This is a genomic window from Streptomyces sp. BA2, assembly GCF_009769735.1.
Classification (GTDB): domain Bacteria; phylum Actinomycetota; class Actinomycetes; order Streptomycetales; family Streptomycetaceae; genus Streptomyces.
Genome location: NZ_WSRO01000002.1, coordinates 3,515,414 through 3,630,756, shown reverse-complemented (window position 1 = coordinate 3,630,756; position 115,343 = coordinate 3,515,414). Strand labels below are relative to the sequence as shown.

General features: G+C 70.2%; 98 protein-coding genes, 1 tRNA gene and 1 pseudogene (2 of these 100 running past the window's edge). 56 read left to right on the top strand and 44 right to left on the bottom strand.

Annotated elements, in window-relative coordinates; all coding sequences use genetic code 11:
- Nucleotides 1–313 carry the end of a cation diffusion facilitator family transporter gene (locus E5671_RS18975; RefSeq protein ID WP_160505156.1) on the top strand. The gene continues 659 nt to the left of window position 1, outside the view, so only the last 313 of its 972 coding nucleotides appear in the window; the start codon falls outside the window, past its left edge; the stop codon is at nucleotides 311–313.
- Here the strand turns inward: E5671_RS18975 and E5671_RS18970 are convergent.
- Together E5671_RS18970 and E5671_RS18965 are read right to left on the bottom strand one after the other, a co-directional pair.
- Entirely contained in the window at nucleotides 274–1,062 is a 789-nt protein-coding gene (locus E5671_RS18970) for a phosphatase (RefSeq protein WP_160505155.1), read from the bottom strand. The two genes, E5671_RS18975 and E5671_RS18970, sit on opposite strands and share 40 nt — an antisense overlap.
- An 85-nt stretch (nucleotides 1,063–1,147) precedes the next feature.
- Nucleotides 1,148–2,668 carry a PucR family transcriptional regulator gene (locus tag E5671_RS18965; RefSeq protein ID WP_160505154.1) on the bottom strand — a complete coding sequence of 507 codons (1,521 nt, stop codon included), beginning with the start codon at nucleotides 2,666–2,668 and terminating at the stop codon, nucleotides 1,148–1,150.
- Between the two features lie 176 nt (nucleotides 2,669–2,844).
- Between E5671_RS18965 and E5671_RS18960 the strand changes: the two genes are divergently transcribed.
- From E5671_RS18960 to E5671_RS18930, 7 genes are all read left to right on the top strand, one after another.
- A complete protein-coding gene (locus tag E5671_RS18960; RefSeq protein ID WP_160505153.1) occupies nucleotides 2,845–4,317 on the top strand; it encodes a sodium:solute symporter in 1,473 nt (490 codons plus the stop codon).
- A gap of 87 nt (nucleotides 4,318–4,404) precedes the next feature.
- Nucleotides 4,405–5,403 (top strand): agmatinase, encoded by a 999-nt coding sequence (gene speB, locus E5671_RS18955; RefSeq protein ID WP_160505152.1) that lies wholly within the window; start codon nucleotides 4,405–4,407, stop codon nucleotides 5,401–5,403.
- Nucleotides 5,400–7,085 (top strand): thiamine pyrophosphate-dependent enzyme, encoded by a 1,686-nt coding sequence (locus E5671_RS18950; protein WP_160505151.1) that lies wholly within the window; start codon nucleotides 5,400–5,402, stop codon nucleotides 7,083–7,085. The genes speB and E5671_RS18950 overlap by 4 nt, the downstream gene beginning before the upstream one ends.
- 165 nt (nucleotides 7,086–7,250) lie before the next feature.
- Complete coding sequence (locus E5671_RS18945) at nucleotides 7,251–8,186, top strand: serine hydrolase (protein ID WP_160505150.1); 936 nt, start codon at nucleotides 7,251–7,253, stop codon at nucleotides 8,184–8,186.
- Nucleotides 8,187–8,309: 123 nt separating this feature from the next.
- A complete protein-coding gene (locus E5671_RS18940; protein WP_160505149.1) occupies nucleotides 8,310–12,086 on the top strand; it encodes an ABC transporter transmembrane domain-containing protein in 3,777 nt (1,258 codons plus the stop codon).
- Between the two features lie 111 nt (nucleotides 12,087–12,197).
- On the top strand, nucleotides 12,198–12,593 hold the full coding sequence (locus E5671_RS18935) for a hypothetical protein (RefSeq protein ID WP_160505148.1): 396 nt from the start codon (nucleotides 12,198–12,200) through the stop codon (nucleotides 12,591–12,593).
- A gap of 129 nt (nucleotides 12,594–12,722) precedes the next feature.
- Nucleotides 12,723–14,141 (top strand): S28 family serine protease, encoded by a 1,419-nt coding sequence (locus E5671_RS18930; RefSeq protein ID WP_160505147.1) that lies wholly within the window; start codon nucleotides 12,723–12,725, stop codon nucleotides 14,139–14,141.
- A 170-nt stretch (nucleotides 14,142–14,311) separates the two neighbouring features.
- Here the strand turns inward: E5671_RS18930 and E5671_RS18925 are convergent, their stop codons facing one another.
- The 3 genes from E5671_RS18925 to E5671_RS18915 form a co-directional block, all read right to left on the bottom strand.
- Nucleotides 14,312–14,938, bottom strand: coding sequence for a hypothetical protein (locus E5671_RS18925; RefSeq protein ID WP_160505146.1), 627 nt, complete (start codon nucleotides 14,936–14,938; stop codon nucleotides 14,312–14,314).
- Nucleotides 14,939–15,069: 131 nt separating this feature from the next.
- Nucleotides 15,070–16,908, bottom strand: a complete 1,839-nt coding sequence (locus E5671_RS18920) for a glycoside hydrolase family 3 protein (RefSeq protein WP_160505145.1) — start codon at nucleotides 16,906–16,908, stop codon at nucleotides 15,070–15,072.
- Between the two features lie 389 nt (nucleotides 16,909–17,297).
- A complete protein-coding gene (locus tag E5671_RS18915) occupies nucleotides 17,298–18,227 on the bottom strand; it encodes a LysR substrate-binding domain-containing protein (RefSeq protein WP_160505144.1) in 930 nt (309 codons plus the stop codon).
- Between the two features lie 123 nt (nucleotides 18,228–18,350).
- On the opposite strand from E5671_RS18915, the gene E5671_RS18910 reads away from it, so the two are divergent.
- Nucleotides 18,351–19,361, top strand: coding sequence for an EamA family transporter (locus E5671_RS18910; RefSeq protein WP_160505143.1), 1,011 nt, complete (start codon nucleotides 18,351–18,353; stop codon nucleotides 19,359–19,361).
- Here E5671_RS18910 and E5671_RS46310 read toward each other — a convergent pair.
- From E5671_RS46310 to E5671_RS18885, 5 genes and pseudogenes are all read right to left on the bottom strand, one after another.
- Nucleotides 19,315–20,031 (bottom strand): annotated as a pseudogene (locus tag E5671_RS46310) (sugar phosphate isomerase/epimerase family protein); the annotation flags it as partial. The gene E5671_RS18910 and the pseudogene E5671_RS46310 overlap by 47 nt on opposite strands.
- A gap of 10 nt (nucleotides 20,032–20,041) precedes the next feature.
- Nucleotides 20,042–20,992 carry a bifunctional helix-turn-helix transcriptional regulator/GNAT family N-acetyltransferase gene (locus E5671_RS18900; RefSeq protein ID WP_160505141.1) on the bottom strand — a complete coding sequence of 317 codons (951 nt, stop codon included), beginning with the start codon at nucleotides 20,990–20,992 and terminating at the stop codon, nucleotides 20,042–20,044.
- 77 nt (nucleotides 20,993–21,069) lie between these two features.
- Complete coding sequence (locus tag E5671_RS46305) at nucleotides 21,070–21,213, bottom strand: hypothetical protein (RefSeq protein ID WP_237330192.1); 144 nt, start codon at nucleotides 21,211–21,213, stop codon at nucleotides 21,070–21,072.
- 155 nt (nucleotides 21,214–21,368) lie between these two features.
- The gene (locus E5671_RS18890) at nucleotides 21,369–21,926 is read right to left on the bottom strand and encodes a Uma2 family endonuclease (protein ID WP_237330633.1); all 558 of its coding nucleotides are present in this window, start codon (nucleotides 21,924–21,926) and stop codon (nucleotides 21,369–21,371) included.
- Between the two features lie 50 nt (nucleotides 21,927–21,976).
- Complete coding sequence (locus E5671_RS18885) at nucleotides 21,977–23,044, bottom strand: LacI family DNA-binding transcriptional regulator (protein WP_160505139.1); 1,068 nt, start codon at nucleotides 23,042–23,044, stop codon at nucleotides 21,977–21,979.
- A 121-nt stretch (nucleotides 23,045–23,165) separates the two neighbouring features.
- Here E5671_RS18885 and E5671_RS18880 point away from each other — a divergent pair, with 121 nt between their 5' ends.
- From E5671_RS18880 to E5671_RS18870, 3 genes are read left to right on the top strand one after another with little or no spacing between them, the layout of a single operon-like run.
- Nucleotides 23,166–24,332 carry a Gfo/Idh/MocA family protein gene (locus tag E5671_RS18880; RefSeq protein WP_160505138.1) on the top strand — a complete coding sequence of 389 codons (1,167 nt, stop codon included), beginning with the start codon at nucleotides 23,166–23,168 and terminating at the stop codon, nucleotides 24,330–24,332.
- A complete protein-coding gene (locus E5671_RS18875) occupies nucleotides 24,329–25,489 on the top strand; it encodes a dihydrodipicolinate synthase family protein (RefSeq protein WP_160505137.1) in 1,161 nt (386 codons plus the stop codon). The genes E5671_RS18880 and E5671_RS18875 overlap by 4 nt, the downstream gene beginning before the upstream one ends.
- Nucleotides 25,486–26,328, top strand: coding sequence for a sugar phosphate isomerase/epimerase family protein (locus E5671_RS18870; RefSeq protein WP_160505136.1), 843 nt, complete (start codon nucleotides 25,486–25,488; stop codon nucleotides 26,326–26,328). The genes E5671_RS18875 and E5671_RS18870 overlap by 4 nt, the downstream gene beginning before the upstream one ends.
- A gap of 41 nt (nucleotides 26,329–26,369) precedes the next feature.
- On the opposite strand, the gene E5671_RS18865 is transcribed toward E5671_RS18870, so the two are convergent.
- Nucleotides 26,370–26,897: a DUF937 domain-containing protein gene (locus tag E5671_RS18865; protein WP_160505135.1), complete on the bottom strand. Its 528-nt coding sequence runs from the start codon at nucleotides 26,895–26,897 to the stop codon at nucleotides 26,370–26,372.
- A 269-nt stretch (nucleotides 26,898–27,166) separates the two neighbouring features.
- Here E5671_RS18865 and recD2 point away from each other — a divergent pair, with 269 nt between their 5' ends.
- Nucleotides 27,167–29,401 carry an SF1B family DNA helicase RecD2 gene (recD2, locus tag E5671_RS18860; protein ID WP_160505134.1) on the top strand — a complete coding sequence of 745 codons (2,235 nt, stop codon included), beginning with the start codon at nucleotides 27,167–27,169 and terminating at the stop codon, nucleotides 29,399–29,401.
- 197 nt (nucleotides 29,402–29,598) lie between these two features.
- Entirely contained in the window at nucleotides 29,599–30,888 is a 1,290-nt protein-coding gene (locus E5671_RS18855; RefSeq protein ID WP_160505133.1) for a citrate synthase, read from the top strand.
- Nucleotides 30,889–31,348: 460 nt separating this feature from the next.
- Here E5671_RS18855 and E5671_RS18850 read toward each other — a convergent pair whose 3' ends face one another.
- From E5671_RS18850 to E5671_RS18830, 5 genes are all read right to left on the bottom strand, one after another.
- A complete protein-coding gene (locus E5671_RS18850) occupies nucleotides 31,349–33,586 on the bottom strand; it encodes a heavy metal translocating P-type ATPase (RefSeq protein WP_160505132.1) in 2,238 nt (745 codons plus the stop codon).
- Between the two features lie 82 nt (nucleotides 33,587–33,668).
- Nucleotides 33,669–33,989, bottom strand: coding sequence for a heavy-metal-associated domain-containing protein (locus E5671_RS18845; RefSeq protein ID WP_160505131.1), 321 nt, complete (start codon nucleotides 33,987–33,989; stop codon nucleotides 33,669–33,671).
- A 148-nt stretch (nucleotides 33,990–34,137) separates the two neighbouring features.
- A complete protein-coding gene (locus E5671_RS18840) occupies nucleotides 34,138–34,335 on the bottom strand; it encodes a helix-turn-helix transcriptional regulator (protein ID WP_160505130.1) in 198 nt (65 codons plus the stop codon).
- A gap of 425 nt (nucleotides 34,336–34,760) precedes the next feature.
- The gene (locus E5671_RS18835) at nucleotides 34,761–35,657 is read right to left on the bottom strand and encodes a helix-turn-helix domain-containing protein (RefSeq protein ID WP_160505129.1); all 897 of its coding nucleotides are present in this window, start codon (nucleotides 35,655–35,657) and stop codon (nucleotides 34,761–34,763) included.
- Nucleotides 35,658–35,661: 4 nt separating this feature from the next.
- Nucleotides 35,662–36,561: a sugar phosphate isomerase/epimerase family protein gene (locus tag E5671_RS18830; RefSeq protein ID WP_160505128.1), complete on the bottom strand. Its 900-nt coding sequence runs from the start codon at nucleotides 36,559–36,561 to the stop codon at nucleotides 35,662–35,664.
- A 195-nt stretch (nucleotides 36,562–36,756) separates the two neighbouring features.
- Here E5671_RS18830 and iolC point away from each other — a divergent pair, with 195 nt between their 5' ends.
- The 8 genes from iolC (at nucleotide 36,757) to E5671_RS18790 (ending at nucleotide 48,318) form a co-directional block, all read left to right on the top strand.
- Complete coding sequence (iolC, locus tag E5671_RS18825) at nucleotides 36,757–37,692, top strand: 5-dehydro-2-deoxygluconokinase (protein ID WP_160510278.1); 936 nt, start codon at nucleotides 36,757–36,759, stop codon at nucleotides 37,690–37,692.
- Nucleotides 37,685–38,566: a Cgl0159 family (beta/alpha)8-fold protein gene (locus tag E5671_RS18820; protein WP_160505127.1), complete on the top strand. Its 882-nt coding sequence runs from the start codon at nucleotides 37,685–37,687 to the stop codon at nucleotides 38,564–38,566. Before iolC ends, E5671_RS18820 begins: the two co-directional genes overlap by 8 nt.
- 9 nt (nucleotides 38,567–38,575) lie before the next feature.
- Nucleotides 38,576–39,391, top strand: a complete 816-nt coding sequence (iolB, locus tag E5671_RS18815; protein WP_160505126.1) for a 5-deoxy-glucuronate isomerase — start codon at nucleotides 38,576–38,578, stop codon at nucleotides 39,389–39,391.
- A complete protein-coding gene (gene iolD, locus E5671_RS18810) occupies nucleotides 39,388–41,262 on the top strand; it encodes a 3D-(3,5/4)-trihydroxycyclohexane-1,2-dione acylhydrolase (decyclizing) (RefSeq protein ID WP_160505125.1) in 1,875 nt (624 codons plus the stop codon). Before iolB ends, iolD begins: the two co-directional genes overlap by 4 nt.
- Before the next feature lie 24 nt (nucleotides 41,263–41,286).
- A complete protein-coding gene (gene mmsA / locus E5671_RS18805; protein ID WP_160505124.1) occupies nucleotides 41,287–42,789 on the top strand; it encodes a CoA-acylating methylmalonate-semialdehyde dehydrogenase in 1,503 nt (500 codons plus the stop codon).
- A 127-nt stretch (nucleotides 42,790–42,916) separates the two neighbouring features.
- Entirely contained in the window at nucleotides 42,917–45,562 is a 2,646-nt protein-coding gene (locus tag E5671_RS18800; protein WP_160505123.1) for an alpha/beta fold hydrolase, read from the top strand.
- The gene (locus E5671_RS18795; RefSeq protein WP_160505122.1) at nucleotides 45,559–46,452 is read left to right on the top strand and encodes an ABC transporter permease; all 894 of its coding nucleotides are present in this window, start codon (nucleotides 45,559–45,561) and stop codon (nucleotides 46,450–46,452) included. The genes E5671_RS18800 and E5671_RS18795 overlap by 4 nt, the downstream gene beginning before the upstream one ends.
- 144 nt (nucleotides 46,453–46,596) lie before the next feature.
- The gene (locus E5671_RS18790) at nucleotides 46,597–48,318 is read left to right on the top strand and encodes a vWA domain-containing protein (RefSeq protein WP_160505121.1); all 1,722 of its coding nucleotides are present in this window, start codon (nucleotides 46,597–46,599) and stop codon (nucleotides 48,316–48,318) included.
- A gap of 32 nt (nucleotides 48,319–48,350) precedes the next feature.
- On the opposite strand, the gene E5671_RS18785 is transcribed toward E5671_RS18790, so the two are convergent.
- The 3 genes from E5671_RS18785 to E5671_RS18775 form a co-directional block, all read right to left on the bottom strand.
- Complete coding sequence (locus tag E5671_RS18785) at nucleotides 48,351–50,081, bottom strand: hypothetical protein (RefSeq protein WP_160505120.1); 1,731 nt, start codon at nucleotides 50,079–50,081, stop codon at nucleotides 48,351–48,353.
- Nucleotides 50,082–50,232: 151 nt separating this feature from the next.
- Nucleotides 50,233–51,480: an acyl-CoA dehydrogenase family protein gene (locus E5671_RS18780; RefSeq protein ID WP_160505119.1), complete on the bottom strand. Its 1,248-nt coding sequence runs from the start codon at nucleotides 51,478–51,480 to the stop codon at nucleotides 50,233–50,235.
- A gap of 38 nt (nucleotides 51,481–51,518) precedes the next feature.
- Nucleotides 51,519–51,989, bottom strand: a complete 471-nt coding sequence (locus E5671_RS18775) for an SCP2 sterol-binding domain-containing protein (protein WP_160505118.1) — start codon at nucleotides 51,987–51,989, stop codon at nucleotides 51,519–51,521.
- A gap of 69 nt (nucleotides 51,990–52,058) precedes the next feature.
- Between E5671_RS18775 and E5671_RS18770 the strand changes: the two genes are divergently transcribed.
- From E5671_RS18770 to E5671_RS18755, 4 genes are all read left to right on the top strand, one after another.
- Complete coding sequence (locus tag E5671_RS18770) at nucleotides 52,059–52,721, top strand: TetR family transcriptional regulator (protein ID WP_160505117.1); 663 nt, start codon at nucleotides 52,059–52,061, stop codon at nucleotides 52,719–52,721.
- 124 nt (nucleotides 52,722–52,845) lie between these two features.
- Nucleotides 52,846–54,789 carry an AMP-dependent synthetase/ligase gene (locus tag E5671_RS18765; protein WP_160505116.1) on the top strand — a complete coding sequence of 648 codons (1,944 nt, stop codon included), beginning with the start codon at nucleotides 52,846–52,848 and terminating at the stop codon, nucleotides 54,787–54,789.
- Between the two features lie 2 nt (nucleotides 54,790–54,791).
- A complete protein-coding gene (locus E5671_RS18760; protein ID WP_160505115.1) occupies nucleotides 54,792–56,612 on the top strand; it encodes a GMC oxidoreductase in 1,821 nt (606 codons plus the stop codon).
- A 373-nt stretch (nucleotides 56,613–56,985) separates the two neighbouring features.
- Entirely contained in the window at nucleotides 56,986–57,936 is a 951-nt protein-coding gene (locus E5671_RS18755) for a toll/interleukin-1 receptor domain-containing protein (protein WP_160505114.1), read from the top strand.
- A gap of 15 nt (nucleotides 57,937–57,951) precedes the next feature.
- Here E5671_RS18755 and E5671_RS18750 read toward each other — a convergent pair whose 3' ends face one another.
- Complete coding sequence (locus tag E5671_RS18750) at nucleotides 57,952–58,563, bottom strand: TIR domain-containing protein (RefSeq protein ID WP_160505113.1); 612 nt, start codon at nucleotides 58,561–58,563, stop codon at nucleotides 57,952–57,954.
- Entirely contained in the window at nucleotides 58,560–59,486 is a 927-nt protein-coding gene (locus E5671_RS18745) for a DUF4231 domain-containing protein (RefSeq protein ID WP_160505112.1), read from the bottom strand. The genes E5671_RS18750 and E5671_RS18745 overlap by 4 nt, the downstream gene beginning before the upstream one ends.
- Before the next feature lie 403 nt (nucleotides 59,487–59,889).
- Here E5671_RS18745 and E5671_RS18740 point away from each other — a divergent pair, with 403 nt between their 5' ends.
- Both E5671_RS18740 and E5671_RS18735 read left to right on the top strand, forming a co-directional pair.
- Nucleotides 59,890–60,336 (top strand): GntR family transcriptional regulator, encoded by a 447-nt coding sequence (locus tag E5671_RS18740; protein WP_160505111.1) that lies wholly within the window; start codon nucleotides 59,890–59,892, stop codon nucleotides 60,334–60,336.
- 11 nt (nucleotides 60,337–60,347) lie between these two features.
- Nucleotides 60,348–60,917: an HD domain-containing protein gene (locus E5671_RS18735; protein WP_202121175.1), complete on the top strand. Its 570-nt coding sequence runs from the start codon at nucleotides 60,348–60,350 to the stop codon at nucleotides 60,915–60,917.
- Here the strand turns inward: E5671_RS18735 and E5671_RS18730 are convergent.
- Nucleotides 60,905–61,378: an NUDIX hydrolase gene (locus tag E5671_RS18730; RefSeq protein ID WP_160505109.1), complete on the bottom strand. Its 474-nt coding sequence runs from the start codon at nucleotides 61,376–61,378 to the stop codon at nucleotides 60,905–60,907. The two genes, E5671_RS18735 and E5671_RS18730, sit on opposite strands and share 13 nt — an antisense overlap.
- The gene (locus tag E5671_RS18725) at nucleotides 61,375–62,145 is read right to left on the bottom strand and encodes a helix-turn-helix domain-containing protein (protein ID WP_160505108.1); all 771 of its coding nucleotides are present in this window, start codon (nucleotides 62,143–62,145) and stop codon (nucleotides 61,375–61,377) included. Before E5671_RS18725 ends, E5671_RS18730 begins: the two co-directional genes overlap by 4 nt.
- Nucleotides 62,146–63,248: 1,103 nt before the next feature.
- Between E5671_RS18725 and E5671_RS18720 the strand changes: the two genes are divergently transcribed.
- From E5671_RS18720 to E5671_RS18680, 9 genes are all read left to right on the top strand, one after another.
- Nucleotides 63,249–63,575, top strand: coding sequence for a hypothetical protein (locus E5671_RS18720; protein ID WP_160505107.1), 327 nt, complete (start codon nucleotides 63,249–63,251; stop codon nucleotides 63,573–63,575).
- Nucleotides 63,575–63,859 (top strand): DUF6303 family protein, encoded by a 285-nt coding sequence (locus E5671_RS18715; RefSeq protein WP_160505106.1) that lies wholly within the window; start codon nucleotides 63,575–63,577, stop codon nucleotides 63,857–63,859. The genes E5671_RS18720 and E5671_RS18715 overlap by 1 nt, the downstream gene beginning before the upstream one ends.
- The gene (locus tag E5671_RS18710; RefSeq protein ID WP_160505105.1) at nucleotides 63,856–64,863 is read left to right on the top strand and encodes a DUF2637 domain-containing protein; all 1,008 of its coding nucleotides are present in this window, start codon (nucleotides 63,856–63,858) and stop codon (nucleotides 64,861–64,863) included. The genes E5671_RS18715 and E5671_RS18710 overlap by 4 nt, the downstream gene beginning before the upstream one ends.
- The gene (locus E5671_RS18705) at nucleotides 64,863–65,246 is read left to right on the top strand and encodes an RRQRL motif-containing zinc-binding protein (RefSeq protein WP_160505104.1); all 384 of its coding nucleotides are present in this window, start codon (nucleotides 64,863–64,865) and stop codon (nucleotides 65,244–65,246) included. Before E5671_RS18710 ends, E5671_RS18705 begins: the two co-directional genes overlap by 1 nt.
- Nucleotides 65,247–65,291: 45 nt before the next feature.
- Entirely contained in the window at nucleotides 65,292–65,801 is a 510-nt protein-coding gene (locus tag E5671_RS18700; protein WP_160505103.1) for a hypothetical protein, read from the top strand.
- Nucleotides 65,802–65,818: 17 nt separating this feature from the next.
- A complete protein-coding gene (traA, locus tag E5671_RS18695; RefSeq protein ID WP_237330191.1) occupies nucleotides 65,819–66,403 on the top strand; it encodes a plasmid transfer protein TraA in 585 nt (194 codons plus the stop codon).
- A 57-nt stretch (nucleotides 66,404–66,460) separates the two neighbouring features.
- Complete coding sequence (traB, locus tag E5671_RS18690) at nucleotides 66,461–68,470, top strand: plasmid transfer protein TraB (protein WP_160510277.1); 2,010 nt, start codon at nucleotides 66,461–66,463, stop codon at nucleotides 68,468–68,470.
- A gap of 179 nt (nucleotides 68,471–68,649) precedes the next feature.
- Nucleotides 68,650–69,105 (top strand): hypothetical protein, encoded by a 456-nt coding sequence (locus E5671_RS18685; protein ID WP_160505102.1) that lies wholly within the window; start codon nucleotides 68,650–68,652, stop codon nucleotides 69,103–69,105.
- 23 nt (nucleotides 69,106–69,128) lie between these two features.
- Nucleotides 69,129–69,329, top strand: coding sequence for a hypothetical protein (locus E5671_RS18680; protein ID WP_160505101.1), 201 nt, complete (start codon nucleotides 69,129–69,131; stop codon nucleotides 69,327–69,329).
- Between the two features lie 14 nt (nucleotides 69,330–69,343).
- On the opposite strand, the gene E5671_RS18675 is transcribed toward E5671_RS18680, so the two are convergent.
- On the bottom strand, nucleotides 69,344–70,357 hold the full coding sequence (locus E5671_RS18675; protein WP_160505100.1) for a hypothetical protein: 1,014 nt from the start codon (nucleotides 70,355–70,357) through the stop codon (nucleotides 69,344–69,346).
- 348 nt (nucleotides 70,358–70,705) lie between these two features.
- On the opposite strand from E5671_RS18675, the gene ssb reads away from it, so the two are divergent.
- The 6 genes from ssb to E5671_RS18650 all read left to right on the top strand — a co-directional run bounded on the left by ssb (nucleotide 70,706) and on the right by E5671_RS18650 (nucleotide 75,531).
- Entirely contained in the window at nucleotides 70,706–71,155 is a 450-nt protein-coding gene (gene ssb / locus E5671_RS18670; protein WP_160505099.1) for a single-stranded DNA-binding protein, read from the top strand.
- An 88-nt stretch (nucleotides 71,156–71,243) separates the two neighbouring features.
- Nucleotides 71,244–72,149 (top strand): bifunctional DNA primase/polymerase, encoded by a 906-nt coding sequence (locus E5671_RS18665; RefSeq protein WP_160505098.1) that lies wholly within the window; start codon nucleotides 71,244–71,246, stop codon nucleotides 72,147–72,149.
- The gene (locus E5671_RS45435) at nucleotides 72,146–72,517 is read left to right on the top strand and encodes a hypothetical protein (RefSeq protein WP_202121173.1); all 372 of its coding nucleotides are present in this window, start codon (nucleotides 72,146–72,148) and stop codon (nucleotides 72,515–72,517) included. The genes E5671_RS18665 and E5671_RS45435 overlap by 4 nt, the downstream gene beginning before the upstream one ends.
- Complete coding sequence (locus tag E5671_RS18660; protein WP_160505097.1) at nucleotides 72,514–73,779, top strand: DUF3631 domain-containing protein; 1,266 nt, start codon at nucleotides 72,514–72,516, stop codon at nucleotides 73,777–73,779. The genes E5671_RS45435 and E5671_RS18660 overlap by 4 nt, the downstream gene beginning before the upstream one ends.
- A 172-nt stretch (nucleotides 73,780–73,951) precedes the next feature.
- Nucleotides 73,952–74,152 (top strand): helix-turn-helix transcriptional regulator, encoded by a 201-nt coding sequence (locus E5671_RS18655; protein ID WP_160505096.1) that lies wholly within the window; start codon nucleotides 73,952–73,954, stop codon nucleotides 74,150–74,152.
- Nucleotides 74,152–75,531: a tyrosine-type recombinase/integrase gene (locus E5671_RS18650; protein ID WP_160505095.1), complete on the top strand. Its 1,380-nt coding sequence runs from the start codon at nucleotides 74,152–74,154 to the stop codon at nucleotides 75,529–75,531. Before E5671_RS18655 ends, E5671_RS18650 begins: the two co-directional genes overlap by 1 nt.
- Nucleotides 75,532–75,738: 207 nt before the next feature.
- On the opposite strand, the gene E5671_RS18645 is transcribed toward E5671_RS18650, so the two are convergent.
- Nucleotides 75,739–75,811: transfer RNA gene (locus tag E5671_RS18645), tRNA-Arg, on the bottom strand.
- Nucleotides 75,812–76,118: 307 nt separating this feature from the next.
- Between E5671_RS18645 and E5671_RS18640 the strand changes: the two genes are divergently transcribed.
- The 7 genes from E5671_RS18640 to E5671_RS18610 all read left to right on the top strand — a co-directional run bounded on the left by E5671_RS18640 (nucleotide 76,119) and on the right by E5671_RS18610 (nucleotide 85,152).
- Nucleotides 76,119–77,783: a dynamin family protein gene (locus E5671_RS18640; RefSeq protein ID WP_160505094.1), complete on the top strand. Its 1,665-nt coding sequence runs from the start codon at nucleotides 76,119–76,121 to the stop codon at nucleotides 77,781–77,783.
- A gap of 5 nt (nucleotides 77,784–77,788) precedes the next feature.
- Nucleotides 77,789–79,738, top strand: a complete 1,950-nt coding sequence (locus E5671_RS18635) for a GTPase (protein ID WP_160505093.1) — start codon at nucleotides 77,789–77,791, stop codon at nucleotides 79,736–79,738.
- A gap of 203 nt (nucleotides 79,739–79,941) precedes the next feature.
- Entirely contained in the window at nucleotides 79,942–80,373 is a 432-nt protein-coding gene (locus E5671_RS18630) for a single-stranded DNA-binding protein (protein WP_160505092.1), read from the top strand.
- Nucleotides 80,374–80,705: 332 nt separating this feature from the next.
- Entirely contained in the window at nucleotides 80,706–82,160 is a 1,455-nt protein-coding gene (locus E5671_RS18625; protein WP_160510276.1) for a Cys-Gln thioester bond-forming surface protein, read from the top strand.
- Between the two features lie 190 nt (nucleotides 82,161–82,350).
- On the top strand, nucleotides 82,351–84,015 hold the full coding sequence (ettA, locus tag E5671_RS18620; protein ID WP_160505091.1) for an energy-dependent translational throttle protein EttA: 1,665 nt from the start codon (nucleotides 82,351–82,353) through the stop codon (nucleotides 84,013–84,015).
- Nucleotides 84,016–84,028: 13 nt separating this feature from the next.
- A complete protein-coding gene (locus tag E5671_RS18615; RefSeq protein WP_160505090.1) occupies nucleotides 84,029–84,469 on the top strand; it encodes an acyl-CoA thioesterase in 441 nt (146 codons plus the stop codon).
- On the top strand, nucleotides 84,466–85,152 hold the full coding sequence (locus E5671_RS18610) for a hypothetical protein (protein ID WP_160505089.1): 687 nt from the start codon (nucleotides 84,466–84,468) through the stop codon (nucleotides 85,150–85,152). Before E5671_RS18615 ends, E5671_RS18610 begins: the two co-directional genes overlap by 4 nt.
- 43 nt (nucleotides 85,153–85,195) lie before the next feature.
- On the opposite strand, the gene E5671_RS18605 is transcribed toward E5671_RS18610, so the two are convergent.
- Nucleotides 85,196–85,609, bottom strand: coding sequence for a globin (locus E5671_RS18605; protein WP_202121170.1), 414 nt, complete (start codon nucleotides 85,607–85,609; stop codon nucleotides 85,196–85,198).
- A gap of 147 nt (nucleotides 85,610–85,756) precedes the next feature.
- On the opposite strand from E5671_RS18605, the gene E5671_RS18600 reads away from it, so the two are divergent.
- On the top strand, nucleotides 85,757–86,731 hold the full coding sequence (locus tag E5671_RS18600) for a methyltransferase domain-containing protein (protein WP_160505088.1): 975 nt from the start codon (nucleotides 85,757–85,759) through the stop codon (nucleotides 86,729–86,731).
- Nucleotides 86,732–86,749: 18 nt separating this feature from the next.
- Here E5671_RS18600 and E5671_RS18595 read toward each other — a convergent pair whose 3' ends face one another.
- The 14 genes from E5671_RS18595 to E5671_RS18530 all read right to left on the bottom strand — a co-directional run bounded on the left by E5671_RS18595 (nucleotide 86,750) and on the right by E5671_RS18530 (nucleotide 105,535).
- Nucleotides 86,750–88,012, bottom strand: a complete 1,263-nt coding sequence (locus E5671_RS18595) for an FHA domain-containing protein (RefSeq protein ID WP_160505087.1) — start codon at nucleotides 88,010–88,012, stop codon at nucleotides 86,750–86,752.
- Between the two features lie 104 nt (nucleotides 88,013–88,116).
- Nucleotides 88,117–89,460: a VWA domain-containing protein gene (locus E5671_RS18590; RefSeq protein ID WP_160505086.1), complete on the bottom strand. Its 1,344-nt coding sequence runs from the start codon at nucleotides 89,458–89,460 to the stop codon at nucleotides 88,117–88,119.
- 92 nt (nucleotides 89,461–89,552) lie between these two features.
- Nucleotides 89,553–90,905: a PP2C family protein-serine/threonine phosphatase gene (locus E5671_RS18585; protein ID WP_202121169.1), complete on the bottom strand. Its 1,353-nt coding sequence runs from the start codon at nucleotides 90,903–90,905 to the stop codon at nucleotides 89,553–89,555.
- Between the two features lie 2 nt (nucleotides 90,906–90,907).
- Entirely contained in the window at nucleotides 90,908–93,505 is a 2,598-nt protein-coding gene (locus tag E5671_RS18580; protein ID WP_160505084.1) for a serine/threonine-protein kinase, read from the bottom strand.
- The gene (locus E5671_RS18575; RefSeq protein WP_160505083.1) at nucleotides 93,502–94,821 is read right to left on the bottom strand and encodes a hypothetical protein; all 1,320 of its coding nucleotides are present in this window, start codon (nucleotides 94,819–94,821) and stop codon (nucleotides 93,502–93,504) included. Before E5671_RS18575 ends, E5671_RS18580 begins: the two co-directional genes overlap by 4 nt.
- Nucleotides 94,822–94,860: 39 nt before the next feature.
- Nucleotides 94,861–95,871 (bottom strand): glutamate ABC transporter substrate-binding protein, encoded by a 1,011-nt coding sequence (locus E5671_RS18570; protein ID WP_160505082.1) that lies wholly within the window; start codon nucleotides 95,869–95,871, stop codon nucleotides 94,861–94,863.
- A gap of 17 nt (nucleotides 95,872–95,888) precedes the next feature.
- Complete coding sequence (locus E5671_RS18565) at nucleotides 95,889–97,349, bottom strand: hypothetical protein (RefSeq protein ID WP_160510274.1); 1,461 nt, start codon at nucleotides 97,347–97,349, stop codon at nucleotides 95,889–95,891.
- A 248-nt stretch (nucleotides 97,350–97,597) separates the two neighbouring features.
- Nucleotides 97,598–98,590 carry a BadF/BadG/BcrA/BcrD ATPase family protein gene (locus tag E5671_RS18560; RefSeq protein ID WP_160505081.1) on the bottom strand — a complete coding sequence of 331 codons (993 nt, stop codon included), beginning with the start codon at nucleotides 98,588–98,590 and terminating at the stop codon, nucleotides 97,598–97,600.
- Nucleotides 98,581–99,846, bottom strand: a complete 1,266-nt coding sequence (locus E5671_RS18555; protein ID WP_160505080.1) for a 6-phospho-beta-glucosidase — start codon at nucleotides 99,844–99,846, stop codon at nucleotides 98,581–98,583. Before E5671_RS18555 ends, E5671_RS18560 begins: the two co-directional genes overlap by 10 nt.
- Nucleotides 99,847–99,854: 8 nt before the next feature.
- Nucleotides 99,855–100,760 (bottom strand): carbohydrate ABC transporter permease, encoded by a 906-nt coding sequence (locus E5671_RS18550; protein WP_160505079.1) that lies wholly within the window; start codon nucleotides 100,758–100,760, stop codon nucleotides 99,855–99,857.
- Between the two features lie 9 nt (nucleotides 100,761–100,769).
- Nucleotides 100,770–101,705 carry a carbohydrate ABC transporter permease gene (locus E5671_RS18545; RefSeq protein WP_160505078.1) on the bottom strand — a complete coding sequence of 312 codons (936 nt, stop codon included), beginning with the start codon at nucleotides 101,703–101,705 and terminating at the stop codon, nucleotides 100,770–100,772.
- Nucleotides 101,706–101,729: 24 nt separating this feature from the next.
- On the bottom strand, nucleotides 101,730–103,070 hold the full coding sequence (locus E5671_RS18540) for an extracellular solute-binding protein (RefSeq protein ID WP_160505077.1): 1,341 nt from the start codon (nucleotides 103,068–103,070) through the stop codon (nucleotides 101,730–101,732).
- 50 nt (nucleotides 103,071–103,120) lie between these two features.
- Nucleotides 103,121–104,272: an ROK family transcriptional regulator gene (locus E5671_RS18535; RefSeq protein ID WP_160505076.1), complete on the bottom strand. Its 1,152-nt coding sequence runs from the start codon at nucleotides 104,270–104,272 to the stop codon at nucleotides 103,121–103,123.
- 180 nt (nucleotides 104,273–104,452) lie between these two features.
- The gene (locus E5671_RS18530; protein WP_160505075.1) at nucleotides 104,453–105,535 is read right to left on the bottom strand and encodes a mechanosensitive ion channel family protein; all 1,083 of its coding nucleotides are present in this window, start codon (nucleotides 105,533–105,535) and stop codon (nucleotides 104,453–104,455) included.
- Between the two features lie 266 nt (nucleotides 105,536–105,801).
- Between E5671_RS18530 and E5671_RS18525 the strand changes: the two genes are divergently transcribed.
- Nucleotides 105,802–106,338, top strand: coding sequence for an HNH endonuclease (locus E5671_RS18525; RefSeq protein WP_160505074.1), 537 nt, complete (start codon nucleotides 105,802–105,804; stop codon nucleotides 106,336–106,338).
- 67 nt (nucleotides 106,339–106,405) lie between these two features.
- Here E5671_RS18525 and E5671_RS18520 read toward each other — a convergent pair whose 3' ends face one another.
- From E5671_RS18520 to E5671_RS18510, 3 genes are all read right to left on the bottom strand, one after another.
- On the bottom strand, nucleotides 106,406–106,783 hold the full coding sequence (locus tag E5671_RS18520) for a hypothetical protein (protein WP_160505073.1): 378 nt from the start codon (nucleotides 106,781–106,783) through the stop codon (nucleotides 106,406–106,408).
- A gap of 71 nt (nucleotides 106,784–106,854) precedes the next feature.
- Nucleotides 106,855–108,198 (bottom strand): hypothetical protein, encoded by a 1,344-nt coding sequence (locus tag E5671_RS47035; protein ID WP_160505072.1) that lies wholly within the window; start codon nucleotides 108,196–108,198, stop codon nucleotides 106,855–106,857.
- A 97-nt stretch (nucleotides 108,199–108,295) separates the two neighbouring features.
- Entirely contained in the window at nucleotides 108,296–111,256 is a 2,961-nt protein-coding gene (locus E5671_RS18510) for a beta-N-acetylglucosaminidase domain-containing protein (RefSeq protein WP_160510273.1), read from the bottom strand.
- Nucleotides 111,257–111,653: 397 nt separating this feature from the next.
- Here E5671_RS18510 and E5671_RS18505 point away from each other — a divergent pair, with 397 nt between their 5' ends.
- The 3 genes from E5671_RS18505 to E5671_RS18495 are packed head-to-tail and all read left to right on the top strand — an operon-like array spanning nucleotide 111,654 to nucleotide 114,370.
- Nucleotides 111,654–111,890 (top strand): hypothetical protein, encoded by a 237-nt coding sequence (locus tag E5671_RS18505; protein WP_160505071.1) that lies wholly within the window; start codon nucleotides 111,654–111,656, stop codon nucleotides 111,888–111,890.
- A complete protein-coding gene (gene malQ, locus E5671_RS18500; RefSeq protein WP_160505070.1) occupies nucleotides 111,891–114,110 on the top strand; it encodes a 4-alpha-glucanotransferase in 2,220 nt (739 codons plus the stop codon).
- 20 nt (nucleotides 114,111–114,130) lie between these two features.
- Entirely contained in the window at nucleotides 114,131–114,370 is a 240-nt protein-coding gene (locus tag E5671_RS18495) for a hypothetical protein (RefSeq protein WP_160505069.1), read from the top strand.
- A gap of 127 nt (nucleotides 114,371–114,497) precedes the next feature.
- Here E5671_RS18495 and E5671_RS18490 read toward each other — a convergent pair whose 3' ends face one another.
- A complete protein-coding gene (locus tag E5671_RS18490; RefSeq protein WP_160505068.1) occupies nucleotides 114,498–115,094 on the bottom strand; it encodes a TetR/AcrR family transcriptional regulator in 597 nt (198 codons plus the stop codon).
- 108 nt (nucleotides 115,095–115,202) lie between these two features.
- Here E5671_RS18490 and E5671_RS18485 point away from each other — a divergent pair, with 108 nt between their 5' ends.
- A protein-coding gene (locus E5671_RS18485; protein WP_160510272.1) for an FAD-dependent monooxygenase crosses the window boundary here: on the top strand, nucleotides 115,203–115,343 show its 5' portion. 1,332 nt of this gene lie beyond the right edge of the window; the window shows 141 of its 1,473 coding nt (coding positions 1–141); the start codon lies at nucleotides 115,203–115,205; its stop codon lies beyond the right edge, outside the window.

The following is a 115,343-nucleotide window of genomic DNA, read 5'->3' as shown; positions in this document are numbered from 1 at the left end:
CAACTCGGAGCTGCTCATCGGGCGTCCGCTGCCCGCGCAGATGCGTGCCGCGGTGCGGGCCGAACTGCTCGCCGACCCGCACGTCGTGGACGTACTGGAGCTGACCACGCTCCTCCAAGGGCCCAGGGAGGCCCTCGTCGCCGCCAAGGTCGACTTCCGGGACATGTCCACGGCCGGGGACATCGAGCAGGCCTGCGACCGGATGGCGCACCGTGTTCAGGAGCGGTTCCCGGCGGTCAGACGGGTGTACCTGGACCCGACGCCGGGCCCCGCTCAGGACTCGGGGGTCAGCCCCGCCGCGTCCAGCAGGTAGGCCGTCAACGGGTCGTAGAAGCGCGGGCTCGTGACGTGGTCGTCCAGCGGGACCGTCACCTGCACGGTGCCTTCGGCCTCGCCGATGAACAGCGCGGGGTCGTTGCAGTCCGCGTATCCCACGGAGTCGATGCCGCGCTGGCCCGCACGCCCTGCCCAGCCGTGGTCGGCGACGACCAGGTTCGGCAGCGGGCGCCCCTCGCGCTCCAGGCCGTCCAGGATCGCGTTCATCGGCTCGGGGGAGTGCGTGTGCCACAGCGTCGCGCCGCGCTCCAGCATCGCCACGTCCGCGAACTGGAAGACCATGCCCTCGTCGGCGGTGAGGCCCTCCGGGATGACGACGATCTCGCAGCCCGCCGCGCGCAGGGCGGCCGCCGTCGCGCGGTGCACGTCGAGCAGGCCTCCGGGGTGGCCGGTGGCGAAAAGGACCCTCTCCTTGCCGGCCGCGGCCTTACGAAGGCGCGCCGCCATCCGCTCCAGGGCGTCGACCGTCAGCTCGGGGTCGATGGTGTCCTGCCCGTGCCGGAACTCGGCGTCGTCGATCACGCCGCACCGCTCGGCCATCACCGCGAGGACGTCCTGCTCGTCGGTCCAGCGGTCGCCGAGCTCCAGACCGAGCCAGTAGTGACGGTCGCCGTTCGCGAGCTTCCTGTAGTGGCTGAGGTTGTTCTCGCGGGGCGTGGCGACGTCGCCCGCGATGCGGGAGCGTACGAGGTGATCGACAAGCGCGGCACGGCTGGGTATCGGCATGGGTCCTATTCTGCCGTCGGTGACCGCGCGGTGGCGGGCAGTCCCGAACCCTGGGACTGTGAGGTGCACTGCGTTGGGCGCCCCCTCAGCGCCCTCTGCTCAACGCGAACCACAGCTCCATCCGTACGTCCGGGTCGTCCAGGTCCGCCCCCAGCAGCGTCGCGCACCGCGTCACGCGCTGCCGCACCGTGTTGCGGTGGACCCCCAGCGCCGTCGCTGTGCGGTCCCAACTGCCGTGCAGGGAGAGCCAGGTGCGCAAGGTCTCCGTGAGCGCCTCGCTGCCGCCGAGCGGGGCGAGCAGCACGCGCGCGTGGGCCGCGGCCTCCGCGGGCGCCACCAGAGCGGCGATGCCCGCCTCGCGGTGCCGGACGAGCGGCGCGCGGGTGGCCTCGGCGCGGCGCAGGGCGCGGTCCGCCTGGGCGTCGGCGGCGGGCAGGTCCCCGGTGGCGGTGGGTGCGGAGGCGCCGATGGTCCAGCCCGGCTGCCCGGCGAGCTCGCGGTCGGCGGGGAGGAGCAGCCGTACGAGGTCCTGCTCCGCGTCCGCGTCGACCAGGCCGCTGCCCAGCGCCGCGGCCAGCGCGGAGGCGGCGACGGAGTGCGCCACCGGGTCGTTTCCGGCATCCCCGCGCGCGTGCACCACGGTCCACTCGTCGGCCCCCAGGAGAGGCGCGACATCGCCCGCGGCCGAGCCGAGCAGCAGCCGCACGAGCGCCGCCGACCGTACGGCGTCGGCGGCGCCCTGGTGCTTCCCGGTGAGGAGGGAGAGCAGCACGACGGCCACCCCGGTGATGGTGTGATCCCCCGGTTCGCGCTGCTCGGCGGCGACCCCCAGCGCGAACCCCTGCCCGCCGCCCAGCGCGTACGCCGCGAGGTGGGCGCCGCCCACGGAGTCGGTGGCGGAGGCGGGAGCGGGGCCGGGGCGCCCCGCGGGACGTACGACTTCGGAGAGGTCACGCACCGCCTGCCGCGTGCCCGCCACCGGAGCTGTCCCCGCCGTGTGGAGCACCGCGCCGTCCGGAGCGTAGAGCGCCGCCCAGCCGCCCAGGCGCGCCGCGAGCTGGCGAAGCACCGCGGGCACCGGGTCGGGGCGCGCGGCGGCCGTGGCGAGGCCCTGCTGCGCCTGCGTCACGCGGCGCAGCTCGGCGAGCCTGGCCTCCGCGACCAGCTGCCACACCGCGCGGGCGACCCCGCTGAACGTCGTGCGCGGCGGCACCTCCAGGAGCGGAAGGCCGTAGTGGTCGCAGGCCGTCACCAGGGCGCGCGGCACCGTGTCGTGCACGGGCGCGACGCCGAAGCCGAGGGCCGCGCCGCCCGCCTCGACGATCCGCGCCACGTAGTCGTCCAGATAGACCCCCGCGCCACCGGGATCCGTGATGTGCACGCCCGCCGTCAACAGCAGCTCGCCGCCCAGGAGATACGGGTACGGGTCCGCCATCTCCGAGGTGTGCACCCACTGGACGGCCGCCCCGCTCTCCCCGGCGTCGGGGCCCGCGATCTGGCGCAGGCCCAGATCGTCCCGGGCGAGGAGCGCGGTCAAGGGGACGGGGGGCGTCGGGGGAGGGGCTGACGGGGCGACGGGGTCCGGCACGGTGGATGTTCCATCCATATCGATCGCGGCGAGTGGATGAAACGTACACTTCAGCGTTGCTTTCCGGCCACCTAAGGTCGTGCCGACCCCAGGCCGCGGGTACGGGCGGATGTCCCCGCGGCTGGTTGCCACCCCCCAATTGGCATCACCCCCATCTGCACGACACGCCACCGAGGTGCGCGAAGGAGGGCCCTATGGCCGTCGACTACACAGTGATCGTCGTCTATCTCGCCGGCATGCTCGCCATGGGCTGGTGGGGCATGCGCCGCGCCAAGTCCAAGAGCGAGTTCCTTGTCGCCGGACGCCGCCTCGGACCGTGGATGTACTCCGGGACCATGGCCGCCATCGTCCTCGGCGGCGCGTCCACCATCGGTGGCGTCGGCCTCGGCTACCAGTACGGGCTCTCCGGCGCCTGGATGGTCTTCACGATCGGCCTCGGCCTGCTCGCGCTGAGCGTCTTCTTCTCGGCGCGCATCGCCCGGCTGAAGGTCTACACCGTCTCCGAGATGCTCGATCTGCGCTACGGCGGGCGCGCGGGCGTCATCTCCGGGGTCGTCATGTGGGCGTACACGCTGATGCTCGCGGTCACCTCGACCATCGCGTACGCCACGATCTTCGACGTCCTGTTCGACATGAACCGCACGATCGCGATCATCCTCGGCGGCTCGATCGTCGTCGCCTACTCGACGCTCGGTGGCATGTGGTCCATCACGCTCACCGACATGGTGCAGTTCGTGGTGAAGACCATCGGCGTGCTGCTCCTGCTGCTGCCCATCGCGGTCGTCAAGGCCGGTGGCTTCAGCGAGATGAAGGCCAAGCTGCCCACGGAGTACTTCGACCCGCTGGGCATCGGCGGCGAGACGATCTTCACGTACGTCCTGATCTATACGTTCGGCATGCTCATCGGGCAGGACATCTGGCAGCGCGTCTTCACGGCGCGCAGCGACAAGGTCGCCCGCTACGGCGGCACCGTCGCCGGTACGTACTGCCTGGTCTACGCGATCGCGGGCGCCGTCATCGGCACGGCCGCCAAGGTCATGTACCCGAAGCTGCCGAGCGCGGACGCGGCCTTCGCGACCATCGTCAAGGACGAACTGCCCATGGGCGTACGGGGATTGGTGCTCGCCGCGGCGCTCGCCGCCGTGATGTCCACGTCCTCCGGAGCGCTCATCGCCTGCGCGACCGTCGCCAACAACGACATCTGGTCGCGGCTGCGAGGGGTCGTGAAGGCCGACGGAGCGGGCGACGAGCCGCACGACGAGGTGAAGGGCAACCGCCTCTTCATCCTGATCATGGGCATCGCCGTCGTCTGTATCGCCATCGCCCTCAATGACGTCGTCCAGGCGCTCACCGTCGCCTACAACCTGCTCGTCGCCGGACTTCTCGTGCCGATCCTCGGCGGGCTGCTGTGGAAGCGCGGCACCGCGGAGGGCGCCCTCGCGGCTGTCGCCGCCGGTGGTCTCTCCGTCATCGGGCTCATGTGGGGGTACGGAATCCTCGCCAACGAGCCCATCTACTACGGCCTGCTGATCTCCCTGGCCGTGTACGTCGTCGTCTCCCTCGCCACGAAGCCGACCGACGCCCAGGTCCTCGCGGCCTGGCGCGAGCGGCTCGCGGGCCGGGGGTCCGATGAGGAGGCGGAGCCGCAGGCTCCGGTCACCGTCTAGTTTCTCCGCGCGGCCCACTGTCAGTGGGCCGCGCGACACTTGTCCCAGCAGCACAGCATCACTCGTACCAGCAGGAGGAAACCGACCATGAGCAGCGCCGAGACCCCGACCCCCCGCGGCCCGGTCGACTCCTCCCGCATCCCCCGGTACGCGGGCCCGGCGACCTACGCCCGCCTGCCCCGTCTCGACGAGGTGGGCGGCAAGACGGACATCGCCGTGGTCGGCGTGCCCTTCGACACCGGCGTGTCGTACAGGCCCGGCGCCCGCTTCGGCGGCAACGCCATCCGCGAGGCCTCGCGCCTCCTGCGTCCGTACAACCCCGCGCAGGACGCCTCGCCCTTCGCGCTCGCGCAGGTCGCGGACGCGGGCGACATCGCCGCCAACCCGTTCAACATCAACGAGGCGGTCGAGACGATCGAGGCCGCCGCCGACGACCTCCTCGGCTCGGGCGCCCGCATGATGACGCTCGGCGGCGACCACACCATCGCCCTGCCGCTGCTCCGTTCGGTCGCCAAGAAGCACGGCCCGGTCGCCCTGCTGCACTTCGACGCGCACCTGGACACCTGGGACACGTACTTCGGCGCCGAGTACACCCACGGCACGCCGTTCCGCCGGGCCGTCGAGGAGGGCATCCTCGACACCGAGGCGCTCTCGCACGTGGGCACGCGCGGCCCGCTGTACGGCAAGCAGGACCTCACCGACGACGAGAAGATGGGCTTCGGCATCGTCACGTCGGCGGACATCTACCGCCGCGGCGCCGACGAGGTCGCCGACCAGCTGCGCCAGCGCATCGGCGACCGCCCCCTCTACATCTCCATCGACATCGACTGCCTGGACCCGGCCCACGCGCCCGGCACCGGCACCCCGGAGGCGGGCGGCATGACGTCGCGCGAGCTCCTGGAGATCCTGCGGGGGCTCTCCTCCTGCAACCTCGTATCGGCGGACGTCGTCGAGGTCGCCCCCGCCTACGACCACGCGGAGATCACGGCCGTCGCCGCCTCGCACACCGCGTACGAGCTGACGACGATCATGTCCCGCCAGATCGCGGAGGCCCGCCGGACCACCGAGGGGAGCGCGGCCAAGTGACGCACGACCACGACGTAGTCCTGCGGCCCACGGACGCGCAGACGCGGGCGGCCCTGAACCCGCCCGCGGGGCGCAACGGCGGCGACCTCGTCGTGGAGACCCTCCAGGGCCTCGGCGCGACGACGGTCTTCGGTCTCCCCGGCCAGCACGCGCTCGGCATGTTCGACGCCCTGCGCCGCTCCTCCCTGTCGTACGTGGGGCTGCGCGTCGAGAACAACACGGGCTTCGCGGCGGACGCGTACGGCCGGATCACCGGTGAGGTGGCCCCGCTGCTTCTCTCCACCGGACCGGGCGCGCTGACCTCGCTCGCCGCGCTCCAGGAGGCGGCGGCCGGTTCGTCGCCCGTGCTCGCGATCGGCAGCCAGATCCCGGTGGCGGGCCTCGGCGGCGGCCGGCACGGCTACCTCCACGAACTTCGCGATCAGCAGGCGTCGTTCAGGGATGTGGTCAAGTCCGTGCACACGGTGCGTACGGCCTCGCAGATCCCTTCCGCGATCGCGGCGGCCTGGGAGTCGGCGCTCACCGCCCCGCACGGCCCGGTGTGGGTGGAGATCCCGCAGGACGTGCTGCTCGCTGAGACGACCCTGCCCGTCGTCACGGCCATGGACGCGACCCCGGACGAGGTCGTCCCGCGCCCCGAACTGACCGCGGTGGCGGCCGACCTGCTGTCCCGTGCCGAGCGCCCGGCGATCATCGCGGGCGGCGGAGTCGTGCGCTCCGACGCGAGCGGCAAGCTGCTCGCTCTCGCCGAGCTGGTGAACGCCCCCGTCGTGACGACCTTCGGCGGCAAGGGCGCGTTCCCCTGGGAGCACCCGCTGTCGCTCCAGTCGTGGCTGGAGGACCGCTACACCACGGACTTCCTGGAGGACGCGGACGTCCTCCTGGTGGTCGGCTCCGGCCTCGGTGAACTGTCCTCGAACTACCACACGTTCAAGCCGCGCGGCCGGGTCATCCAGATCGAGGCCGACGCGGGGAAGCTGGAGTCCAACCACCCGGCGCTCGGCATCCACGCGGACGCGCGGCTCGCGCTGTCCGCGCTCCTGGAGACGATCGACACCCCCCGCGAAGACGCCTCGGCCCCCGAGCGGGTGCGGACGGTCCTCTCCAAGGTCAAGGAGCGGATCGCCGCCCAGGAGCTCACCCTGGAGCAGCAGGTCCTCGCGTCGGTGCGTGAGGCCCTGCCGGACACGTCTCCGTCCTTCTGGGACATGACGATCCTGGCGTACTGGGCCTGGTCCGCCTTCGACGCGCGCCACCCGAACACGATGCACTCGGCCCAGGGCGCGGGCGGCCTCGGGTACGGCTTCCCGGCGGCACTCGGAGCGGCTGCCGCCGACCCCTCGAAGCCGGTCCTTGCGGTGTCGGGCGACGGCGGCGCGATGTACTCCCTCGCGGAACTGGCCTCGGCCAAGCAGCACGGCCTGCCGGTCACCTGGCTGATCGTGGACGACGGGGGGTACGGCATCCTCCGGGAGTACATGTCGGACGCCTTCGGCGAGCCCACGGCTACGGAGCTGTCCCGCCCCGACTTCGTCGCGCTCGCGGAGTCCTTCGGGGTGCCGGGGGTCAGGACGACTCCGGAGACCCTGCGCGACGACCTGACGAAGGCGCTCGCGGAGCCCGGCCCCTCGGTGGTCGTGCTCCCGGCGGTGCTGCGGATGTTCGAGCCGACGCACCTCTGAGCCGACGGGCGCCGTGACACGGGCTGATTACGGATCGGTCATCTGTTCTCAAATTCGTACATCCATTTACCGGTGCCGGTGAGTCATGTGAGGTGAGTGCGCCGGGGGGCGTGCTTGTACGGGCCCCGAGGGTCTTGTACGGACCCAAGGGGATGGGGAAACTCCATGACTCACCCGGTATCCGGGATATCCAGGCGTGCCCGCGTGCTCTCGGCGGGACTCGCCGCCGGGGTGCTCGTGCCGCTCGGCGCGGTCGCGACCGCCACGCCCGCCGCGGCGGCGACACCGCAGGTGACCTGCACCTCCGCGCAGTCCGGCCTGGCCGCCAAGCTGACGAAGGACATCACGGCGGCGCTGAAGAACCGCAAGGGCACCGTCGCGGTCGGCCTCCGCGACCGCACCACGGGCACCACCTGCACCCTGCGCGCGACCACGTCCTTCGACTCGGCGAGCGTCGTCAAGGTGACCGTCCTCGCGGCGCTGCTGTGGGACGCGAAGAAGACCGACCGGAAGCTGTCGGCCCGTGAGTCCGACCTCGCGTACGCAATGATCACCAAGTCGGACAACGCGGCGACCAGCAAGCTCTGGCGTCAGCTCGGCACGGGGAAGATCAAGGCGTTCCTCGCGGCCGCCAAGATGACGAAGACGGTGCCGGGATCCGGCGGATACTGGGGCCTGACCCGGATCAACGCGGCCGACGAGCAGAAGCTCCTCGCCCTGATCACCGCCCAGAACTCCGTCCTCAGCGACAACGCGCGCGCCTACATCCTCAAGCTGATGGGCAAGGTCGTCTCCTCGCAGCGCTGGGGCACCCCTGCGGGCGCGCCGTCCGGGGTCAAGATCCACGTCAAGAACGGCTGGCTGCAGCGGTCGACGCACGGCTGGCGGGTGCACAGCATCGGCGCGTTCAAGGGCGGCGGCCACGACTACACCCTCTCGGTGCTCACCCACGGCAACAGCACCATGAACTACGGCGTCGCCACCATCCAGGGCGTGGCCAAGGCCGTCCACAAGGATCTGACGCCCACGGCTCCCGCGGCCCGGCGCTACACCCCGACGGAAACGCCGCAGGAGGCCTTCGTGGCGGTCCCCGGGTCCTAGGAGGGGACTAGAAGGGGACTAGGAGGGGCCTAGGACTTCAGGCCCCTCTTTGTTGCGACGGGATGAAATCCGCATCCCCCCGGGTTGTGCCTCTCGGCAGGTCAGGTCGACGGGAGGCACGCAGTGGCGCAGCAACGGGGTGGGGCCGGACCGGAGAAATCCGGCGGTGCAGGGCCGGAGAAATCCGGCAGTGCAGGGCCGGAGAAATCCGGCTGGGCGAAACGGCTCACGGGATACGCGTGGCGGTACCCGAAGGACGTCGTGCTCGCGCTCGGCGCCTCGCTCGCCGGCATGGCCGTCATGGCGCTCGTCCCGCTCATCACCAAGGTGATCATCGACGACGTCATCGGCGACAAGACCCGCTCCATGGGCCCCTGGGCCGCCGCCCTCATCGGCGCCGCCCTCCTCGTCTACGTGTTCACCTACATCCGCCGCTACTACGGCGGCCGCCTAGCCCTCGACGTCCAGCACGACCTGCGGACCGAGATGTACGGGACGATCACCAAGCTCGACGGACGGCGGCAGGACGAGCTGTCCACCGGGCAGGTCGTCGGACGCGCCACCAGCGACCTCCAGCTCATCCAGGGTCTGCTCTTCATGCTGCCGATGACCATCGGCAACATCCTCCTCTTCGTGATCTCCCTCGTGATCATGGCGTGGCTCTCCGTCCCGCTCACCCTCGTCGCGCTCGCCGTGGCCCCCGCCCTCTGGTTCATCGCCAAGCGCAGCCGCAACCGCCTGCACCCCTCCACCTGGTACGCGCAGGCCCAGGCCGCCGCCGTCGCCGGAGTCGTGGACGGCTCCGTCTCCGGCGTACGCGTCGTGAAGGGGTTCGGCCAGGAGGACCAGGAGACCGGGAAGCTCAGGGAGGTCGGGCGCAAGCTCTTCGCGGGACGCCTTCGGACCATCAAGCTGAACTCCAAGTACACGCCCGCGCTGCAGGCCGTGCCCGCGCTCGGGCAGGTCGCGATGCTCGCGCTCGGCGGCTGGCTCGCGGTGCGCGGGCAGATCACGCTCGGCACGTTCGTCGCCTTCTCCAGCTATCTCGCCCAGCTCGTCGGGCCCGTCCGCATGCTCGCCATGGTCCTCACCGTCGGCCAGCAGGCCCGCGCGGGCGCCGAGCGCGTCCTGGAGCTCATCGACACCGAGCCGACGCTGACGGACGGCACCAAGGAACTGCCCGCCGACGCCCCGGCCACCGTCGAGTTCGACGACGTCTCCTTCGCCTACGAGGACAGCCGCCCCGTCCTCGACGGCCTCTCCTTCGAGATCCGGCCCGGCGAGACCCTCGCCGTCGTCGGCACGTCCGGCAGCGGCAAATCCACCGTCTCGCTGCTGCTGCCCCGCTTCTACGACGTGACGCACGGCGCCGTCCTCATCGGCGGCCACGACGTGCGCGAGCTGACCGCGGATTCGCTGCGGGCCGCGATAGGCCTCGTGCCCGAGGACTCCTTCCTCTTCTCCGACACCGTCCGCGCCAACATCGCGTACGGAAAGCCGGACGCCACCCAGGAGGAGATCGAGACCGCGGCCCGCGCCGCACAGGCCGACCGCTTCATATCCGAGCTGCCCGACGGGTACGACACCACCGTCGGCGAGCACGGTCTCACCCTCTCCGGCGGCCAGCGCCAGCGCGTCGCCCTCGCCCGCGCCATCCTCACCGACCCCCGCCTCCTCGTCCTCGACGACGCGACGTCCGCGGTGGACGCACGGGTCGAGCACGAGATCCACGAAGCGCTGCGCGGCGTCATGGCCGGGCGGACCACTCTGCTCATCGCTCACCGCCGCTCGACCCTCAACCTCGCCGACCGCATCGCCGTACTCGACGCCGGACGCCTCGCCGCCATCGGCACGCACGAGGAGCTGACGGCCGACTCCCCGCTCTACCGGCGCCTGTTGACCGACCCGGACGAGCTCGGCGGCGTCTCGCCCGGCCGTACCGTCCCGGTCGAGATCCCCGAGGACACCTCCGTACGCGACGAACTCGACGCCGAGTTCGATGCCGAGCGCGGCATCACCCCGCAGCTCTGGGTCGGTGACCGCGAGCCCAAGGACACCGCGATGTCCGGGATGCCCGCGACGCCCGAACTCCTCGCGCAGGTCGACGCGCTGCCCCCGGCCACCGACACCCCCGACATCGACGAGGCGCGCGCGGTGACGCCGGAGGAGTCGTACGGCCTGCGCCGCCTCCTCGCGGGATTCGGGAAGCCGCTGCTCTTCGCCCTGCTCCTGGTCGCCGTCGACGCGGGCATGGGCCTGCTGCTTCCCGTGCTCATCCGGCACGGCATCGACGAGGGCGTCTCACAGCTCGCGCTCGGCGCCGTGTGGGTGGCGTCCGGGCTCGCGCTCCTTGCCGTGCTCGTCCAGTGGACGGCGCAGATCGGCGAGACGCGGATGACCGGGCGGACGGGCGAGCGGGTGCTCTACTCCCTCCGCCTCAAGATCTTCTCTCAGCTCCAGCGGCTCGGACTCGACTACTACGAGCGGGAGTTGACCGGGCGCATCATGACCCGGATGACCACGGACGTGGACGCGCTCTCCACCTTCCTCCAGACGGGTCTGGTCACCGCCTTCGTCTCCGTCGTCACCTTCTTCGGCATCATGGTCGCGCTCGTCGTGATCGACGTGGAGCTCGCGCTCGTCGTCTTCGCGACGCTGCCGCCGCTGATCATCGGTACGTTCTTCTTCCGCCGCTCCAGCGTCAAGGCGTACGAGCTGGCCCGTGAACGCGTCTCCGTGGTCAACGCCGAACTCCAGGAGTCCGTCGCCGGTCTCCGCATCGTGCAGGCCTTCCGGCGCGAGCGCTCGGGCGGAAGGAAGTTCTCGCACGCCAGTGCCGACTACCGCAGCGCCCGTATCCGCGGGCAGTGGCTGATCTCCATCTACTTCCCGTTCGTGCAGCTGCTCTCGGCGGTCGCCGCGGCGGCGGTCCTGATGGTCGGCGCGGGACGCGTGGAGGCGGGGACGCTGACGACCGGCGCCCTGGTCGCCTACCTCCTCTACATCGACCTGTTCTTCGCGCCCGTCCAGCAGCTCTCCCAGGTCTTCGACGGCTACCAGCAGGCCACCGTCTCGCTCGGCCGCATCCAGGAACTGCTCCGGGAGCCGACATCGACCCGGGCCGCGGACGAGCCGCTCGACGTCCTTTCCCTGCGCGGCGAGATCGCCTTCGAGGACGTGAACTTCGCGTACGGAGACGAAGAAGAAGCCCTCAGCGACGTGCGCCTGCGGATACCCGCAGGTCAGACCGTCGCCTTCGTCGGCGAGACCGGCGCGGGCAAGTCGACGCTGGTCAAGCTCGTCGCCCGGTTCTACGACCCGACCGGCGGCCGGGTGACGGTGGACGGCACGGACCTGCGGTCCCTCGATCTGACCTCGTACCGCCACCGTCTCGGCGTCGTCCCGCAGGAGGCCTATCTCTTCGCGGGCACGGTGCGCGACGCGATCGCCTACGGGCGGCCCGACGCCACCGACGCCCAGGTGGAGGCCGCGGCCCGCGCGGTCGGCGCGCACGACATGATCGCCACGCTGGACGGCGGCTATCTCCACGAGGTCTCCGAGCGCGGCCGCAACCTCTCCGCGGGCCAGCGCCAGCTGATCGCCCTGGCCCGGGCGGAGCTGGTCGACCCGGACATCCTGCTCCTCGACGAGGCGACCGCCGCCCTCGACCTCGCGACGGAAGCGCAGGTCAACCAGGCCACCGACCGCATCGCGGGCAAGCGCACCACGCTGGTCGTCGCCCACCGCCTCACCACCGCGGCCCGCGCGGACCGGGTGATCCTGATGGACGACGGCCGGGTCGCGGAGGACGGCACGCACGAGGAGCTGCTCGCGCTCGACGGGCGGTACGCGACGCTGTGGCGGACGTTCGTGGGGGAGGCGGAGCCGTCGGCCGCCTAGGCCCTGTCGGACGGGCCCGGTGAACGAATCGGCGCTGTTTCGCAACCGTAGGCCCTACGGTCGACGTCCGTACATCAGTACGCTGATGCGGATGTGTCGGGAGGGAAATCGGTGAGCAGTGGTCGAATACGGCGGAGCCTTGCGCTCGGTGCCGTCGCCCTCGCGGGTGTCCTTCTGCTCGGGCTCGCGGGCGCCGGCGCGGCCCAGGCACAGGCGTCGGCCGGACGGTGCGCCGGGCACAAGGTGCGCACCCTCTCCTTCAGCACCGGCAAGGTCGTCCTCTACAAGAGCCGCGGCTACGTCTGCGCCGTCACCATCGCCAAGCGCCCCGGCGCCCGCAAGACGATGTCCGTCAGCGTCCAGGCCCGCGGCAACCGCCCGGCCAGGGACAAGGGCCGCTACACGCATCACGCGGGCCCTGTGACGGTGCACGCGGGTCACCGGTGCGTGTGGGTGAAGGGGGCAGTGGGCCGGGGGAGCACCAGCTCGGGCTGGATCCTGTGCTGAGGGCGGTTTCTGAGGGCCTTGCCCCCTTTGTGACGTACTGAGTCCTGGCATGACGCAAGAGCCCCTAGTGGTGAGCGAGTTGCTCCGATAAGTTCCGGCGGACGCAATCGCGAACTTAGGGGAGAGTGCATGCGCAAGGCGCTCAGATGGCTGCTGTCGCTCGTGGTCCTGATAGGCATAGGCACCGCGGGCACAGTGAGTGCGGCAGGGGCGGCCACCGCCGCGAAGCCGCAGGCCACCGACATCAAGGACAGGCTCCTCGCGATACCGGGCATGAGCCTGATCGAGGAGAAGCCGTACACCGGCTACCGCTACTTCGTCCTCAACTACACCCAGCCGATTGACCACCGGCACCCCTCCAAGGGCACCTTCAAGCAGCGCCTGACGGTCCTGCACAAGGACACCGCCCGCCCCACGGCCTTCTTCACCAGCGGCTACGGAGTCTCGACGAACCCCAGCCGCAGCGAGCCGACCCGGATCATCGACGGCAACCAAGTCTCCATGGAGTACCGCTTCTTCACGCCGTCCCGCCCCGAGCCCGCCGACTGGTCCAAGCTCGACATCTGGCAGGCCGCGAGCGACCAGCACCGCATCTTCAAGGCGCTGAAGCCGATCTACGACAAGAAGTGGGTGGCGACCGGCGGCTCGAAGGGCGGCATGACCGCCACGTACTACGAGCGCTTCTACCCGCGTGACATGGACGGCGTCGTCGCGTACGTCGCCCCGAACGACGTGGTGAACAAGGAGGACTCGCGCTACGACGAGTTCTTCGAGACGGTCGGCACCAAGGAGTGCAGGGCCAAGCTGGAGTCCGTGCAGCGCGAGGCGCTCGTGCGGCGTGAGCCGCTGGAGAAGAAGTACGCGGAGTTCGCCGAGGCAGGCAACTACACCTTCAAGACGGTCGGCAACCTCGACAAGGCGTACGAGGCCGTCGTCCTCGACCTGGTGTGGGGCTTCTGGCAGTACCAGCCGGAGTCCGCGTGCGCCGACGTCCCTGACGCGTCGTCCGCCTCGGACCAGGTGATCTTCGACTACGTCGACTCGGTGGGCGGCTGGGCCTCCTACACGGACCAGGGCCTCACCCCGTACACGCCGTACTACTACCAGGCCGGTACGCAGCTGGGCTCGCCCGACATCAAGCAGCCCTGGCTCGGCGACCTGAGCCGCTACGGCTACCAGCCGCCGCGGAACTTCGTGCCGCGTGAGATCGCGATGAAGTTCCAGTCGGGTGCCATGAAGGACGTGGACCGCTGGGTGCGGCACAACGCGACGCGGATGCTGTACGTCTACGGCGAGAACGACCCGTGGGGCGCCGAGCCGTTCCGTCCCGCGAGGGGCGCGAAGCACGACTCCCACGTCTTCACCGCGCCGGGCGCCAACCACGGAGCGAACGTGGCCGGCCTCGTCCCCACGGAGAAGGCGAAGGCAACGGAGCGGATCCAGGCTTGGGCCGGGGTCTCGACTTCGGCTACTCCGAAGCCGCTGGCTCCGTATGACGCGAAGCTGGACCGCAAGGACGCGGACCGGGAGCTGACGCTGCGGCCGTAAGGGCTCTTCTTTTCCCCAATCCCGCCCCTTCCCGAAACTGGGGCTCCGCCCCAGACCCCGCTCCTCAAACGCCGGAGGGGCTGAAAGATCAGCCCGTCCGGCGTTTGAGGACAAGGCCCCCGCGCCTAGCGGGTTTTCGGGAAGGGGTGGGGTTGGGGAAAGCCCCCCCCTCACACCCGCACCGCACACCCCACCGACTTCGCACCCCCCAGCGACACGTACAACTGCGTGGCGGCAGGACACAGGGCCCGCTCAGCCACCGCCACCGTCACCCGGTACTCCGGAGCCTTGGCCCCGGACCCATCGCAAGCCGTCTCCCGGACTTCCCCCCGCCCCGCGCTGTAGACGCAGTCCCCCACCACAGTCCGAGGCCCACCCCCACCCCCGGGGTCCCCAGGATGAGGCGACTCCAGGTTCCGCATGCAGGCGTAGCCCCGCGGCACCTCCCCGTTCCCGTCCTCGTCCACCGCGGGCCGGTTCTCGCTGATGTGGAGTACGAAGTCCGTGCGGACGGGGCAGGCAGGGCCCTCCGTCACCTTGCCGTCGTAGCGGGCGATGACCCTCGCCGCCGCCCGCTCACTGGTGCACGACACCTCCGTGAACGTCTCGCGCCCCCGCGAACTGCACTCGTCCACCGCGAGGAAGACCGCTCCGTACCCGGACGACGCCGACGAGGACGGCCGCCGGTTCGACGACTCCGATCCCGGGTCCGATGACTTCTGGCAGCCGGTCACGCCGGTCACGCCGGCGAACACCACCACCAGCACCAGCAGCCCCGTACACCTCCGGCCAAGCATGACAAGCATGACAAGCATGGCGAACCCCCCGATATGTGCACCCAGCGTGACCCGCGGGGGCGGGCGCACGCCAGGTGCGTGGGGTGCTTTGGGTCAGGTGGTGGTGGCGTGCCGGTGGCGCGGCGTACGGATCAGTACGTCAGCCCGTGCCCGACCGGATACAGCACCTGCCCCGGATCATTCGCACGCTGCACCGGCACGGGCAGCAGCCCTCGCGGCTCGGCGCGCCCCGCGATCACCCGTACCGCGGCGCGCAGTTCGACGTCCGTCCAGCAGTACGCGGCAAGGGACGCGCCCACGCCCTGGAGCCGCGCCACGTCGTACGGATTGCGGATCGCCACCGCCACGACCGGAACACCCGTCGCCACCAGCGCCTCCACCAGGGCGATCTGCGCGCTGCCCGCCCCTACGTTGTACGTGCCCACGAGCACCGCGTCCTTGCCCGCGGCAGCCGCCACCGCTTCGGCGATCTTCGCGGTGGAGGGTGCCGTGCCCGTCGGAAGGACCGTCGGCGAGAAGCCGAGGTCCGTCAGCTCCCGCCCGAGGACGGTCGTCGGCGGCCCCGTCGTCCCCGACGGAGACGCCGGGTCCGCGCCCACGACGAGCACCTCCCGTTGCCTGCGCCGCGACAGCGGAAGCAGCCCGTCCTCGTTGATAAGGAGCGTCGTCGTCTCCTCCGCGATCCGGTCGGCGGCGGCGAGATGCGCGCGCGTGCCGACCGCCCGGTCGACGCCGCGCGAGGTGACGTACGGGTCGGAGAAGAGGTCCAGTTTCGCCTTGAGGCGCAGGATGCGAAGGATCGATTCGTCGAGCCGCGCCTCGGTCAACTCGCCGTCCCGCACGGCCTGGAGCACCGCGTTCCAGGCGATCTCCGGCTTCGGCGGGTTCAGGAGCTGGTCGACGCCCGCCTTCAGCGCGAGCACCGGCACGCGGTCGTCGCCGTACTTCGTGCGGACGCCCTGCATGCCGAGCGAGTCCGTCACCACGACCCCGTCGTAGCCGAGTTCCTCGCGCAGGATGCCGGTGAGGATCGGGCGGGAGAGCGTGGCCGGGTCCTCGGCGGGGTCGAGGGCGGGGACCACGATGTGCGCGGTCATGATCGAGTCGATGCCCGCCTCCACCGCGGCCCGGAACGGCGGGGCGTCCAGGGTCTCCCACTGCTCACGGGTGTGGTGGATGTACGGCAGTTTGGAGTGGCTGTCGTCCTTGGTGTCGCCGTGCCCGGGGAAGTGCTTGGCCGTCGCCGCGATGTCCGTGCCCTGGTAGCCCTTGACCTGCGCGGCGACCAGGCCGGCGACCGCTTCGGGGTCGGAGCCGAAGGAGCGTACGGCGATGACGGGGTTGGCGGGGTTGACGTTCACGTCGGCTACCGGGGCGTAGTTCTGCCGGATGCCGAGCGCGCGGAGCTCGGTGCCCGCGATGCGGGCCGCCTTGCGCGCGCTGGAGTGCGAGCCCGCGGCGCCCAGGGCCATCGCGCCGGGCAGGAGGGTGGCGGGGAGGCCCACGCGGGCCACGGCGCCGTGCTCCTGGTCGGTGGAGATGAGCAGCGGGATGCGGGCGGTGGGGGACTCCTCCGGGGCGTCCGGGGTGAGGGCCGCGCGCTGGATGCCGTTCGAGAGGCCGGCGATCTGGTGCGGGGCACGGGTGTTGTGGGCCCAGCCGAAGTAGATGATGCCGCCGAGGCGGTACTTGGCGACCGCGTCCGCCGCGGTGCGGACGCCGAGGTGACTGAGGTTGGAGTCGATGTCCGCCTGGTCGGGCTCGGTGGCGGAGTGGCCGTACACATGCATCACGAAGAGCTGGCCGACCTTCTCCTCAAGGCTCATGCGGGAGATGAGCTCCCGCAGCTTCCGGTCGCGACCGCGGTCGCCGCTGCCGGCCGCATGGGCGGCGGAGGGCGCGGCCAGGGCCGTCGCCGCGACGGCTGTGGCGGTGAGCAGGGTCCGTCTGGAGGCGTTGCGGTGGGACATGTGAGCTCCTTCGGTGACGTCCTTCGGGGACGGATGCCGGACCGGAGCCGGACTGGGGGAACCGGCTGAAGGAAACTTTCCGAGAGTCACGGATATCCCGAAGATTTCTGCCGGTCAAGAGAGTCGGCAGCGCAAGTCGGCGGTCACTGTGGAGGAGGGGCCGTCACCGGCGCTGTTGAAGGGGGGCGCACCGGTGACGGCATGCTGCAGGCCGCGGGCGGCGGAGAGGGTGGTCAGCGTTCGCAGCCAGCAGCGATGCCGACACCGCCTCGCGGAGACTCATCCGGCAGCATGCCGGTTTGACGGTGGTCGCCGCGCGTGGGTTCCCGGCAGAGGGCGATTTCCGGAAAGTGGTACGCGTGGGAGCAATGAGGTTCAGCGGGCGGCCATCAGCGGGCGGCCATTTCCGCGGCCTCGGGCGCCGCGTCGAGCCACTGTTCCTGCAACGTCCGTACCGTCTCGGCGATCGCCGGGCGCCGCGACGCTCCGGCCCGCCACAGCGCGTAAAGACGCCGCACCGGCAGCGGATCGAGCCGCACGGTGACCGCGCCGTCCGGGATCGGGCCGCGGCCGAGGCGGGGGATGAGCGCGATGCCGAGCCCCGCGGCGGCCAGCGCGACCAGGGTGGGGTTCTCCTCCGCCGTGTGCGCGATGTCCGGCTCGCAGCCCGCCTCGCGCAGGGTGCGGACCAGCCACTCGTGGCAGACGAGCCCCGGCGGCTGGGTGATCCACCGCTCGCCCTTCAGCTCCTCGCGGCGCACGGAGTCGCGGCCCGCGAGCCAGTGTCCCGTGGGCACGACGAGGTCGCAGTAGTCGTCGCCGATGACGGCTTGTTCGATGCCGGGCGGCGTCGGCAGGGGCGCGATGTCCCAGTCGTGCACGACCGCCATGTCCACCGCGCCCTTGGCCACCAGGTCGATGGAGAGATGCGGGTCGATCTCCGACATCCGGGCGTCGAGCGCGGGATGCCGCCGGGCGAGATCCGCGAGGACGCCGGGCAGCAGTCCGCGCGCCGCCGAGGCGAACGCGGCGATGGTCAGACGCCCCGCGGGCAGCCCGCGCCGCTCCTCGAGCTCGGTCTCCGCGCGCTCCACGATCGCCATCAACTCCTGCGCTGTGGAGGCGAGATGACGTGCTTCCTCGGTGAGGGCCACGCCCCTGCCCTGCCGTTCGAGGAGGGTGGTGCGGGTCTCGCGCTCCAGCTTGGCTATCTGCTGGGAGACCGCGGACGGGGTGTAGCCGAGCGCGGTGGCGGCGGCGCCGACGGTGCCGTGCACCGAGACGGCGTGCAGGGCGCGGAGCCGAGCGAGATCGAGCACGGGAAGCCCTCCCCATTCGTCGGCGACGCACGGGAGCGTCACCTGATTCGTAAGCGATGCTTCATCCCATCATGCAGAGATCCGCGCTGGTCCTACATGGTCGGGGCGGGTGATCCTCGACGCATGCGACCCGCACATGTCCTCCTGGCCGTCCTCGTCGCCGCCGTCTGGGGCGTCAACTTCGTCGTCATCGAGGTGGGCCTCGACCACTTCCCGCCGCTGCTCTTCTCGGCCCTGCGCTTCCTGGTGGCGGCGCTGCCCGCGATCTTCTTCGTGGGGCGGCCGAAGGTCGCGTGGAAGTGGATCGTGGGGGTCGGACTCGTTCTGGGGGTCGCCAAGTTCGGCCTGCTGTTCATCGGCATGGACGCGGGGATGCCGGCGGGGATGTCCTCCCTCGTCCTCCAGGTCCAGGCGGTGTTCACAGCCCTCTTCGCCTTCGTGGCCGTGGGTGAACGCCCTGGCCGCGTACGCATGTTGGGAATGCTGATCGCACTGGCGGGCATCGGCGTCGCGGCGGTCGACGAGGGCGAGGCAGGACCGCTCACGGCCTTCGCGCTGCTGATCGGCGCCGCGGCCTGCTGGGGCGCGTCGAACGTCCTGACCCGCAAGGCCTCCCCGCCCGACCCGCTGAACTTCATGGTGTGGGTGAGCACGGTCCCGGTCCTGCCGCTGCTCGGGCTCTCGCTGCTGTTCGAGGGCCCGACGGCAGACCTCGACGCCCTGGCCGCACTGGACTGGCAGGGCGCGGGCATCATCGTCTACGTCGCGTGGATCACGACGGTCTTCGGCTTCGGCGCCTGGGGCCATCTGCTGCGCCACCACCCCGCGTCGACCGTCGCTCCCTTCTCGCTCCTGGTCCCGGTGTTCGGGATGTCGTCGGCGGCGCTGGTCCTGGACGAGTCGGTGAGCGCCCTTGGCTGGTGCGCGGCGGCGCTCCTGGTCGGCGGGGTGAGCCTGACGTCCCTGGCGGGGGTCAGGCGTGGCGGTTCGGGCGCCGACGTCAGGCGTGGCGGTTCAGAAGCCGTGACAGGAAGTCCCGCCCCGGGCCCAGGAGTTCGGGCAGCGGAGCCGCGTCCTCGTACCACCGCTTCTCGTACTCCCAGCAGAGCCAGCCGTCCCGGTGCTCCCCGCTGAGCAGCACGTCCACGCACTCGGCGAGCGGCAGGACGCCCTCGCCGAGCCCGAGCGGCGTCGTGTCGTCGGCCGACGCGATGTCCTTCACCTGTACGTAGCCGAGGTACGGGGAGAGCGCCGCGTGGCTGTCGGCAGGAGACTCGCCGCCGAGCCAGGTGTGCATCACGTCCCACAGGGCGCCCGCGTGCCGGTGACCGACCGCGCCGAGCACGCGGGTCGCCGCGGCGCCCGTGCGGTGCGAGTCGTGCGTCTCCAGGAGGATGCGTACGCCGAAGTCCGCCGCGTACTCCGCCGCGGTGCCGAGCCTCCGGGCGGCCGTCGCGTCGGCCTCATCGGCGCTCTGCTCGGTGCCGCCGCCGGGGAAGACGCGGATGAAGGGGGAGCCCAGGTCGCGGGCGAGGGTGAGCAGGGACCGTATGTCTTCGAGGACGGGCTCGTCGTCGCCGGGTTCGGCCACGCGCGCGTACCCGGAGATCCCGAGGATCTCGATGCCCGCGGCCTTGAACTGGGCGGCCACATCGGCCCGTTCGGTGAGGCTGATCCCCGGGTGGACCGGTTCTTCGGGGTGCGCGCGCAGTTCGATGCCGTGATAGCCGTGGGTGGTGGCCAGGTTCAGCACGTCGGCGAGGGGGAGGCCGGGCACGCCGAGGGTGGAGAAGGCGAGTTTCATGACGCAGACCCTAGGGGGTCTCCGCCAGGCGTAGTTGCCAGTCCTGCCCCAGCAGGTCGACGCCGAACGAGCGGTGCGGCTTCTCGTCGACGAGGACGAATCCGTGCCGCTGGTAGATGGCGCGGGCGGCGCCGAGGATGTCGTTGGTCCACAGGACCATCTCGCGGTAGCCCACGCCGCGCGCGAACTCGACGCACGCGCCCACGAGTTGATCCCCGATGCCGTGCCCGCGCGCGTCCGGCTCGACGAGCAGGAGCCGCAGCCGGGCGGTCCCCGGCGCGTCGTCGCGCACGCACATCACGCACCCCACGGGCCGCCCGTCGAGCTCGGCGATCCACGTCCGCTCCAGATGCGGGTCGTGATCCTCCGCGTAGTCGGCGATGATCCGGGCGACAAGACCCTCGTAATCGGTGTTGAACCCGAACTCGGCCGCGTACAGGGCGGCGTTGCGCTGCACGATCCACCCCAGATCACCCGGACCGGGCTCGCGGAGGAGGGGCCGCGAGGCGCCCGCCCCGCCCTTGCCGCCGCCCAGGATCTCCCGCACGGTGCGCATCGCGTCCGCGAGGCGGGGCCGCTCGGCGGCGGGGACGGTCGACAGCAGCGAACCGACAGCCTCGTCGGACCGCTCGTCGAGCAGGGCGGCAGTCTCGCGCCCCCGCACGGTGAGCGTGATGCGCTGGCGCCGAGGATCACGCTTGGAGGGCGCGCGCTCGACGATCCCCGCCTTCTCCAGCTTGCCGAGCAGGCGGCTCAAGTACCCCGCGTCGAGGGAGAGTTCAGCACGCAGGTCGGCCGCGTCGAGGTGGGAGGCGTGGTTGAGCTCGTAGAGGACGCGGGCCTCGGTGAGGGTGTACGGGACGTACAGCTGGCGGCTGTAGTCGAGGGCGCCGATGAGGTTCGTGTAGAAGCGGTTGAAGGCGCGGATCTCATGGACGGGCGCATCGGAGGCGTACGGCATCGCGAATCCCTCCAGGGGCAGGCCTCAGGGCGGTTACCCTTGACTGAGTCAACGGTACGCCGCAATGCCCACGATCGCTACGCCTCGCCCGGAGCGGCCGCGGCCTCCTTGTGGACGGCTTCGATGTTGTTGCCGTCGGGGTCGCTGACGAAGGCGCAGTACGCGCGGTACTCGGGCCAGTGCCGGGGAGCATGCCGTGAGAAAGGGAGGGCGTGTCGCACGAGGGCTGCCAGTACTCGGCGACCCCGTCGGCCCGGTAGCCGATCCCGATCCCGAGGGCTCCGAGCGCGGCGCTGTAAAAGCGCTCACTCGCCTCGAAATCGGAGGCGAGGACGCCGAGGTGGTGGATGAACGGAGGCGGCGCTGTCACGTGGGATCAGCCTAGGTCCCCGGCCTTCGGGAAGCCGTCCGTCGCGATGGTGATGTCGCGCCCCTGGAGAGGCAGGACGAGGTCCTGGCCGAAGGGAACCTTCACCTCGTCCTCGTAGCTGCCGGTCCTGGTCGGGCCGCGGTGGACAGTGCAGACCCCGTCCTCGGGATCGATGACCACGTACAGCGGGATGCCGCATTCCGCGTAGAGGTGGAACTTCTTGGCGAAGTCGTTGTCCCGGCTGCTCCGCGAGACGACCTCGATGACCGCCTCCAAGCTGTGCCACTCGAAGCGGTCGCGGCTGTTGCGCTCGGCTCCGGGGGCGACGATCGCCAGGTCGGGGGCGTACCCGTACTGGCTGGTGGGGAAGTCGATCATGACGTCCGAGAGGATTCTGCCGTGGGAGGCGAGCTGTCGCTCGATCTGAGGAGCCGCCTCGAGGACGACCCTCCACCGCGACTCACCATGCGGGGTCATGATGATCTTCCCCTCGGTGATCTCGACGCGATAGCCGCGCGGAAGATTGACGCCCTCCAGTACGGCCCAGGCGCTCGGCGCGTCCATGACTGTCACATGAGCCTCCGTTTCCCGGTGACGTCAACGACATCCAGGGCTCACCGACACGGCGGCGCCGTGGACCCCCGCACCATCAGCTCCGCCCCGATGGTCGCCACGCCCCCGGGCGGTGCCTCCTCCGCGCCGGTGGCCAGGCGCCCTGCGCGGGCGCCCGCCTCGTACAGCGGCAGGCGTACGGTCGTCAGGGCGGGGACGGCGTCCACCGAGAAGGGCAGGTCGTCGAAGCCCGCCACCGAGATGTCCTCGGGGATGCGCAGGCCCTGGTCGCGCAGGGCGGCCGAAGCGCCCAGGGCGACCGTGTCGTTGGCGGCCACGATGGCGGTCAAGTCGGGGGCGCGGCGCAGGAGTTCGAGCGTGGCTTCGTAGCCCGACCGGCGGGTGTAGGGGCCGTGGACGGTCAGCTCCTCCTGGTCGCCGTTGCCCGCGTTCCCGGCGCCGGCCGCCGCGAGCGCGTCCCGGTGGCCTTCGAGCCGGTGCCGGGTGGTCGTGCGCTCCATCGGCCCGGCCACGTACCCGATCCTGCGGTGCCCCAGCGTCAGCAGATGCTCCGTGAGCCGCCGCCCGCCGCTGCGGTTGTCGAAGGTGAGGGTGGCCGCCACCGCGTCCGAGTCCTCCAGCGGTGGCCGCCCGCAGAGCACGATCCGGGTGCCCGCGTCCGCGAGGCGTGCCAGCTTCGCGGACATCGCGGCGGCGTGGGCGGGGTCCTCCAGGGCGCCGCCGGTCAGGACGACCGCTGCCGCACGCTGCCGCTGCAGCAGGGTCAGATAGGTCAGCTCGCGCTCCGGGGAGCCCCCCGTGTTGCAAACCACGGCCATCCGCTCGCCGCCGGCGCGCCCGCCGGGGCCGCCGATCTCGGACTGGACGGCGCCCGCCATGATCCCGAAGAACGGGTCGGCGATGTCGTTCACGAGGATGCCGACCAGGTCGGACGTGGCCGCGGCGAGCGAGCTCGCGGGCCCGTTGAGGACGTAGTCGAGGTCGTCCACGGCCCGAAGGACACGCTCCCGGGTGGCCGCGGCCACCGGGTAGTTGCCGTTCAGGACGCGGGAGACGGTAGCGGGGGAGACCTGGGCGCGGGCCGCCACGTCGGCCAGGGTCACGGTCATCTCGTCGTCCTCCGGTCACGGCTCTGGTCCGAAGCCCTTGTCCGAACCTTGTGCGGCAGGCTAGCTTCTTCTCGTATAGAAAGCGCTTGCTATACGCTTACCTGCGTACGGAGGGACCCCTGTGACTCGCAAGACGGTGCGCATCGCCATGAACGGTGTGACGGGACGGATGGGCTACCGCCAGCACCTCGTCCGCTCGCTGCTCGCCCTGCGCGAGCAGGGCGGACTCGCACTCGGCGACGCCGAGGGCACGGTGCTGTGGCCCGAGCCGGTCCTGGTGGGCCGCAGAGAGCACGCACTGCGGGAGATCGCGGAGCGCCACGGACTTGACCCCGAGACGCACGTCTCGACCGACCTGGACGCGGTCCTCGCCGACCCCGCCATCGACATCTACTTCGACGCGCAGGTCACCTCCGCGCGCGAGGAAGCCATCAAGCGGGCCATCGCCGCGGGCAAGCACGTCTACACCGAGAAGCCGTCCGCGACAGGCCTCGCCGGAGCCCTCGAACTGGCCCGCCTCGCCCAGGCGGCCGGCATCAAGCACGGCGTGGTCCAGGACAAGCTCTTTCTACCGGGCCTGCTGAAGCTGAAGCGCCTGATCGACGGCGGCTTCTTCGGTCAGATCCTCTCCATCCGGGGCGAGTTCGGCTACTGGGTCTTCGAGGGCGACTGGCAGAGCGCCCAGCGCCCCTCGTGGAACTACCGCGCGGAGGACGGCGGCGGCATCGTCGTCGACATGTTCCCGCACTGGGAGTACGTCCTGCACGAGCTGTTCGGCCGCGTACGCAGCGTCCAGGCGCTGGCGGCGACGCACGTACCGCAGCGCTGGGACGAGCGGGACAAGCCCTACGACGCGACGGCGGACGACGCGGCGTACGGCATCTTCGAGCTCGAAGGCGGCGCGATCGCGCAGATCAACTCCTCCTGGACGGTCCGCGTGAACCGCGACGAACTGGTCGAGTTCCAGGTGGACGGCACGGAGGGGTCGGCGGTCGCGGGCCTGCGCAACTGCCGCGTACAGCACCGCGGTAACACCCCCAAGCCGGTCTGGAACCCGGACCTGCCCGTCACCCACTCCTTCCGGGACCAGTGGCAGGAGGTGCCCGACAATCAGGAGTTCGACAACGGCTTCAAGGCACAGTGGGAGCTGTTCCTGAAGCACGTGTACGCGGACGCGCCCTACCACTGGGACCTGCACGCGGGCGCACGCGGCGTACAGCTCGCCGAACTGGGCCTGAAGTCCTCGGCGGAGGGCCGCCGCATCGAGGTACCGGAGATCGACCGATGACGCTCCTGCTCCCGCGCGAGGACGGCACCACGCGCCCGTACGAGCCCCGTGAGGCGCCCTCGCAGGTGCCGCCCGGAAGCGGCACGCCCCTCACCTCCCGCACGGTCTTCTCGGCGGCACACGTGGTGGCGGACCCCTACGCCGACGTGTCCCCGGACTCCCCGGCGGCCGTCGACTGGGACGCGACCCTCGCCTTCCGCCGCCATCTGTGGGCGCAGGGCCTGGGGGTGGCCGAGGCGATGGACACGGCGCAACGCGGAATGGGCCTGGACTGGAAGGGCGCCGCGGAACTGATCAGGCGTTCGGCGGCGGAGGCGAAGGCGGAGGGCGGCAAGATCGCCTGCGGCGCGGGCACGGACCAACTGACGGGCGCCGCGGACCTGCTGACGGTCCGCACCGCGTACGAGGAACAGCTGGCCCTGGTCGAGTCGAGCGGCGCGCAGCCGATCCTGATGGCGTCGAGGGCGCTCGCCGCCGTCGCCACGTCGCCGGACGACTATCTGGAGACGTACGGACACCTCCTGCGTCAGGCGAGCGAGCCGGTGATCCTGCACTGGCTCGGCCCGATGTTCGACCCGGCGCTCACCGGCTACTGGGGCAGCGAGGACCTGGACGCGGCGACCGAGACCTTCCTGGAGGTCATCGCCGCGCACCCCGACAAGGTCGACGGCATCAAGATCTCCCTCCTCGACCCCGGGCGCGAGATCGCCCTGCGCCGCCGCCTCCCGGACGGCGTCCGCTGCTACACGGGTGACGACTTCAACTACCCCGAGCTGATCGCGGGCGACGAGCAGGGCTTCAGCCACGCCCTGCTCGGCATCTTCGACCCGCTGGCTCCGCTGGCGGCGGAGGCGGTGCGCGCGCTGGACACCGGCGACTCCAAGGCGTTCCGTGCCCGCCTCGACCCCACGGTCGAACTCTCCCGCCACCTCTTCCAACCCCCCACCCGCTTCTACAAGACGGGTGTGGTGTTCCTGGCATGGCTCGCGGGCCACCAGACCCACTTCACGATGGTGGGGGGCTTCCAGTCGGCGAGGTCGCTGCCGCACTTGTGCCACGCCTACGAACTGGCGGACGGCCTTGGCCTGTTCCCGGACCCGCTCCTCGCCGAGTCCCGGATGAAGTCCCTGCTCACCACGTACGGAGTCCAGCAATGAGCGAGAGCGAGAGCGAGGCCCTGGCGCGCTTCTCCATCAACCAGATGACGGTCAAGCAGCTGTCGCTGCCGGAACTGGTCGCGGCGTGCGGCGACTTGGGCATCACGGGGGTCGGCCTCTGGCGAGAGCCGGTCCGGTCGTACGGCCTTGAACGGACCGCCAAGCTGATGCGTGACGCGGGCCTGACGGTCACCACGCTCTGCCGAGGCGGCTTCCTGACGGCGATCGAGCCGCACGCGCGCGTGCGGGCCGTCGACGACAACAGGGCGGCGATCGACGAGGCGGCGACGCTGGGTACGGACACGCTGGTGCTGGTCTCGGGCGGCTTGCCCGAGGGCAGCAAGGACTTGCACGGAGCGAGGGGGCGGATCGCCGAGGCGCTGGCGGAGCTGGCCCCGTACGCGGCCTCGCGGGGGGTCCGCCTGGCCATCGAACCCCTCCACCCCATGTTCGCGTCGGACCGCTGCGTGGTCTCCACGCTGGCTCAGGCGCTGGACCTGGCGGAGCGCTTTCCGGCTTCCCAGGTCGGGGTCTGCGTCGACACGTACCACGTGTGGTGGGACGACACGGCTCCCGCGCAGATCGACCGGGCGGGGCGGGGCGGGCGCCTCCACGCGTTCCAACTGGCGGACTGGGTGACGCCGTTGCCGGAGGGCGTACTGAACGGCCGGGGCCAGCTGGGGGAGGGCTCGGTCGACCTGCGGTCGTGGCGGACCTTGGTGGAGGGGGCGGGCTACGGGGGCCCGATCGAGGTGGAGCTCTTCAACGAGCCCCTGTGGTCGAGGAACGGCCACGAAGTCCTGTCGGAAACGGTACGGAACTACTTGCGGCACGGGTGATTCTGCTGGGGGGGAGGGGGGCCTCCTCCCCCCCAGCAGGGCTACCTCTTCCTGCCGCCCAGGATTTGGCTCAGGAGGTCGCCGATTCCGCCCCCGGCGGATCCCGTGCCCGTACCTGTACCCGTCCCCGTACCCGACTTCCGCGCCCGCTTCGTCAGCACCGTCAGCAGCACCGGAATCAGCAGCTCGATCACCCGCGTCACCGAAGCCGCCGGCAGCCCCGTCTTCTTCGCCACCGCATTCGCCACCGGCCTGCTCATCTTCGTCAGCACCCCGGAAAGCATCCCGCCCGCCGCCAGCCCTCCGAACCCCCCGAACCCGGCGATCCCCTGTGGAGGCGACGCCTCGGCGAACGCCTGTTGGACCTCCGCCGCCTCCGCGGGATCCTCCGCCTTCTCCTGGAGGTTCCCCGAAAGCGCGGTCACCGTGGTCGCCACCACGTCCTGCGCCCCCGCCGCGTCCGTACCGAGAAGCCCCGCGATCTCCTGAAGCTTGTCGTCACCGAGTTCGTCGAGGACGTCCTTCTTCAGCGAGGCTTCGGGCGTAGTTTCGGGTGATTCTTCGTTCATGGGGTAAAAGCTACTTCCGCCCCACTTCCTCGGCACCCCGAAAACTCGTGGCCTTGCCCGTGCAACCCTTCCCGCCCGACGCGGGTCGTACTTTGCGTCGGGACTTCCGCGGGGGGGATCCGGGGGGATCGCGGAGTACTGACAGGGGAGGGGAGACCCGAGGGGGCCCGGTCGAAAGACCGGGCCCCCTCGAAGCTTTTCCCGCCCCCCGAACATGCGGTTGTCCACAGGCTTCCCACGCTGTCAGCGCCGAGCGATAGCGTCGGCTCATGTCGAGTGCAGCAGCGGCGAAAGCCGCAGTGGTCGAGGGAGTCCTGGAGCGGATCACCTACGCCAACGAGGAGAACGGGTACACGGTCGCCCGCGTGGACACGGGCCGCGGCAGCGGCGATCTCCTCACCGTCGTAGGCGCACTGCTGGGCGCGCAGGCAGGCGAATCCCTCCGCATGGAGGGCCGCTGGGGCTCCCACGCCCAGTACGGCAAGCAGTTCACAGTGGAGAACTACACCACCATCCTCCCCGCCACCATCCAAGGCATCCGCCGCTATCTCGGCTCAGGCCTCATCAAGGGCATCGGCCCCGTCATGGCCGACCGCATCACCACCCACTTCGGCGTGGACACCCTCGACATCATCGAGAAGGAACCCAAGCGCCTCGTCGAAGTCCCCGGCCTCGGCCCCAAACGCACCAAGATGATCGCCGCGGCCTGGGAGGAACAGAAGGCCATCAAGGAGGTGATGGTCTTCCTGCAAGGCGTGGGCGTCTCCACCTCCATCGCCGTCCGCATCTACAAGAAGTACGCGGACGCCTCCATCTCCATAGTGAAGAACGAGCCCTATCGCCTCGCCGCGGACGTCTGGGGCATCGGCTTCCTCACCGCGGACCGCATCGCCCAGTCCGTCGGCATCCCGCACGACAGCCCGGAACGGGTCAAGGCCGGCCTGCAGTACGCACTCTCCCAGTCCACCGACCAGGGCAACTGCTATCTCCCGGAGGAGCGCCTCATCGCGGACGCGGTGAAGCTGCTCCAGGTGGACACGGGCCTGGTCATCGACTGCCTGGCGCAACTGGCCACGGAGGACGAAGGCGTCGTACGCGAGAGCGTCCCCGGCCCCGACGGGGAAGAGGACGTCACCGCCGTCTATCTCGTCCCCTTCCACCGCGCGGAACTCTCCCTCTCCGCCCAGCTCCTGCGCCTCCTGAGGGCTTCGGACGACCGCCTGTCCGCCTTCCAGGACGTCGACTGGGGCAAGGCACTCGCCTGGCTCGCCACCCGTACGGGCGCCGACCTCGCCCCCGAGCAGGAAGCGGCCGTCAGGCTCGCGCTGACGCAGAAGGCAGCCGTCCTCACCGGAGGCCCCGGCTGCGGCAAGTCCTTCACGGTCCGGTCCATCGTGGAGCTGGCCCGCGCGAAGAAGGCCAAGGTCGTCCTCGCCGCCCCCACGGGCCGTGCCGCCAAACGCCTCGCCGAGCTCACCGGGGCCGAGGCCTCCACCGTCCACCGCCTCCTGGAGCTGAAGCCAGGAGGCGACGCCGCCTACGACAAGGACCGGCCGCTCGACGCCGACCTCGTCGTGGTCGACGAGGCGTCCATGCTGGACCTGCTCCTGGCCAACAAGCTGGTGAAGGCCGTCGCCCCCGGCGCCCACCTCCTGTTCGTCGGAGACGTGGACCAGCTGCCGAGCGTCGGCGCCGGCGAGGTCCTGCGGGACATGCTCAGCGAGCAGAGCCCTCTCCCCGCGGTCCGGCTCACCCACATCTTCCGCCAGGCCAAGCAGTCCGGCGTCGTCACGAACGCCCACCGCATCAACTCCGGGGTACCGCCCATCACCCAGGGGCTCTCGGACTTCTTCCTCTTCGTGGAAGACGAGACCGAGGACGCGGGACGGGTCACCGTCGACGTGGCGGCGCGCCGCATTCCGGCCAAGTTCGGCCTCGACCCGCGCCGTGACGTCCAGGTGCTCGCGCCCATGCACCGCGGCCCCGCGGGCGCGGGGAACCTGAACGGCCTGCTCCAGCAGGCCATCACCCCGAGCAGACCCGACGTACCGGAGAAGCGCTTCGGCGGCCGGGTGTTCCGCGTCGGCGACAAGGTCACCCAGATCCGCAACAACTACGAGAAGGGGCAGAACGGCGTCTTCAATGGCACCGTCGGAGTAGTCACCTCGCTCGACTCCGACGAGCAGCGGCTCACGGTCCTGACGGACGAGGACGAGGAGATTCCGTACGACTTCGATGAACTGGACGAACTGACGCACGCGTACGCGGTCACCATCCACCGCTCCCAGGGCAGTGAGTATCCGGCGGTGGTGATCCCCGTGACCACGGGCGCGTGGATGATGCTCCAGCGGAACCTGCTCTACACGGCGGTCACGCGCGCCAAGAAGCTGGTCGTCCTGGTCGGTTCGCGCAAGGCTCTGGGACAAGCGGTGCGCACGGTCTCCGCGGGCAGACGCTGTACGGCCCTGGATTTCCGGCTCGGCGGAGGCCGTGGGAAATTTTGATCGATCAAACGAGTAGGAAAGGTCACAGAGCCTTCCGCAACCGGGGCGACGAGGGGCAGGATGAGTAGGTTGGCGGCACTGAGTGCCGCCAATAGGCCCAATGGTCGACCCCGAGTGCACTCTCCAGGGCCAAATGGGGGATGGTAGAGACAGTCAGGGCACCTCGAAGAAGAGGCACAACGTCGGTGAGGGATGACGTGAGCGACAACTCTGTAGTACTGCGGTACGGCGATGGCGAGTACACCTACCCGGTGATCGATTCGACTGTCGGCGACAAGGGCTTCGACATCGGGAAGCTCCGCGCCCAGACCGGTCTGGTGACCCTGGACAGCGGCTATGGCAACACCGCCGCCTATAAATCCGCCATCACCTATCTCGACGGCGAGCAGGGCATCCTCCGGTACCGCGGCTACCCGATCGAGCAGCTGGCCGAGCGCTCCACCTTCACCGAGGTGGCGTACCTTCTGATCAACGGCGAACTGCCGAAGGTCGACGAGCTCGCCAGCTTCAAGAACGAGATCACGCAGCACACCCTGCTGCACGAGGACGTCAAGCGGTTCTACGACGGCTTCCCGCGTGACGCCCACCCGATGGCGATGCTGTCGTCCGTGGTCAGCGCGCTGTCGACGTTCTACCAGGACAGCCACAACCCGTTCGACGAGAAGCAGCGTCACCTTTCGACGATCCGCCTTCTCGCCAAGCTTCCGACGATCGCGGCGTACGCCTACAAGAAGTCCGTGGGCCACCCGGTCGTCTACCCGAGCAACGACCTCGGTTACGTCGAGAACTTCCTGCGCATGACGTTCTCCGTGCCGGCCGCGGACTATGAACTCGACCCGGTCGTCGTCTCCGCGCTCGACAAGCTCCTGATCCTGCACGCGGACCACGAGCAGAACTGTTCGACCTCCACCGTGCGTCTGGTGGGCTCCTCGCAGGCGAACATGTTCGCCTCGATCTCCGCCGGCATCTCGGCCCTCTGGGGCCCGCTGCACGGTGGCGCCAACCAGTCCGTCCTGGAGATGCTCGAGGGCATCAAGCAGGACGGCGGCGACGTCGACACCTTCATCCGCAAGGTGAAGAACAAGGAAGACGGCGTGAAGCTCATGGGCTTCGGGCACCGCGTCTACAAGAACTTCGACCCCCGGGCGAAGATCATCAAGGCTGCGGCGCACGACGTCCTCTCGGCTCTCGGCAAGGACGACGAGCTGCTCGACATCGCGCTCAAGCTCGAAGAGCACGCGCTGGCCGACGACTACTTCGTCGAGCGCAAGCTGTACCCGAACGTGGACTTCTACACGGGTCTCATCTACCGCGCGATGGGCTTCCCCACCGAGATGTTCACCGTGCTGTTCGCGCTCGGCCGCCTTCCCGGCTGGATCGCGCAGTGGCACGAGATGATCAAGGAGCCGGGATCCCGCATCGGGCGCCCGCGCCAGATCTACACCGGTGAGGTCCTGCGGGACTTCGTCCCGGTCGAGGGTCGCTGACCCGCACGCCGTAGGCGCCGCAGAGGGCGCCAAGCGAAAAGCGCCCCGCCGCCGATCCCCCCACGGGTCGACGGTCGGGGCGCTTTCCTGTTTCCCGGTGCGGATTCCCCCCACGGGATCCGGCCGGGCGTCTGTGGTGGCAGCGCGCCAGTTGTACTGCTCGTACCGCTCGTACTGCGATCTGCCGGGACCCGTACGTACAGGAGGGCCGCTCAAGCTCCCCGGTGCACGTGTCCCGGCCAACGCATTCCTAGGAACATCCCCCAAGATGTCCCCGATGTCTAGAGACGTCCCCCAAGACGTCCCTGGCATCGCCCTCTTAGACTCGCGAACCCCTCGAATGGTTACGTTGGGGTCGCTGTGATCTGCGTCTCCATCATATGTCCTGTACATGCGCAAGGGCACCGATATGCCGATCCGGACTCAGGCGTGAGGATGCTGCGACCGGTATGTGAAGGGACTATGTAAAAGTCCTGAGGCGAAGGCTGTTGGTCACGACGAAGACCGAGGAGAACGCCATCGCGGCGCCCGCGATCATCGGGTTCAGGAGCCCGGCCGCGGCGAGCGGCAGCGCGGCGACGTTGTAACCGAAGGCCCAGAAGAGATTGCCCTTGATCGTGGCGAGGGTCTTACGGGAGAGCCTGATCGCGTCGGCCGCCCCGCGCAAGTCCCCGCGCACCAGCGTCAGATCGCTCGCCTCGATGGCCGCGTCCGTGCCCGTGCCCATCGCGAGGCCCAGATCGGCGGTGGCGAGCGCGGCCGCGTCGTTGACCCCGTCCCCGACCATCGCGACGACCTTGCCCTCGTCCCGCAGCCGCCGTACGACATCGACCTTGTCCTCGGGCAGGACCTCGGCGTACACGGCGTCCGCCCCGATGCCGACGGCCTTCGCCACCGCCTGGGCGACGGCCTCGTTGTCCCCGGTGAGCAGCACGGGCGTCAGCCCCAGGGCACGCAGCTCGCGCACCGCGTCGGCGCTGGTGTCCTTGACGGCGTCGGCGACGGTGAGGACCCCGCGCGCCACGCCGTCCCAGGCGACCAGCACGGCCGTACGTCCCGCCGCCTCGGCCTCCGCCTTCAGCGCGGCCACCGAAGTGAGCCCCTCGACCCCCGCGTCCGCGAGCAGCCGCTCACGGCCCACGAGCACCACGTGCCCTTCCACCGTGCCGCGCACGCCCGACCCCGCGACGTTCTCGAACCCCTCCACGGCGGGCAGCGCGCCCACCTCGATCCCCAACTCCGCGGCGGCGCCCGCCGCGACGGCCCGCGCGACGGGATGCTCGGAGCCGTGCTCCAGGGCGCCCGCGAGCCGCAGCAACTCCTTCTCCTCGGTCTCCCCGGCGGCGTACACGTCCCGAAGCGTCATGCGCCCCGTCGTCACCGTCCCGGTCTTGTCCAGGACGACGGTGTCAACGCGGCGCGTGGATTCGAGGACTTCGGGGCCCTTGATGAGGATGCCGAGCTGCGCGCCGCGCCCGGTGCCGACCATCAGGGCGGTCGGGGTCGCGAGGCCGAGGGCACACGGGCAGGCGATGATCAGGACGGCGACGGCCGCGGTGAAGGCCGCGGTCACGTCGCCGGTGGCGCCGAGCCAGCCGCCGAGCGTGGCGGTGGCGATCATCAGGACCACCGGCACGAAGATCCCGGCGATCCGGTCGGCCAGGCGCTGCACCCGGGCCTTGCCGGTCTGCGCGTCCTCGACGAGCTTCGCCATCCTGGCCAGTTGGGTGTCGGAGCCGACGCGCGTGGCCTCGACGACGAGCCGCCCCGAGACGTTCGTGGTCGCCCCGGTCACCGCGTCGCCCGCGGTCACGTCCACCGGAACGGACTCTCCGGTCAGCATCGAGACGTCGACCGCGGAGGCGCCGTCGACGACGGTGCCGTCGGTCGCGACGGTCTCCCCGGGGCGTACGACGAAACGGTCGCCGACCACGAGACGCGCGACCGGCACGCGGACCTCCGCGCCGTTCCGCAGCACGGCCGCTTCCTTGGCGCCCAGTTCGAGCAGGGCGTGCAGGGCCGAGCCCGCCTTCCGCTTGGCGCGGGCCTCCAGCCAGCGGCCGAGCAGGATGAACGTGATGACGCCCGCGGCCACTTCGAGGTAGAGCGTCGAGGCGGCGTCGGCACGCGACACCGTGAACTCGAAGCCGTGCCGCATCCCCGGCATCCCCGCGTCCCCGATGAAGAGCGCCCACAGCGACCAGCCGAACGCGGCGAGCGTGCCCACCGACACCAGGGTGTCCATGGTCGCCGCGCCGTGCCGCAGGTTCGTGAACGCCGCCTTGTGGAAGGGGAACCCGCCCCAGACCACGACGGGCGCCGCCAGGGTCAGCGAGAGCCACTGCCAGTTGTCGAACTGGAGCGCGGGGATCATCGCGAGCAGGACGACGGGCAGCGAAAGGAGCGCCGAGCCGATGAGGCGCTGGCGCAGGGTGTCCGGCTCGGTGATGTCGGCGGTGGTGGCCGGCGCCTCCGGCTCGGGCGGAGGCGGCACGATCTCCCGCGCGCTGTAGCCCAGCTTCTCGACCGTCGCGATCAGCTGCGCGACCTCGACCCCTTCCGCGTACGAGACCTTCGCCTTCTCCGTGGCGAGATTGACCGACGCGGTCACGCCCTCCACGCGGTTCAGCTTCTTCTCGATGCGGGCGGAGCAGGAGGCGCAGGTCATTCCGCCGACGGCGAGTTCGACTTCGTTCATGGCTCTCTCGTACGTCTGGGGTGAAGCGGCTGCGGGCCCTGTGACGGTGTCACAGGGCCCGGGGTACCCGGCAGGGGGCGCGTCAGGCCTTGCTGACACCGGCGAGTTCGTAACCCGCCTCGTCGACCGCGGCGCGGACCGCGGCCTCGTCGAGCGGGGCCTCGGAGACCACGGTCACCAGGCCCGTGGAGGCCACCGCCTTGACGGAGCTGACGCCGGCGAGCTCCGAGATCTCACTGCTGACGGCACCCTCGCAGTGACCACAGGTCATGCCGGTCACCTCGTACACGGTCGTCACGGCGCCCTGCGGCGTCCCTGCGGCGCCGTCGGAGTGGCAGGAACCGCTGGGGGAGCAGCAGGAGCCGGTGGTCTCGGCCTGCGGGAGCTCGGTCTGGGCGCTCATGTCGTTCTCCTCGGTGAGGGTGCGGCGTGTGTGCGTGCCTACTTGTGCGTCGTAATGTGCAGGAGTGGTCCCGGTGTTCCCGGAGACCCCCTGACACTCACCACTGTATACCCCTAGGGGGTACACCTCAATGAGGGGGTCGACGCGGTCAGTCTCTGCGCCCGCGGTTGCGCGGCCTCGCGGCGACCCAGGCGCGGATGGTGTCCGCGTACCAGTAGGGCTTGCCGGACTCCACGTGGTCGGGCGCGGGCAGCAAGCCGTGCTTGCGGTAGGAGCGCACGGTGTCGGGCTGCACCCGGATGTGTGCGGCGATGTCCTTGTACGACCAGAGCCTTCGGTCCGTCATCAGTGGCACCTCCCTGCGGGCGCCGCAGGGGCGGCTCAGGGGGAGCCGTCGGGGGAGCTGCGGCGCGACGCTGGCGATCACTCAGCCTGTGCCCGGTGAACGACGCGGAGAGAGCGCAGGGGGGCGCCTGTCGACCGCCTGTGACGCAAGACCCGCGTATACGGGACATGTGTGACAGGAGGAGGTTGTTTGTGACGGTTGTGATGCATGCGGGGGGCGCGTAGGAGCGGCGCGCCATGGGCGCACGGAGACGAAGCGCGCGAGATGGACCGGGCCTGCTGCGCCAGGTCCGGTCCATCGGCTCCCCTCCGCGCCCGCGGGCATCGAAGGGTTCCCCCGCGCCAGATGGCTCGAAGGCAACAGCGTGCCGTCGGTGGGGTGCTCCGGTATTGGAAAAAACCGCAGCGCGCGGACGTCGGGGGTCCTCAGGCGAGGACCAGGCTCGTCGGCTCATCCGCGAGCCGGTCGGCCGACGGTGGCCCGCCGCTCGGGGCCAGGAGGGTGCGCCGGACCGCCGCGAACTGGCGGGGCGTGCAGCCCGTCATGGCCCTGAACTCGCCGCTCAGATGCGCCTGGTCGTAGAAACCGCAGGCCGCGGCGGTCTCCGCCTGCGTGCGCCCCGCCACCAGCATCCGCCGCGCCCGCTGGAGCCGCAGGACCCGGCCCGCGGCCTTGGGCCCGATGCCGATCTGCTCCCGGAAGCGGTTCTCCAGCTGCCGTACGCTCCAGCCCACCTCATCGGCGATGTGCCCTACGGGGGCGGCGCCCCGGGTGCGCACCAGCTCGGCCCACGCCCGCACCGTCCGGCCGCAGGACGGCGGCCCGGCCACGGACCAGCGGGCGAAGACGTCGTCCAGGAGGGCGAAACGGGCTGACCACGAGGGCAGCGCGCCGAGCGCCGCCGAGAGTTCGGCGATGCTGCCCCAGCGGCCGGGGCCCGGCCGGACCCCGAGCGCGTCCGGGTCGAGGCTCCGGTCGGCCACTTCGTGCAGGGCGGTGCCGAAGAGGGTGAACGCGGCCCAGGGGGCGAGCAGTACCTCGATGCCCGCGAGGTGGCCGTCGTGCTCGCCGAGCACCGGCGTCGTGTCGAGCCCCGAGAGCACCGAGACCAGCGTCACCGGCTCCTGCCGCGAACGGCCCGACCCCGCGAGCCCCGATATCCGCACCGGCTGCTCGAAGCCGAACATCAGCGTCACCGCACCGATCGGCACCTCCAGCCTGCGCCGCGGCCGGCCGAGCGCGAGCCGGAACCCGCGGTAGCTGATGACCCCGGGCCGCAGCCGGGGGTGCGGGGCAGCGAGCGCGACCTCCCAGCCGCCCACCGGACTAGGCCCCGCAGGAGCGCAGATACGAGCGGGTGCGGCGGGCGATGGGCAGCGGCTTGTCCGGCGGGCACGGGTACATGTCCTGCTCGACGATGGCGAACAGGCCGACGCCCAGCTTCTGGGCCGCCGCGAGGACCGGTTCGATGGCGGGCACCCCGGTCGGCGGCTCGCACATCACGCCCCGGGCCACGGCGGGCCCGAACGGCAGCTCCTGCGCGCGCACTTCGGCCAGGACGGCAGGGTCGACCTGTTTGAGGTGCAGATAGCCGATCCGCTCGCCGTACGTCTCGATCAGCTTGACGCTGTCGCCGCCGCAGTAGGCGTAATGGCCCGTGTCCAGGCAGAGCGAGACGAGGTCGGCGTCGGTCGCGTCGAGGAAGCGGGTGACGTTCTCCTCGTCGTCGATGTGCGTGTCGGCATGGGGATGGACGACCACACGCAGGCCGTAGCGCTCGCGCACCTCGTACGCCAACCGCTCGGTCTGGAGCGTGAGCTGACGCCACTGCTCCGGGGTGAGCGTGCGGTCCTCCAGGACCTCGCCGGTCTTGTCGTCCCGCCAGAAGGAGGGGATGACGACGAGGTGCTCGGCGCCCATCGCCTGGGCGAGAGCGGCGTTGTCGGCCACATGGGCCCACGTCTTGTCCCATACGGAGGGTCCGTGATGCAGGCCCGTGAAGACCGTTCCGGCCGACACCTTCAGGCCGCGCTTCTGGGTCTCGGCGGTCAGCACGGCCGGATCGCTGGGGAGATAGCCGTACGGACCGAGCTCGATCCACTCGTATCCGGAGTCCGCCACCTCGTCGAGGAAGCGGCTCCAGGGGACCTGGCCCGGATCCTCGGGGAACCACACACCCCACGAGTCGGGTGCCGAGCCGATCCGGATGCGTGACAGCGTCGTCATGTCCGCCAGCTTTCAGGGCGCCGCGGAACGGTGTCAAGCAGTAGTCCGAATGTAAGGACAATGTGTTGACAGGGTCCGTGGGGCGGAATAGACCTAGGGGAGGGCTCAAGGGGCAAGGGCCCAAGGGGGCGATGCGAGGAGGAGTGCAGGGTGACCGATCCGTACGACGTCAGCGATCCGTACGACGTGATCACGATGGGCCGGATCGGGGTGGATCTGTATCCCCTGCAGGCGGGGGTGGCTCTCGCCGACGTCAGCACCTTCGGCAAGTTCCTGGGCGGCTCGGCGTCGAACGTCGCCGTCGCCGCGTCCCGGCTCGGCCGCCGGGTGGCGGTCGTCACGCGCACCGGCGATGACCCCTTCGGCGACTATCTGCACCGCGAGCTGCGGGAGTTCGGGGTCGACGACCGGTGGGTGAGCGGGGTCGCGGGCCTGCCGACCCCGGTGACCTTCTGCGAGGTCTTCCCGCCGGACGACTTCCCGCTCTACTTCTACCGGCAGCCGAAGGCGCCCGACCTCGAGATGTACGAGAAGGAACTCGACCTCGACGCGATCGCCGCCGCGCGGGTGTTCTGGATGACGGGTACGGGGCTCTGCGCGGAGCCCAGCAGATCGGCGACGCTGGCCGCGCTGCGGCGGCGGGCGAAGTCGGGGCTCACGGTCTTCGACCTCGACTGGCGGCCGATGTTCTGGGAGCGGGCCGAGGAGGCGCGGGGCTTCTATGCGGAGGCCCTCGCGCAGGCCACCGTCGCGGTCGGCAACGTCGACGAGGTCGAGATCGCCACCGGCGAGCGTGAACCTCTCGCCGCCGCCTGTGCGTTGCTGGAGACCGGAGTCGAACTCGCCGTGGTCAAGCAGGGACCCAAGGGAGTGCTGGCCATGAACCGCGAGGGCGAGGCCGCCGAGCTGCCACCGCTGCCCGTGACGGTCCTCAACGGCCTCGGGGCCGGGGACGCCTTCGGCGGGGCGCTGTGCCACGGGCTGCTCGCGGGCTGGGAGTTGGAGCGGATCATGCGGTACGCCAACGCGGCGGGGGCGATCGTCGCATCCCGCCTGGAGTGCTCGTCCGCGATGCCGTTCCCGGACGAGGTCGAGGCGGCGCTGGCTGCGGGAGCCGTGACACATGATTGACCTCGCCGAGCTCGTCCGGGTCCGGGCACACCACCCCGAGGCCATCGCCGAAGCGGCCGCCCGGCGCTCCCGGCGTACGCTCCTCGGCGGCAGCGGGCGGCTGATGATCATCGCTGCCGACCATCCCGCCCGTGGCGCCCTCTCCGTCGGCGGGGACAGGCTCGCCATGGCCAACCGCGGGGACCTCCTCGAACGGCTCTGCCTCGCGCTCTCGCGCCCCCGCGTGGACGGCGTGCTCGCCACCGCGGACATCCTCGAAGACCTCCTGCTGCTCGGCGCCCTCGACGGCAAGGTCGTCATGGGGTCGATGAACCGGGGCGGGCTCGCGGGGGCCTCGTTCGAGCTGGACGACCGGTTCACGGGGTATCGGGCCGAGGACATCGACAGGCTCGGGTTCGACGCCGGGAAGCTCCTGCTGCGGGTCGACCACGACGATGCCGGCTCCCTCGAAACGCTGCACTCCAGCGCCCGCGCCATCGACGCCATGGCCGCCCGGAAACTGCCCGTCTTCGTCGAGCCTTTCCTCTGCCGCCGCGCCCCCGACGGCGGGCCGCCGCGCAACGACCTGAGCGCCGAGGCCGTCACCACGTCCATCGCCATCGCCTCGGGGCTCGCCGGGACATCGGCGTACACCTGGCTGAAGGTCCCCGTGACCGAGAATCCGGACGACATGGCGCGCGTCATGGAGGCCTCGACCCTGCCCGCGGTCCTCCTCGGAGGTGACATCGGTGACGACAGCGACGCCGCGTACGAGAAGTGGCGCGGGGCGCTGCAACTGCCCACCGTGCACGGCCTCGTCGCCGGGCGCACGCTGCTGTACCCGGCCGACGGCGACGTGGCGGGCGCCGTCGACACCGCCGTCGGACTGCTGTAGGAGGGCCACATGACGTACGTACCGAAGGGCAGCGCGGCCGAAGGCCCCTATGCCCTGGAACTCGACCCCAAGCGGTCCGGTCTGGTCTTTTCCGCGCTGCGCGTGGTCGACATCGAACCCGGCGCCACACACTCCTTCGCCACCGGGGAGAGTGAATGGATCGTGCTCCCGCTGGCCGGCGGCTGTACGGTGCATGCGGAAGGCGAGATCATTGAACTGCTTGGCCGTCGAAGCGTGTTCAGCGGAGTGAGTGACTTCGCCTACGTGCCTCGTGACGCCCAGATCCAGATCGCCTCCGGCGCGGGAGGCCGCTTCGCCCTGGCAGGAGCGAAGTGCGAGCGTCGACTCCCCGCCCGCTACGGCTCCGCGCCGGAGGTTTCCGTCGAGCACCGCGGCAGCGGCACCTGCGCCCGCGAGGTCCGCAACTTCGCGTCCGCCGACGCCTTCGACTGCGACCGCCTCATCGCCGTCGAGGTGATCACACCCGGCGGCAACTGGTCCTCGTACCCGCCGCACAAGCACGACGAGCACCGTCCCGGCGTCGAGGCCGAGCTCGAAGAGATCTACTACTTCGAGATCGAGGCCGACGAGGGAGGGAAAGAAGGCTTCGGCTACCAGCGGGTCTTCCCCTCGCGTCCCGGCGGGACCGACGTCCTCGCCGAGGTCCGCACGGGCGACGCCGTGCTCGTCCCCGACGGCTGGCACGGCCCGTCGATCGCCCAGCCGGGGCACAGCATGTACTACCTGAACGTGATGGCCGGTCCTGGGGATGAACGGGAGTGGCGGATCTGTTTCCACCCCGACCACACGGAGGGATACCGATGACCACGACGAGGCTCACCACCGCGCAGGCCCTCGTCCGCTTCCTGTCCCGGCAGTTCACCGAGCGCGACGGCGAGCGGCAGCGGCTCATCGGCGCCACCTGGGGCATCTTCGGGCACGGCAACGTAGCGGGCATCGGCCAGGCGCTCGTCGAGTACGGCGACGAGATGCCCTACCTCCAGGGCCGCAACGAACAGGCCATGGTGCACGCCGCCGTCGGGTACGCCCGCCAGTCGGGCCGCCTGTCCACGCACGCCGTCACCACCTCCATCGGTCCCGGCGCGACCAACCTCGTCACCGGCGCCGCGCTCGCGACCGTCAACCACCTCCCCGTCCTGCTCCTGCCCGGCGACATCTTCGCGGCCCGCCCCGCCGACCCGGTCCTCCAGCAGCTCGAAGTCCCGTACGCGGGCGACGTGTCGGTGAACGACTGTCTGCGCCCGGTGTCGAAGTACTTCGACCGCGTCACCCGCCCCGAGGCCCTGATCCCGGCCGCGCTCGCCGCGATGCGCGTGCTCACCGACCCGGCGGAGACCGGCGCCGTGACTCTCGCGCTTCCGCAGGACGTGCAGGCGGAGGCGTACGACTGGCCGGAGGAGTTCTTCGCGGAGAGGGTGTGGGGCGTACGCCGTCAAGCTCCCGATCCGCGCGAACTCGCCTCCGCGGCACGGGCCGTGCGCGACGCGCGGCGGCCGCTGATCGTCGCGGGCGGCGGCGTCCACCACAGCGCGGCCGAGGAGGCGTTGCGGAAGCTCGCGGACGTGACCGGCATCCCTGTCGCCTCCACCCAGGCGGGCAAGGGGTCCCTGCGGTTCGACCACCCGGCGGACGTGGGCGGCATCGGGCACACGGGCACGGCCACGGCCGACGAACTCGCCCGCACCGCCGACCTGGTGATCGGCGTCGGCACCCGCTACAGCGACTTCACCACCGCCTCCGGCACGCTCTTCGAGACGCCGGACGTCCGCTTCGTGAACCTCAACGTCGCCGCGTTCGACGGCCACAAGATGGCGGGCACCCCTCTGATCGCGGATGCCCGCGCGGGCCTGGAGGCCCTGACCGGAGCCCTGGAAGGATGGCGTGTGCCGCCCGCGTACGTCGCCGAGTACACCGAGGACAAGGTGCGGTGGGAACAGCGGGTCGACGCGGCGTACGCGGCCGACGAACCCGACGTACGGCCCACGCAGCTCCAAGTCCTCGGCCTCCTTGACGAGTTGGTCACGGACGAGGACGTGATCATCAATGCGGCCGGATCCCTCCCCGGCGATCTCCACAAGCTGTGGAGGGCACGCTCGCCCCGGCAGTACCACGTCGAGTACGGCTACTCCTGCATGGGATACGAGATCCCCGCCTCGATCGGCGTCGCGATGGCGGCGCCGGACCGCCCGGTCTGGGCGCTGGTGGGCGACGGGACGTATCTGATGATGCCCACCGAGATCGTCACGGCCGTCCAGGAGAACATCCCGGTCAAGGTCGTGATCCTGCAGAACCACGGGTACGCGTCCATCGGCGGGCTCTCCGAGTCCGTGGGCGGCGAGCGGTTCGGTACGGCCTACCGCTTCCGGGCGCAGGACGGCACGTACACGGGTGCCCCGCTGCCCGTCGATCTCGCGGCCAACGCGGCCTCGCTCGGGATGCACGTGATCCGCGCCAAAACAGTGGCTGACCTGCGCGATGCCCTCGCCGAAGCGCGGACGGCCGACCGCCCCACATGTGTCTACGTGGAGACGGAAACGGCAGACACAGTGTCGCCCCCGCCCCCGGCGCAGGCGTGGTGGGATGTGCCCGTGGCCGAGACCGCGGACCGGCCGTCCGCGATCAAGGCCAGGAAAGAGTACGACCGGCACGTCTCAGCCCGACGCCGCCACCTGTGAGATGTGAGAGTAGGGATGCTTGTCATGACGAAGACCGTCAACCACTGGATCGGTGGCAAGACTGTCGAGGGCGCGTCGGGTACGTACGGCCCGGTGACCGACCCCGCGACCGGCGCCGTCACCACGCAGGTCGCTTTCGCGAACGTCGACGAGGTGGACGCCGCCGTCGCCGCCGCGCGCGAGGCGTACGCCACGTGGGGCAAGTCCTCGCTCGCCAAGCGCACCTCGGTCCTCTTCGCCTTCCGCGCGCTCCTCGACGCCAACCGTGACGCGATCGCCGAGCTGATCACCGCCGAGCACGGCAAGGTGCACTCGGACGCGCTCGGCGAGGTCGCCCGCGGCCTGGAGATCGTGGACCTCGCGTGCGGGATCACGGTCCAGCTGAAGGGCGAGCTGTCGACGGAGGTCGCCTCGCGCGTGGACGTGTCGTCCATCCGCCAGCCGCTGGGCGTCGTCGCGGGCATCACGCCGTTCAACTTCCCGGCCATGGTGCCGATGTGGATGTTCCCGCTGGCCATCGCGTGCGGCAACACCTTCGTCCTGAAGCCGTCGGAGAAGGACCCCTCGGCCTCGATGAAGATCGCCGAGCTGCTCTCCGAGGCAGGACTCCCGGACGGCGTCTTCAACGTCGTACACGGTGACAAGGTGGCCGTCGACCGCCTCCTGGAGCACCCGGACGTGGCGGCCGTCTCCTTCGTGGGCTCCACGCCGATCGCCCGCTACATCCACACCACCGCGACCGCCAACGGCAAGCGCGTCCAGGCGCTCGGCGGCGCCAAGAACCACATGCTCGTCCTGCCGGACGCCGACCTCGACGCGGCGGCCGACGCGGCCGTCTCGGCGGCGTACGGCTCGGCTGGCGAGCGCTGCATGGCCATCTCGGCCGTGGTCGCGGTCGGGGCGGTCGGCGACGAGCTCGTCGCGAAGATCAAGGAGCGGGCCGAGAAGATCAAGATCGGCCCCGGCAACGACCCGACCTCCGAGATGGGCCCGCTGATCACCGCGGCCCACCGCGACAAGGTCGCCTCGTACGTCACGGGTGCGGCGGCGGAGGGCTGCGAGGTCGTCCTCGACGGCACGGGCCACACGGTCGACGGCTTCGAGGACGGCCACTGGATCGGCCTCTCGCTCCTGGACCGCGTGCCGGTGACGGCCAACGCGTACAAGGACGAGATCTTCGGTCCCGTCCTGTGCGTGCTGCGGGTCGACACCTACGAGGAGGGCGTGGCGCTGATGAACGCGTCGCCCTTCGGCAACGGCACGGCGATCTTCACGCGTGACGGCGGCGCCGCGCGCCGCTTCCAGCTGGAGATCGAGGCGGGAATGGTGGGCGTGAACGTCCCGATCCCGGTGCCGGTCGGCTACCACTCCTTCGGTGGCTGGAAGGACTCCCTCTTCGGAGATCACCACATCTACGGAAATGACGGGACGCACTTCTACACCCGGGGCAAGGTGGTCACCACCCGCTGGCCCGACCCGTCGGACGCACCGGCGGGCGTCGACCTGGGCTTCCCGCGCAATCACTGAGCGTGGTCAGGGGGGCCCGCGTACCACGGTGGTGGTACGCGGGCCCCTATGCCTACTCCCCAGGGAGGTAAGCCGGTTCAACCCACCGGCTGCCTCGGTTGTCAGCCCTCGCCCGTACGGTTGACGCATGGATCTACGACTGCCCAGGCGCAGACTGCTCGCCGCCGCGGCCGCCCTCGCCGTCCTGGTGGGGGCGGGCACGTGGACGGCGGCGGCATCGGACGACGGGCCCGCCGTGCACCGCGAGGACCGCATGATGCGGATGCCCGGCGCGGGCGGCGCGAAGATCGACACCTCGTACTTCACGGCGGGGGACCCCGGCACGAAGCGCCCCGCGGTCCTCATCGGCCACGGCTTCGGCGGCAGCAAGGACGACCTGCGCGCCCAGGCGGAGGACCTGGCGGCCAAGGGGTACGCGGTCCTGACCTGGTCCGCCCGCAGCTTCGGAAAGTCCACCGGCAAGATCGGCCTCAACGACCCGAAGGGCGAGGTCGCCGACGCCCGTGGGCTCATCGACTGGCTGGCCGAGCGGCCCGAGGTGCAGCTGGACAAGAAGGGCGACCCCCGCGTGGGCATGACCGGTGCCTCGTACGGAGGCGCGGTCTCCCTCCTCGCCGCCGGGTACGACGACCGGGTGGACGCCATCGCCCCCCAGATCACGTACTGGAACCTCAGCGACGCCCTCTTCCCGAACGGCGTGTTCAAGAAGCTCTGGGCCGGCCTCTTCATCAACACCGGCGGCGGCTGCGAGCGGTTCGAGAAGCGGCTCTGTGAGATGTACAACCGCGTCGCCGTGGCCGGGAAGCCGGACGCCGAGGCGAGCAAGCTCCTCGCCGAGCGAAGCCCCGCCGCCGTCGGCGACCGCATCAAGGTGCCCGCCCTGCTCTTCCAGGGCCAGACCGACTCCCTCTTCCCGCTCGGCCAGGCCGACGCCACGGCCAAGGCGATCCGCGGCAACCACGCTCCCGTGTCCGTCGACTGGATCTCGGGCGGCCATGACGGCGGCGACCGCGAGATCGGGCGCGTGAACGCACGCATCGGATCGTGGTTCGACCGCTATCTGAAGGACGACAAGAGCGCGGACACCGGCCCCGCCTTCCGGGTCACCCGCACCGGAGGCGTCGACTCCACCGACGGCGCGGCACAGCTGCGGGGCGCGAGCGGCGACACGTACCCCGGTCTGGAGAACGGGCAGCGGGACATCGCGCTCAGCGGACGCGAGCCGCAGCGCGTCGAGAACCCCGCGGGGGCCGCACCGCCCGCCATCTCCGCGCTCCCCGGCGCGGGCGGCGGCGGTCTTGGCCAGCTCTCCTCGCTCGGCGTCGGAGTCTCCCTCGACTTCCCCGGCCAGCACGCCGCGTTCCAGTCGGCGCCGCTCAAGGACGACCTGCGGGTCACCGGGTCACCGAAGGTGCGGGTGCACGTCAAGTCCGACAGCGAGGACGCCGTGCTCTTCGGAAAGGTGTACGACGTGGGGCCCGGCGGCGGGCAGAAGGTGCTGCCCTCGCAGCTGGTCTCGCCGATCCGCGTGGAGGGCGCGAAGGCGGGCAAGGACGTCACCCTCACCCTGCCGGCCGTCGACCACGACCTCCAGAAGGGCCACCGCCTCCGCCTCGTCCTCGCCTCGACGGACCTCGGTTACGCCTCTCCGGCGCAGCCCGCCACGTACACCGTGTCCGTCAAGGGCGACCTGAAGGTCCCCACGGCGCCCGGCGTGAAGACGGCGGCGGCTCCGCTGCCCGCCTGGGTGTGGTGGCTCCCGGCGTCCGGAGCGGCCATCGCGGTGCTGCTCCTGATCACCGCCCGGCGGCGGACATCGGCGCCCGCGCCGGACCCGGAGCTGGCCGAAGTGCCCCTTCGGATCACGGACTTGAGCAAGCGGTACGCGAAGTCGGCGGACCGTTACGCGGTCCGTGACGTCTCCTTCAGCGTCGAGAAGGGGCAGGTGCTCGGCCTCCTGGGTCCGAACGGCGCGGGCAAGACGACGACCCTGCGCATGCTCATGGGCCTGATCCGGCCCGACGCGGGCGAGATCCGCGTCTTCGGGCAGGCGATCCGGCCGGGCGCTCCGGTCCTCTCCAGGGTCGGCGCGTTCGTCGAGGGCGCGGGCTTCCTGCCGCACCTCTCCGGCCGCGAGAATCTGGAGCTGTACTGGAAGGCCACCGGGCGCCCCGCCGAAGACGCCCGCATGGACGAGGCGTTGGAGATCGCCGGGCTCGGCGACGCGCTGGCCCGCGCGGTGCGGACGTACTCGCAGGGCATGCGGCAGCGGCTCGCGATCGCCCAGGCGATGCTCGGCATGCCGGACCTGCTGATCCTCGACGAACCGACGAACGGCCTCGACCCGCCACAGATCCGCGAGATGCGCGAGGTGATGATCCGGTACGCGTCGGGCGGCCGCACGGTCATCGTCTCCAGCCACCTCCTCGCCGAGGTCGAGCAGTCCTGCACCCACCTGGTGGTCATGGACCGCGGCCGCCTTGTCCAGGCGGGCCCGGTCTCCGAGATCGTCGGCTCCGGCGACACGCTCCTGGTGGGGCTCGCGGACGACGTCTCCGACCCCATGGTCGACAAGGTCGCCGCCCTGCCCGGCGTGGCATCGGCGGCCCGCGCGGACGGCGGCCTCCTGGTACGCCTCGACGGCACGGACGGCGCGAGCGCGGCACGGCTGCTGCCCGAACTGGTGCGCCTGGAGCTGCCGGTGGAGTCCATGGGGCCGCACCGCCGCCTCGAAGACGCGTTCCTGACCCTGATCGACGGAGGCACCGCATGAGCGCCCCAGCCCCAGCCCCAGCCGCATCCACGGAGCCGGGCACGGAACGCGCCACGGCCCCCGGATACCGCCCCGGCCGCACGCTGCCGCTGCGGGTCGAGGCGGTCCGCCAGCTGAAGCGGCGCAGGACGCTGGTCATGGGCGGCGTGATGGGCCTGCTGCCCTTCGTGCTGCTCATCGCGTTCACCGTCGCCGGGTCGCCGGAGTCCCGAAGCGGCCGGGTGACGCTGATGGACACGGCCACGGCGTCGGGCGCGAACTTCGCCGCGACGTGTCTGTTCGTGTCGGCGGGCTTCTTGCTGGTCATCCCGGTCGCGCTGTTCTGCGGGGACACGGTCGCCTCGGAGGCGAGCTGGTCGTCCCTCCGCTATCTGCTCGCGGCGCCGGTGCCGCGGGCCCGCCTCCTGTTCTCGAAGCTGGCGGTCGCGCTCGGCCTCAGCGCCGCGGCGATGATCCTGCTCCCGCTGATCGCCCTCGCGGTCGGGACAGTGGCCTACGGCTGGGGCCCGCTGCAGATCCCGACCGGCGGAGCACTGCCCGCGGGGACGGCAGCGCAGCGCCTGGTGATCGTCGTGGCGTACATCTTCGTCTCCCAACTGGTCACGGCCGCCCTCGCGTTCTGGCTCTCGACCAAGACCGACGCGCCGCTGGGAGCGGTGGGCGGCGCGGTCGGCCTGACCATCGTCGGCAACGTCCTCGACGCGGTGACGGCACTGGGCAGCTGGCGCGACTTCCTGCCGGCGCACTGGCAGTTCGCGTGGGCGGACGCGATCCAGCCGAGGATGGAGTGGGGCGGAATGATCCAGGGCTCGGCGGTCTCGGTGACGTACGCACTGGTGCTTTTCGCGCTGGCGTTCCGGGGGTTCGCGCGGAAGGACGTGGTGTCGTAGGGCCGCGTCGTAGCCGTGTCGTAGGGACCCCTTCGTAACCCCCGCTGTTCCCGCATCGAGACTCTTCCGCAACGTCCCCGAGCGATCGTCCGAGGCACCCCGCGCGTCACAGTCATGAAGGCGGACGACCCGAGGGGGACAAAGATGGGGACCCGGAAGATACGGCAGGGGCTGCTGGCCGTGGTCATGGCGGGCGGGATGCTGCTCACCGGATGCAGTGGTGGCGGCAGCGACAACATGGACCGCGCCACCGACAGCAGCGGCAAGGAACGAGGCGGCACCGCGCCGCTGCCCGCGCCGGGCCCAGCATCGCCCGAGGGCGGCGACGCGGCCACCCCCGGTGAGCAACAGGACGGCAAGGACCGCGACTTCGCCCCGCCACCGGACTACCTCTCCACGTTCGCCTTGGACGTGGACACCGCCTCCTACGGCTTCGCCCGCCGCACTCTCGCCGAGGGCCGCCTCCCGGACCCGGCGACCGTACGCCCCGAAGAGTTCGTCAACAGCTTCCGCCAGGACTACCCGCGCCCCGAGGGCGACGGCTTCTCCGTGAACGTCGACGGCGCCCGCACCGACGAGGACGACTGGTCCCTGATGCGGGTGGGGCTCGCGACCCGCGGGGACGGCTCGGACGGCGAACGCCCGCCGGCCGCCCTCACCTTCGTGATCGACGTCTCCGGTTCGATGGCGGAGCCCGGCCGCCTCGACCTGGTCAAGGAGTCGCTCGGCATCATGACCGACAAGCTGCGCGACGACGACTCCGTCGCGTTCGTCACCTTCAGCGACAGCGCCGAGACGGTCCTTCCCATGACCCGCCTCGGCGACCACCGCGGCAAGGTGCACTCGGCCATCGAAGCCATGGAGCCGACCCAGTCCACCAACCTGGAGGCGGGCATCCGCACGGGCTACGACACCGCGGTGGGCGGCAGGCGCGACGGCGCCACCAACCGCGTCGTGCTCCTCTCCGACGCCCTCGCCAACACCGGTGAGACCAGCGCCGACGGCATCCTGGAGCGCATCTCCGACGCCCGCCGCGAACACGGCATCACCCTCTTCGGGGTCGGAGTCGGCAGCGACTACGGCGACGCCCTGATGGAACGCCTCGCCGACAAGGGCGACGGCCACACCACCTACGTGTCGGACAGCGAGGAGGCCCGCAAGGTCTTCTGCGAGCAGCTCCCGGCCAACATCGAGCTGCGCGCCCGCGACGCGAAGGCACAGGTCGCCTTCGACCCGCAGACCGTCAAGCAGTTCCGGCTCATCGGCTACGAGAACCGCGCGGTCGCCGACGAAGACTTCCGCGACGACAGCGTGGACGGCGGCGAGGTCGGTCCCGGACACACCGTGACCGCGCTGTACGCCGTACGGACGAGGCCCGGCGCGAGCGGGCACGTGGCGACGGCGAGCGTCCGCTGGCTCGACCCAGACAACCGTGTCCCGCACGAGGAGTCGAACGAGATCGAGACGGCGGACATGGAGGGCGGGCTCCAGAACGCCGACCGCGGGCTGCGCACGACGGCGGTCGCCGCGTACTTCGCCGACGCGCTGCGGCACGGGACCTCCGCGCGGACCGAGCCCGGCGACCCGGCCGTGCGGCCCGACACCGGAACGACGGCCGACGCCCCCGAGCCGATGTCCACCTCCACCGGATCCACCCCCTGGCGGCCGCTGCCCGGCGCGCCCACGCTCGCGGAACTGGCCAGGAGCGCGGAGGAGTTGGCCTCGGACGGGGACGGGGACGGGGACGGCGACAAGTCCCTGCGCGACCTCGCGACCGCCGTCCGGCAGGCGGACCGCCTCACCGGCGGTTCCGGGTACGGCGGAGGCGGGGCGGAGGACGAGGGCGAGATCACCGGCAGCCGCTAGGCCCTGTCGGCCTAGGGCCCATCGGACAGGCCCTAGCGCCCGCCGCAGAGCTGCCGCTCGGCCCGCACCGGATCGTTCGGGAAGCGGAACGACGTCCGCTCCCACACCCCGGTGACATTGCGCAGGAAGCGCCGCGGCGTCATCGGATCCCGCGTCGCCGCCCGCAGCTCGGCCAGCGCACCGCAGTCGAGCGCCCGCCGGGCGGCGGCGACCCCCGCCGGGTCGAGGCCCTCGGGGAGGGGGCCGCGGCCGCGGTCGGCGAAGATCCACGTGTCCGGGAGCCGCTTGTCGTGGCCCACACGGCCGTTGATGCGCTCGGAGTGCGCGGCCAGCGGGTAGGCGAGCCCGATCGGGTCGAGGGCCGCGCCGTCCAGGGGCACCACGGTGCCGCTGAAGCCGAGCGTGCTGTAGACGCCGGTGACGGTGGGGGAGTTGGCGGTGGCGGGCGTCCTCGCGAGGAACAGACTGGGCGTGCCCGCACGATCGGCCTCGCGTACGAGACGTGCGTACGCGACGTTGCTCGGGTAGCCCGCGAAGGAGTGGTGGAGGGGGTGGGGCGCCGCGTTCTGCTGGACGTACACACCGCGCTCGTCCGCGACGCCGCCGGGCCCGATCCGGCCCTCGTACGGAATCCGCAGCAGGCTCGCGCAGGCCACGGCCCAGATTCCGACGCCGACGGCCGCGATGGCCCACGCGCGCGTGACGGGCACCAGGAAGACCGGCAGGAGCATGAGCAGCAGGCCCGGCAGGAACATCCGGCCGTGCATGAAGTCGCCGCCCACCTTGATGACGTAGGCCCAGCAGAGGAGCCCCGCGACGACGGGCGCGAGCGCGGGGACCAGGAAAGCGGCGTCCCGCCGCGCAGGCGCCGGCGGCAGCAGGGCCGCGAGCAGGAACAGCGCCGGCACCCAGAGCAGATAGGGCTCCGCGAAGTCCGCGAGATAGCCGAACCCGCGGCCCCACAGGCTCTGCGAGGCCTCCTTGGTCACGCCGGGCAGCGGCATCAGCTGCCCGTAGTACCCGACCCGGAAGATCTCGTACGCGACCGGCAGCGCGAGGGCGGCTCCGAGCCCGCCGAACGTGGCCCGCCGCGATGGCTGCGCCATCAGCCACTGCGCGACGAGGAAGACGGCGGACACGAGCGCGAGGTCGGGCCGGACCAGTGGGCCGAGGCCGATGACGACACACGTGGAGAGCGAGGACGCCCGCGTGACGAGCAGCAGCCAGGCGCCCGCGATCCAGCAGGTGGCGAGTCCGGTCTCCAGGCCGGAGGTCGCGAAGTCCCAGACGGGCGGCAGAGCGAGCAGGACGAGGCAGCCGAGGGGGAGGACCGCCTTGGCGGCGTTGCTTGCGTTGCTTGCGTTGGCGGCGTTGTCCGCGTACAGCCGCACCGCACCGAGCGAGGCGAACGCGAACCCGGCCGCGGTCAGCAGCAGCCCGCCGTACATCGCGGCCCTCGCGATGTCGAGGCCCGGCAGCCCCGCGAGCACGAGCAGCCACTGCCAGAGGGTGCCGGTGGAGGACTCGGCGCGTTCGCCCGCGTTGAAGACGGGGCCGTTGCCGGCCAGGATCTGCCGCACCGTACGGACGTAGATGTGGCCGTCGTCGGACATCCAGCGCCGCTGGAACCCGGCGAACGCGACGACGCAGGCCGGCAGCAGACAGAGGACACCGAGCCGGAGCCTGCGCCCGGTGTCGCTTCGGCTGTTGATCAGCCCGAGGACGGCGTCGGATTCGCGGAGGGGAGGGTGCGTCGACGTCATGATCTCTTCATCGGCGCAGGTAAATGGGGGCTTGAGGAGAGCGTTAGGCCGTCCGGCGTCCGAGGACGAACTCGGCGAAGCCGCCGGTGAGCTGCGGTGCGCACGGGGTACGTCTGCGGTACGCACGGCTTCGGGCCCGCGGCCCGCCCCCTCAGCGGATCTGCCGCCCGGAGATGGCCCGGGCGATCACCAGACGCTGGATCTCACTCGTCCCCTCGAAGATCGTGTAGATCTTCGCGTCCCGGTACATCCGCTCCACCGGATGCTCCCTGCTGTACCCCGCACCCCCCAGCACCTGCACCGCCTTCTCGGTCGCCGAAACGGCCAGCTCACCCGCGCGCAGCTTGGCCATCGAGCCCTGCCCCGCGTCGAACGCCTTGTCGTTCCGCGCCATCCACGCCGCCTGCCAGATCAGCAGCCGCACGGCTTCGATCTCGGTCCGCAGATCGGCGAGCGCGAAGGCGATGGACTGGTTCTCGATGATGGGGCGGCCGAAGGCGACCCGGGAGCCCGCGTAGTCGAGCGCGTATTCGTACGCGGCCCGCGCGATGCCGAGCGCCTGCGCCCCCACGGTCGGGCGGCTCACCTCGAAGGTCGCCATCGCCGCTTGCCCGCGGCCTCCGGAACCGGCCTTCGCGCCGCCCCCGGAACCCGCCTTCGTCCCCTCGCGGGCGCGCGCGAGCCGGGCGTCGAGACGCTCCTTGCCGCCGAGCAGGCAGTGCCCAGGCACGCGTACGTCGTCCAGGAACACATCCGCGGTGTGCGAGGCCCGCAGCCCCAACTTCCTTATCTTCTTGGCGCCTTCGAGGCCCCGCGTGCCGGGCGGCACGATGAACGCCGCCTGCCCTCGCGAGCCGAGGGCCGGATCGACGGACGCGACCACCACATGGACGTTGGCGATGCCGCCGTTCGTGATCCACGCCTTCTGGCCCGACAGGGTCCACTCGTCGCGTGCCTCGTCGTAGGTCGCGCGGGTCCGCATCGCCGACACGTCGGAGCCCGCGTCGGGCTCGGAGACGCAGAACGCCGCGACCTTGGGGTCGTCCTCGTCACCGAAGCACTGCGGCACCCACTCGGCGAGCTGGTCGGGCGTGCCCGCCGAGAAGATCCCGGCCACCGCGAGCGACGTACCGAACAGGGCCATACCGATGCCCGCGTCGCCCCAGAACAGCTCCTCGTTGGCGATCTGCAGCGAGAGTCCGCTGGGGTCGCCGAAGAGGTCGGCCAGGGACTCGAACCCGTACAGCCCGATCTTGGCGGCCTCCTGGATGACGGGCCAGGGAGTCTCCTCGCGCTCGTCCCACTCGGCGGCGGCCGGCCGCACCACGTCGGCGGCGAAGCCGTGCACCCAGCCGCGCAGGTCCCGTTGTTCCTCGGTCAGTTCGAGCGAGAAGGCCATCGTGTGTTCCCTTCCGGAAGTCGGCTCAGGCTTTGGGGTCAGGCCTTCGGGATGTCGAAGTAGCGGGTCAGACCGGCGGCGAACGCCACATCGCCCGCGATCTTGATCTTGCGCATCATGAACATCGTCACGGGGCTCGCGTTGCCGGAGACCAGCTTGAGGAACTCGGGGTCGGCCATGACGAGTGTGACGCGCGGCTCGGCGTCCGAGCGGCCCTCGCGGACGGTGCAGGTGCCCTCCGAGATGTCCGTCTCGTAGACCGCCTCGTCGACGCCCGTGATCTTCCAGCGGATCAGCGCCTTGACGGTGCCCGCGGACTCCGGCTTGAACTGCCGGCCCATCCGCCCGAACACCTCTTGCAGGACGCGGGCGCGCAACTCCGCGTTCTGGGCGATCTCGGTGATCTCCTTGCCGGAAAACCCCTTCACGATCTTCGCGAACTCCTCGGGGGTGACGCTCGCGAAGTCGAGTCCGGCCAGGCCGTCAGCGCCGCCGATGCCGTCCGCCATGGCAATCTCCTTACTCAAGAGTAAACTTACTAAGGGGTAAGGTAGCCCCGAGTCTGGGAGGCTGCAAGGGTGACGGTCAACGGGAGAACTGAGGGACGGCGTCGGCGCGTTCCGCGCCAGGAGCGCGAACAGCAGATCATCGATGTGGCGGTGACGGTCTTCGCCAAGCGCGGCTATCACGCCGCGTCCGTGGACGAGATCGCCGAACTGGCCGGCATCTCCAAGCCGATGGTCTATCTCTACCTCGACTCCAAGGAGGGGCTCTTCCTCGCCTGCCTGCGGCGCGAGGCCGACCGCCTGGTCGCCGCCTTCCAGGACGCGGCGCGGGCCGGGGGCGGCGCGCCCGAACTGCGCCTGCACGCGGGCCTCTCGGCGTTCTTCGTCTTCGTCGCCGAGCACCGCGACAGCTGGGTCGTCCTGCACCGCCAGGCCTCGGAGCTGAGCGAGGCGATCGCGACCGCCGTGGCCGACGCGCGGCGTGCGGTGATGGCGCAGGTCGCGGGCCTGGTCCGGGACGGCATCGCGGAGAGCCCCGGCGGCTCTCGACTGGACGACGAGGACGCCGACTTCGTCGCGCACGCGCTGGTGGGCGCGGCGGACTCGCTCACCGACTGGATGGGCGGCCACCCCGGCCAGTCGCCGGAGGGGGTCACTCTGCGGCTGATGAACATGGTGTGGGTGGGGATGGGGCGGGTGCTCGAAGGGGAGGTCTGGGTTCCTTCGCCCGAGTGAGCCCGGCCGGCCGACTTCTTGTCTGCCCGACCCATTGAACTTTTCCTACGCTTGAGTAAGTTGACCTCCCAGTAAGTACGCACCGCATCACCTCCGCATGTCAGCTGGGTAGCCGGGAGCCGTCATGGGCGTACGCAAGGATCTGAAACGGGCGCAACGCCACAGCGAGCTGGGGGAGCGTGCCCCGGTGGAGATCGTCCGGGACGAGCACGGCGTCGTGCGCGAGGCGCGTACGCCCCGGCTCGCGGCGAAGGCCACCGCGGGCAGCACCGCCGACATCCCCTTCACCAACGCCGCCGAGGCGCCCGACGCGGTCGTCCTGCGCCGCAAGCAGGGCGATCAGTGGCGGCCGGTCACCGCGGCGACCTTCGCGCGCGAAGTCACCGCCACGGCAAAGGGGTTGATCGCGGCCGGGCTCCAGCCGGGCGGCCGGGTCGCGCTGATGTCCCGTACGCGGTACGAGTGGGCCGTGCTGGACTTCGCGATCTGGGCGGCGGGCGGGCAGACCGTGCCCGTGTACGCGACGTCGGCGGCGGAACAGATCGAGTGGATCGTGCGGGACTCCGGCGCGACGCTGCTGATCGCGGAGACGGAGGAGAACGTCACGACTGCCGAGACGGCGGTCGGGGGCCTCACCGAGCCGCCGCGCATCCTCTGCGTCGACGACGGCGCGCTCTTCGAACTAGCCTCCCAGGGCCGGGAGTTGCCCGATGAGGAGGTGACCAAGCGGCGGGCCGCCCTCACCCCGGAATCCGTCGCCACCATCTGCTACACGTCCGGCACGACCGGCAAGCCCAAGGGCTGCGTCCTCACCCACGGCAATCTGCACGCCGAGGCCGCGAACACGGTCGACCTGCTGCACCCCATCTTCAAGGAGATCACCGGGCAGGTCGCCTCCACGCTCCTCTTCCTGCCGCTCGCCCACATCCTTGGCCGCACCATCCAGATCGCCTGCATGCTCGCCCGCATCGAACTCGGCCACTGCCCGAGCATCAAGCCGGACGAACTGAGGCCCGAACTGCGGGCTTTCAGGCCGACGTTCGTCGTCGGCGTCCCGTACCTCTTCGAGAAGATCCACGACACGGGGCGCGCGACCGCGGAGAAGATCGGGCGCGGCGCGTCCTTCGACCGGGCCGAGGGGATCGCGGTGCGGTTCGGGGAGGCGTATCTGAACAAGTTCCTCGATGCGGGCAAGGGCACGCGCGGCCCCGGTCCTTCCCTCGGGCTCTACCTCGGCTGGGCGCTGTACGAACTGCTGGTCTACCGCCGCATCCGCAAGGAGGTCGGCGGCAGGCTGCGCTACGCGATCAGCGGCGGCTCGCCCCTCGACCGGCGCCTCAACCTCTTCTTCTACGCCGCCGGGATCATCATCTACGAGGGCTACGGCCTGACGGAGACCACGGCCGCCGCGACCATCACGCCACCGCTGAAGCCCCGCCCCGGCACGGTGGGGACGCCGGTGCCGGGCACCGCGGTGCGGATCGCGGACGACGGCGAGGTGCTCATCAAGGGCGGCATCGTCTTCGGCTCGTACTGGAACAACCCGGCCGCGACGGACGCGGTGCTGCGGGACGAGTGGTTCGCGACGGGTGACCTGGGGGCGCTGGACGAGGACGGCTACCTCACGATCACCGGGCGCAAGAAGGACATCATCGTCACGTCCGGGGGCAAGAACGTCTCCCCGGCGATCCTGGAGGATCGGCTGCGCAGCCGTGCGCCGGTCGGGCAGTGCATCGTCGTCGGCGACAACCGTGCGTACGTCGCGGCGCTCATCACGCTGGACCCGGAGGCCGTCGAGCACTGGCTCGCCGTGCGCAAGCGCCCGAAGGACACCCCGCTCGCCGAGCTGTGCAGGGACCCGAAGATGATCGCGGAGGTCCAGAAGGCCGTGGACTACGCCAACACGGCCGTCTCACGGGCCGAGTCCATCCGCACATTCGCCGTCGTAGAGGGTGAGTTCACCGAGGACAACGGGCTGCTCACGCCATCGCTGAAGATCAAACGGCATGCGGTGACGGCGGCGTACGCGGACGAGATCGAGGCGCTCTACGGCGAGTCCGCACGGTGAGCGTGAGCGACGACGAGGCGTACGACTTCGACAGCGACGACGAGGCGTACGACTTCGACGTACTGGTGGTCGGCTCCGGCTTCGGCGGTTCGGTCGCCGCCCTGCGCCTGACGGAGAAGGGCTACCGCGTCGGCGTCCTGGAGGCGGGCCGCCGCTTCACCCGCGAGACGCTCCCCACGGACTCCTGGGACCTGAGGAACTACCTGTGGGCGCCGGCCCTCGGCCTCTACGGCATCCAGCGCATCCACCTCCTGCGCAACGTGATGGTCCTCGCGGGCGCAGGGGTGGGCGGCGGGTCGCTCAACTACGCGAACACCCTCTACGTGCCGCCGCCCGCCTTCTTCCAGGACAAGCAGTGGGCGGGCATCACGGACTGGCAGACGGAACTGGCCCCTTACTACGACCAGGCCCGGCGCATGCTCGGCGTACGCCAGAACCCGACCACGACCGAGGCGGACGAACATCTGCGGGCGGCGGCGGACCGGATGGGAGTGGCGGACACATTCAGGCTGACGCCGGTGGGGGTGTTCTTCGGGGACGGGGCGGATGCGGGGGGCGCGGGGGCTGGCGGTGCCGGTGGCGCCACCGGCACCAGTCCTTCAACGGCCGGACAGCGCACGGAAGTTCCCGATCCGTATTTCGGCGGGGCAGGGCCCGCGCGGGCGGCGTGCACCGAGTGCGGGTCGTGCATGACGGGCTGCAAGGTCGGCGCCAAGAACACACTCACCGAGAACTACCTCTACCTGGCCGAGCGGGCGGGCGCGGAGATCCGTGCGATGACGACGGTGGTGTCGGTGCGCGAGGTCGCCGGGGGCCACGAGGTGGTGACGGTCCCTACGGGTGGACGCCGTAGGGGACGAAAGGGCGGTCGGAGGGGAGGCGGCACGGTCCTGCGGGCCCGCCACGTCGTCCTCGCGGCGGGGACGTACGGCACCCAGACCCTCCTGCACCGCATGAAGGACGAGGGAGTCCTGCCAGGCCTTTCCGACCGTCTCGGCAGGCTGACCCGCACCAACTCCGAGGCGCTGGTGGGCGCGGTGACCTTCCCGCGCCGCTACCGCAAGAAGCACGGCGCCGGCCGCCCCCTGGACTTCACGCGGGGCGTGGCCATCACGTCCTCCATCCACCCGAACCCCACCACCCACATCGAGAACGTCCGCTACGGCAAGGGCTCCAACCTGATGGCGCTGATCTGCGTCCCGCAGTACAGCCGCAACCTCCCCAAGCCGCTGGCGGCCGTGCTGGCCTTCCTCACCCACCCCGTACTGGTGGCACGGGTGGCATCGACACACCGCTGGTCGGAGCGCACGATCATCGGCCTGGTCATGCAGACCCACGACAACTCCCTCACCACACGCCTGGGCCGCCGCGGCCTGCTGACGGCGGAACAGGGCCACGGCGCACCCAACCCGGTGCACATCGAGGAGGGCTGGGAGGCGGCGGGCCTGGTGGCCGACAGAATCAACGGCTACGCGGGCACGAACTTGGGCGAACTCCTCAACAAGCCCCTCACGGCCCACTTCCTGGGCGGCTGCCCGATAGGCGACTCACCGGACAGGGGAGTGATCGACCCCTACCACCGCCTGTACGGCCACCCGGGCATCTCGGTGGTGGACGGCGCAGCGATCTCAGCGAACCTGGGCGTGAACCCCTCACTCACGATCACAGCCCAGGCCGAACGAGCGATGGCGCACTGGCCCAACAAGGGCTCCCAGGACCCCCGCCCACCACAGACGAACGGATACACCCGCGTACGCCCGATCCCTCCAAACACCCCAACGGTCCCGAAGGGCGCGCACGGGGAACTGCGGCTACCGGAGTAGGGGCGGCGGGCCCGCCTAGGAAGCCCCGCCAAGAAAAATCTGCGCGCCCCCGGCAGGACTCGAACCTGCGGCCAAGCGCTTAGAAGAGAGACGGTCTGTTCTCATGCCCTGCCCGGTTGACCTGCGGCGGAGAGGGAAGTGACGGCCCCGATTGCTGGCGCGTCACCGTACATTCACCGGAAGACCTCGTTCCGCGGGGCGTCGCTGTCGTCTGGCCGTTAATGGAGTTGCTCAAGGTTCTTGTGTGACACCAAAAAGTCGAACATATTCGAATGTATGGTTGCAGTCAGCAAAATTCTATGCACGCCGAGTTCAAGGCGTCTACTCTGGGTTCAAGCGAGTTGGCGCTATTCACTAGAGGTGATTTTCCACCTTGGACCAAAAGAAAATCTTCGTAAGTTACCGGCACGGACACAGTGATCCGTATGCAGGTTGGTTGCGTGACCGGCTGGCACAGTATTTTGGCTCCTCCCATGTGTTCATGGACGTGAGGTCCCTGGATCCTGGGGTGGACTTTCCCAAAGTCATAGTGCAGGCGATTGCAGCTTGTGACGTGCTGATTGCTTTGATTGGTGCGGACTGGACAGGGGCTGCTGAGGGCCGCTCAAGAATTTCGGATAAGAATGATTGGGTTCGCCAGGAAGTTGAGACCGCGCTCGACAGCGGGATAAGAGTGATTCCTGTTCTACTGCAAGGGGCTCAACTTCCTTCGGTGCAAGAAATCCCCTCCAGCTTGGGGCGGATTCGTGACAAGAACGCTTTGACGCTGACATCTGGCACCTTCGAAGACGACATGCGCAGGTTGGTCAGTGCGATTACATCCGTCGACTCTGGGGACTGGGGGGACGATCCTGCAAAACGCCTGGAGAGAGGGAGAACCATTCGTTTTGCAGAAATGGATCGACAGTACAGGTTGCTATTCGACTTCAGTAAACTTCAGCACCGTAACAACCCGTTCATTCAGCCTGGGTTTCGCAGGGGGCAGCTTGATCGTCTAACAGATAATCTGGATCCAGACGAAGAGGTTGCTCTCATGTTTTTGTGCAACCTGTGGGTTGATAAGGAGGTCGCCACTCTTAAGAGCGACCAGGGGTCGAGTCGCGCGCTAGCGGCATTGACTCATCGCAGGGTAATTTACGTCCCGTATTCGGGAAGCAAGTCGGTGCAGTTCATCCCGTACCCGCAGATAATAAATCTGGATCGCGGCCTCACTACGATCATCCTCACGCTTGCGCAAGGGAACATTGGCATTTCGTCAGTAAAGCCACTTGGTAAGCTGCCCTTGGCCCTTCAGTACATAGGTGACCGTCTAACGGGCCTGTGAAGCCGTAGGTGCGGTTCATGGGCATGCCGAGTTGCGAGTCATACGGGGAAGCGTGTTGACGATGTGGCTCGCACGGTCGGACCGCGCATCGAAGGCATCTTGAATGCACGTCTGCAAGGCTTGGGCGTTGTCGGGATAGCTCCAGTAGCGTGCGTAGCTTTCTGGTTCACCGAGGTTATCGTTAAATCGACCCAAAATCTTTGGCCTCTGCCCGGCAGTGCTGGGAAGCCGGATCCCCATTACGCCATTAAGTCGATTTACCCTGTCCCGACGAAGGGAACTGTAGATCTCCCAATCTACAATCTTTCGAGACCAGGTACAGGCACCGACCATGAGTATGGTCACGGTGGAGTCGGATAGATACTTCTCCCGAATCGTGTCCATAATGTACTCGGAGTTTTCGCTTTGTATTGCTGGGTCGTCTTCGGTAATTCCGATTACCCGAGGGATGAAGACATTCTCGAAACGATTGACGAAATCAAGTACCTCAGTTGCGTTTGCTCCGTGGTAGCTGAGGAAGCATTTATGCCGACTTGCAGAGCCTTTCGAGGCTGCATAGGATTCTGAAATCCTGCGCAACTCACGCCGCGCCAACTCGTTGGCGATTGCCTGATTCGTCGTGCTCATGGTTCCCTCCTCCTTGGCAGCCGCGTGCGGACGCGACGTGCCAACCACATGGTGTGTTCCCTACTGATGGCCTGCTCGGCAGAATTCACATACTTTGACCACGATCCTTCGTCGGTGGCTTGTTCCGCTGCAGCACTCACAAGCGCAAGTTCAGTTGCTGTGAGTGCGTAAGCGTTGGAAAGGGTGTCAAATTGCTTGACCTCGATCCATGCGCCGCCGGCTGCCACCCCCGCTGCTAGCGCGCTTCCCGCGTCGAGTGGTGCAATGCTGAGTAGGCTCAAGATTGCACTCAGTGCGCCAAGCATCTCTGCACACACGAGAGTAACTCGCCATTTGAAAGCGCTACTTTCATTCTCCTTTGCTTTCCGTGAATACCATGACCGCTGATCCTCGACTCGGTCTCGGGCGTATGCCGCCTTTCGTTCAGCCAGAGTTGCACCTCGCAGGACTGTCATTCTGTGGCTCACTTGCTGTGTTCCAGAAGAGCTATAGTCTGCGAGAATATGCGACTCGGCTACGATATCGCTAAGTTGTTGATGAAAGAGGCGTTTGGCGTCTTCGAAGGTGCTGTCAGCAGGAAATGGGTCGGCGCATACCGAAAATTTCCACGCCAGTGTTTTTACTGATTCTGCGACGGCTCGACCGTGATACCACGTGTCTTCGGGGTGGAAATTTAGAAGGATGATCTCTGACATGAGAGCCAGCAGGAAGAGTGCAAGTGAAGATCCTGTGAGGGCCTGTTTCTGCCACTCGCTATCCAAGCTGATAGTGAGCGCACCAGCTATAGCGGCAGCCACCACGAATTGAAGGCGGAATTTAGTCCAGCGCAAATAGCTCTTCTGCCCCTCCATCGAGGTGGTGTCTGCAGAGCGCTGAACATCCGGGAGGTCATCGTTGCCAAGGCCGTATTGAAGCTGTGTCACTCGCGCTCCGATTTGTGGGTGATTGGGTGGTTGCACGGGATGGCCTATCCCGCCTGCCGGGCGCCTGAGACGTTGGCCTAACGGCCACTTCGAGTCCTCGGCTTATGGGCTTGCGAGCAAGAGAACTTCTCATCGCGAGCTTGTTTACCCGTCTGGTGTCGACGTGTCTAGTTCTGCCCTAGGCCTCCTTGTCAGACCTACGAGTCCACCGTCGCTGGGCCTACGGTGCCCAATGGCGGAGCTGTCCGCTCACTCCGGGCCACCCCCATGCCTGGCGTGTGGCTGGTTGAGTTGGGTTCCAGCGCTGGTCGGAAGCCTCTGTGCAAAAGCCGCCGCATGCGAAGCTGGAAGCGGCGATACGTCAGCGAAGAGCTACCACCAACGACCATCAGGGGAGGGCTACGTGCCGCAGGCCAGTCCGCGAGGTACGTACTTGCAGATCTCGGAGTCTCTGCGACAGAAGATCGAGAAAGGCAAGATCAGCGATGCGCTCCCTTCCGAAGCGGAGCTGATGCGCACCTTCGGTGTGGGTCGCTCCACGATCGGCCGCGCGCTCAAGACGCTGAAGACCGATGGTGTCATCGAGTCTGTCCAGGGCGCCGGCTGGTTCGTGACAGGGACTGGCGACCGCCGACCACTCGTGGAGAAGGTGACGGACGTCCTCCGGCGCGAGGGTGTCGAAGTGGGAGCTCCCTTCCCTTCCGAGAAGGAGCTGTGCGATGAGTTCGGGGTGTCTCGTACGGCAGTGCGCTCCGCGCTCGCGTTGTTGGAAGGCCGGGGGCTCATCGAGATGGGCCCTAACCGCCGGCGGCAGGTTCGCGCTCTCCCGACAGGACAGGGGGCCTCGTAGCCTTGGGGACCATGGATCTCACTGAGCGCGCCTACGGTCTCGCCGAATCGCTGCTGTCCGAACCGCTGCCGCGACGCTGGTCGCACTCCCTCGGAGTTGCCGAGCGGGCCCGTTCCCTTCAGTCGATCCTGGGAGGCGATGCGGACCTGATGGAGGCCGCGGCAGTCCTCCATGACGTCGGCTATTCGCCCCGGATCGCCTCGACCGGCTTCCACCCGCTCGATGGGGCCCGCTTCCTCCGTGACCAGGAAGGTGTGGACGAGCGAGTCGTCCGCCTCGTGGCGCATCACTCGTGCGCGCTGCTGGAGGCGGAGGAGCGAGGGCTCCGTGAGGAACTCGAAGGCGAGTTCGAGCTGGAGCGCCCTGATTTGGTTGACGCGCTGATCTTCTGCGACATGACGACCACGCCGGATGGCGGTCACACGACGTCTGACGCTCGGGTTTCCGAGATCGTAGGACGCTACGGTGCAGACACGATTGTGGGTCGCTTCATCCAGAGGGCCGCCCCTGAGATTCACGCGGCAGTGCATCGCGTGGAGGGGCGTCTTTCGTCCCTGGAGCAGGCGAATCAGCCGATGTAGGGAGCGGTCCGCGAGTCGTCGAGACCATGGGTGACCCGGAGCCGCATGGACGGGTGAATGTCCAATGCGTCGAGGTCCGCAGGGGAGACCCAGCGGACCTCTTTGGATTCGGAGCTGGTCCGGAGACTGCCGCCGACAGGGCGGGCGTGGAAGCAGATTGAGAACTGCTGTCGGACTTCGCCATCGTCGTAGGCGATGACGTGCTGTGGGTCGGTGTAGACCCCCACGATGTCCTCTACGACGACTGCGATTCCGGTCTCTTCGTCTACCTCCCGTACGACTGTCTGCTTGATGCTCTCCCCGACGTCGTGGCCACCGCCGGGCAGCGCCCACAGTCCGTTGTCGGTCTTGTGGATGAGCAGAATGCTTCCCTGTGCGTTGCGGACAACGGCAGTGACGGACGGTACGACCGAGTTGGCGGCGGGAGCGTTCGGGTCGCGGAAGTGGTCGGTACGACTCATGCTGTGGCGCCTTTGAGGTCGGTGGGAGAAGTGATTCGTCGCGCGGTTTCCCACACGCGCTCCACGCTCTCTGTGTACGTGTCGAACAGTTCACCGCCGGGGATTCGCTGAAGGTGGAGTACGGGCGCCATGTATGCGCCAACGCCGTAGACGTGCCCATTCGCTAACAGCTGGTTGTCCGCCCGATAGATGGAGTTGTAGAGAGTCGTGTCGTGGAGTCTGAACTCCACGCTCGGCAGCCGGAAGAGTGGCGCGTAGTTCATGAGGGCATTGCGAATTTTGCCTGCCATGGCTGTTCCGATGCCCTCATCCCCGCCGCGGATGGCGACGGCCGCGCTGTCGGGGTCGCCAAGCATGAACCGCACGGGCACGCCGGCAGCTGACTTCTCCCGTACGAGTCGGTGGAACCGTGCATCCTCGGTCAGCCAAAATCCCGAGTAGACCAGTACGTCGAAGTGCGTGGTCGCGTCGGCGTACAGCTTCGCCCAGGTGTCTGGCGGAACGACGGAGCGATGGGGGTAGAGCTTCATCACCTCCGAGTCGCTGGAGGCGGTGACCTCCTCGGAGGTCCGTTCGTCTGGCCAGAGGTACGAGACTTCGCGCTGAAGCATCGAGGCCACCGCGTACTGGAATCGCCTGTAGGGCTTGCGGTTTGGCTCGGAGATCCAACGGTCGACGGTCTTGGGGGATACCCCGATACGTGCTGCCACCTGCTCCAGCTTGAGGCCACTCTCCACGATCGCCCCGCGGAGCCTCTCGTTCGCCATACGACTTCTCCCGTCTGGGACGCCCTGGGACGACTTCGACCCTAGCGAGTCGGATGCAAGTCGTACATGCACGGAGTCCAACGTCCGGCACTTCGTTGCGAAGCTGGTCATGTCGCTGATCGAGGGCGGCAGTTCCGACTCCAAGCAATCCGAAGGTTGACGACGCGGAACTGATCTGCCACGGTGAGAGGCATGTAATACATGTCCCGCTTCGAGCGGGGTGTGGATGCACGACGGCTTGACCTGCATGAAGAGCACAGGGCGGGGACGCTGCAATCCCGCTAAGGCCAGAAATCAGGGCTTCGGCCTGACTGGCGAGGTGGCCCGGTGACCGCGAGCAACGGCCGGAGGGTGGGGACTTGGTCCCCCTTGCAGTGCGTATCCCCTGTTCAACGGTTTGAAGGAGTGGCAGTGAGCCGACGAAAGCGATGGGCGCGGCCGTGATTTGACCGGCATGGCGGCGCCGTTCCATCCCCGGACCGCGAGCCAAGCGCTGCGGACAACCGGTCACCACCATCGGCAGGCGGAAGGGCTGATGAGCATGGCCGCACACGCTGGCACGCGGCGTTGGACTGGCCGCATGCGGACATCGGCACTTCGCACCGGCCTGGTCCGGCCCGCGGAATTCTCTTCGTGGGCCGGTGCACGCCGCTACCACGAGCGCCACGGACGGGACCGCCGGACGCTGGCAGAGCTTCGATCCTCGATCCCCGAGCAGGGAATCTTGGAACCCCTGCTCTTGGGCGTTCGTGAGCGGGACGGTTTTGTGTTCGTCTTCGAGGGACACCACCGGGCCGTCATCGCCCTGGAGGTGCGCGTGCCCAGCTTCCCGTTCCAGTGGTTTTGGGACCCGCACGTTCGCACCGTGGAGTGCGAGCCCTTCCCGTTCCACCGCCTGGGATTCCAGCCCGTGGACGGTCGCGCAGGTGCAAGAGCGCACGAGCGAACGACGTAGCCCTGTGCTGCCCAGACGCCCCCGAGCCGGTCCGGCCGGGGGCGGTGGGGAGTTCTGGGAGTTCCCCTATCTCCAACGGCGTGCGGCCCCGGTGCTCGAACACCGGGGCCGCTGTTTGGGCCGTTCCCGTCTGAGAGGAGCACGACCCATGAAGTGCATCGTTGCTGGTCATATCGCTGTTACCGCGGCCGAGTTCGCGGAGCTGGCATTGGGCTTCGCTGAGCGTTCGGCGGGGTTCGATGTGGAGCTGTTCATCGGCACGGCCACGGAGTCCGAGCAGGACCGCGCGGCCCGCTTGGACGTGGCCCGCGACGTGCTCGCGGAGCTGCGGGAGGTCGACCCGATCGCTGCCGCGTACGCCAGGGAGCTGCTGAAGGTGAGCGACCTGCCGAAGCGGGCGGCGCGGCCCCGCCGGGCCCGTAAGGGCCGTCGGCCGTCGGTGTGCTGTGTGCAGGGGCTGGCGGTGGCGGCGTGATGCCGCGGGAGTTCACCGCGCTGATGTCCATGAGCGCCGGCCGCTGGCGGCTGTATGTGGTGCTGCTGAACACCACCGACCCGTGGCCGGAGCACACTTTCGGCCTCGCGCCGATTCCCACGTTCACGGACCGCACGCAGGCGCTCAGCGGGCTCGGTTTCGAGCCGGTCCCCGGTGGCGAGTGGTCCTGGTCTGAGTACAGCGAGACCTTCGGTGACCCCGCCTCGCCGGTCGGTCTGATCGCTGAGGTGCGGGTGCGTTCACGGGCGGAGGTGGAGGCGTGAACAGCGTTCAGATCCGTTCAGCCGAGCGCGCGCTGTCGATTGGCACGTGGCTGATCGTCGCGGGCGCCATGCTCTACTCGATCCTCACCGTCACGCCCCTCGCGGCCGAGCACACGCCCGACGAGTGGGACTGGACGGCGCCCATCCTGCCCCTCGTGGTCGACGCGGCGGTGGTCATCGTGGTCCGACTCGATGCGGTGCTGGCACGGCTCGGAGGGTACGGCGGCCGGTGGCCGATCGCCCTGCGCTGGATGACCGGCTGCATGACGTTGGCCTTGAACGTCGCGGACTCCGCACTGAACAAGGACCTGGTGGGCGTGGCCGTGCACGCGGTCGCACCCTTGCTGCTGATCGTCACTGCGGAAACCGGGCTCGCCTACCGGCGCGCCATCGCTGCTGCGGTGGCCGCGCTGCAGGAGCGCCAGCAGGCAGAGCGCGCGGCGCGGGAGAAGGCGGCTGTCGAGCGTCGTGAGACGGCTATGCGGCTGGCCCGTGAGGAGCGCGAGCACGCCGCGATGCTGGCGCGCGAACAACGCGAGCACGAAGCCCGGTTGGTCCGCGAGCAGGCCGAGCGCGAGGAGCGGGCGCGCCGCGAGGAACGCGAACGGGACCAGGCCCGCGAGCAGGCGGAGCGCGCCGAGCGTGAACGCGCTGAACGCGAGCGTGAACAGCTCCAGCAAGTGCGTGAACGCCGTGAGCGCGAGGAGGCCGAGCGCCGCGAGCGTGAGCGGGCCGAGCGGTTGGAGCGTGAACGCCGTGAACAGGCCGAGCGCACTGCGCGGGCCGAGCGTGAACGCGCCGCGCTGCTGGCCGCAGGTCCCGCCATGGAGAAGGTTCCCGAGGAGCGGGCCCGCGCCACGGTGCAGGCCGCGTTCGAGGCGGGCCTTCCGGTGCGATCCGCTGCGGAGCTGTGTGGCTGGTCGGTGGGCTGGGTCGCCACCCGCTACCAGCAACTGCGCGACACAGGCCACCCGACCTTCGAGACTGACGGGGTGCTGGTCTGATGCCCGCGGCCTACAGCAAGTGCTACGACCCCACCGGCGCCCGCTACGGGATTCCCACCTACCCGTGGCGCTACGCCCCGCCTGGTCTTGCCACCCGCCGGCAGCTGCGTGCGAAGGGGCTGCGGCCGGGCGGTCAGCCGATCGTCGCTCAGGCCATGCTGCGTCACCGGGGCCGTAAGTCCGGGGCGAAGGTGGCCTTCCTCTACCGCATCGACCGCGCGAAGCCGGTACGGCCGATGACCTCGCGCCGGTGCGGTGCGCTCGCGCTGGCGATGCTCGCCCGGCGCACCTGCCCGGTCTGCGGCGTGATCTACAGCTACTGCCTGCCGACATCGCTCGGCATGTGCGTGCTGTGCGCTGACGCGCAGCGTGCCACCGCCTGACCTGCACAGCACCCCAACCCTTTCCCTCACCCGAGGAGTTTCGCTGTGTCCAGTCGTACCCGTACCCGCCGCGGCGTGAAGGTGCCCGCCGGGGCGACCACCGTCCGCATCCCGCGCCAGCGTGGCCGGCGCCGCTCGGCTCAGCCGTTCATCGTGGTCGTGCCCGACCGCCCGTCCCTGTCCCGCGAGGCCGCTGGCTTCCTGGGGCGACTGCTGTGGGAGCACCGGCGTGCGCTCGCCCCACTCACCCTCGCCGTACTGGCACTGCCCGTCACGGCCGTCCTGCACACGCTGGCCTGGTGGTCCGGCCTGCTGCTCGCCCCTCTCGCTGCGGGCCCGCTGGCGTGGCTGCTGATCACTCAGCGCCGCCGGCCGGCGGCCGACCGGGGCGTGTTGGGCTGGCGTATCGGCCTGGCTCTGCTCGCCACCGCCGCGACGGCGTGGCTGGCGCTGGGTGCAGCGTTCGGGCCGCTCGCGGGCCCGCTGGAGCTGCTGTGGCTGCTCACCCTGATCGTCGCGCAGAGCGCCTGGCTCATCGTCCGCCGTACGCACTGATCTGAGGAGATCGCCTGATGGCGCGCAACGGAAGCAACCGAGTCCACAACTTCCGCACCCGACAGGCCCAGCAGCCGTACGGCGGCAACACCAACGGCAGTGCTGGCGACAAGTCCAACAAGTTCGCCAACGCCGGCGCCGCCGCGGGCGGCTTCATGGGCGCGATGGGCGGCTCGTTCGTCCCGCCGATCAACGTCACCGTGAACAACAACCGGGGCGCGCGGGCGAACGGGGGCCGCTCGAACGGGCAGTCCCTGTTGCCTGCTCCGGAGTTCAACTCCCCGGCGCAGGTGCGCAACTACTGCAACACGCTGCGCGCCGCCGGGGTGACGCTGTCGATCGAGGTGGCCATGGCCGCGGAGATCCTCAAGAGCGTTCTGGAGTCGGTGCCGGACCCCGAGGGCCGTGCGTTCGGCTCCCGCATCCGCGCCCGCAAGGTCAGCCGCAAGCTGACCAAGGCGGCCGATGACCTGAAAGACGCGGCGAAGAACGCCGCGGGCGCCTACGCCACTTTCCAGCAGGAGTACGAGGAAGAGATCAACCGTGTCCGTCACCGCGCCCGCCGGCCGCAGCAGCCGGTCATGAACTGGGCCCAGCAGTAAGGAGGTAGAGCCATGATGAAGCGCGCAGACAACGAGCAACAGCAGCTCCTGCAACTGATGGAAATGCAGCGGGGCAATGCGGATGGCGGGGGCGTGGGCGCCTTCCTGCTGCATCGGGCCAAGCCGCACATCCCGCCGTGGCTGGGCGTGGGCGGCATCGGCCTGGCCGGCGCTTTGGGGCATCTGCGGTGGGACGAGAGCACCCCGGCTGCAGTCGGCCTCACGCTCACGTCGGTGGCCCTATCCGGCGGCGCCTGGCTGATCGGCAAGACGACCAGCAAGCAGCGCCGCCTGCACACCGCGTTGACTACCGGGCTCGGCTCGGCCTGGCTCACTGCCGCATGCCTGGCCGGCCCCACCGCCGGACCGCTCGATGACCTCTATCTCATGGGCGGCCCCGCGGTCGCCCTGTCGTGGAACGTGCGCATCCTCATGCGACACAACCCCGAAGGGTCCGGCGGAAGCTCAGACGGGGGCCTGCTGGAGAAGGTAGGACTGGCCAAGGCTCAGATCGGTGCCGCGAAGGTGGAGCCAAACCGGGTCACTGCCTCGCTCGCGGTGGAGCAGGGTGAGCAGACCAACGACGACGTGACCAAGGCCTTGAAGCTGATCGCGTCCGCGCTGGATCTGCCGGCCAACGCCGTGCGCTACACCCCCAGCCCTGATTCCTCCCGCCGCGGTGAACTGGTCATTGTCCCCGAAGACATGCTCTCCGAGGTCATCGAGTGGGAAGGGCCGTCCAACGTTGGTGGGTCGATTGCCGATCCGCTGGTCATCGGCCGCTACGACGATGGCGCTCCGCTGCTGCTGTGGCTGCCCGGCGATCCGGACGTGGGCCGCAACTCCACCCACGGCCTGATCGCGGGCGGCACCGGATCAGGCAAGGGCGACGCGGCGCTGAACCTCCTGACGGAGATCCTCTCCCGCCGCGATGTCATCGTGTGGCTGTCGGACCCCAAGGCCTTCCAGGACTTCGGCCCCCTGCGGCCGGGTCTGGACTGGGGTGTCGAGGGCGGCATCGACACCGAGGTCATGGTCGAAGCCATCCAAGGCGTCATCCCCGCCCGCACCCGCTGGCTGGGAGATCACAGCTACCGCCAGTGGGTACCGGCGGCTGCTGCGGTGCAGGAGGACCCCGAGCGCTCCTGCCGGTCGGATGGTCGGGCGTGCGGCTGTGCGGGGATGCCGTTCTTGGTGGCCTGGTTCGAGGAGGCCGCCAACACCCTGCGCGCGCTCGGAGACGATGCGTTCACCGGCATCGCCCAGGAGGCCCGCTCCGCCGGGATCTCCCTGATCGTCTCGCTTCAGCGGCCCTCCTACGACCAAATGTCCACCAGCACCCGCGCCTCCCTGCCCTCCACGATCGCGCTCGGTTGCGACCCGCGCGATGAGGGGTTCAGCCTTCCGGAGTCGGTCATCGACGCGGGCGCCCACCCCGGCGCCTGGGGCAACCGCCGCCCCGGCTACTGCTACGTCGTCACGCCAGGCATCGATGAAGCCCGCTACCCCTCGCCCGGCCGCACGCAGCGCTTCACCCCGCGTGCCGTGCCGGTGATGGAGATGCTCGCCAGCTGGGCCCAGCGCAACGGCGCCACCGCCGACCCCATCACCGCCGGGGCGGCATCCAGCATCGCCGGACGCGCCTACACCGGCCGCGCCACCGATGAAGAGCCGGTCGACCGGCCGGACGTGGAAGAGGACGCGTTGGACGACGAGCCGCGAGCCGGGGTGGACCCCGAAGACCAGGACATCGACCCCGAGGTCGAACTCCCCGACAACCAGCCGGGGGACGATGCTCCGCTGTTCGGGCAGGAGCAGGGCCACAAGCCCTCCCCGGAGGAAGCCCGCCGGCTGTTCGCGCAAGCGCTCGCGGAGTTCGAGGGGGCCGGGCAGATGATCGTCGGGCCGAAGGACTTCATCGACTGGTGCGACCGCAACCACTTCTCCCGCCCGTGGGTGTCCGCCCGCCTCAAGGACGCCGCCCTGGAGGGCCGGTTGGAGGCGACGAACACCACCGGCCGGTGGCGCATCGTCCCCCAACCGGAACCGACCCTGACGGCCGCCTGACACCTGACACCGCCTGACACCGTCACGGCGCCCTGACACCCAAACCCCTAGGCAAAACCGGTGTCACAAACGCGTGACGCCCCGCCCTGACACCCCTGACACCCATCCCTGACACCCGAGCCCTGCGGGCCCGCGCCACACCCCTGGCGCGGGCCCGCGGCCGATTCGAGGGAGACCTCATGGACCACCTGCAGCGGCCCACGGCCGTCGAAGTCCACCACCCCATACCGATCCCGCCGACCGAGCCGTACGCGGCGGCGCTCGCGCCCGGGCAGCCGGGCCACGTGCCCGCGGTGCAGTCGATCGTCCTCCCCGACGGGCGGGTTGCCACCGGCTACACCCTCACCCCGGCCGCGGCGCCCGCGCCCGCGCCGCTCGCGCAGCCGGCCGTGAGTCGTACCGCGGTGAACATCGCGCTCGGAGGGATCGGCTTCGCCGCGGTCTGCGGCGGCCTGGTCCTGCTCACCGGGTTCATCGCCGCGCTCGCTGCCTTCGTCCAGCAGCTCATCATCCTGGCCGCGGTCATCTTCGGCGGCTACATCGCCGTGCAGATCCTCGGCACGAGCCGATCGGGCGGCGGGACAACGGTCAACATCCGCAAGGCCGTCATCAAACGCAACCGCTTCTACGGCTGACCCCACCTCGAAGGAGTAGCGCCATGACGTGCCGCTACTGCACCGGACACCACCCGATCCGCATCGACGCCTACCCCGCCGGCAACCCCCGCGCCTCCCTCGTGGCCACCCGCCGCGCCACCCAGGCCCGCGCGGAAGCTCCCGGCCCGGTCCACGTCCACTACGACGCGATCCACGACACCTTCGCCGTCATCCGCACCGACACCGCGAAGGCCAGCGCGTGAGCACCACCGCGTCGTCAGACCAGCGGCCATCCGGAGAACCCACTGTCGGTCTGGTAGACGAGCGCGATGTTCTCCTTCGCGAGGAGCTCCTGCACGTCAGGGGTGGGAGCGCTCGGCAACAGCACCGCCACCCGCAGCGTCTCGGGCTGGGGAACGTAGCGACGGTAGTCAGCCAACTGCCCGATCGCCATCCGTACGTTGGCCCGAGTGGTGAGCCCCTTGGCCTCGTACAAGACGTGATCCTGCACGTCGTACAGGTCGGGGGTGAGCGCTCCCGGCTCGCCCTTGATGGTGATCTGGAAGCTATGGGTCTCGTGTCCCGCAGCAGCCAGATGCGCCTTGAACGCCTTCACCAACTCGCCCTCGCGACGCAGCACCTTCCGCTGCCCGGCAGGAATATCGGCGACGGTTTCCGAGGTGCTGTGCTGCTCGGCCTTCTTCGCCTTCACCCCGGTCTGCTGCGGAAGAACCACAGCCGCCGGCTGCACAACCGGCGGTGCGGTCACCTCAACCAGCGTGTCGCCAGCGGGCGGCAGGTTGTCCGCCTCTGTCCACGCCGGCTCCGTGCCCTCGACTGGACGCAAGCGAAAGACCAATACGTCCCGCATCACGCCATCTCGGCCCGGTCCCCGCCGGACATCGAACGCCTTCACCGGGTCAACGACCATCTGGCCGATGTATCGCTGCTGCATGGCCCCGCTGCCCGGCACCTTGCCATGCGCCACGAACAGATGGATCTCGCGGCCATCTTCGACGTGGTAGCGCAGCGACTTGTTGCGCCCGGAGACGACCTGATCCCCCCTCGCGCCGGCGCCCGTGTACAGGTACAAGGCTCCGAACTCGTCATCGTCCGCCCGGCCGTCGAAGGTGTAGCCGTACTCCTCACCCGCGGACGGATCGGAGTAGACGAACACCTTTCCTGCATCCGCGGCCGGCTCGATGCCCTGGAACGTCCCACAGCCAAAGGCCTGCGCGATGGCGTCACGCGTCGTTACCAGACCCGGCACAAGATCCACGTTGGTCAGCATGCCGCGACCCTAGCGGCCACCACTGACACCCCGCCGCCGCATTTCTGCGCGGCACGGCCACGCCGGCGGACAATGAGCCAAGCGCACCGCCGATCGCCGATGCCGCCGACCGCCACGTCTCACCCCACCTTTTCTCTTCCGTGGGACTGGGAGGGCGGCTACAGAGGGGATGTCTGACCCCCGACCACACCAATAGACGTGTGGTGACCTGCGGCAAGTGCCCGTCGCCGAACGGCAGTACGCAACACGTGTCGCAACAGTTGCCGCAACTCATGCCGCAACCGACGCCGCAACGCTTGGAGCAACAGCGGCGTATCTCCAACCCGCTCAATTGACTGGGAGAGACCTGTGTCCTTCGGAGAAACCCCGATTACCGTCGTCGGCAACTTGACCACCGACCCGGAGGTTAAGTTCACCGACTCCGGTGCGGCGCTGGCCAAGTTCACCATCGCCGCCACCCCGCGCACCTTCGACAAGACCACCAATCAGTGGAAGGACGGCACGTCCACGTTCTTCCGCTGCGCCGCCTGGCGCTCCCTCGCGGAGCACGTCGCCGAATCACTGACCAAGGGCTCGCGCGTGGTGGCCACCGGTCGTATCCGGCAGCACAACTGGCAGACCCCCGAGGGCGAGAACCGCTCCATGCTCGCCCTGGAGATTGACGACATCGGCGCCTCACTGCGCTTCACCACCGTCGCCATCAACGCCAGGCAGCCCGCCGCGGATGCGTCCGGCGACGCATGGTCCACCGACCAGCCGTCGACCGACTCGAAGTTCAGCGAAAAGCCCCCGTTCTAGCTACGCCAAGGGCGGCCCCCTCGTCTCGCCAAAGTCGCGGGGCCGCCCTTGTCCACCTGCCCACTACAGACCTGTGGAGGTCTCCAGCATGACGCATGACGCACGCCCCGCGCTGCTGAGCGCGGCGCTCGATGCTGCCGCCCGCGGCTGGCCCGTCCACCCGTTGCGCCCCGGCGGCAAGGGCTCGGCCCTGCACGGTGAACGCTCCTGCACCGGCAGAAGCCACTGCACCAACGGGCACGTGAAGTGGGAGCAGCGGGCCACCTGCGACCCTGAACGCATCCGCCGCACCTGGCAGAGCGGCGCCTTCAACGTCGGCATCGCCCCCGGCCCCGCTCACCTCTTGGTCGTGGATCTCGACATTCCCAAGGGAAAGGACGGTTCGGACGCGCCTTGCGGCGCGACGAACTTCCAGGCGCTCTGCGAGCACGCCGGTGCCCCATGGCCCGCCACCTACACGGTGCGGACCCCCAGCGGCGGCCTCCACCTGTACTTCCACACCGCCAGCCGCCTGCCGAGCACGGCGGGAGCCCTCGCTGAACGCATCGACACCCGCGCGTGGGGCGGCAATATCGTCGCCGCCGGAAGCCACACCTCCCAAGGCGCCTACGTGATCGAAGTCCACGGCGCAGTAGCGGAGTTGCCTGACTGGCTTCACACCCTCCTCCAACCCCCAGCCGTCGCACCGGGTACAGCTCGGCTCGCGCCGTTGCTCGCGCCCGGCACGGTCAGCCGCCGCGCCAGCGTGGCACTGGAACGGGAGGCCGCGCAGGTGGCGGGGACGGGTGAAGGGGGCCGCAATCAGCGGCTGTTGGCGGGCGCCCGCGCGCTGGGGCGCTTCGTGGCCTGGGGCGAGATCCCCCGGCACGTGGTGGAGGAGGCTTTTCAGGCGGCCGGGGAGGCGGCCGGCCTGTCCGCATCCGAGTGCACGGCGACTATCCGCAGCGCCCTGAACTGGTCGATCCGCACCGCCCGCCCGCGGGAGGCCGCATGACCACCGCACCCCGCCCGGCCCTGAAAAGCCTCCCCAGCACGCCCTCCAGGCTCGACTCCGCGGACAGCGCTGGAGCCCCGGATCGGGTGGGCGACCGAAAGGAAGTCGCCCGTCAGGGCGTCCTTTCAGCCCTTCCCGTCGGACAGCACCCGAGCGGCCCGTCTGCCGGTGATGGGCGCTATCCCGTCGCCTGGCTCCACATCCGTGCGCCACGCGGCGCCACCCGCACCGCCACCTCGAAGTGTCTGTGCGGCCGGGACCGCAGCGCCGTGGGACGACGCAAGGTGCTCGCCCTGATCGAAGACCACACCGCCCACCGCACCCAATGCCCGCTCCGCACCACTCAGGAAGGGAGGAACGCCGCATGACCACCACCCCCGAGGCTGCGCCGTCCATCGACGGAGCCGCACTGCTCGATGAGGTTGAAGCGTTCCACCGCCGCTTCAACATCTTCCCGACCGAACACGCCTACGTCGCCGTGACGCTGTGGGACGCACACGCCCACCTCATGGACGCACTCGACGGCACCGCCCGTCTCGCTTTCCTCAGCCCCGAGCCGGGCTCGGGGAAGTCACGGGCCCTGGAGATCGTGGAAACGCTCACCCCGCGTGCGGCGACCACCGTCAATGCGTCCGCCAACGCGCTGTTCCGGCTGGTAGCCGCAGACGGGGGAACGCCCACGATCCTCTTTGACGAGATCGACACCGTCTTTGGCCAGAAAGCCGGCGGGAACGAAGAGGTCCGCGGGTTCCTCAACTCCGGCTACCGGCGCGGCGCCAAGTCCCTGCGCTGCGTCGGGGACGGCTCCAACCAGACCACCGAGTGGTTTTCCTCGTTCTGCGCGGTGGCCATGGCCGGGCTCGGCTCCCTGCCGGACACGATCCTGACCCGCTCGGTCATCATCCGGATGCGCAAGAAGGCCCCCAACGAGAAGTGCGAGTCCTACCGGCGCCGCACCCACGAGAAGCAGGGCCACGCCCTGCGTGACAAGCTCGCCGACTGGGCCGCCACCCTTCACGAGCAGGTCGCGGATGCATGGCCGGAGATGCCCGAAGGGGTCTCGGACCGCCCGGCGGATGTGTGGGAGCCGCTCCTCGCGGTCGCGGATGCGGCCGGCGGGCATTGGCCCGAGCGGGCCCGCGCCGCCTGTGTCGCGCTCATCAAGGCCGCCACGGAAGGGGATGAAGCCTCCCTCGGGGTGAGGCTGCTGACCGATCTGCGCGACCACGTGTTCTGCGGCGCCGATCGGATGCCCACCGCCGCCATCCTCGAAGTCCTCCTCGGACTCGATGACGCCCCGTGGGCAGACATGAGCGACGACGGGCAGCACAGCAAGCCGCTCACCGCGCGCGCCCTGTCCAAGCTCCTGAGCCAGTACGTCCGCCCCGACAACACCCCGATCCGCCCCCGTGGCATCCGGGTCGGCAGCGGCACCCCCAAGGGCTACTACGCGGAAGACCTGAGCGACGCGTGGGCCCGCTACTGCCCCCCTCCCCCCGGAGGATCCGCAACAGCCGAAACATCCGCAACATCGCAGGTCAACGGGGGTGAATTTGTGGCGGAAGGTCCTTCCGGCAGCCGCCACACGTCTGCGGAAACCGACACACGTCAGCTCCGCATCGCCAGCTGACCAGCCGCACCCGATAGGTGCCGCCGCGCTCCCGCGTGGCGGCACCTATCCGCAACACAACCGGCATCCGCCACGCACTCAAGCCGCTGACCAGCAGTGTTGCGGCGTGGCGGATGTTGCGGATTTCCCAGAGACCCAGGCGAGTTGACCCCACCCCGATGGAGGCCAGCACATGTCCGCAAACCGCGGCAACGCTCGCAGCATGCTCACGCTCCCCGAGGTCTGCGACGAACTGCACGTCTCGCGCTCAACCTTCTACGACTGGCGTCAGAAGGGGCGCGCACCCAGGTGCATCAAGCTTCCGAACGGCGATTTGCGCGTACGTCGGAGCGACCTGAACCACTGGCTCGATGCTCATGAGGACGCTGCCTGATGGAGACGACGTACAAGGTCAAAGTCTGGAAGATCGCCGTCTACAAGGGCGCCAAAGGAACGACCTACACCGCGCGTTGGACCCTGGACGGTAGGGAGTATCGGGAGCCGTTCGGGACGCGTGCGCTCGCGGACAGCTTCCGATCGGAACTTGTCAGTGCCATGCGCCGCGGCGAGGCGTTCAGCCGAGAGACCGGACGCCCCGTCTCCCATGCCTCGGGTGCGAGCGCGGTCAACTGGTATGACTTCGCAGTTCAGTTCGCTGACGCTCAGTGGCACCGGACCGCTGGCAACAGCCGGAAGAACACCGCAAAGGCGCTGACTGCCACGACCGTTGCCTTCCTGCGTACCTCTCCGACGACCTTCAAGCCGGTCGACGTGCGTACCGCGCTTCGCGAGTTCGCGTTCAACACGCGGCGACGTGAGGAGGCGCCGCCCGAGGTGGCGACCATTTTGAAGTGGGTGGAGCGCAACACCCTGTCCATGGCGGCCTGGGAGGACCCGGTTAAGGTCGAAGGCGTCCTGCGCTCGGTCGATACGTTGCTTGACGGCAAACGCGCCGCAGCGAGTTCCATCAAGCGCACGCGTCGCATCCTGAACGTAGCTATGGCGTACGCGATCAAGCACAAGATCCTGCGTAGGAACCCCCTCCCGAAGGGGAGGGGTGCAACGCCCAAGACCTCCAATGCGGTGGACCGAAGGTCCCTGATCCATCCGCAGCGAATGGCCCGGATCCTTGCTCGCATCCGGCGCCGCACTCGCGGGGGCAGGCGACTGCACGCGTACTTCAGCACGCTCTACTACACAGGCCCACGGCCGGAGGAAGCCGTGGCGATGTACGTGGACGACGTGACGCTCCCTCCTGCGGATGCGGAAGACCAGTGGTGCGACATCCTGTTCCACACCGCAGAGCCGGAAGTCGGGAAGAACTGGACCGATGACGGGGCGATTCACGAAGAGCGTGGGCTGAAAGGGCGCGCCGACGATGACACTCGCATCGTGCCTGGTCCTCCGGCGCTGACGAGGATCATTCGGGAGCACATCAAGGCCGAGGGGCTCAAGCCCGGTGACCGGCTGTTCCAGGGCGAGAACGGCGGAATCCTCGCCGGATCGGTCGCCCGCCGGGCCTGGGGGACCGCCCGCAAGGCTGAGCTGACCGAGCGGGAGTACGAATCCCCGATGGGGCGCCGGATCTACGACATCCGGCACACCCGCCTGACGAAGTGGCTCAACGACGGCATCCCGCCGGCGCAGGTCGCCTACTGGGCGGGGAACAGCGTCCCGGTCCTGCTGGCTTTCTACGCCGGCTGCATCGAGGGGCAGCTCCCGGACCTCAAGCGCCGGATGGAGGCACAGGGAGACCTCCCCGAGCTGCCGTAACTGGAGCAAGCGGCTCGGACGTGCGTCTCCGCGTATTCACCGTGGCCACCCGCAGAAACCCGGTGACAGCCGGACAGCGCCGGACCTACCCCACGCTGACCTGGGGGCGGTCCGGAGCTTACGCGTCCGCTACCCGCAGCCCGCTACGTTGCCCTGACCAGCAAAAAGGCCCTCCGGGGTGGAGGGCCGAACGAGGATGGACTGAGGCGCCCCCGGCAGGACTCGAACCTGCGGCCAAGCGCTTAGAAGGCGCCTGCTCTATCCACTGAGCTACGGGGGCCGGATGGTGGCCGGTGGCCTGGAGCCCGGGTGGGGACGAGCCGTGACCTTGCCGGGGACAAGGATAGGGCTCCCGGGTCCTTGTCCCTGGTGCTTCGCCTCCGCGGCACTATGTGGAGGTTCAGTGAAGCGGTCCTGATAATCGCAGGCAGGTACGAGTCTCGCATCGCTTTTAGCGTCTCGCGCCCCGGGTGTTGTGCACTCGTTATGCCTGTGCCCCAGTCGCCCCTTCCATCCCATGTGTCCGATCGGCGCGCAGGGGTGCCCATATGCTTCAGAAAGCCGTCAAAATTGGGCATTCTTCGCATGTGGTGACCTTGGACGTACGGCCTCAACTGCTCGACGCACTATCCGCCCTGCGCGAGCGTGTCGCCGCCGCACGCTTTCCGCTCCCCTTGGAGGGGGCGCCACGCGCGCGTGCCAACCGCGACGAGCTCCTTGCCCAGCTCGACGACTACTTGGTGCCCCGCTTGCGGGCCCCCGAAGCGCCCCTGCTCGCCGTGATCGGGGGTTCCACCGGGGCGGGCAAGTCGACCCTGGTGAACTCCCTCGTCGGGCGGCAGGTCAGTGAGGCGGGTGTGCTGCGCCCGACGACCCGGACGCCGGTCCTTGTGTGCCATCCGGAGGATCATCACTGGTTCGCCGGAATGCGCGTACTGCCCGACCTCACGCGCGTGTGGGTACCCCGTCCGGAGCCTTCGGCCGGGGACGACGAGGACGACGACGGGAGCGATGACCTGCTTCCGCTGGGGCCCGACGGCGAGCAAGCGCTGCGCATCGAGACCTCGGAGACCCTGCCCCAGGGGCTCGCGCTCCTGGACGCTCCCGACGTCGACTCCCTCGTCTCCGACAACCGGATCCTCGCCGCCGAGCTGATCTCGGCGGCCGACGTCTGGGTGATGGTGACCACCGCGTCCCGGTACGCGGACGCCGTGCCCTGGCATCTGCTGCGTACCGCCAAGGAGCACGACGCCACGCTCGTCACCGTCCTCGACCGGGTGCCCCACCAGCTGGTGGCCGAGGTGTCGCGGCAGTACGGAGCGCTGCTCGTCAAAGCGGGCCTTGGCGACGTGCCGCGCTTCACCGTGCCCGAGCTGCCCGAGTCCACGGGCGGCGGCGGACTGCTTCCCGCCACCGCCGTCGCGCCGCTGCGGGCCTGGCTCACCCACCGGTCCCAGGAGCCCACGGCCCGGGCGCAGGCCATCGCGCGCACCGCGCACGGCGTCATCCAGTCCCTCAACGTGCGGGTCCCGGAGCTCGCGGGCGCCGTCGCCATCCAGTACGCGGCCGCACTGCGGCTCACGTCCGCCGTCGACGAGGCGTACGGACACGAGCACGCGCGCGTGCGGGAGCGTCTGCAGGCGGGGGCCGTCCTCGCGGGCGACGCGCTGAAGCGGTGGCGCAGCTACCCCCTGGACTGCGGCGCGGGCGAGCTCCTCGACGCCGTCGCCGAGAGCCTGGAGGCGCTGCTGCTGTGCGCGGTGACCGCCGCCGACGAGCGGATCGACGAGGCCTGGCGGCGCGAGCCGGCCGCCGCCGCCCCCGGGCTCGGTGTCCGTGACCGGTCCCTGGAGAGCGCGGAGGGCGCCGAGAGCGCCGAGCACCGCATCGGGATGGCGGTACGCCGCTGGCGACGCGTCCTGGAGGAGTACGCGGAGGAAGAGATCCGCGGGCTCGACCGGATCGAGAAGAACTTCCTCCCCGACCCCGAGATGGTGGCCGCCCTGCTCGCCACGGCCCTGCTCGGCGGGGGCCGCGGACGCTCGGCGGGCGAGACGCTCGCCGAGCGGATCGGCGCCCACGGAGCGCTCCGGCTGCGGGACCGGGGCGGACGCCTGCTCACCACCTACCTGGACAACGTCCTGGACGCGGAGCGCGAGCGACGCCTCGCCCCTCTCGACGCCCTCGACGTGAACCCCGAACCCCAGGCCGACCTGATCGCCGCGCTGTCCGTACTGCAGAAGGAGAGGTGACCGCCGTGACTGCCGTCACTGATCACACCGAGCACGAGCGGGAGCGCGAAGAGCCTCCCGAGGGGTCGAGGAGCCCCGAGGGCGCCGCGGAGGAGACCCGTGGCGGCTCGGAAGCCGTCTGGGACGACGGGCTGATCGCGCGACGCGGCGGTACCACGCGCGATGGCTCGGCTGAGGGGGCGGGCGGCGTGGCGAGGGGCGGCGCCGATGCGTATGCCCCTGCGGAGACTTCCTCCGGAGCGCTGTCCGGTACGGGTGCACCGTCCGGTACCGGTACGCAGTCCAGTACGCCATCCGGTGCTCCCTCCCGTACGCCATCCGATACCACGCCCAGCATTTCGACCGCCTACGAAGGACCCCTGCGCGCCCGGCTCGACGCCCTGCGTGAACTCGTCGGGCTCTCCCGCACCCGCCTCGACAGCGCCACGCTCGCCGAGGCGGGCCGGGTCCTCGACGAGGCCGCGGCCCGGCGCAGGCTCTCCGGGCGGCACACCGTCGTCGCCATCGCGGGTGCCACGGGGAGCGGCAAGTCGACGCTGTTCAACGCCCTGGCCGGGGTGACGATCTCGGAGACCGGCGTCCGTCGGCCGACCACGGCGGCCCCCATCGGGTGCAGTTGGACCGACGGCGCCGCAGGGCTCCTGGACCGGCTCGGCATCCCGGGGCGGCTGCGCAGACGCCCGCTCCAGGGCCCGGACATGAACACCCTGGAGGGGCTCGTCCTGATCGACCTGCCCGACCACGACTCGGCGGTCGGGGAGCACCGCGCGCACGTGGACCGGATCCTCGCGCTCGTCGACGCGGTCATCTGGGTCGTCGACCCCGAGAAGTACGCCGACGCGATGCTCCATGAGCGCTATCTACGGCCCATGGCGGGGCACGCCGAGGTCATGTTCGTCGTGCTCAACCAGGTGGACCGGCTGCCGGGCGACGCCGCCGACCAGGTGCTGGACGATCTGCGGCGGCTGCTCGACGAGGACGGCATCGCCCTGGGCGAGCACGGCGAACCAGGTGCCACCGTGCTCGCCCTCTCCGCGCTGACCGGCGACGGGGTCGATGAACTCCGGGAGTCCCTCGGCCAGTTCACCAAGGAGCGAGGCGCCGCCGCCCGGCGGATCGCTGCCGACCTGGACGCCACCGCCGACCAGCTGTGGCCGGTGTACGCGGCCGGGGCCGGGTGGCACGGAGGCCGGGGCAGGTCGTGGATCGGGCTCAGCGAAGAGGCGCGCGAGGAGTTCACCGACCGGCTCGCGGACGCGGTGGGCGCGGCGGCGGCAGGGCAGGCCGCGGAACGGGCCTGGCAGCGCAACGCGGGCAAGGCGTGCGGCACGCCCTGGCTGAGGCTGTGGCGTTGGTACGAGGCCCAGCGCTCGCCGCGGGGTATCGGCTGGCCCGTGGCGCAGGCGCCCGCGGACGAGGAGGCCACGGCTCGGCAGCGTGTCGAGCAGGCGGTGCGCACGGTGGCCGACGAGGCTGCTTCCGGGTTGCCCCAGCCCTGGGGGCAGGCCGTGCGGGAGGCCGCGGTGCGCGGCGCGGAGGGGCTGCCCGAGGCGCTCGACGAGCTGACGGCGTCGGCCGGGGTGCCGGAGGGGAGGCCTCCGCGGCCCGGGTGGTGGCCGGTCGCGGTCCTCGCCCAGGCGGCGATGACGTTGCTCCAAGTCGTGGGCGGGCTCTGGCTGGTGGCGCAGATCATCGGGATCGCGGAGCCGAATCTGGGCGTGCCGGTGCTGCTGATGCTGGCCGGCATCGTGGGCGGACCCTGCGTGGAGTGGGGGAGCCGGATGGCGGCGCGAGGGCCGGCGCGACGGTACGGCCTGGACGCGGAACGGCGGTTGCGGGAGGCGGCCGCCGGGTGCGGGCGGGCGAGGGTCCTCGATCCGGTGGCGGCGGAGCTGCTGCGGTATCTGGAGGTGCGGGAGCAGTACGTGCGGGTGACGGGGGCGGCGGTGGGCTGAGGGGGCCTCAGGGGGGCGCCGTCCGGGGGCCCGACGCGCTGTTCGGGGGGCCGGCGCGCCCCGTTCGGGTGAGGGAGTTTTCCACAACTGGCCGGTAGACCACAGGGCTCAGCGAGATCGTGCCGACCGGTCCACTCTGAGATCAAGCCGCGGGACCGACCGCCGCGGCGGCGGAAGCGGAGTGGACGAGGGAGGGGTTCGGCATGAACGAGACCTTGGTGACGGTGGTGGGGAACGTCGCGACGACGCCGGTGTTCCGGGAGTTGCCGTCCGGGCCGGTGGCCCGGTTCCGGCTCGCGGTGACGGCGCGGTACTACGACGCGGTGCAGAACGTCTGGGCGGACGGGCACACCAACTTCTTCACGGTGTGGGCGAGGCGATCGCTCGGCTCGAATGTGCAGGGTTCCCTGACGATCGGTGAACCCGTCATCGTGCAGGGCAAGTTGAAGGTGCGCGACGAGGAGCGGGGCGGCCAGCACTGGACGTCGGCGGACATCGACGCGATCGCGATCGGCCACGATCTCTCGCGCGGGACGGCGGCGTTCCGGCGCGTGCTCAAGGCGAACGCGGCACTCTCGGATCCAGCGGCGGCCCGAGAGCAGGCACTTGAGCCCGAGCCTGAGCCGGTCGGGTGAGGGGCCCGGGGTGATGGCCCGTCAGAGGCGGCGGCGGGCGGCGACCGATGTGCGGCTTATCGGCGAATGGGTGCCGTTGATTTGTCGATAAGCCCAGTTCTGAAAGGTTGTTGGCGATAACGATTCCGAGTCGGATCGGTTATCGAACGGCAGGACTGGGGACCGTGGTGTGCCGCGTCCCTAGGATGCCGAACGTAGCTAACGGGGCAGTAGGTAGTGGAGGCCACGCAGGTGGCAGGTGATTCTGCCCCTTTCGATCTGCTGGCGGGACCACCCCCCTCGATGTGAACGGGTCCCGTCCGGAGGGGAATTCTGTGTCTTTTGCGCGTTCAGTGTTGTCGGCGTTCTCTGCCTTCTCCGGGGGCCGTGCGTGCTCTGCCCCGTCCCGGGGGAGACGAGGCGCAGCGCGCCTCGCCGCGGTGACGCTGGCGACCGGAGCCCTCGCGGCGGGCGCGATAGCCACCGCGGGCCCCGCCGCGGCGGAAGAGGCTCCGCAGCGCCGGGGCGGAGCCGTCGCGACGCTGGGCGGGCTCCAGACGTACGGCCAGGCCGTCGTCCGTGACAACGGGGAGAGCCAGCAGGTGCCCGCAGGCCTCTTCGAGATGTCCGTGGACGGCGGCGGCACCCTGCAGACGTACTGCATCGACATCCACAACCCCACGCAGAAGGACGCGGAGTACCAGGAGACCCCCTGGAGCGGCACTTCGCTGAACGGCAACAAGGACGCGGGCAGGATCCGCTGGATCCTGCAGAACTCCTACCCGCAGGTGAACGACCTCGCCGCGCTGGCCCACAAGGCGGGCACACGGGCACTGACCGAGCAGGCGGCGGCGGTCGGCACGCAGGTGGCGATCTGGCGCTACTCGGACGGCGCCGAGGTGGAGGCGGTCGACCCGCAGGCCGAGAAGCTCGCGGACTACCTCTACAAGAGCGCTCGCGGTTCGGCGGAGCCCAAGGCGTCGCTGACCCTCGACCCGCCCGCGGTCTCCGGGCGCGCGGGGGAGCGGGTCGGTCCGGTCACCGTGCGGACGGACGCGGACGCCGTGTCCGTGACCCCGCCCGCGGACTCCGTGGCCAGCGGAGTGAAGGTCGTCGGCAAGGACGGCAAGCCCGTCACCTCCGCGGCCAACGGCAGCCGGCTGTTCTTCGACATCCCCAAGGACGCCCCGGACGGCTCGGCGGCGCTCGCCGTACAGGCGTCGACCACGATTCCGGTCGGCCGGGCCTTCGCCTCCGAGACCCGGAGCCAGACACAGATCCTCGCGGGCTCCAGCGAGTCCACGGTCTCCGCGAGTGCGAGCGCCACCTGGGCCAAGGAGGGCGCGATACCGGCGCTGTCCGCGGAGAAGAACTGCGCCAAGAGCGGCGTGGACATCACGGCGAGCAACAAGGGCGACCGGCCGTTCACCTTCCGCCTCATGGGCGCCAAGCACACCATCGAGGCCGGCGCGTCGCGAACGGTGACGATCCCGCTTCAGGAGGACCAGCCCTACGACTTCACGATCAAGGGCCCGAACGGCTTCGAGAAGCGGTTCAAGGGCGTACTCGACTGCCAGACCGAGGGCAGCGCGATCGGCAGCAAGACAGAGCCGGTGTCCGACCCGAGCCCGGCATCAGCGGGAGGCACGAGCACAGGCGGCGGCGACCTCGCGGAAACGGGCGGCTCCAGCGCGACCCCGATGATCGCCGGAATAGCGGTCCTCATGGTCGTACTCGGCGCGGCAGCGATGTTCCTCCTCCGCAAGAAGAAGGACCCGACGGCCACGGAGACGCCGACCGAGGACTGATCGGTGCGATCGGTGCGATCCCCGGCAGACCGTTCCCGGCAGATCATGGCAGTCAGTGATCTGCCGGTTACCCAAGTCGCCGGTGAACGTCCAGCTCATGGCCCCCCGGCCATACTGGTTTCCTCCGGGAGGTGGCTGTCAGGCAAGATGGGGTGTATCTGCCCACTCACTGATTGCCGGACGGTTTCTCTTGGCTGAGTACATCTACACCATGCGCAAGACGCGCAAGGCGCACGGCGACAAGGTGATTCTCGATGACGTCACCTTGAGCTTCCTCCCTGGCGCGAAGATCGGTGTCGTGGGCCCCAACGGCGCCGGTAAGTCCACGGTGCTGAAGATCATGGCCGGGCTCGAGCAGCCGTCCAACGGTGACGCGTTCCTCTCGCCCGGTTACAGCGTCGGCATCCTCATGCAGGAGCCGCAGCTCGACGAGTCGAAGACCGTCCTGGAGAACGTCCAGGACGGCGCCGCCGAGATCATGGGCAAGCTCAAGCGCTTCAACGAGGTCGCCGAGCTCATGGCGACCGACTACTCGGACGCGCTCATGGAAGAGATGGGCAAGCTCCAGGAGGACCTGGACCACGCCAACGCATGGGACCTCGACGCCCAGCTCGAGCAGGCCATGGACGCGCTCGGCTGCCCGCCCGGCGACTGGCCCGTCACCACCCTCTCCGGCGGTGAGAAGCGCCGCGTCGCGCTCTGCAAGCTCCTCATCGAGGCGCCCGACCTGCTGCTCCTCGACGAGCCCACCAACCACCTCGACGCCGAGTCGGTGAACTGGCTGGAGCAGCACCTCGCGAAGTACGCGGGCTGCGTCATCGCCGTCACCCACGACCGGTACTTCCTCGACAACGTCGCCCAGTGGATCCTTGAGCTCGACCGTGGTCGCGCCATCGCCTACGAGGGCAACTACTCCACGTACCTGGAGAAGAAGCAGACCCGTCTCAAGGTCGAGGGCCGCAAGGACGAGAAGCGCGCCAAGCGCCTCAAGGAAGAGCTCGAGTGGGTGCGGTCCAACGCCAAGGGGCGTCAGGCCAAGTCCAAGGCCCGTCTCGCGCGCTACGAGGAAATGGCCGCCGAGGCGGACAAGATGCGGAAGCTGGACTTCGAGGAGATCCAGATTCCGCCGGGCCCGCGGCTGGGTTCGATCGTCGTCGAGGTCGAGAATCTGTCGAAGGCCTTCGGTGACAAGGTGCTTGTCGACGACCTCAGCTTCTCGCTGCCGCGCAACGGCATCGTCGGCATCATCGGTCCGAACGGCGCGGGCAAGACCACGCTGTTCAAGATGATCCAGGGCCTGGAGGAGCCGGACTCCGGCAGCATCAAGGTCGGCGACACGGTCAAGGTCAGCTACGTCGACCAGGGCCGCGCCAACATCGACCCGAAGAAGACCCTCTGGGCCGTGGTGAGCGACGAGCTCGACTACATCAATGTCGGGCAGGTCGAGATGCCCTCGCGGGCGTACGTCTCCGCCTTCGGCTTCAAGGGGCCGGACCAGCAGAAGCCTGCCGGTGTGCTCTCCGGTGGTGAGCGCAACCGCCTCAACCTGGCGCTGACCCTCAAGGAGGGCGGCAACCTCCTCCTCCTCGACGAGCCGACGAACGACCTCGACGTCGAGACCCTGTCGTCGCTCGAGAACGCACTGCTCGAGTTCCCCGGTGCGGCTGTCGTGATCTCCCACGACCGGTGGTTCCTTGACCGAGTCGCCACGCACATCCTCGCCTACGAGGGTGACTCCTCGTGGTACTGGTTCGAGGGCAACTTCGAGTCGTACGAGAAGAACAAGATCGAGCGCTTGGGCGCCGACGCGGCCCGTCCGCACCGTGCCACTTACAAGAAGCTCACCCGAGGCTGAGACTGAGACTGACATGAGTCGGCATATTTACAGCTGCCCCCTCCGGTGGTCGGACATGGATGCCTTCGGGCACGTCAACAACGCCGTCTTCCTGCGGTACTTGGAAGAGGCGCGGATCGACTTCATGTTCCGGCTCGCACCGGGGGACGGCAGCCCGTCGTTCTCGGGCGGGTCCGTCGTGGCCCGCCATGAGATCGACTACGTACGGCCGTTGGTCCACCGGCACTCGCCGGTGACCATCGAGTCGTGGGTGACGAAGATAGGCGCTGCCTCGCTCACCATCTCGTACGAGGTCAAGGACCCCGAGCAGGTGTACGTGCGGGCCACGACGATAGTCGTCCCCTTCAACCTGGAGGCGCAGCGGCCGCGGCGGATCACCGCCGAGGAGAAGGCCGTGCTCCTGACGTTCATGGACGACGCCACCGACGACGGTGCGGAGGCGCTCGTCGCATGACGGCGCAGCTGCACTTCGCCGACGCCGGGGAGGCGGGGGATCTCGCCGCCTTCCTGGCCCGGCTCATCCACTACGACAAGGCCGCGGCGGTCCGGCTGCAGGCGGCGGGCGACACGCTCGCCGTGTTCGGCAGGCCGCCGTCGTTCGAAGTGCTCGCCATCCGTACGGCGCGGCTCGCGAAGCCGTACGAGTACGGGCTCGACTCCTCGCTCGATGTCACCGTCTCCGCCGGTGAACTCCTCGAATCCGTGGGGGAGTCGGCGGAGTCCGTCGAGTCGGCGGGCGTGGCCTCCGTGCCGCAGGCCGTCACCGGGCCGCCGTGGGCCGGAGTTCTTCCGCCGCGCGGCGGCTGGCAGCCGGAGCGGGGGCTTCCGCCGGTGGACGCCGTGCGGGGGCTTGTCGCGGCCGCGGTCGGCGAATTCAAGTCCCGGGTCGAGGAGTTGCCGCAGGAGCGGCGGGTCCGGGCCGAGCTCGACGGGCTGGGCCGGGAGATCTGGTCCAGGACCATCGGGGACACGGGCCTGCCCGTGCGGGCCGCGCATGCCGCGCAGGCCCTGGGGTTCCTGCGGGGGGACTCGCTCGACCTGCTGTCCTCCGGTGCGTGGCTGCGGCTGCGTACGAACTACGGGTCGATCGCCGTGCGCCGGGCCGGAGTCGGCGGCCTCTCGGTGACGCCGGCCTAGCGGCCGGGTCACCGAGTGAGCACCGCACGAGGGTGGAGAGCCGTCAGCCCTCGGAGTTGACCATGGACGCCGCCGCGTACGTCAGGTAGTTCCACAGCGTCCGCTCGTGCTCCTCGGAGAGCTTCAGCTCCTCGACGGCGCTCCGCATGTGCTTCAGCCAGGCGTCGTGCGCGGCCCTGTCGACGGTGAACGGGGCGTGACGCATCCGCAGCCGGGGGTGGCCGCGGTTGTCGCTGTACGTGCGAGGGCCGCCCCAGTACTGCATCAGGAACAGCGCGAGGCGCTCCTCGGCCGGGCCCAGATCCTCCTCCGGGTACATCGGCCGCAGCAGCGGGTCCTCCGCGACTCCCTGGTAGAAGAAGTGCACCAGGCGCCTGAAGGTCTCCTCGCCGCCGACCTGTTCGTAGAAGGTCTGCTCCTGAAGCGTGCCGCGCGGGATCTCTTTCACACCGTCCATGGTCTCAGACGAGGCGACCGAGGACGGAAGGCTTAGGACCGACGGCCTGCGGACCGGCACTGATTCCCCACCCACCGGGACCGATCTCCTCCGGATCGGTACGTTTCGTCGCTCGCATCGCGGGCCATACCGCAGCACAGTGGCTATATGGGACCCACAGTCGACCCACTGCTCGCCGCGGAGGCCGGATCCGCCCTGGTGCGCGAGATCGAGGCGAGCGGTGCCTGGACGCGGGACCCCGGCCTTCGCGCCGCGTTCGAGCACGTCCCACGGCACCTCTTCGTGCCGTACTACTACGTCGCGTCCTCGGGCGGCGGCTACGAACGCCTCTGGGGCGAGGACCCCGACCCCGCACGCCGGGCACGCTGGCTGCGCGGCGCCTACGCGGACGCCCCGCTCGCCACCCGCGTACGGGACGGAGAGCTGCTCTCGTCCAGCAGCCAGCCCTCCCTGATGGCGAAGATGCTGGAGGAGCTCGACCTGCGCGACGGGGACTGCGACGTCCTGGAGATCGGCGCGGGCACCGGCTACAACGCGGCCCTGCTCGCCCACCGGGTCGGCGATGAGCACGTGACCACCGTCGATCTGGACCCGGAGATCACCGAGTCCGCGCGGCGGCACCTCACGGCAGCCGGGTACCACCCGGCGGTCGTCACCGGTGACGGCACCGCGGGGTGTCCCGAGCGCGCTCCGTACGACCGGATCATCGCGACCTGCACCCTGGCCTCCGTGCCGCGCCCCTGGCTGGCGCAGAGCCGCCCCGGCGCCCGCATCCTGACCCCGCTGGCCACCGGCCTGATCGCGCTGACGGTGCGGGACGCCGAGCACGCCGAGGGCCGCTTCCTGCACACCCCCGCGTACTTCGTGCCCCTGCGGGGAGGCAGCAGAAGGGCCCCGCACGAGCAGCACCTCGGGGGGCTGCCGCGCAGGGCCCTGCAGAACGAACTCTTCCGCTTCTTGCTGGAGCTGACCGCGGGCAGCCTCGACCCCTACGAGGCCCTCGCCCTGTGGCAGCGCGAGGACCGGCCGGTGCGCGAGCGGTTCGGGGTCACCGTCAGCGGGCCGCACGAGTGGGCCTGGCTCGACGACCCCGAAGGGCCGTACGCCTGGCCACTCGCGTGAGCCCTTGTGCGGCGATCCTCAGCTGTGCCGGATCGTGATCGTCGTCCAGGCGCCCACGTGCACCCGGTCGCCGTCCTGGAGCGGCACAGGGACGAACGGCTGGATGGGCTCCTCGCCGTTGTTGACCGTGGTGCCGTTGGTCGAGTTCTGGTCGACGACCGCCCAGGTGCCGTCCGGCTGCTGGACCAGGACCGCGTGCTGGTGCGATACGCCCGGGTCCTCCGGCGGCACCGACAGGTCGATGTCCGGGGTGTCGCCGGTGGAGTGCCTGCGGCGGCCGATGGTGATCTGGTTGCCGGCCAGCGGGCGCTGCTGCTCGGGCGAGTACGCGGGCAGGTTCAGGCCCGACGCCTCGGGACCGCTGCGGTGCATCATCGCCATGAAGTACTCACGGTCAGGACCGATCGTCGCTGACCAGGAGACCGTGCCGGTGCCGGGACCGGGCACCGCCTGATAGCCGGGAGGGCCCTGTGGCGCCTGCGTCTGCTGAGGCGGCTGCTGGCCCGGCTGCGGCTGGCCCCACTCGCCCTGCTCGGGAGCCTGCGGGGCGCCGGGCGCCGGAGCGGACGACGAGGGCGGCGGGAGCACCCAGTCGTCACCGCCGCCGAAGGACGGGCCGGGCGGAGGCGGAGGGGTCCCCGTCTCCTGCGGGAACGCGGGCGGCGCCGGCGGACCCTGCTGCTGGAACGCCTGCGGAGGCTGGCCCGACGGGTCGCCGCTGTAGGGCGGCGGGGGCGCCTCGCCGCCGTACGGCGGGGGCACCTGACCGGACGGGTTGCCGTTGCCGAACGGCGGGATCGGCTCGGCGGGACGGTTCATCTGCGAGGGCCGCGAGCCCTGGTATCCGAACGGATCCTGGCCGGGCTGGGTGCCGGGCTGGCCGGGCTGGCCGCCCGGCGGCTGCTGGAACTGCTGCGCCGGGTTCGGCGCGGGCGGGTGCGGGGCGGCCGGGGTGTACGAGGTCGCCGTGTTCGTCAGGAAGTTCCAGCGGCACTCCTCGCAGAACGGCGCGTTCGCCTCGCGGGGCGTGCGGCACTGCGGGCAGAGCTCGGCCTCGGCGGCCTGGTCCGGCACGGACGACAGGTGCGGGCGGCCCTGGTTCTGCTGGGGATAGCCGTATCCGGAGTCCTGGCCGGGGCCGGGCGGCGGCGGATAGCCGTAGCCCGGCGCGCCCGGGGGCGGCGGGGGAGGCGGCGGCGGTACGGCACCGGCCATGCGGTGACCGCAGACCTCGCACCAGTCGTCGGAACCCGACTGGTGTCCGTTCGGGCAGGTCGGCATGTCGGCGCTTCCCCCTCTCCTTCTCCGGCCCAAGGGCCGTACGTGCTGTTGTGGGGCTACTGATGAGTATGAGTGCTACTGGGTGGTGCTACTTCTTCACACTGCTACTTCTTCACGCGAACCGTCTTCGTGGACCGCGTCTCGAGAGTCATCTCGTCGGCCTCGGCAACCCTCGCCTTCAATCGAACAGTACCTGCCACGGCGTCGACCACGTCGACCACCTTCGAAAGCAGCTTCGCGGTGTCCTCGTTGCCCGAGGCGCTGGCGAGCTGAACGGCACGGCCCAGTTTGGCCGTTGCTCCGTCCATATCTCCCGACTTGCGCGCATCGAGGCCCTGCTGGATCACCTGGGCCAGTTCCGCCTGGCCGGTGTAGTGCGCCACCTGCGGGTTGATCGACGTCGAAGCGGACATGTCATCCGTCCACACGGCCCGCACCAGACCCTGCGAGAGCGTCTGTGCGCTGCCGTCCGGCTGCGGCACGATCAGCGAGACGCGGGCCGCGAGCATCTCCTGGCCCAGCTCGGCGTTCGGCACCTCGACACAGATGTGGTAGTCGCGGGACTCATCGCCCCAGGACCCCGTGGGATAGTCACCGGCGCGCGGTCCCGCCTCCGTACGGCGGTCGGTCAACTCCTCGACCGTGGGCGCCACTTGCTTGACGAACTTGATCTCCGCGCCCATCGGCGTCCACAGCCGCAGGCTGACGTCGGCGACCTCCTTGCCCATCGCCGCCTCCATCATCTGCGTGAAGTCGGCGGAGAGCCCCGAGGGGTCGGCGACGATGTCGGCCGTGCCGAGGAGCGCCGAGGCGATGCCGGTGACCTCCTTGACCTCCCAGTCGGTGCCGACACCGCGGGCGTCGCAGGTGAAGCGGCCCGCGCAGGCGTCGAGGGAGGCCTGGAGGTCCTCAGGTGACTCGTGTTCATTGCGGCCGTCCGTCAGCACGATTCCGTGCCGTATCGAGACATCGGCCGAGGCCAGGAGCCGGTCGGCCAGGCGCAGCCAGGTGCCGATCGCCGTGCCGCCGCCCGCGCTGAGCTTGCGCAGCGCCTGCTTGGCCTGCTCCCGGGTCCGTGAGTCGGCGACCGCGAGGCCGCCGTTTCCCGGATAGACCTCCTTGGCGACATGGGTGCCGCCGATCACCGCGAAGTGGACTCCGTCACGTACGGCGTCGATGGCGGCGGCCGTGGCGTCACGGGCGCCGCGCATCTTCGTCGGCGGATAGTCCATCGATCCTGAACAGTCGACCATGATCGCCACGGCCGCGTCCGGGGTCTGCCCCGCCGAGTAGAGGTGCGGGGCGCTCACCGCGGACCCCACCGTGCCCCCGCCGGTCGAGGTGACCGTGGCGATCGCGTTGACCTCGCGGCCGCCCTCCGGGAGGTACTCGTTCTGGTACACGTCGACCGAGAACTGCGGCACGTTCGACTTCGAGAAGTTGGCCATGGATCCCTGCTCCCCCTAGACGTTCCCACCGGCTTCCCCAAGCCGGTGGGTGACAAGTGCGCGTGGCAGGCACCCCGTTGAGGGAGCCTCCGCTAGGCCGATCCTGCCCCTTGCGGCACGAGACGGAACGGCAGAATCGCCACTGTTACGTTGTCGTGGCCACCGCCGTCCAGCGCGTGGCCGACCAGCACCTGGGCGCTGTGCAGCGGGCGCAGGGCGGAGTCGACGGGCACGGCCTGTGCCATTTCCTCCACCGCCTCCGCGTAGTTCCAGAGTCCGTCCGTGCATACGACCACTACACCCGCACGGTCCGGCTTGAAGGAAGCGGTGTGCGGCTCCAGTTCGTACGCGTCGGCGCCGAGCCATCCCGTGATGGCGTGGGCGCGCTCGTCGGCGTACGCCTCCGCCTCGTTCATCAGGCCCGCGGCCACCATCTGCGCGGCCCACGAGTCGTCCTCGGTGAGCCGGACCGTCGGGCCGCTGCGGTCGTCGGGGACCCAGTAGGCACGGCTGTCGCCGACCCAGCCGACGACCAGGAGGCCACCGGCGACGATCGAACCGACGAGCGTGCACGCGGGCGCGTTCTGGTGCGGGGAGTGCTCCCTGGCCTGAGTGGGCTCCGCGGCAAGGGCGTTGACGGCGTCGGACGCCGCCAGGATCGCGTCGTGCATGGCCTGCTGCGGGTGCGTGCCGCGCGGCAGGGCGGACAGGAGCGATTCGTTGGCCGCGCGGGACGCGGCGAGCGAGGCCTCGTCGGGGCGGGTCGCGGACGAGACGCCGTCACAGACGATCGCGACGACGGCGGGGGAGCCGTCCGGCAGCGCGGCCGACGAGATGGCGAACGCGTCCTCGTTGCGGTGGTGGCGCAGGCCCCGGTCGCTGACCGCGGCGACCGCGTCGAGCTCCTGCTCCATGTGGTCGCGCTCGCGCGGCTGGGCGTGCCCGCAGTTCTCGCAGTAGCCGTCCGGGTCCACGCGGCCCGAACGGCACGCCACGCAGAGCTTGGTGCCCGCGGGCGGCGTGGGGTCGGGTGGCGCGACCGTCCTGGGGTCCGCGGGCTCCGGCGGGGAGCCGGGGGCGGGCAGGGGGTACTCGTCCGGCTCGGCGGGCTGCGCGACGGGGGCGTCGGTCCGTACGTCCCCCGCGTTCGGGGAGAGCTCGCCGCCCGACGACTCCGTGACCGGCAGGTCGGTGGGCAGGTGCGCGGGCACCGGCATGTCGGAGCTGTCCACGTCCGGGGCGATGGGCCACTGCGACGACGCGTCCGGCGGTGGCGCCGACGACGAGCCGTTCATCGCGACGGTGGGGCGGTCGTCCGACCCGGCCGGCTGCGCCGACAGGTCGTACCCGCACGCCCCGCAGAACAGGTCACCCGATTCCAGCGGCTCTTCGCAGCCGGGGCACGTGGAACCTGCCCCGGCAGTCTGCTGGTGCATCTGCGACATCTTCACACCCACGTCCGAGGGCGGAAACGGTTGGCCCGCTCCACCAGTTCGATCCTCTCCTGGCCACCTTGTGCGAGCCGGGCGAGCGTTCGGTACGAGCGCTCAAGGCCGAACCGGAGGCCCCGCTCGTCCAGGTCGCTGCCGAGCAGCACGGTCCGCGAGCCGCCTGCCGGTGCAGCGGGTGCTGCCGGCGGGACGGTGGCGTGACCAGGATGCCTACCGGAGAGTACCCAGTCCAACGCGGTGCCAAGGACCTCGGTGGAGAGCCGCTCGCGGCGCACCGCGTCGAGGCCGAAGCCCGCGAGGGCCTCCACCTGGCCCGCCGCCGCCGTCAGGTCGCCGAGGAAGTCGGACAAAGGGGTGCCGGGCGACGGCGCGGTGTCCAACGTCATACGGTGCCGCAGCCTCGCCCGCACCGCTGCGACGCGGGCCGCCGTGTAGTGGATCGAGGCCTCGGGCACCGACTCCAACGTATGCACGGCGCCGCGCCGGTCGCCCGATGCGAGCTGCACGCGGGCCAGGCCGAACGCCGCGCTGACATAGCTCGGGTCGGTGGCCCACACCAGGCGGTAGTACTCGGCCGCGTTGTCCAGCTGCTCAAGGACCTCCGCGCAGACGCCGAGGGCCAGCTTGGGCGCGGGCTCGCCGGGGAACGCGTCGTACACGGCGTCGAAGGACAGCGCCGCGTTCTCGTGGTCGCCGGTCGCCAGCGAGGCGACGCCGCGGTACCAGACCACCCGCCAGTCGTCCGGATGCTGCACTTCGAGCTCGGTCAACGCCTGGGCGGCGGGCTCCAGTTCACCCATGGCGAGGCGGGCCCGGAGCCCGCGTAGCCGCAGCTCCACGGAGTCGTTGGGCGCGGCCCGCAGCGCGGTGATCAGCTCGGCGGGCGCGGAGGCCATGAGACCGGCGAGGAACCCGGCGTTCGGGTCGTTCGGGTCGACGCGCGGCACCGGCAGGGCGAGCGCCGTCGCGGGGGCGTCCAGCGGCCGGACGATCCGGGCCGGCGGCGCGGCGGGCGGCACGGGCGGCGCGGTGATCGCCGGGGTGCCGTTGCCGCTGCTGCCGCCCGCGGTCAGCTCGGCGCGGGTCCCGCGCCGGCCCGCGGGCAGCACCCGTACCCCGAACTGCGAGACGTCCCCGGTCAGTTCCGCGAACAGCTCCGTGTCCGTGACCTTCACTTCGGGCCCGAACAGCGTCGAGAGCGCGGGCCGCGGCCGACCCGTCTGGAGCGCCACGACCTCCCTCAGGACACCCGTGAGCTGCTCCGCCATCTCCTGCGCCGAGGCGAACCTGCGGGCCGGGTCCGGGTCGGTCGCGCGCACCAACAGGCGGTAGAACGACTCGTACGTACGGAAGACCTCGATGTTGTCGGGGTCCGGCAGCGAGTCCACGAAGACGTTCGTGTAGCCCTGGAAGTCGAAGGTGAGCACGGCCAGGGTGCGCGCCACCGTGTAGAGGTCGGAGGCCACCGACGGGCCGAGCTCGGCGACTTCGGGGCCCTGATAGCCGACGGTGCCGTAGATCGCGGACTCGTCGTCGTCCATGCGGCGGACCGCGCCCATGTCGATCAGCTTGAGCTGGTCCTCGGTCTGGATCGCGTTGTCGACCTTGAAGTCGCAGTACAGGAGATTGCGGCTGTGCAGATGGCCGAGGGCCTCAAGGGCCTCGATGCCGAACGCGCAGGCCTGCTCCACGGGCAGCGGATCGCGCTTGCCGTGCGCCGTGCGGCGTTCGTTGGCGATCTCCTTGAGGGACTTGCCGCCGACGTACTCCATGACGATGTAGCCGTCCATGGAGCCCGTGCGCTGGTCGAGGTGCTCGACGAAGTTGTAGATGCGCACGATGTTGCTGTGCTCGATCTCGGCGAGGAAGCGGCGCTCGGAGATCGCGGCGGCCATCGCGTCCTGGTCGCCCGTGTCGAGCAGACCCTTGAGGACCACCCAGCGGTCGGACACCGCTCGGTCGACGGCGAGATACACCCAGCCGAGCCCGCCGTGCGCCAGACAGCCCACGACCTCGTACTGGCCGTGCACGATGTCGCCCGCGTTCAGCTTCGGCACGAACGAGTACGGGTGGCCGCACTTGGTGCAGAACCCCTCGGTGCGGCCGGGCCTGTCCCCCCGCGCGCGGCCCACCGGCGCCCCGCAGTCGGAGCGCGAGCAGAACCGCTTGCGCTCGGGAACCTCGGGGTTCTCCTGCACCGCCTGGCGAGGATCGGGGCGCGGCACCTCGGGCACCTGCACCAGGCCGATGCCCAGCCTGCTGCGGGCCGACGAACCCGCCCCGGAGCCGGAACTGCGCACCGAGACCGAGCGGGACGTCGAGCTGCCGGACAGCGAGCGCGAGAGGCGCCCCGACACCGACCTGCGCGAGGACTGGGACCGCGACGAGCGTGACGACGCGCGCGAACTTGACCGGGAGCTGCTGCTGCCCGACCCTTTGCCGCCGCCGGTGATGCCGGTCGGGGGAGAGGACACCATGCCCGTCGGCGAGACGACCGGGGCCAGGCCACAGGTGTCGCAGTACAGCTCGCCGCCGCCCACGTCCTCGTACGACCCTGTGCATCCGGGTCGCTGGCACTTTTGCTGCTCACTCATGCTTCCCCCCTCCGGTCGGTGGGACCGCCCTGTTGCGGGACCCTCGATGCAAGGACTTCCGCGGCTGCCTGCTGATAACGAAGCACCGCCTGTTCGGCGACGCGCAGATCGCAGGGCGCGCTCCACAGCATCCGGCGCGCCGCGTCGTACCGCTCGATCAGGAGCGGGTCCTCCGCGTGGCCGAGACGGGCGACCTTCGCCTTGTACGCGTCCAGGCGCCCGCGCAGCTCCGCGCGGACCGCGAGGGGCTGGGTGACGGCCGTCAACGACTCGCGGGCACGAAGCAGTTCGTCCTCGGCCTTCTCCTCCAGGGACTCCAGGAGAGGGGAGAGCCGGTGCCACTGGGCGTGCCTGCGGTAGTCGGACGCCATCGCGAGCTGCTCCTGCAGCGCCGTCGACGGGCCGCTGACGGCGGGCACCTCGGACGCGGCGATCTTGGCGAGGACCTCGCCGCGCGCGGAGCGAGCCTCGGCCAGCGTGCGGTCCGCGCGCGAGAGCACGTCACGGAGCCTGCCGAGGCGCAGCTCCGCGTCCTGCCGGACGGTGAGCACCGCGTCGATCTCACGGCGTACGTCCTCCAGGGCACGGGCCTCGCGGTCGTACCGCTCGGTGTGCGGACGGCCGCCACCGGGGGCCGAACTGCCCTGCGCGGGCTGCCAGAAGGCCAGCGGATCGGAGATCACCTGCTCGCGAAGGAGCGTCAGCTCCGCCGTGATCCGCTCCAGGTCGTCGCCCGAGGGGTGCTCACCGGGACGTACTCCCACGGAGTGGGCGAGCTGGCGGGTGCGCTGGAGTTCGGCCGACAGGAGGTCGATCCGGGCGGGCAGCGCGGACCAGACCGCGTCGGCGGCGACGACCATGTCGAGCGAGTGCGCGTACAGGTCGTTCATCCGCGAGACGAGGTCGATGAGCGTGAAGCGTTCGGTGAGCTTGGCCGGTCCTGTGATCGAGGCCGACGGCGCGGGGGCGGCGCCGCCGGCGACGGTGACGCTCTCACCGCGCAGCAGCTCGGTCAGCTCCACCAGGTCGTCCCTGTTGGGCCAGCGTCTGCGGGCCCGCACCTCGTGCGCGGCGCGCAGGGCGGCTGCGTACGCGTCGAAGTACGCCCACAGGAGGGTGATCTGCTGCTCGGTGGACTGCCAGCGCTCCTGTGTGGTGCCGGTGAGACCGGCGCCTTCGAGGAGTCGGCGGCCCGCGTGATCCTGAAGGGCGAGGAGAGAGGTCTCGATCGCCTCGTGCTCGGCGTCGAGCCGCGCCAGCGCACGGTCCACCTCGTCCCGGTCCATCACAGGACCGGGGGGTCCCGCGACGCTCATCGATCACCTCTCCGCTCTGCGTTGCTGTGCACGTCCGGCTCAGTCGCTGTACTTCGGTGCGGGCGGTCCCGCCGATTCGCCGAGGGCCGGCTTCAGCCAGTGGTCGTAGCTCTTCTGCCAGCCGCTCTTGCGGTAGTCCTCAAGGACTTGGTTGACCCGCCGCACCAGGTCGTCCTCGCCCTTCTCCGGCTTCTTCATCGCCACGCCGTAGTACTCCGTGTTGAGCGGCGCGTCGCCCTTGAGCTCGACCGTCGGGTCCTGCGCGGCCTGGCTCGCGGCGAGCGCGCTGTCGGTCACGACGGCGTCGACCTCACCGAGCTGGAGCCTTACCAGGCAGTCGAGTTGGTTCGGGACCGTAGTCCCGATGTCGGCATCGAGGCCCTTCTTCTTGAGCTCCTCCAGCTTGGTGAGGGCCGTGGAACCCTTCGCGGAGCAGACCTTCTTGCCGTCCAGGGAGTCGTCGAACCCGGTGATGTCCGAGGACTTGGGGGCGAGCACCTGCTGGCCGGTCTTGAAGTAGGCGGTGGAGAAGGAGACGTCCTTCTCGCGCTCGCAGGTGATCGTCATGGTCCGCACGACCATGTCGACCTGGCCGCTCTGTATCGCCTTGACGCGCTGGTTGGTGGGGATGGCGCGGAAGAGCACGGCGTCGCGGTCGCCGAGGATCTCCTCGGCGATCTTGTGCGCGAGGTCGATGTCGAAGCCTTCGAGCGTCGCCGTCTTCTTGTTCGGGTCGCGGTAGCCCCAGCGGTAGCTGTTCTGGTCGACGCCGACGATGAGCTTCTTGACCGGGCGTTCGCGGATGGCCTCGATCGTCGGGCCGTCCTTGTCGTCCGGCGAGAGGCTCTCCTCCGGGGTCTCGCACTCCTCGGCGCGCGCGGGTGCGGCCGCCGCGGAGCCCTGGGACACCCGGCCCTCGCCCTTGTCGGACTTGACCGCGCTGCCGGCCTCCGGCAGTACGAGCACGAGGGAGCCCGTGAGCGCGCAGGCCACCGCCATGGCGGCAGCTCCACCCCAGCCGCGCATCCTCGCCAGTCCTCGCGTACGCATCGTCCGCTCGCCCCCTCTCACCTGTACTCCGACAGCCTGCGCCCGATGCCGAGCACGGCGCCCGTGGCGGCGAGCACGGCGAGCACGGCGGCGCCCACCGGGAGCCCGCTCATCGCTCCCTTGCCGTCCTTGGCGGCCTGCTCGAACTCGCCTCGCTCGTGCTTCAGCGCGTCGTCGAGCGCGTCGTCGACATTGTCGAAGCACTCGCCGGTGGGTTCGTCGCTCTTGTCGCCGACGACCTTGGCGAGCGCGCCCTTGTAGTCACCCGCGTCGTCGCTGTCCCGTGCGGTCTTGTGCCGGTCCTTCCAGACCGACACGTTCTTCACGGCGGCCTCCACGGGGTTCTTGCCCGCGGAGTCGTCGGCGATGGCCGCGGCCCGGGCGAGCAGCCCATCGGCGCCGCTCAGGTCCTTCATCTGCTCCTGGTAGGCGACGTCGAACTTGTCCTTGATCTCCTTCTCCGCGCCCACCTCGACGGTCTCCGCGCCGCGGCTGACCAGTGTGAGGTTTTCGTTGCTGCGGGCCTTGAGCGAGCTGATGCGGGCGTCGTTCAGGACGTTCAGGGACTTCACGCCGTGGTCGTACGAGTCGCTCAGCCCCGAGCGCGCGAAGGTGTGCCCGGCGACCAGCCAGAGCAGGACGACCGTGGACGCGGCGGTCGCGGCGACCATGCCGTGGTTGAACACCCGGTTCGTACGACGGTAGTTGCGGCGCTGGGCCCAGAACAAGGCGCCGAGCGCGAGAAGCCCCAGGGCGATGGCGAACCAGGGATACGGCTTCGCGTCGTCGTAGTCCCTGTTCAGCCGCTCCTTCTCCACGGTGTAGAGCTCCTCGGCGGCCGGGAGCATCTGGGTCTGCATCTTGTCGTTCGCGTACCGCAGATAGGCGCCGCCCAGGGGCAGGCCCTGGCGGTTGCTCGCGCGGGCGCGCTCGATCAGGCCGGTGTACTCCGGGAGCAGCTTGTTCAGCTTGCTGACCGACGCGGCGGCCGACGAGCCCGAGCCCGCGTTCGACGCGGCGTTCGCCAGCTTCTCGGAGGCCCGCTCGATGTCGGCCTTGTACCGGTCGCGTACGTCGGCCGGTTCCTGACCGCCTGCCAGGAAGCCGCTGGAAGCGGCCGTGTTGGCGTCCGCGAGGGAGCGGTAGATGGCGGCCGCGTCGTCGCTCAGCGGCTGGCTGCGGTTCAGGACGCTGTCGGCGGCGGCCGAACGGTCGGACATCTGCCAGGTGGTGACCGCGCCGAACGCCACGACGAGCAGCGCGAGGACGGCGCCGATGATCCGCAGCCTGCCCGGCTCCGTCGTCGCCGCGGCGCGCAGCCGGTCCCGGCCCTCGATCCACGCGGGGCGGCGGTGCGGCGCGCTCTGCACGGTCTGTGCGGATGCCGCGGAGTCCGGTCCTGCCTGCGGCGGGACGGCGGGCATCGTCGGCGCGGCCTGTCCCGGCGGCGCGGCACTGCCGTTCGGCGGGTATGTCACCTCGACCTCGACCTCCCCCTTGGTCATCGGACGTTCACTTCCGCCCGGCGTGCGCGGTGCGGGAAGAAGTGCACGGCGGCAAGTATCGCCGCAGGGACCGACATCCGCACAGGTCTTGACTGGATCTTGTTCTGATCACTGCGCCCGGAGACCTGTCCGGATCATGCGAAGATCGCACACCACCCCTGCCCTTGAATACGCGATTCAGTACGGATCGGTTCCCTCCCGGGCCGATGAACTCAGCCGCTTCAGGCTCCCACGCCACTCTCGTACTGCCCCCGTACGCGCGCGTGCACCTCGGTCGGTGCCCCCACGTGGTCCAGGCCGAGCAGCGCCGCGCCGAGCACGGGACGGGCGACGACCACGCCGGCCACGGCCTTGGGCGCCCGCTCGGCCAGCAAGGCCCGGACGCGGTCGTCCAATTGCGGATGGCGGGCGGCGAGGACGCTGCCGCCGAGCAGCACCGGGGTCTCCTCGCCGAGCAGGCCGAGGCGGTCCAGAGCCACGGTCGACATGGCGACGACCTCGTCGGCCATCCGGTCCACCAGCGAGCGCGCCACGGCGTCGCCATCCGCCGCCGTGGCGAAGAGCACCGGCGTCAGCTCGTGCCGCCGCACGGGGGCGATGGAACCCAGGTGAAGGGCCTCGATCAGCGCGTACATGGAGGACAGGCCGAAGTGCGCGGGCAGCGCCTCGCGCAGCGCGGTCGCCTCGCCGCGGCCGTCCTCGGCCCGCGCCGCGTACCAGAGCGCCTCCTCGGCCAGGCCGCCACCGCCGCCCCAGTCGCCGGAGAGCCGGCCGATGGCGGGGAAGCGCGCGGTGCGCCCGTCCGGCAGCATCCCGACGCAGTTGATGCCCGCGCCGCACACCACGGCGACGCCCCGCGGCTCGGCGTCCTCCAGGAGACCGGCCCGCAGGATGGCGAAGGTGTCGTTGCGCACGTCGACCGAAGGGCCCCACGCGCGCCGGCGCAGGGCCAGGGCCAACTCCCTTTCCTCGACCGGGAGGTCGGCGTTGGCGAGGCAGGCGGACACATGCCCGACGGAGTCGGTGCCCGCCTCGGCCAGGGCCCGCGCCACCGCCTCCTGAAGGATGTCCACCGCTGCCTCGACGCCGACCTGGGGCGGCTGGAACCCGCCGCCGCGGGCCGCGCCGACGACGGTGCCGTCGGCCGCGATCACCGCGACGTCGGTCTTGCTGTTGCCCGCGTCGATCGCGAGCACGCTCATGCCTACGCCCACGCCAGGTGCTCCCGGTTGTGCGCGATGAGGCTGTCGGTGAGCTGCTCCGCGTACGCGTACTGACCGACCAGGGGGTGGGCGAGCAGCGCCTTGAAGACGCGGTCGCGGCCACCGTGCAGCGCGGCCTGGAGCGCCAGGTCCTCGTAGCCGGTGACGTTCGCGACGAGCCCGGCGTACAGCGGGTCGAGCTTCGGTACGGCCAGGGGCTTGGCGCCCGTGCCGTCGACCGTGGCCTGCACCTCGATGACCGCGTCGTCCGGCAGGAACGGCAGCGTGCCGTTGTTGACGGTGTTCACCACTTGGTAGGGGCTGCCGCCGTTGCCGAGCAGCGAGGCCGCCAGGTCGACGGCCGCCTCCGAGTAGAAGGCGCCGCCGCGCTTGGCGAGCAGCTCCGGCTTCTCGTCGAGGGTCGGGTCGCCGTACATCTTGAGCAACTCGCGCTCCATCTGGGCCACTTCGGCGGCGCGCGAAGGCTTGGTCCTCAGCTCATCGACCACCGCGTCGTGCTGGTAGAAGTAACGCAGGTAGTACGAGGGCACGACGCCGAGCCGGTCCACGATGGCGCGCGGCATGCGCAGGTCCGCGGCGACCGCGTCCCCGTGCTCGGCGAGCAGCTTGGGCAGGATGTCCTCGCCGCCCGGACCCCCGAGACGTACGCCCGTCTCCCAGGTGAGGTGATTGAGCCCCACGTGATCCAGATGGACTTCGCCCGGCGCGACGTCGAGCAGCCTGGCGAACTTCCGCTGGAAGCCGATCGCCACGTTGCACAGGCCGACGGCCTTGTGGCCCGCCTGGAGCAGGGCCCGGGTCACGATGCCCACGGGGTTGGTGAAGTCGATGATCCACGCGTTCGGGTTCGTACGCCGTACGCGCTCGGCGATGTCGAGGACGACGGGTACGGTGCGCAGGGCCTTGGCGAGGCCGCCCGCGCCGGTGGTCTCCTGGCCGACGCAGCCGCATTCCAGCGGCCACGTCTCGTCCTCCTTGCGGGCCGCCTGCCCGCCGACGCGCAGCTGGAGCAGGACCGCGTCGGCGTCCGCGACGCCCGCGTCCACGTCGGACGTGGTGACGATGCGGCCGGGGTGCCCCTGCTTGGCGAAGATGCGCCGCGCCAGGCCCCCGACGAGTTCGAGACGGTCGGCGGCGGGGTCGACGAGGACGAGCTCCTCGATCGGCAGGGTGTCCCTCAACCGTGCGAATCCGTCGATGAGTTCGGGTGTGTAGGTCGACCCTCCGCCGACCACTGCGAGCTTCATATCGGTTCTCAGCCCTTTACTCCGGTGAGGGTGACGCCTTCGACGAAGGCCTTTTGTGCGAAGAAGAAGACGAGGATGACCGGCGCCATGACGAGCAGTGTCGCGGCCATGGTCATGTTCCAGTTGACGGCGTGGGCACTCTTGAAGGATTCGAGGCCGTAACTCAGTGTCCAGGCACCGGGGTTCTGGGCGGCGTAGATCTGCGGACCGAAGTAGTCGTTCCAGCAGTAGAAGAACTGGAAGAGCGCGATGGCGGCGATGCCGGGCTTGGCCATCGGCACGACGATCTTGACCATCGTGCGGAACTCTCCGCAGCCGTCGACCTTCGCCGACTCGATGTACTCCTTGGGGATGGTCAGGAGGAACTGCCTCAGCAGGAAGATCGAGTACGCGTCGCCGAACGCCATCGGGATGATCAACGGCCAGAGCGTGCCCGACAGATGGAACTGCTGCGCCCAGACCAGATACATCGGGATCACGATGACCTGCGGCGGAAGCATCATCGTCGAGATGACGAGCAGCATCGCGGTGCGCCGGCCGCGGAAGCGGAACTTGGCGAGCGCGTACGCCACGGGGATCGCCGAGCAGACGGTGAAGAGGGTGCCGAGGCCCGCGTACATGAGGGAGTTGCGCCACCAGCCGAGGAAGCCCGGCGTCTCGAAGACCTCCTTGTAGTTCGACCAGTGCCAGGAGTCGGGCCACAGGTCGCCGCTCATCGCCTGCGAGTCGCTCATCACCGACGTCAGGAAGACGAAGACGAACGGAAGCACGAACAGCAGCGCGACGGCTATCGCGACACTGTGTACGGCGATCCAGTGCAGGATCCGCTTGCGGCGGGCGCGGGCGGCGGCGGGGCCGCGCTGCTTCGACGTGGCGGCGGGCGCCGTCGGCGCGGTGAGAGTCGTGGAAGTCATCGAAAGTCCTCAGTCCTCCGCCGAGAGCAGCCCGGAGCGCTTGCGCATCAGGAGCATGGTCACGGCCATGGCGATGGCGAAGAGCACGAGCGAGAGCACGCACGCGGCACCGGTGTTGAAGTTCTGGAAGCCCATCTGGTAGACGAGCTGGGGGACCGTGAGGGTCGAGTGGTCCGGATAGCCGGGCTGAATGACGGACCCCGGCCCGATGTTGACGCCGGACGCGACCTTCCCCGCGACCAGGGCCTGCGTGTAGTACTGCATGGTCTGCACGACACCCGTGACCACCGCGAACATCACGATCGGCGTGATCGCGGGCCAGGTGACGTAACGGAACTTGGACCACGCTCCGGCTCCGTCGAGCTCCGCGGCCTCGTACTGCTCCTTCGGCACGTCGAGCAGTGCCGCCATGAAGATCACCATCAGGTCGCCGATGCCCCACAGGGAGAGCAGGACGAGCGAGGGCTTGGCGGTGTCGGGGTCGTTGAACCAGTTGGGCCCGGAGATCCCGACCGTGCCGAGGATCTCGTTCACCGGCCCCGTGCCCGGGTTGAGCAGGAAGACGAAGGCGACGGTGGCGGCCACCGGCGGGGCGAGGTAGGGGATGTAGAAGGCGGTGCGGAAGAGCCCGGCCCCCGTCTTGATCTTCGTGATGAGCAGCCCGAGCGAGAGCCCGAAGACCACCCGCAGGGCCACCATGATCACGACCAGCCAGAGGGTGTTCCGCAGGGCGGGGCCGAACAGGGGCATCTGCTCGAACACGTACGTCCAGTTCCTGAGGCCCACGAAGGTGGGCTCCTTGATCTGGTTGTAGTGCATGAACGAGAAGTAGACGGTGGCGATCAGCGGATACGCGAAGAAGACGCTGAAGCCGACCAGCCAGGGGGACAGGAACCCGAGCGTGCGCAGTCTGCGGCGCGCGGGGTTGGAGAGGGTCATTGCCATGGGAGTCCTCAGCTCTTCAGCACTTCAGCTCTTCGACTGGAGGGTGTCGGCGTCGATCTGCTCGTCGAGCTTCTTCAGACGCCCTCGCAGATCACCCACGCGTCCGGACTCGACGGCGTACGCGAAGTCGCCGAGGGACACGACGTAGGCGCCGCCGTTGACGGAGGGCGGCAGGGCCTTGCTGTGCTTGTTCTCCAGGATGTCGAAGAAGGCCCGGAAGGTCGGATCGGCGTCCAGGTCGGGCGACTTGAGCGCCGCGAACGTGGAGGGCACGTTGTGGATGGCGTTCGCGAAGTTCACGACCTGCTTGGTGTCCGCGGTCAGGAACCGCACCAGCTCCCACGCGGCGTTCTGGTGCTTGCTGCTGTGCGCGATCCCGGCGACGGTGCCGGTGATGAAGCCGCGCCCGTACGTCTCGGCCTGGTCGTCAGGCACGGGCAGCGGGGCCACGCCCCAGTCGAACTTCGCCTTCGCCTCGTCCAGCATCAGACCGCGCCACTCACCGTCCAGGTGCATGGTGACCTTGCCGGTGAGGAAGGCGTTCTGGCTGGACATCTCGTCGCCGAAGGTCAGCCGGAACCGCTCCAGGTCGCGGAACCCGCCCTGTGCGGAGGCGAGTTGACGGGTGGTCTTGAAGAAGTCGTACGTGGCCGGCTCGTCGGCGAGTTGTGAGTTGCCCTCGGGGTCGAAGTACGTGGGCCCCCACTGCGCGAAGAGCCGGTCCGGACTGTTCTGGTAGAAGCGGAAGTTGGGCAGATACCCGACCTGCTTGTACGAGTTCTTGCCGCTGCGGATGGTGAGCTTCTTGCTGACCTTCTCGAACTCGGACATGGTGCGCGGAGGCCGCTCGATGCCCGCCTTCTTGTAGGCGTCCTTGTTGTAGTACATCCCGTAGGCGTCGGCGAGGAGAGGGAGGGCGCACTGGTTGCCGCGGTAACTGGTGTAGTCGAGAAGCGTCTTGGGGAACGTTTTGTGCTTGTCGAGCCCGGTCTTCTTCATGAAGGGATCGAGGTCCGCCCACATCCCCGAGTCGCAGTACTGGCCCACGTTGTTGGTGGTGAAGGAGGACACCACGTCCGGGGCCTTGTCGCCGCCCGCCCGCAGGGCCTGGTTGATGGTCTCGTCGGAGACGTTCCCGGTGGCCTTCACGTCGATGTTCGGGTGCAGCTTCTCGAAGCGGGCGATGCTGTCGTTGACGGCCTTGACCTCGCCGGGCGTCGACCAGCCGTGCCAGAACTTCAGGGTGACCGGCGCGGTCGGGTCGTCGTTCGCGCTGCCGACGCTCGGGTTGGCGCAGCCGGAGAGCAAGAGGCCGGCTGCGGCGAGCGCCGCGGACGCGCAGGTGGGCATGCGCCATCGCGGCATGGCGGACTTCCTTTGCGGGGAGGGGAGTTGGTCTGGCGGGGGAGGGGGGATCAGGCTGTGTTGAAGACCTGGTCGCGGGCCTGGGTGAGGGCCGAGCGGAGGGCGCCGGTGAGGATGGGGTCGCCGTCGAGTTCGCTGATGCGGATCTGGGGGCGGGGCAGCGCGAGGCCGGTCAGCTCCTCCTCGACCCTGACGCGCAGCTTGTCGCCGCCCGCCTGGGCCACCGAGCCGGAGAGCACGACGAGTTCGGGGTCGACGACGGCGACGACGGCGGCGATGCCGGTGGCGATACGCCGCGCGACTTCGCCGAGCGCGGCGTCGTCGGCCATGACCTCCTCCAACGTCGCGCCGCCACCGGTGAGTTCGCGCACGACGTACGCGGAGACGAGGCTCTCGAAGCCGCCGCCGTTCTCCGAGTCCGCGCGCTCCAGCGGGGCGCCCGGGAGCGGCATGTAGCCGATCTCGCCCGCGCCGCCGGTCGCGCCGCGCAGCAGGGTGCCGCCGAGCACGATGGCGGCGCCGACACCTTCGTCGAGCCAGGTCAGTACGTAGTTGTCGTTGTCCTGGGCGGCGCCCTCGTACTGCTCGGCGACGGCGGCCAGATTCACGTCGTTCTCGATGTCGACGGGGGTGCCGAGGACGGCGGCGAGGTCGTCGCGCAGGGTGCGGGAGTGCCAGCCCGGCAGGTGGGGGGCGTAGCGGAGCTGGCCGGTCTGCGGGTCGATGGCGCCGGGGGTACCGATGACAGCGGCCCGCAGGTCGTCGTGGCCGAGGCCTGCCTGGCGCAGGGCGCCGTCGACGGCCTCCGCGACGAGCTGTGCGGTGCGGTGGCGCACGTCCTCGGCCACGGCATCGGCTTCTACGCGCTCCCGGCCGAGGACGGTGCCGGTGATGTCGGCGACGAGCGCGGTGATCCCGGTGGGGTCGGCGGAGAGCGCGGCGACGTGGGCGGCGCCCGGGTCGATCTCGTAGAGCAGGGCGTTGGGCCCCGGCCGGCCGCTGAGGCTGCCGGTGGTGTGCACGAGCCCGGCCGCTTCGAGCCGCCCGAGGAGCTGCGAGGTGGTGGGCTTGGAGAGCCCGGTCAGCTCACCGATGCGGGTGCGGGTGAGGGGGCCGTGCGCGACGAGGAGGTCGAGGACGGCCCGGTCGTTCATGGCGCGCAGGACGCTCGGGGTGCCCGGAGTGGTGCCCGCTGCTGCCATGACGTCACCTTACTTTTGGCCGGCCGCTAACTGTTAGGAAACTTTCCAATTGGTGAGGACCGTAAGGCTGGCGTGAATGAGCCGTCAATAGCGAACGCCCCCGCGGCAACCAAGTCGTTACCTGCGGGGGCGTGGCGTTGCACGGGGTGCGCCTGAGGGGGTGGATCTCCTCGGCGGGAGCTACTTCGCGAGGTTCGGGGGCGGGGTTATCGGCGAGGCGGCGAGCGACTGCGGCGAGGTCGTGGAGGCGTACGCCGAGGGAGCCGCGACGCCCGCCGACGGGTCGGCCGCCGTCTCCTCCGTTGCCTGGAGCGGGAGGCCGCCCACGATGCGGATGCCCGCCTCGTCGAACGCCCGCTTGATGCGCCAGCGCAGCTCACGCTCCACACCGAGCGCGTTGCCCGGCATCGTCTTCGCGGAGACCCGTACGACCATCGATTCGAGCAGCACGCTGTCCAGGCCGAGCACCTCGACCGGGCCCCACAGGCGCTCGTTCCACGGCTCGTCCTTGGCCATGGTCTCCCCGACTTCGAGCAGCTTCGCCCGGACCTTCTCCAGGTCCTCGTCCGGGCGGACCGTCACGTCGACGCCCGCCGTGGCCCAGCCCTGGCTGAGGTTGCCGATGCGCTTGACCTCGCCGTTGCGGACGTACCAGATCTCGCCGTTGTCGCCGCGCAGCTTCGTCACGCGCAGACCCACCTCGATCACCTCGCCGGACGCCACGCCCGCGTCGATCGAGTCGCCCACCCCGTACTGGTCCTCAAGAATCATGAAGACGCCGGAGAGGAAGTCCGTGACCAAGTTCCGGGCGCCGAAACCGATCGCCACACCCGCGACACCCGCCGAGGCGAGCAGTGGGGCGAGGTTGATCTGGAACGTGCCCAGGATCATAAGGGCGGCTGTGCCGAGGATCAGGAATGACGCCACCGAGCGCAGCACCGAACCGATGGCCTGCGAGCGCTGGCGGCGCCGCTCCACGTTCACGAGGAGACCGCCGAGCGCCGTTCCGTTCACGGACTGTGCCGTGCGGTTCATGCGCTCTATGAGCTTGGTGATCGAACGCCGGATGACCACGCGCAGGACGACGGCGACGGCGACGATCAGCAGGATGCGGAGCCCGATGCCCAGCCACGCCGACCAGTTCTGCTCGACCCAGCTCGCGGCGTTCGTCGCGCTCTCCTGGGCGTCTTCGAGGGTCGGGGACTTCGGCGTTGGATTGTCGTCCGGGTCCGTTCCGGCTGCTGACAGGACGGACAGGAACACGGCAGGTACCTCCAGGCATAGCGGCCTGCCCAGGAGATGCGCCGGGCAGAGACACCACACTAACGGGGCATTGTGTGTGGATCGTTGTCATGTTCGAGGGAGAGACAGTGCTCACCTGGGGAAGATGAGGGTGTTGCACTTGTGTGGTCGAAAACACTCCGAGCCCGTTACCAGCACATGCTGGCGCTTGGACCAGGCATGAGGGGAGACTGGCTACAGATCGTCCCGGCGCGAGCCACGCGCCGCCGGCGTACAAGGAGGCATCCGTGCCGCACGTCCTGGTCCTCAACGCGTCGTACGAGCCCCTAGGCGTCGTACCGCTCCGCCGCGCGCTCGTCCTCGTCCTGGAGAACAAGGCTCTCTGCCTCGAGGAATCCGGCGCCTTCATGCACAGCGCTACGCGCACTGTCCCCGCACCCAGCGTGGTCCGCCTCAAGCGGTTCGTCCGGGTCCCTTACAGGGGGCCCGTTCCTCTGACCAGGCGGGCGCTCTTCGCCCGCGACGGCGGTCGGTGCATGTACTGCGGTGGCGTCGCAACCAGCGTCGACCACGTCATTCCGAAGAGCCGTGGCGGTCAGCACGCCTGGGAGAACGTGGTGGCGTCCTGCCGCCGCTGCAACCACACCAAGGCGGACCGTCACCTCATGGAGCTGGGGTGGCGCCTGCGTCACAAGCCCGCGCCGCCCTCGGGGCTCGCGTGGCGCATCATCGGGACCGGGCATAGGGATCCGCGCTGGCTGCCGTACTTGCAGCCGTTCGGCGCGGACGACGCGATGGCCCGGATCGACGGCATTTCTGCCTGAGAGATCCGGGCTTTTACGTGGGGCCGGGGCGTGGGGCCGGGACGGGCGAGCCCGTCCCGGCCCCACGTCACTGGCCGTTGCGGCGCTGCACAGCCGTGATCACGGCCGCCAGTGCCGCGACGCCCCCGCCGAGCAGACCCGCGCCGGCGCCCGCCGAGCCGTGGTCCACGCAGTACTTGGCGATCCAGAGGTAGCCGACGATCCCGCCCGAGCCCAGGACCACGCCGGTCACCAGGCCCGCCGCCCTGAACCACACGTTGACCAGGTCGAGACGGCGGTTGTGCTCGGCGTCCTGGACCCGCTGGTCGACGAGCTTGTTCTTCATCTGGAATTCCTGCTCGACGAGCGACAGCATCCGCTCGGCCGAGTCGGACACCAACTCGTTCCAGATCCTCATCTGCTCGCCGGACGGCAGCTCGCGGTACTCACCGGTCGCGGGTGGCACCGCGGGCTCCGGTGATGTCTCCGGCGCCGGCGGGTCTTCCGGTTCCGGGGATCGGGGTGGGACGGGGGCGGTCATGGAGTGGTCCCGTTGTCGTCGGGCGAAGGGGATGAGGGCGATGCCGGGGGTGGGGGCGGGTCCGGCGCCCGCATCTGGGGCACGGGCAGCCGGGCGTACAGGGCGTTGAGGGACCGCTCGACCGCGGCCCGGCTCTCCTCACGGGTGGGGCGCGGCGGGACCGGCTGCCGGGGGCGCCCGGCGGTGTCTGTCGACGGACCGGGGAACCCCCACGCCGTCCACATGCCGTCCATGAACGCGCGGCTCCGGGGCTCGGGGGGCGCCGTGCCGGGCGGGCGGGCGCGGGCGGGCGGCGTCCGCAGCCGGGCGCCGACGATCCCGATGACGGCGAGCACCGCCCACAGCCCGAGCAGCGCCGCGGCTCCCCACGTCCCCCGCATCGGCGGCAACGCCCGCAGCAGCGCGAGGAGCCCGCCCGCGACCACCGCGACGGCGAGGAGAAGGAGGGCGAAAGGCGCGGCCGCGGAGAGCGCGGAAGCGGTGGCCTTGCGGGCCTTGGCCAGGGCGGGGCCGGTGCGGGCGAGCGACTGGTTGAGGGCGCGGGTGCGGTTCCTGACCACGGGCTCCCGGCCGCCGCGCCGTCCGGACCCGGTGAGCCGTACGTCACGTCCGTCCGCCCGCATCAGGACCCGGGCCCGCGGCTGGGTGGCGAGCGAGCGCACGGAGAGCGGTTGGTCGCCGCCGAGCGCGTCGGCCAGGAACGGGCGGGGCATCCGGTGGATCGGGTCGGCGACGATCAGCGTGAGATGGCCCTGGAAGTGCCGCAGCAGGTACCCGTACCGATGGTGGAGCGCCTCCGCGAGGGAGATCTCGGTCGGCCGGTCCGGTTCCAGGACCACGACGATGTGCCGGGCCGGGGTCCCCTCGATGAGTTCGAACAGATCGGAGAGGAGCAGGCCCCTCCGGCCGCGGGAGCGACCGTAAGGGTCACCCGCGTCCATGGTGCCCGCGTAGTGGACGAGCAGCAGATCGCGCGCGCGCCCGACGGTGGACCGGAGCAGGTACGTGCCTTCGGAGGAGGCGCTGTCGAGCACGGCGACACGGCCCGGCTCGGTGCGGAAGAGACTGTCGGGCCAGCGGGTCAGGGCGTCCCGGACGGCTCGCGTGGCAGGGGGAGGCCCGGACGGCCGCCGCTCGCGGTCCCGCCGGTGCCGTTCGTACGGGCCGTGCTCACAGTCGAGAGGATGTCCGTACACCGGGTCGTACCCGTCGCAGTACGGATCGTTCTCGCAGGCGGGCCGGTGGCGATAGGCGTCCGGCCCATCGGAATCGCCATCGCCTTCGTACAGCAGAACGGCACACGAGAGCCGCGCGTCCGGTCGGCGCGCCCGTAACCGCATGTCGATCCTCCCCCGACGAGGCTTCCCGTCCATCATCGCGCGTCCGAACGCTCAACTGGCAAGTCCCGCAGCCATCTTGTCGACGGTCCCGGCCCGCCTATGAGCCGTCAGCCACCTCGTACGCCTCCACCGACCACAGCGAGTAGCCGAAGCGCGTGGCCCGCTTGTCGCCCTGGACGCGGATGTAGCGGGTGTCGCGGGCGTCCATGCGGACCGCCTCGCGGCCGCCCTTGCCGTCCTTGACGGTGGCCGCCGTGCGCCAGGTCCTGCCGTCCGCGGAGGTCTGCACGCGGTAGCCCGCCGCGTACGCGTCCTGCCAGCGCAGGACGACCTGGCCGAGCCTGACCGGCTCCGCGAGCTCCATCTGCCACCAGGCGCCGTCCTCGACCGGCGACGACCAGCGGGTCGTGGGGTCGCCGTCGTTGGCGCCGGACGCCGGGAAGTCCTTCGTCTCGTCGCCCGAGGAGGAGGCCTTCGCGCCGCGCGCCAGGTCGGGTCCTTCCGTGCGCGGGTAGGCGCGGATCGAGACCGTCCTGGTCTGGCCGTCGAAGGTGACCGGGATCTCGTACGTCCCCGAGCGCGTGCCCGCGGGGACCGTGACGTCGACCGGGACGTCCACCTGCGTGCCGCGCGGCAGCGTCGACCTCTCCGGGGTGCGCACCTCGATGCCCTTGGGCGCCTTCGCCGTCACCTTGCCCCGTACGTCGCCGGGGCGCAGGGAGGTCAGCTTCGCGGTGACCCGCTGCGGGCCGCCGCCGATCTCCACGTCGGCCTCGGTGCGGGCCAGGGAGAAGCGGGCGGCGGGGGAGTCGGCGTACCAGGGGACCACGTGGCGGACCTTGCCGTCGGTGACCGTGGCGCGGACCGCGTCGGCGGTCTCCTTGGACTTGGCGGGCTGGGCCTCGGTGAAACCCGTGGCGGACAGGGCGCCGATGCGGCGCCAGCCCTCGCCGGGGACATGGGCCTCGACGCTGCCCTTGGTGCCGGGGTCGGTCAGGACCGTCACCGCCGTGAGGGGGCGGGCGCGGGGGACACGGACCGTCGCGCGGTCCGACGCCTGCTCGCTGTCGAGCCCCGCCCACGTCTCGTACGACTTCTGCGACCGCGTCAGGAAGGGGGCGAGGACGCCCTTGCCGACGGTCACCCGAGCCGCCTTCAGGTCCTTCTGGAGTCCCGTCAGGGTGCGCGAGGCGCGCCAGGCGGCCGCGCCGTCGCCGGCGGACTGCGCGCGCAGCATGTCGACCGCCGTCTCTCCGGCGGCCCCGTAGCGCGCCAACTGCTCCACCCAGGGCCGCACTTCGGTGTCGAGGTCGCTGTCGGCGAGCCGCTGCGGAGCCTCCTTCATGACGGTGAAGGCGTCCCGCAGGGCTTGTGCGGACTTCTCGATGCGGGCGGCGTCCGTCGTCGTACGCGCGCGCCAGAATTCGTCCATGAGCGGGCGCATGTACGCCGATTCGTCGGCGCCGAGCACGGACGACGCGTCATTGCCGGCGAGGGCCCGCAGGGCGCCCCGCGCCAACGCGTCACCGCCCGAGAGGTCGTCGATCGCGGCGAGCCAGGACTCGTGCGGACGGTAGGCGCGGGGGTTCCACGCGTAGTCGGCTGCCGTGAAGAGGGCGATGCGGGACGCCGATGGCTGCTCCATGGCGTTGCCGAGCAGCGCCGCCGAGCCGGTGGCCACGGCGGGCTCGCGGCCGGTGTAGGGGCCGAGGAAGATACGGTCCTGCGCGAAGTCGTTGACGGGGTAGTTGTCCATCGTCACGAGCGGATGCGAGCCGAACGCCTTGCGGGCGCCCGCCAGTTCACGCCCGGTGATGGTCTTGGGGACCACGCCGACGCCGGTCCACGCCACCTCGACACCCTCGTCCAGCCGGGCCGCGATGGCGTCGCGGTACTCCGTGGAGCCGTTCTGGTAGTACTCCGTCGGCATCAGCGAGAGCGGCTTCGCGCCGGGGTGGCGCTCGGCCAGGTGCGCGGACACGGCGTTGGCGACGCGCGACTGCGCCTTCGCCGCGGCCTCGGGCCCCGAACCGAAGGCGTCGGCGTCCGCGTCGCAGTGCCACTCGCTGTAGCTGACGTCCTGGAACTGCAGCTGGAACGCGCGTACGCCGAGGGCCCACATCGCGTCGATCTTGCGGTTGAGGGCCTTGATGTCCTTGTCGGACGACATGCACATGGCCTGGCCGGGGGCGACGGCCCAGGCGAGCGTCACGTGATTGCGCTTGGCCCGCTCGGCGAGGGCGCGGAAGTCGGCGCGCTGGTCGGCGGGGTACGGCTCGCGCCAGCGCGCCTGACGGTAGAGGTCGTCGCCGGGTGCGTAGAGATAGCGGTTCTGCTTCGTCCGGCCCATGAAGTCGAGCTGGTCCAGGCGTTGTTCGCGGGTCCACGGGGTGCCGTAGAAGCCCTCGGTCATGCCGCGGACCGCGGTGCCGGGCCAGTCACGGATCTGGACGCCCGGGACGGTTGCGCCGGTTGCGCCGGTGGTGCTCTCGGTGGTGCTCTTCGTGACCAGCTGGCGCAGGGTCTGGACGCCGTGGAAGAGGCCGTCATCGCCCGCGCCCGCGAGGGCGATGGTGTCCTGGCCGCCGATCCGGCCCACCGCGAGGCGGTAGCCGCCGGACGGGAGGTCGCCACGGGCGCGGGCGCCGAGGGTGCGCAACGCCTGGTCGGCGCGCGCGCCTTCGGCAAGAACGACGAGCTTTCCGCCGCCCGCGGGGAGCTGCTCACCCTCCTTGACCTCCGTGATCCTGCGGGCTCCCGCGTCGCGGAGAAGGGTGCGCAGGGCGTCCATGGCGTACGGATCGGGGTCCTTGCCGGTGGCGAGGACGACCTCGCCGGTGACGGCGACCGGGGCCCCGGCCGAGGTCATCGACTGGGGGCGGGGCCAGACCGGGGGGAGGGTGCCGTCGCTCTCCCGGTCGTCGTCCGGGGAGGTGGCCGGGGTGCCGGGCTTTCCGGGGAGGCCGGGGGCGGCGACGGCGCCGGGGGCGCCACTGAGTGCGCCTGCGATGACGGCGACGGCGATGGCCGCCGCGCCCTTCCTGCGCCGCAGTTGCACGGCCCTCTCCTCGTTGTGCCTCGTGCTGGTGATCACGTGTGGTGCGTCAGTTGTCTCAGGGTGTCACTGAGCCCACCACTCGCGCGGTGGGGGTGTCAACGGGCGTGGGTGTTGTGGGGGTTTTCTTCCCTGTGACATCGGCCCTGTGATCGGCGACAGCGCCCATGTGATGGGCGAGTTCGTGCCTGTGATCGGCGAGTTCGTGCCCGATCGCCGGTGGGGCTGGATAGCGTGTGTCAGGCCGGGGCGGGCAGAAGGAAGATTTCTCGGTTATCCCCCACTGAGGGAAACGAATGTGAGTACGCGCACGTTCATACAACGGATATGTCTGCGATCCCGCGCACTGGGTAGGGCTGCTGCCGAAGACCCGTCCTGCCCCCTGACAATGGAGCCCTACGTGCCCGCTTCCGCGAACCTCCTCCTCTCCGCTCTCTCCAAACAGGTCTCCGGCCCCGACTCGGGGCTCGACGGATCCTGCTCCTGCGGTTGCCTTGAGCCGCCCCTGACCAGCGAGCCCCCGCTGGCCGACGCGGCACCCCTGACCAGCGAGCCTCCGCTCGCCGACGCCGCCCCGCTGACCAGCGAGCCCACCTCCACCGGCACCGCGTCGGGCCTGGCCTACATGGGGGTCTAGATGGCCCCACCCGGAGCGACCGCACCCGCCAGCGGCCCCACCGGCCCCACCGGACTTTCCCGCCTTGCCGCCCTGCATGGCGTGGCGACTTCTTACTCCCCGTCCCCGGACCGCACGGTTCCGGCCACCGACGCCGCGGTGATCGCGGCCCTGGCCGCCCTAGATGTGGACGCGAGCACCCCCGAGGCGCTGCGGCGTGCCCTCACGGCCCGCGAGGCAGAGCTGAGCGCCAGGCTGCTGCCGCCGACGGTGGTGATGTGGCAGGACGGCCCCGAGGCACCCCCGCCCTGGGCCGGGCTGCCGCCGGGGACGCGGGTGTGGGTGGAGACGGAGCGGGGGGAGCGGGTTGAGTTTCCGGAGGTCGCGCCGCAGGGCAATCGGGCGGGTGGACGGGAGGCATCGCCGCGAAGCGGCGGAAGAGCCGAGCCACGGGTGACGCCCGCCCTGCCACTGGGCGTCCACCGGCTCCGAGCCAAGACCCCGGACAACCGAACAGCCACCGCCCACCTGATCACCGCCCCCCACCGCCTACCGCCCCCGCGCGAGAAAACGTACGGAATTCTCGTCCAGCTCTACTCCCTCCTCTCCCGCCGCTCCTGGGGCATGGGCGACCTCGGGGATCTCGCCGAGCTCGCGGCTTGGTCCGGACGGACCCTGCGCGCGGGATTCGTGCAGGTCAACCCCCTGCACGCGGCGGTACCGCAGCCTTCGGACGGGCCGTCCGACTCCTCTCCCTACCGCCCCTCCTCGCGCCGCTTCCCCGACCCCGTTCACCTCCGTGTCGAGGACATTCCCGAGTACGCCCACTTGGCCGGCGAGGCACGCGACCTGGCCGCCGACCTCACGCGACGGGCCGCCGCACTCCGTGAATCCGTCCTCCAGCAGGGCCAGTTGATCGACCGTGACGCGGTCTGGGCGCTCAAGCTCCAGGCCCTGGAACTGGTCCGCGAGGTCCCGCTCGGCCCCGGACGGCGCGCCGCCTACAACGACTTCCTCGCCGAGCACGGAGAGGACCTCGAGGACCACGCCACGTGGTACGCCCTCGCGGAGCGGCACGGCCCCGACTGGCACGCATGGCCCGCACCCCTGCGCGACCCCGCCTCGCCCGAAGTCGCCCGCGCCCGCCGCGAGTTGATGGGACGCGTGGACTTCCACTGCCGTCTCGCCTGGCTCACCGACGCCCAGCTCGCCGCCGCGCAGCGCTCGGCTCGGGACGCGGGCATGGACATCGGCCTCGTGCACGACCTCGCGGTCGGCGTGCACCCGGCCGGAGCCGACGCGTGGGCGCAGCGGCGGCACTTCGCCGCGGGCATGTCGACCGGCGCCCCGCCGGACGCGTTCAACGCGCGCGGCCAGGACTGGGGCCTGCCGCCCTGGCGCCCGGACCGCCTCGCCGAGTCCGGGTACGCCCCGTACCGCGCCCTGCTGCGCGCACTGCTCCGGCACGCGGGCGCGATCCGTATCGACCACGTCATGGGGCTCTTCCGCCTCTGGTGGGTCCCGGAGGGCCGCGCGCCCACCGAGGGAACGTATGTCCAGTACGACGCCGACGCGATGCTCGCCGTCCTCGCCCTGGAGGCGCACCGCGCCGGCGCCCTGGTCATCGGCGAGGACCTCGGCACCGTCGAGCCCGGCGTCCGCGAGACCCTGCAGCGCCGCGGCGTGCTCGGCACCTCCGTGCTCTGGTTCGAGCGGGACTGGGCCGGCACGGGACGGCCGCTGCCGCCCGAGCGGTGGCGCGCCGACTGCCTGGCCACCGCCACCACCCACGACCTGCCGTCCACCGCGGCCCGCATCACCGGCGAGCACGTCCAACTGCGGGACAGGCTCGGCCTGTTGACCCGCCCGGCTGCCGTCGAGCAGGCCGCGGCGGCGGCGGACGTGTCGGAGTGGCTCGCGCTGCTCTCGCGCCTCGGGATGCTGCCCGGCGGCGGTGGACACGAGCAGGAGGAGATCCGCGCCGTCCACCGCTTCCTGCTCGCCACCCCGGCCCGCATGATCGGCGTATGGCTGCCGGACGCGGTCGGTGACCGCCGCCCGCAGAATCTCCCCGGCACCTGGGACCAGTATCCGAACTGGCGGCTGCCGATCGCCGACGCAGCCGGCCGCCCCGTCACCCTGGAGGAACTCGCCGCGTCACCCCGCTTGCACGCGTTCATGGACGTGTTCCGTACACGCGAGAGGCCCCGTACGGCACCCCCGGGCGCGCGGCCCGTTTAGCAGTTCGCTACGTTGGCACCGTGGACAAGAAGAACGCCCTGCGCGCCGGCGCCCTGGCTTCCGGTACGACGCTGATGATGCTGCTCATGTCGTCCCCCGCGCTCGCGCTCACGCGCGACGATGGTGACGACCCGGGTCCCGGCCTGAGCGTGATCGACACGCTCGGCCTCTATGTCGTGGCGCCCATCGTGCTGTTCCTGGTGATCGCGGGTCTCGTCATGGTCGGTGACAAGTCCCGCAAGCAGGAGAAGCAGGGCTGACGCCACTTCGCCTCACGAGTTCTCCGTAGGGGGCTCTTCGTCGACGTACCCATGCGTACGTTCACGAAGAGCCCCCTACGTACGTTCACGAAGAGCCCCCTACGTACGTCACGGCCGCTCGCGTACGTCACGGCCCCTCGGCCGTGAGATACCGCTGCACCGTCGGCCCCAGCCAGTCCACCATCTCCTCGCCGGACAGCGCGACCGCGGGCGGGAACCGCAGCACATAGCGGGTCAGCGCCATGCCGAGGATCTGCGAGGCGCAGAGCCCGGCCCGTGTCGGGGCCTCGGCGGGATCGGGGCAGACGCGGCGCGCCACCGGCAGCAGCTGGTCCCTGAAGATGCCCTGCATGCGCTCGGCGCCCGCCGTGTTCGTGATGCCGACCCGGAGCATCGCCGTCAGTACCTCGTCCGTCTCCCAGACGTCCAGGAAGTGGGCCACCAGGGCGCGCCCGACGGACTCGCGCGGCACCGCGGCGAGGTCGGGCAGCCGTAGGTCGATGGCGCAGGCCGCGGCGAACAGGCCCTCCTTGTTGCCGTAATAGCGCATCACCATCGACGGATCGATGCGTGCGTCCTTGGCGATGGCGCGGATGGTGGCCCGCTCATAGCCGTCGGCGGCGAACCGCTCACGGGCGGCGGCCAGGATCGCGCCGCGGGTCGCGTCGGAACGGCGGGGCGGGGTTGTCGCCGCGGTCACTGAATCGGGTGCGCTTTCGGTCATGCCAACAAGCGTAGGCCAACAAGTGTTGACAGTCCATGGTGGCGGTCCTACGTTGGCCAACAAGCGTTGACCAACAGTTGTTGGCATGAGGAGGCCGTCATGAGCGTCATGAATGGAACCCAGGACACGACCGGCGCCACGAACCCCGCTGTGATCGTCGTCGGCTCCGGCCCCACCGGGCTGCTGCTCGCCGGGGACCTGGCCGCCGCGGGCGTCCCCGTCACCCTGCTCGAAAAGCGGCGGCACGAG

Coding starts and splice junctions, on each gene's coding strand:
- E5671_RS18970 (WP_160505155.1), bottom strand. CDS start 1,062: ATGCCGATACCCAGCCGTGCCGCGCTTGTCGATCACCTCGTACGCTCC.
- E5671_RS18965 (WP_160505154.1), bottom strand. CDS start 2,668: ATGGATGGAACATCCACCGTGCCGGACCCCGTCGCCCCGTCAGCCCCT.
- E5671_RS18960 (WP_160505153.1), top strand. CDS start 2,845: ATGGCCGTCGACTACACAGTGATCGTCGTCTATCTCGCCGGCATGCTC.
- speB (WP_160505152.1), top strand. CDS start 4,405: ATGAGCAGCGCCGAGACCCCGACCCCCCGCGGCCCGGTCGACTCCTCC.
- E5671_RS18945 (WP_160505150.1), top strand. CDS start 7,251: ATGACTCACCCGGTATCCGGGATATCCAGGCGTGCCCGCGTGCTCTCG.
- E5671_RS18930 (WP_160505147.1), top strand. CDS start 12,723: ATGCGCAAGGCGCTCAGATGGCTGCTGTCGCTCGTGGTCCTGATAGGC.
- E5671_RS18925 (WP_160505146.1), bottom strand. CDS start 14,938: ATGCTTGGCCGGAGGTGTACGGGGCTGCTGGTGCTGGTGGTGGTGTTC.
- E5671_RS18920 (WP_160505145.1), bottom strand. CDS start 16,908: ATGTCCCACCGCAACGCCTCCAGACGGACCCTGCTCACCGCCACAGCC.
- E5671_RS18910 (WP_160505143.1), top strand. CDS start 18,351: ATGCGACCCGCACATGTCCTCCTGGCCGTCCTCGTCGCCGCCGTCTGG.
- E5671_RS18900 (WP_160505141.1), bottom strand. CDS start 20,992: ATGCCGTACGCCTCCGATGCGCCCGTCCATGAGATCCGCGCCTTCAAC.
- E5671_RS18890 (WP_237330633.1), bottom strand. CDS start 21,926: ATGGACGCGCCGAGCGCCTGGGCCGTACTGGAGGGCGTCAATCTTCCG.
- E5671_RS18885 (WP_160505139.1), bottom strand. CDS start 23,044: ATGACCGTGACCCTGGCCGACGTGGCGGCCCGCGCCCAGGTCTCCCCC.
- E5671_RS18875 (WP_160505137.1), top strand. CDS start 24,329: ATGACGCTCCTGCTCCCGCGCGAGGACGGCACCACGCGCCCGTACGAG.
- E5671_RS18870 (WP_160505136.1), top strand. CDS start 25,486: ATGAGCGAGAGCGAGAGCGAGGCCCTGGCGCGCTTCTCCATCAACCAG.
- E5671_RS18865 (WP_160505135.1), bottom strand. CDS start 26,897: ATGAACGAAGAATCACCCGAAACTACGCCCGAAGCCTCGCTGAAGAAG.
- recD2 (WP_160505134.1), top strand. CDS start 27,167: ATGTCGAGTGCAGCAGCGGCGAAAGCCGCAGTGGTCGAGGGAGTCCTG.
- E5671_RS18850 (WP_160505132.1), bottom strand. CDS start 33,586: ATGAACGAAGTCGAACTCGCCGTCGGCGGAATGACCTGCGCCTCCTGC.
- E5671_RS18845 (WP_160505131.1), bottom strand. CDS start 33,989: ATGAGCGCCCAGACCGAGCTCCCGCAGGCCGAGACCACCGGCTCCTGC.
- E5671_RS18840 (WP_160505130.1), bottom strand. CDS start 34,335: ATGACGGACCGAAGGCTCTGGTCGTACAAGGACATCGCCGCACACATC.
- E5671_RS18830 (WP_160505128.1), bottom strand. CDS start 36,561: ATGACGACGCTGTCACGCATCCGGATCGGCTCGGCACCCGACTCGTGG.
- iolC (WP_160510278.1), top strand. CDS start 36,757: ATGGGCCGGATCGGGGTGGATCTGTATCCCCTGCAGGCGGGGGTGGCT.
- E5671_RS18820 (WP_160505127.1), top strand. CDS start 37,685: ATGATTGACCTCGCCGAGCTCGTCCGGGTCCGGGCACACCACCCCGAG.
- iolB (WP_160505126.1), top strand. CDS start 38,576: ATGACGTACGTACCGAAGGGCAGCGCGGCCGAAGGCCCCTATGCCCTG.
- iolD (WP_160505125.1), top strand. CDS start 39,388: ATGACCACGACGAGGCTCACCACCGCGCAGGCCCTCGTCCGCTTCCTG.
- mmsA (WP_160505124.1), top strand. CDS start 41,287: ATGACGAAGACCGTCAACCACTGGATCGGTGGCAAGACTGTCGAGGGC.
- E5671_RS18800 (WP_160505123.1), top strand. CDS start 42,917: ATGGATCTACGACTGCCCAGGCGCAGACTGCTCGCCGCCGCGGCCGCC.
- E5671_RS18795 (WP_160505122.1), top strand. CDS start 45,559: ATGAGCGCCCCAGCCCCAGCCCCAGCCGCATCCACGGAGCCGGGCACG.
- E5671_RS18790 (WP_160505121.1), top strand. CDS start 46,597: ATGGGGACCCGGAAGATACGGCAGGGGCTGCTGGCCGTGGTCATGGCG.
- E5671_RS18785 (WP_160505120.1), bottom strand. CDS start 50,081: ATGACGTCGACGCACCCTCCCCTCCGCGAATCCGACGCCGTCCTCGGG.
- E5671_RS18780 (WP_160505119.1), bottom strand. CDS start 51,480: ATGGCCTTCTCGCTCGAACTGACCGAGGAACAACGGGACCTGCGCGGC.
- E5671_RS18775 (WP_160505118.1), bottom strand. CDS start 51,989: ATGGCGGACGGCATCGGCGGCGCTGACGGCCTGGCCGGACTCGACTTC.
- E5671_RS18765 (WP_160505116.1), top strand. CDS start 52,846: ATGGGCGTACGCAAGGATCTGAAACGGGCGCAACGCCACAGCGAGCTG.
- E5671_RS18750 (WP_160505113.1), bottom strand. CDS start 58,563: ATGAGCACGACGAATCAGGCAATCGCCAACGAGTTGGCGCGGCGTGAG.
- E5671_RS18735 (WP_202121175.1), top strand. CDS start 60,348: ATGGATCTCACTGAGCGCGCCTACGGTCTCGCCGAATCGCTGCTGTCC.
- E5671_RS18730 (WP_160505109.1), bottom strand. CDS start 61,378: ATGAGTCGTACCGACCACTTCCGCGACCCGAACGCTCCCGCCGCCAAC.
- E5671_RS18725 (WP_160505108.1), bottom strand. CDS start 62,145: ATGGCGAACGAGAGGCTCCGCGGGGCGATCGTGGAGAGTGGCCTCAAG.
- E5671_RS18720 (WP_160505107.1), top strand. CDS start 63,249: ATGAAGTGCATCGTTGCTGGTCATATCGCTGTTACCGCGGCCGAGTTC.
- E5671_RS18715 (WP_160505106.1), top strand. CDS start 63,575: ATGCCGCGGGAGTTCACCGCGCTGATGTCCATGAGCGCCGGCCGCTGG.
- E5671_RS18705 (WP_160505104.1), top strand. CDS start 64,863: ATGCCCGCGGCCTACAGCAAGTGCTACGACCCCACCGGCGCCCGCTAC.
- traA (WP_237330191.1), top strand. CDS start 65,819: ATGGCGCGCAACGGAAGCAACCGAGTCCACAACTTCCGCACCCGACAG.
- traB (WP_160510277.1), top strand. CDS start 66,461: ATGGAAATGCAGCGGGGCAATGCGGATGGCGGGGGCGTGGGCGCCTTC.
- E5671_RS18685 (WP_160505102.1), top strand. CDS start 68,650: ATGGACCACCTGCAGCGGCCCACGGCCGTCGAAGTCCACCACCCCATA.
- E5671_RS18680 (WP_160505101.1), top strand. CDS start 69,129: ATGACGTGCCGCTACTGCACCGGACACCACCCGATCCGCATCGACGCC.
- E5671_RS18675 (WP_160505100.1), bottom strand. CDS start 70,357: ATGCTGACCAACGTGGATCTTGTGCCGGGTCTGGTAACGACGCGTGAC.
- E5671_RS18665 (WP_160505098.1), top strand. CDS start 71,244: ATGACGCATGACGCACGCCCCGCGCTGCTGAGCGCGGCGCTCGATGCT.
- E5671_RS45435 (WP_202121173.1), top strand. CDS start 72,146: ATGACCACCGCACCCCGCCCGGCCCTGAAAAGCCTCCCCAGCACGCCC.
- E5671_RS18660 (WP_160505097.1), top strand. CDS start 72,514: ATGACCACCACCCCCGAGGCTGCGCCGTCCATCGACGGAGCCGCACTG.
- E5671_RS18655 (WP_160505096.1), top strand. CDS start 73,952: ATGTCCGCAAACCGCGGCAACGCTCGCAGCATGCTCACGCTCCCCGAG.
- E5671_RS18650 (WP_160505095.1), top strand. CDS start 74,152: ATGGAGACGACGTACAAGGTCAAAGTCTGGAAGATCGCCGTCTACAAG.
- E5671_RS18630 (WP_160505092.1), top strand. CDS start 79,942: ATGAACGAGACCTTGGTGACGGTGGTGGGGAACGTCGCGACGACGCCG.
- E5671_RS18615 (WP_160505090.1), top strand. CDS start 84,029: ATGAGTCGGCATATTTACAGCTGCCCCCTCCGGTGGTCGGACATGGAT.
- E5671_RS18610 (WP_160505089.1), top strand. CDS start 84,466: ATGACGGCGCAGCTGCACTTCGCCGACGCCGGGGAGGCGGGGGATCTC.
- E5671_RS18605 (WP_202121170.1), bottom strand. CDS start 85,609: ATGGACGGTGTGAAAGAGATCCCGCGCGGCACGCTTCAGGAGCAGACC.
- E5671_RS18600 (WP_160505088.1), top strand. CDS start 85,757: ATGGGACCCACAGTCGACCCACTGCTCGCCGCGGAGGCCGGATCCGCC.
- E5671_RS18595 (WP_160505087.1), bottom strand. CDS start 88,012: ATGCCGACCTGCCCGAACGGACACCAGTCGGGTTCCGACGACTGGTGC.
- E5671_RS18590 (WP_160505086.1), bottom strand. CDS start 89,460: ATGGCCAACTTCTCGAAGTCGAACGTGCCGCAGTTCTCGGTCGACGTG.
- E5671_RS18585 (WP_202121169.1), bottom strand. CDS start 90,905: ATGTCGCAGATGCACCAGCAGACTGCCGGGGCAGGTTCCACGTGCCCC.
- E5671_RS18580 (WP_160505084.1), bottom strand. CDS start 93,505: ATGAGTGAGCAGCAAAAGTGCCAGCGACCCGGATGCACAGGGTCGTAC.
- E5671_RS18575 (WP_160505083.1), bottom strand. CDS start 94,821: ATGAGCGTCGCGGGACCCCCCGGTCCTGTGATGGACCGGGACGAGGTG.
- E5671_RS18570 (WP_160505082.1), bottom strand. CDS start 95,871: ATGCGTACGCGAGGACTGGCGAGGATGCGCGGCTGGGGTGGAGCTGCC.
- E5671_RS18555 (WP_160505080.1), bottom strand. CDS start 99,846: ATGAAGCTCGCAGTGGTCGGCGGAGGGTCGACCTACACACCCGAACTC.
- E5671_RS18550 (WP_160505079.1), bottom strand. CDS start 100,760: ATGACTTCCACGACTCTCACCGCGCCGACGGCGCCCGCCGCCACGTCG.
- E5671_RS18545 (WP_160505078.1), bottom strand. CDS start 101,705: ATGGCAATGACCCTCTCCAACCCCGCGCGCCGCAGACTGCGCACGCTC.
- E5671_RS18540 (WP_160505077.1), bottom strand. CDS start 103,070: ATGCCGCGATGGCGCATGCCCACCTGCGCGTCCGCGGCGCTCGCCGCA.
- E5671_RS18535 (WP_160505076.1), bottom strand. CDS start 104,272: ATGGCAGCAGCGGGCACCACTCCGGGCACCCCGAGCGTCCTGCGCGCC.
- E5671_RS47035 (WP_160505072.1), bottom strand. CDS start 108,198: ATGCGGTTACGGGCGCGCCGACCGGACGCGCGGCTCTCGTGTGCCGTT.
- malQ (WP_160505070.1), top strand. CDS start 111,891: ATGGCCCCACCCGGAGCGACCGCACCCGCCAGCGGCCCCACCGGCCCC.
- E5671_RS18490 (WP_160505068.1), bottom strand. CDS start 115,094: ATGACCGAAAGCGCACCCGATTCAGTGACCGCGGCGACAACCCCGCCC.